The following is an 84411-nucleotide window of genomic DNA, read 5'->3' on the forward strand; positions in this document are numbered from 1 at the left end:
TCCAGTACCATTTTGGTCAGATCTTTATCTCCCGTAACATCTACTCCCATGAAACTAGTTGAACTGGTGAGCACTCCATTTATTTTTTTCTGATTTACTCCATATCCAAAAACTGTTTCCCTTGAATAAAAACCTTTTGTATAAGGGATTCCTCTTATATCTGCTTCCTTTAAAATAGCTTCAGTACTCATACTGGGAGCATATTTTCTCTTGAGTGCTTTTAAAAATTTAATTTCCTTATTGATGTCAAATTCCTCATCATTTATTACAGCAGAGCAAATATCAACAGCAGATAAAACGGCTTCTATTCCAACATTTTCAACTGTATAAGCCACAACAATATTAAATACATTTTTCTTTGAAGTGGTATATACTCTTCCGTAATCACTAGGCAGACCAACCAATCGTTGCAATTCCCGTGCAAGGTATTCCACAACATTAGGAATAGTGGTACCCGATTTTAAGGATCTTAAGAAATCGTTTTCAAACTCAAAATCTTTTTCATTGGCTTTTGAAACAAGAATTTTGGCCATTTTTCTTTCGAAATCCTTTATTTTGTTTGTGTGGCTATGAATGGTTTCTAAATCGAGTTTAGATACAATGAGATTTTCATTAGAAATTGACCAGTAATTAGGCCCCCTCATAACTTTTGTAGATATAACTTTCATTTATTTATAATTGGTTGAATAAACATTCTTGTTAAAAATCATTTCTTGTATTTGCCGTATCCCTGGGGCCCTTGCTCTCCCTTATCAATCTTATTATTAAACCCATGAGCTCCCTGGGCATCACTTTCACCATCCTCCTGTTCAAAGTATTTTGTTTTTTTTGCTTTTTTTTTACTATCGGTTCCAGCTCTATCGGGTGGAATTTTCGATTTTGCTTTTTTACCTTTATCTGGAGTCTGGAGTGCTATGTCTCTTTCCTTATCCTCATTTTCCTTTTTATTTTTCATTATTTCCCTGGTTTCCTTGTTAAATTATTCTAGAAATAGATTTTAGATTAGCTCCAACAAATCTTATAAAAGATCTTTACTTCAAAATTTTAAGCCATTCTTACTGCTGTATTGCAACAATTTCACTATTAACAATAACCAGCTGATTAAAAGGCCATTAAAATTAATGTTGTAGTTTAAAATATGCTTAAAAATCGGCACTTATAATTCAAACGGGGAATTATTTTCACGCATTTGGGGCAAAAATGTGTAGAAATTGGGGCAATGAAAATAATTCCCCCATTTGTGGAATTATTTTCCTAAAAAACAATTCCATTTTAATTAATTCATTTTTCATTTCCTTGTCAGGGCATTAATACGAAAGGAAATATTTTCAAAAAGAAAAAAACAAAAAGATGGCAGGGATTTTTATAAAAAGAGCAATAAATAAATTATTAATCTTAAAATAAAGCGCTATTATGAAAAAAATGAAAACTTTACAGGATCTGTTTGTAGAACAGTTAAGAGACATGTATTATGCTGAAAAACAATTGCTAAAGGCTATTCCAAAAATGGTTAAAAAAGCAAGTTCTGAAACTTTAAAAAGCGCTCTTGAAAACCATCTTCAGGAAACAGAAAACCAAGTAGAAAGGCTTGATCAAGTTTTCGAAAAATTAGAAATGACAGCAAGGGGAAAAACTTGTCCTGCAATGGATGGAATTATTGAAGAGGCAAAAGAATTAATGAACGAAGATGCAGAACCAACTGTTATGGATGCTGGAATAATTGCTGCTACGCAAAAAGTTGAACATTATGAAATAGCCACTTATGGCACACTAAGAACTTTTGCTGACACTTTAGGTTATACTAATATTTCAAAGCTTTTGCAAGCAACATTGGATGAAGAATTAGCAACGGACAAAAAGCTGACGAAAATTGCCCAAACAATTAATGTAGAAGCAATGGAGCCTGCATCAAGCACAGGAACAGGAACGGGAAAAAAACATTAAATAAAAATTAAAGAATCAAAAGGGCGGTAGTAGTACTTTAAGCCCTTTTGATTTGTTTTATGCAGTTTCACTTATATGTTTAATCAACATTCGTTTAGCAATAGGAAGAAACGTTTCATTTAATGGAATTTCCAAATCAGTTTCCATGGCATATGTAGCGGGATTTAGCAAATCCCTTTTCTTGCGTATTAAATCAGATTTAATAAATTCAAAAGTAGTACTGAAATTTCTTTTATAGGTTTCAATGAAGATTGTATGAAGTCCTCTGTATTTATCTTCAGATGCTTCAAAAATAGTTGTTCTGTATTCATAAACATAGGTTTTTTTATTGATCCCATTATTAAGTAACATATACCCGTAATCGGCATTTAAGGGCACAACACCAATGGAAGAAATGGTGGTATTGTTTTCAATAAGGTCAAATATTTTTTTTCCCTCATTTAAATAATATTCGAATTTTGGGATGGAGAAATTGATAATTTGTTCCAGTTCTTCGAATAAATCAGAGTCTTTAATTATTTTTTCATATTCCATATCAAAAGATTCAAGGTCTATTTTTTGAAGCTTACTTGGAAATGCGTCTGATATTAATTTTTTATTTTCTTTAACTGACATTATATTTTTGTAATGATCGATAATTTCCGAAAAACAAGGATAAAGCAGGTTTTGTTCGAAGCTGTTACTTACATCGCTCAAATAAGCCAGCAAAACATATTTTTTGTATTCAAAATCTATGTGCTTTTCTGTAAGCCAGTTTTTGCTAAGTTGTTTCATTGGAGCGGGTGTTGGTGTTTTCATAAAACGGTATTTTTCCTTAGAGGTTTCAATTTTAATACCATAATTTTAGTTTCAAGTGCCAATAAAATCAAATAATGTTATCTTTGAAGCGTTAATAAAAAATATTATAAAAACAGAACTTTCAAAATGAAAAAACATTTTCTTCCCGCCTTACTTATTGCTTCACTCCTTTTTTCTTGTGTTCCGGCCCGCAAATTTGAAGAAACAAAAAACAAATACACAAAATGTGAAGAGGAAGCCAATCAAATGAAATTATCAAATATTGAATTTGAAACTCAGCTTACAGAAAATAAAGCCTTAATGAGGGAACTAACTAAGAAAGTAGACAATTTGGAACGTGATACTGTAAATGGAGGAAATTCCTATCGCCAACTTACCAGGAATTACGATAAGTTAGGAGAAACCTATGAATTATTGCTTCAAAAAAACAAAGAACTCTTATCGGGAAGTGCCGCTGAAACAACAAAACTTACAGGCCAATTGCAACTTACACAAACCCAACTTCAGCAAAAAGAAGATGCATTGAAAATAATGGAGCGTGAGTTGGAACTAAAGAAAAGCAACCTGGAGGAATTAAACAAAGAATTAACAAAGCGCGAGGCCAAGGTTAATGAACTTGAGGCCATATTGAAGAAAAAGGATGAGGCTGTAAATGAACTTAAAAGGAAAGTTTCTGCCGCTTTGCTTGGTTTTGAAGGACAAGGCTTAACAGTTGAGCAGAAAAACGGAAAAGTATATGTATCACTTGATGAGCAATTGTTATTTACATCAGGAAGCACAAAAGTTGAGGCAAAAGGTGTAGAACCTTTAAAAAAACTTGCCAAAGTACTTGAACAAAATGAGGATATAAACGTTTTAATTGAAGGCCATACTGATGATGTTCCAATGTCTGGTTCGGGTGCAATAAAAGACAATTGGGATTTGAGTGTAATACGAGCTACTTCAATATTAAAAATCATTCTAACAAACAGCAAGGTTGACCCATCACGATTAACTGCGGCTGGAAGAGGAGAACATATGCCAATTGATTCTTCCAAAACTGCAGAAGCAAGAAAGAAAAACCGTAGGAGTGAAATAATACTTACTCCGAAACTTGATGCTCTTTTCCAATTGTTGGAAAACAATTAAGAAGTAAAATACTTATATTGGCTCTTGAAACCTTTTCTTAAATAAATTCCTTAAAATTAAAAAATCATGAAAACATTATTTGTTCGAATACCGGTATTAATTTTATTTTTATTTGTAAGTATTTCCATAGCTCAAAAAAACAAGCAAGCCCTGCCTGTTGCTCCACAAATGCCTGTGAACGAGGAAAGCAAATTAATTTCCTATTCAGCAGTTGTGGAATTGAAAGCAGCTCCTGATGAATTGTATAAAAGAGGAATTAATTTTTTCAGCTCCAATTACAAAAACACGGCAGATGTGTTAAAAAAACAGGATGAAGCAAATGGTGAGATTGAAGGGGTTGCACGTTTTAAAATTCGCAACCCTGCCGATAAAGATGGTGTTGAATCTGAAGCAGGAATGGTTTCCTATTCTATAAATTTGAAATTAAAGGATGGCAAGTATAAATACGAGTTTACTAAAATAAACTGGAAACAGACCTCTTATTATGGAATTGAAAAATGGATGGATAAAAGTTCTCCTAGTTACAAATCTAATTATGATTATTATTTAATTCAGGTTGATGAACAAATCAAAAAACTAGTTGAAGAATTAACAAAAGCAATGCAAAAGCCTTCAGTACAGTCTAAAAAAGCTGATTGGTAAAAAATCAATTGATCTGGTTAAAGGGCTAGATTAATTTTTTCACAGAAGACTTATCAGTCAAAGAAAAATTTTCCAAATCCGGGTTTTGAATTAAGTTCAATCCCGGATTTTTTCCTTTTTCAAGTGAGCCCAAAGTTTTAAAACCTAAAAAATCAGCACCGTTTAAAGTAGCCCATTTTATCATTTCATCTAAAGGTATCTCTGGGAAACTCTTTGAAATGGTTTTTATCTCATTCAATATAGACAATGAACCATTTGAGGCAAGACTATCGGTTCCAAGAGTTAATCTTAGCCCTGCTTTAATAAATTTATCTATTGGGGGCAATTTGCCTTCTATATACATATTGGCTCCAGGGCATAAGCACCACCAGACCATTTTGCTGTAATTGTTAACCCATTTCAAATCTTGCTCTGCTGTAAAAGTATTGTGCACCAATAGTATTTTATTGCAAACCGGAAGCTGAACAAGTACGGTAGGAAGAGAATTAAATCCAGAGGGTTTCCATTGGCTAAAATCCAGTGAAAACATTTCCAGCATTTCCCTTATTTTTCCCTTACCTGTTAAAAACAATAGATTTTCATCCTCAGATTCCTGGTTATGCATGGACAACAATCCGTTTTCCAAATAACAGCTATCCCCTATTTTCTTAAATAACTTCTCAGAAACTGAATAGGGTGCATGTGGTACAATAGAGGCACATGCATTAAATTTATTATTTCCCAGTTGATAATACTCCTGTTTTAACGAATGTGCCTGCTTAAAAATAAGATCTGCTTTTTCAGAATCAAATCCAAATACTTCTATAAATGTATGATAAAGGATGCTGCTGTTTGATTTTAATTTAAAGGAATGGTTGGAGTTGGAGACATCACCTACTGCCACAATTCCTTCCCTTATCATTTCTTCTTCTGCAGTTTTTATGGCAAGCTGAATAAAATCATCAGCTTGATTTCTTTTTTGTTGAAGTTCCCGAACAAAAGCAGGAAGCCCTAAAGATGGTGTAATCTTGTTTTTAAGATGAGATAATTCAAGATGGCAATGTGTATTAATAAAGCCAGGACATATTATTCCCTCATGCTTTTCAACTCCCTCAATGGAATAACCTTTAGCTTGAGGGGATATCACATCTAAAATAGTCCCGTCATCGTGAATTATTACAACTCCATTTTCAATTGGAGAGGAAGAAACAGGCAGAATATAATTGGCTGAGAACTTACGCATTCATTAATATTATCTACAATAGACAAAGATAATCACTGTTATGATGATATGTACCGTGCAAATTTATAATTTTGTATTTAATGATACCCACAAAAACAACAGATATAAGAGCTTTGACTCTGGAAATGCTTGAGGTTTTTTTTATTTCTAATGAAGAAAAAAAATTTCGTGCAAAACAGGTATATGAATGGCTTTGGAAAAAATCAGCCAGAAGTTTTGATGAAATGACTAACCTTTCAAAGGAAATCAGGGAGCTTCTTAAAGCTAATTTTGTAATTCAGGCTGTTAATGTTGATGAACAACAAAAAAGCAAGGATGGTACAATTAAGAATGCATTCAAATTATTTGATGGAAATGTGGTGGAGGGAGTATTAATTCCTACAAAAAACAGAATGACCGCTTGTATTTCATCCCAGGTAGGATGTAGTTTGACTTGTAAATTCTGTGCAACGGGCAGACTTGATAGATTAAGAAATCTTAATGCTGATGAAATATATGATCAGGTAGTTTTAATACGAAATCAAGCTGAGGAAAATTACAATTTGCCCCTTACCAATATTGTTTATATGGGAATGGGGGAACCCTTGCTAAATTACAGGAATGTACTTGAATCAGTAGAGAAAATCACTTCTCCTGAGGGTTTGAATATATCGGCACAACGCATTACTATTTCAACAGCTGGTATAGCTAAAATGATTAAAAAATTAGGTGATGATCAGGTTAAATTTAATCTTGCACTTTCCCTTCATGCTGCAAATGATGAAAAGCGTAGCAAAATTATGCCTATAAATGAGCAAAATTCTATTGATGCACTTGCTGAAGCCCTCAAATATTTTTATGAAAAAACCAATACTCGTGTTACTTATGAGTATATAATTTTTAAGGATTTTAATGATACTTTACAAGATGCCAGGGAACTTGCAGCGTTTTGTAAACACATTCCCTGTAAAGTGAATATTATTGAGTACAATAGTATTGATGATGGAGAATTTCAACAGACAACTGACTCCAGGTTGAAATCATTTGTTGAGTACCTTGAAAAACACAGGGTAATTGTAAATGTTCGCAGAAGCCGCGGAAAGGATATAGATGCGGCATGTGGCCAACTGGCCAATAAAAACACTGCCGTTAAAAAGTAATTGTTTAATATTATCTCAATAATATAATTTCGATAGCTTTATTAAAAATAAGAAGTACATAATTACGTTTAAAAATTGCATTAAAAAGCTTGCTATTAGTGCTTTTTAATGCGGACGAAATTAAAACTCTCATTTCAAATGAAAACTACCCTCCTTCCTATTGTTCTTTTTTTAATTTGTTTTGGGGCATTTTCTCAAGATGTTAAAGTAAAATGGGGACAAGATTACAAAATCCCAAAAAAATCATTTATAAAAAAAATAATTGGGGAGGATGAAAAAGGTTTTTATTTGCTTCGAAACCAAGGACAAACAAGGTCAAAAGAAGGGGAATTGTTTTTAGAAAGGTATTCCAACGATAATGTAAGCTTGCAAAGTTCGAACATGATTCTTGTTCCTAAAATTAAGGGTGAAAGTGTAAAATACGAGCAGCTTTTTTACATCAATGAAAAGCTCTTATTATTTACTTCTTTTTATGATAAGGAAGCTGGAACAAATACAGTTTATGCCCAATATTTAGATGAGATTGGTAGAGGAGTATCTGAATTAATCCGAATTAATGAAATACATACCCTTCAAAAAAAGAATACAGGAAGTTTTGAGATTGTACTTTCTGAAGATAATTCAAAGATTCTTGTTTGTAGCAATGAGCCTTTTGAGAATTATGCCAATGAAAAAATAGCGTATACTGTTTTAGATGTTGATTTAAATAAAATTTGGTCAACAGAACTGGAAATGCCCTATTCAGGAAGGGAGTTAAGTATTACAAATCATATAGTTGATAATTTTGGAAATGCTCATATGCTTGCCAAGGTTAACATGAAACCCGAGAAAGCCGAAAAAAAGCAGGCAGATTATTTTTACACTATTCTTTCCTATTTTTATTCAGATGATATTGTAAAAGAGTATGAGGTAAGTATTAAGGATAAATCCGTTTCAGATATAGCATTCAAATTGAGTGGTTCGGGAGAATTAGTGGCAGCAGGCTTTTACTCAAATACAACAAAGGGCCAATCTAATTCCAATACTAATTTCGGTTTTTCCAGTGTATCCTACCAGGAGCAAAAGAGCCTGATTGCCGGTTCCTTTTATTTAAAAATTGACCTTTCAACCCAAAAAGTAACCGCAAGGGGCATAAAAGAGTTTGACAGAAGTTTTTTGGGAGAATTTATGAATGAGCGGAGCATTGATAAGGGCAAAGAACTTTTCAGTTACCTTATTGATCATTTTGTAATAAGAGAAGATGGTGGAGCTATTTTGGCGGGAGAACAGTATTATTCTACCATGGTATGTAATTATGATCCCAGAACAGGGATTCGCAATTGCAATTACCATTATTATTTCAATGATATTGTAATTGTGAATATAAATCCTGACGGATCCATTGCCTGGACAAGGAAAATTCCCAAAAAACAACATTCCATAAATGATCATGGTTTTTACTCCTCCTATATATTTGCTTACGACAATTCAACAATTTCTATTGTTTTTAATGATCATATAAGAAACATAGTACCTGAGAAAGGGAAAAACATAAAGTACATGAATAATCCAAGAAAGGCTGTTGTAGCACTTGTTACTGTTGATGAATCTGGGAAAGTAAAAAAATCCCCGTTGTTTGCTGCAAGGGATCAAAAAGTTATTGTAAGGCCTAAAGTGTTTTCTCAAGTAAAAATTGATCAGGCAATTATTTATGGCCAAAAGAAAAACACCTATAAAATGGGTAAAATGACCTTTTTGTCATCCAAAAATGCAAATGAAGAAAAAAAGCAGAGCGGATACCTGGAAAATCGAAATTCAGAGGATGGTGATTGACATAATTAAGTTAATTTTGCAAGGAAATTAAAAAACAGAATCTGCCTACTCATTTCATGCTGAATTTAAAAGAAATAAAAGCTCCCATTGCAAGCGAAATGTCTGAATTTGAAATAAAATTCAAAGACTCAATGAAAAGCTCAGTTCCTTTGCTGGATAAAATTACCCATTACATAGTAAAGCGCAAAGGCAAACAAATGAGACCTATGTTTGTTTTTTTATCGGCAAAGCTTTGTGGGGGAATTAATGATTCATCTTTCAGGGCAGCCTCTTTGATTGAATTATTGCACACTGCTACTCTTGTTCATGATGATGTTGTGGATGATGCCAATATGCGAAGGGGTTTTTTCTCAATAAATGCCTTATGGAAAAACAAGATTGCAGTTTTAGTGGGAGATTTCCTTTTGTCTAAAGGCTTGTTGTTATCCGTTGACAACAACGACTTCAGACTTTTAGGGATTGTAGCTAATGCAGTGAGGGAAATGAGCGAAGGCGAACTTTTGCAAATAGAAAAAGCAAGGAAATTGGATATTCAAGAGCCTGTTTATTTTGAGATAATACGGCAAAAAACAGCTTCTCTTATTGCATCATGTTGCGCCTGTGGTGCTGCCTCTGCCGGTGCTGATGAAAAAACGATAAAGCTAATGAATGATTTTGGTGAAAATACCGGAATAGCTTTTCAAATAAAAGATGATCTCTTTGACTATGGAAATGGTGAGAATACCGGAAAACCATCTGGCATTGACATTAAAGAGAAAAAAATGACACTCCCCTTGATTTTTGCCTTAAGCAAGGCTTCCTCTGAAGACAAAAAAAGGATAATCAATATTATTAAAAATCACAATGAGGATCCAATTCGGGTTGCCGAAGTGATTAATTACGTTTTAAAGAGCGGAGGAATTGAATATGCACGTGAAAAAATGAACGAGTACAAAGCAAAAGCATTGCAGCTGCTAAACGAAATGAATGACTGCCAGGCAAGAACTTCCCTTGAACAACTCGTACGGTATACAACTGAACGTGACAGATAATTAAAAAGATGAAAAAACTGCTCATTTTACTTATTCCTTTTTTATTGGTCTTTTTTTCATGCAATCAATCGCAAATTGCTGAAGAAAGAAATGAAACACCACTTGAAACTTCTCCTGAATTAAAAACAGAGGTTATTAAATCAGGTGAGATGGCATTGCATAAAACATTTTATAAAAACGGACAGCTTAGAATACAGGGAAATATGCTCAATGGAAAAAGAGAAGGCAAATGGGTTTCTTTTTATGAAGATGGAATGCCCTGGAGTGAGACTTGGTTTGATAAAGGAAGAAAACATGGGAGCACCACTACATGGAATTCTGACGGAAAAAAGTATTATGAAGGCCATTTTGAAAACAATAAGGAATCAGGAAAATGGACTTATTGGGATGAAAACGGTAGTGTAATTAAAGAGGTTGAATATTAGGATCTTCCCTCTTTTTCAGGTTTTTGTGGTAATTGATTTCTTTAAAAACATTTAGAGCGTTGCGGGCTCTTTTTTTTATGATCAAAAATCCATTTCCACCATTACCGGACAATGATCAGAGTGAATAGCATCAGGTAAAATATAAGAACTTTTAAGTTTATCTTTTAAATTTTCAGTTACCAAATGGTAATCAATGCGCCATCCCAAATTTTTGACTCTGGCATTTGCTCTATAACTCCACCAGGTGTATTGATGAGCATCTGTATTAAAATGCCTAAAGGAATCCAAAAAACCAGAATTGATAAATCCATCAAACCAAGCTCTTTCTTCAGGAAGAAAGCCAGAAGTTTTTGCATTGCTTTTTGGATTATGTATATCAATATGTTTATGGCAAATATTGTAATCTCCGCAAATAATTAATTTAGGCCTGGTAATCTTTAGCTTTTCAATGTATTCAGAAAAATCTTCAAGCCATTCCATTTTAAAAGCTTGTCTTAAATCACCACTTGATCCTGAAGGCATATAAACACTCAATACAGAAACATCGCCAAAGTCAGTCCTTAAAACCCTTCCTTCGCAATCGTATTTGTCAATTCCACATCCAATTTCCACATGTGAAGGTTGTATTTTGCTCAGTATTGCAACGCCACTATACCCTTTTTTAATAGCAGGATTCCAAAAGCAATGATAGCCTAATTTTATAAAAGGTTCCAAATCAAATTGTGATGGACTTGCTTTTATTTCTTGCAGGCATACAATATCCGGGTTAACTGATTTTAACCAATCAAGCCATCCTTTGTTAATTGCGGCTCTTATTCCGTTTACATTGTAAGATATTATTTTAGGCATTTTAGCGTTGTCTTGTAAATTAATCAGAAACAGCTGCAAATATACTTAAAATGACAAATATTGAACCGGGCAGCTTTTATTCTTTATTTCAGTATAATGGGTTTATCCCTGGTTTTTTATACTTTCACTTTAAAAAAAACGATAAATTTCAATGGTTATTCATTGTGAAGGTAAATTTCATTAAATTCTTCTCTTTTTATATAGAAAAATCATTTTGGCAGTGTGTTTTTGATATTAATAAATGCAAGGTGAAACAAAAAGAATTGTAAGCTTTTAGCATCGCTTTTCTTTCAATATAGAATTTATTAAAGAATGTATTTCAATTATTGAAACCATACAGGAAAATACTCGTTTTGCTGTGCATTTTAAATGCCGGAATTGGTGGTTATGCCCAAACAGGGAATAACCTTCGGGAAAAGCATTTAATTCCTTCAATTACGGATACTATTAAACTGGATTCCCTTTCCATAATTTCCGGTTCAGAAATAATTTATCTTTCTGATGGCACTATTGCCGATTCCCTTTTTTATGGGATCGATTATTTTTCCGCTTCACTCTATTTTAAGCAAGAATATTCGGATACCATTAAACTACTCTATAGGGTTTTTCCTTATGATTTTAAAAAAACTTTTCAAAACAAAGATTTTGGAAAACTTGAACCCGATGAAACAGGAGCCATAAATCCATTTTCCTACATCTATGATGAGCATAACAATGAAAATGATATTTTTAAACTTGAAGGCTTAAACAAAAACGGAAGTATTTCAAGAGGAGTAACAATGGGAAATAATCAGGATCTTGCTGTTAATTCAAACATGAATTTGCAATTATCGGGTAAAATTAATGAAGAGGTAAGTATACTGGCTGCAATTACGGATAATAATATTCCAATTCAACCTGATGGAAACACCCAGCAATTGCAGGATTTCGACCAGGTTTACATACAGGTTTTTAATGAACGTACGAAATTAACTGCAGGAGATTTCCAACTTATCCGTCCCCCTGGTTATTTTATGAATTATTATAAAAGGGCACAGGGAGGACATTTTTCAACTTCTGTGGATACAGGAAAAGAAAAAAAAGGAATTTATAAAATTTCTGCAGCAGCAGCTGTTTCCAGGGGAAAGTTTGCACGCAATCAAATAACCGGAATAGAAGGAATTCAAGGTCCATACCGTTTAAAAGGCAATGAAAACGAAACATTCATTATCGCCCTCTCTGGAACTGAAAATGTTTTTATAGATGGCCAACTTCTCAAACGTGGACAGGAGTACGATTACATTATTGATTACAATACAGCTGAAATAACTTTTACAGCCAATAAACTGATTACAAAAGACAAAAGAATTGTAGTGGAATTCCAGTATTCTGACCGTAATTATGCCCGTTCATTGTTTTTTGTGGGAAACGAATTTGAAACTGACCGCTTAAAAGCAAGATTAAATATTTATTCTGAGCAGGATGCTAAAAACCAGCCTCTAATGCAGGAACTTGACCCTCAGAAACAACAATTAATGGCAAGCATTGGGGATAGTATTCATAAGGCCCTTTATACAAATGTAGACAGTGTAGGCTTTACACCTGATCAGATTTTATATCAATTGAAAGACAGCCTTGTGCAGGGTGCTTTTTTTGATTCGGTATTTGTATATTCCACCAATCCAGAAAATGCATTTTATCGTCTGGGATTCTCTATTGTAGGGCAAGGCATGGGGAATTATGTGCAAAAAAGCAGCACTGCAAATGGTAAAGTATTTGAATGGATAGCCCCTGTAAACGGCATAAGGCAAGGTTCCTATGAACCAATAACAATTCTTGTGACTCCAAAAAAAACCCAGATGATTACTTTTGGAGGGGAATATAAAATTACAAAAAACACATTGGGAAATTTTGAAATTGCAGTGAGCAATAATGACATAAATACTTTTTCCTCTTATGATACACAAGACAACACGGATCTAGCTTTTCGTGTTGGTATAATAAACAATAAACCATTAAATCCTTTATCGGAAAAAGGCTGGACTTTATCCACCCTTGCAAATTATGAACAGGTGAATGCTAATTTTACCCGTATAGAACGTTTTAGACCTGTTGAATTTGAAAGAGACTGGAATATATTGAATCAGTCTTTTAATGAATCACAACATATTTCAACCGCAGGAGTAGGCCTTGGCAAAAAAAATGTTGGTAGCTTTAACTACCAATTAAGTTCATTTAATACAAAAAGTGAATATACTGCCCTTAAAAATATTTTAAATGCTGATTTCACCCACAGGAATTATGCTTTTAACCTTGCGGGAAGTTACCTGATGACTGAAGGATTTAAAAGCAGTTCAGAATTTTTCAGGCATAGAGCAAGTATTGAAAAAAGGATGAAATACATTACAGTGGGTCTTTGGGAAGATTATGAAAGCAACCTGATTAAACCCATTGAGGCTGAAACATTGCTAGTTTCCAGTTACCAGTATTTTGAATGGGAGACTTTTATTTCCAATGCTGACACAGCAGTTAATAAATATACCCTTCGGTATAGGCAAAGAATAGATCAAGTGCCTTTTGAAAATACTCTTAATCGTTCAACATTTGGCGAGAGCATTACCTTTGATTTTGGGTTAAATAAAAATCCGAATTCTACTTTAAGGGGAAGTTCAACTTACAGGAAACTTTCCATTACCAATGAAAATCTTACTACTGCTAAACCTGAAGAAACAGTACTTGGAAGACTTGAATATTCATTAAGGTTATTGAAAGGAAGCATTACATCCACTACATTTTATGAGGTAGGATCAGGGCTTGAGGTGAAAAAAGAATTTTCATTTATTGAAGTACCTGCCGGACAAGGTGTTTATGCATATATAGGTGATTTAAATTACAATGGAGTTAAGGATTTAGATGAATTTGAAATGGCCCCGCTTCCGGATTTAGCCCGATATATTAAGATTTTTACACCAACCAATGAATTTGTAAGAGTTTATAGCAATCAATTCAATGAAGTACTTAATGTTAATCCTGCATCAATATGGAACAATAAAAAAGGCTTAAGAAAGCAGGCAGCAAAATTTTCCAATCAAACTGCATATCGTATCGATCGAAGAACAGGAACCGATAATGCTATTTCATCATTTAATCCTTTTTTCAATGAAGTTCAGGATACCATGCTCATTACTTTGAATTCTTCGGTAAGAAACACTGTTTTTTTCAACCGAACTGATCCAAAATTCGGTATTGAATACAATTGGCAGGATAACAGAAATAAAAATATATTGGTTAATGGTTTTGATTCCCGCACCAATATTTTTAACAGCTTGCGTTCCAGGTGGAACATAACCAGGATTTATGCCTTAAATATGGCAGCTACAAAGGGAACAAAAACAAGCAGATCGGAATTTCTCAGCAACCGTAATTTTGTAATTAATTACATAGAAATGGAACCCAGGTTTGTTTTTCAGCCAAATACAAATTTAAGGATAAGTATTATTTACAAATACATGGAAAAGAAAAACTTACCTGATTTGGGAGGAGAACGGGCAATTACGCACAACATGGGATCTGAAATCAAATACAGTGTATTGACCAAAGGAAATTTGCTTGTAAATGCGAATTATATTATAAATGAATTTAATGCCTCTGATAATACTTTGTTGTCCTTTGAAATGCTTGAAGGACTTCAAATAGGGCAAAATGTCACCTGGAGTATTTCTTACCAAAGGAATTTATCAGTCAATATGCAATTAAGCCTTACTTATACTGGAAGAACTTCCGAGGCTATCCGCACTATTCACACCGGTGGGGTTCAGGTAAGAGCATTTTTCTAGAAGGTTTAGAAATAAACTTCTGATCAGGTTTTTATTCTTTTTGATTTCATTAATCATTTTTGCTTTGGAGGTTTGGTTAAATGTTATTTATTAACCCTACAAGTATTGTATTTACTTGGTTTCAATTTAAAAACATTTAACCTTTTCATTAAAGGTACTTAACGAAAAACACTTTTGAAATCATTATTTAAATCTTTAACCGCAACAATTTTTATCAGATAAAATTTAATGCAATTAAATTTCTTTTTAAACCCCACAAGAATTCAATAAAACACACGTTGTAACCCTTGTTACACAACGAACACAACGCTACAAGCCTTGATTATTTTAAATAAACAAGGATGCTCTTTAAGCGTAAGAGTTTAATAAAAGCAGTTTCTGGTTCTCTTTAATTATAATTAAAAAATTTCAAATGAGATTAAAGATTGTTCATTTAACTTTAATGGCCTGTGTATTTGCAATTCCTGTTTATAGTCAAAAAGGAAAAGACGGAAACAAAACAATTAACACTCCCAATACAATAGTGAATGAATTTACCACGCTAAATTCAAATGCCAATGCAGGTAGTAATAACCTTGTTGTTGGCGATGTATTACTAAATTCAAATGGTTTATTTTCTGGCCCTTTGGGATATGGGGATTTGTTGATGATAATTCAAATGCAGGGGGCAACCCTTAAAGGAAATGTAAATGATAGCACCTGGGGCTCAATAATTTCTTACAATAATTCGGGCTTATTTGAATTTGTGCAAGTTAACAGCATAATCAATAACAGTACAATCAATTTATCCTGTCCCTTACAAAATAGTTATTCTTCAAATGGAAAAGTTCAGGTAATAAGGGTTCCAAGGTTTTCATCCTTAACACTAAATAATGGTGGAGAATTAACCACACCAACATGGAATGGAGCAACCGGAGGAGTAATGAGTGTGGAGGTTAACGGGCCAACGGCAATTAATTCCGGGGCAAGTATAAATGTAATGGGTCGAGGCTTCAGAGGTGGTGGTATAAACAATACTTCTTCAATACCTGGCCTAGGTGTATATTCCTCTTTTGATGCTAAGGATGGAGGAGAAAAGGGAGAAAGTATTGGAGGATATCAAACAGATTACAATTTAATTGGAGGATATTTTTCCCGTGGTGCTCCAGCTAATGCGGGAGGTGGAGGAAATGCACACAATTCAGGAGGTGGTGGAGGTTCAAATGCCGGTATTCTTGTTGATTATACAGGTAATGGCAACCCTGATATTTCTAATCCAAATTGGATAAATGCATGGAACCTGGAATATCCCGGTTTTTCCAATACAACATCTACTGGTGGTGGCAAAGGCGGGTATACCTATGCTTTAAAGGATGAAGACGCAATTTATACCGGGCCAGGTGAAGTTACCTGGGAAGGAGACAATAGAAAAAATACAGGTGGAAAAGGAGGAAGACCTTTGGATTATTCCACTGGAAGATTATTTCTAGGAGGGGGAGGAGGTTCGGGTGATGCAAACGATGGATGCTCTGGTGCTGCAGGGGCTGGAGGGGGATTAATTTACATGCTTTGCTATGGAACGGTATCTGGAACTGGACAGATAAATGCAAATGGATCCAATGGGGCGAATACATTTGGCCTCGGAAAAGATGCTGCTAGCGGAGCAGGAGGCGGTGGAACTGTAATTTTAAATGCATCAGGTGCAATCAATGGGATTTCAATTGTTGCCAATGGTGGGAATGGAGGAAATCAAGTGTATAACAATCCCAACAATCCTTTTGAGTCGGAAGGACCTGGAGGAGGTGGTGGCGGAGGATATATTGCCATTTCAAATGGGAATATTTCACGTATTGCAAAAGGAGGAAAAAATGGAACAACAAATGCTGCCGGTGTTTCTGAGTTTATACCAAACGGAGCAACAAGCGGGGGAAATGGTTTTGACAATGAAAAGATAATTAATTATAATTACACGATACTCCCTATTAACGATACTGTATGTTCAGGAAATAGTGCTCTTCTTTTTGCAAAACTACAGGGATCGTATCCTTCCGGTACAACAATTTTTTGGTTTGATGCTCCTGTTAATGGACAATTGATTGGCACAGGAAATTCTTTTTCAACCCCTGTTTTAACTCAAACCACAACCTATTATTTAAGTACCTGTCCGGGTTTAGAAAAGGCCACAGTAACCGCTGTGGTAATTCCTGCTCCTGTTGCCAATTTTAAATTACAGGATGTTTGCTTAAATGATCCTGTTTATTTTACTGATTTATCAACTTCTACAGGCGAATCCATTGTTTTTCAGGAATGGGATTTTGGAGATGGATCAAGACTTAACCACAGTAAAAATCCTGTATACACATATAAATCTGCAGGAACTTTCAACGTTACTTTAAATGTTAAAACAAGCAGGGGTTGCAGCAGTTCTTTTTCCCGATTAGTAACAGTTCATCCTTCTCCTGTTGCAGACTTTGCTGCAATACCATTAAAGGCAAGCATATTTGATCCTGTTGTTACCTTTACCAATAAATCAACTGATGCTACATCTTGGATTTGGAACTTTGGAGATGGCTCATCTTTAGAAAATGTATTGCATCCAAAACATCGATTTCCAAGTAATGGCCCAGGAAATTATCTTGTGCAATTGTTTGTTTCTACTGATTATGGTTGCACTGATACAGTTGAAAAATTAATTGAAATAATTCCTGAATTCACCTTTTATGCTCCAAATACTTTCACCCCTGATAACGATGGAATAAATGATAATTTTTTTGGCACTGGAATAGGAATAGTGGATTACGAGATGTGGATATTTGATAGATGGGGAATGCAGGTATTTTATACCAACGACAGGGAAATTACCTGGGATGGAAGGGTGCAAAATGGAAAGACAAACAATGAAATTGCCCAACAAGATGTGTATGTATGGATGGTAAAGTTAAGGGATGTATTTGGAAAAATGCATGAATACAAGGGGCACGTAACTTTGTTAAAGTAGGATAATTGAATTGTTTGGGCACAATTAATTTACGCGCTTATTAGGGAAACTTCCAATACTTAAAAACATCAATTATAAGCGAATGATCAACTAAATGAAGGTTTTTTTTATTTGCAGTGGTGGTCATATTGCACTGAAGCCTTAGAATTACCCAGTTCAACAGATTTCTTATAATCCTCACAAGCCCCTGATTTATCCTCTAGCGCAATTTTAGAAAGGGCGCGATTAAAATATGCAGGTTCATATTCCTTGTTCATTCCAATTACCCTGGTGAAAATCTGAATTGCTTCAGGAAATTGTCTTTGTTGGTATTTCACTGAACCCAAAGAAAAAACAGCGTCAATAAAATCTGGCTTACTTTCTAAAGATTTATTAAAAAAAACATTTGCAGCAGGATAATTTTTTTGGCTGTATCGCACAAGTCCCATATTATAATAGGCTTTCCAGCTACCTGGATCGTGTTGCAATGCTAGCCTAAAATCCTTAACGGCATGCTCTCCTTTACCAAGGGCTTTTTTAGCCAAACCCCTATTGATGTATGTGTTTGGATTCTTCTCATTGCATTTTGCCGCTAAATTGAAATCTTTTATAGCCCCCTTATAATCATGCAGGTTATACTTACACAAACCCCTGTTATAATAGGCGAGTTCAAACTTTTTATCCTCCTTAATGGCATTGGAGAAGCTTATTATGGAATTATGGTAATTTTTCTGATAATAAAGTTCTAAACCTTTATCAAATTGTTCTCGGGAGGAATTCTGGGCAATAAGGGCAACTGCAATAAAACAAAACAGCGCAGTAACAATGGACTTTTTCATTTTAATTTACGTGTTTTTCTATCAAAAAGTAAATATAAACTATTCAAAATAATGAATCAAGAATTCGATGAATAAAGTTAACATTATCACCTCAAATTATTGTTTGAAAGAGAAGTTTGAATTCAATTATTTAGCCAAAAAGAAGCTTAGCTGAAAAAACGAAAAAATATAAATTAATTTATTTAAGCTCGAAATTAACCGATCCTATCTTTGCTTTGTCAGCATAAATATCAGCTACATATAAGCCACTTGGAAGAATTTCCGTCTCCTTAACTGTGAAATAAGCACAACCAGTAATAACTTCATTTTGGTATTCCACATTTCTTTTTGCGCTATATAAGCCTCTAATGCCATCAAAGGAGAACATATAATTATCATCAGCACCTTCTGCCAGAACTTTTCCTTCAGGAGACAAAATTCTTACAAAAACCTCACGAGTACCTTTTTCTGCTATTTTATTTTCTCCAAGAGTAAAGCATACTTTAATTTTTTCGGCTTTTTTGGCGCGGTTAGTCTCCGATTCTTTTCCGCTTGATTTGTAGGTAACCGCAGTACCCACTGCACTAATAGCTGAAAGGATAGAGGCATTTTCCACCCGTTGCACCAAATTTGTTTTCTCTTTATTTAATTCTTCGAATTTGGTTTGCTGTAGGCTTATTTTGGCATAAGCTTGAACATTTTCAGTCTTCAAATTCTGATTTAAAGTATTCAATGAATCAATTGTAACAACGTAATTATGCATGATTTTGCGAAGAGTTTCTGTTTCCTTTTTATACTTATGCATCATGGCAGTATTGCCCTTGTTTTTTTCCACCTCTTTAAGCAATTCCTCGATTTTTTCGCGTTGCATATCCATTTCACCTTGCAAAGTCTGATTGTTTGATTGTAAATTATCGTATTCACTAAGCATATTTTCCAATTCTACAGTTAGTGCATCTTTTTCTTCAGTTACTTCGAGCTTTTCTGTTACCTCAACCTTTACTGCTTTATTTAACTCAATATATTGCCAAACCAAAACCCCACAAAACACTGTAAGCAGGGCAATAATCAGAATTAAGACCTTATTGACATTGGATTTTTTTTGTTCTTGCTGTTTGGTTTCCATAATAGAAAAATGTAATTTAATATAAAGGTAAATATTTTATTTTTTAAACGAAATGGATAAGAAATTCACTGTGTAGTCTTCTTTAATGAACTTAAGTTCTAACTTTTTATTATCTATGTTAAGAGATTTTATTTCCTTAATTTATCCTGATTGCTGCCTGAGTTGTGGCCAAACTTTATTAAAACAGGAGCACCATATATGTACTGTTTGTAGATATAAGCTTCCAAAAACCGGTTTTCATTTTGAAAAAGAAAACATTTTAAGCCAGGTTTTTTGGGGGCGAATTGATTTACATAGTGTAGCTGCTTATTATTATTTTCAAAAAGGCGGAGGAGTACAACATTTGCTTCATGCCATTAAATATTTAGGGGCTACTCAGGCAGCAAAGGAAGTAGGTAAAATGTATGGAGCAGAGTTAAAAGCTTCTCCTTATTTTAAATCTGTTAATATAGTTATCCCAATACCACTTCATCCCACAAAAAAAAAGAAAAGGGGATTCAATCAAAGCGATTTTATTGCAGAGGGAATAGCTGAGGGTTTAAACAGCAACTGGAGCCCGGATATTTTAACACGGGATATAGCAGGAGAAAGTCAAACAAAAAAATCCAGGTTTAACCGTTGGAAAAATGTAGAGGCAGCATTTAATTTAAAGGACATAAATGCAATAGCAGGCAAACATGTTTTAATTGTAGATGATGTAATAACAACAGGAGCAACTATTGAATCAAGTGCCAAATGCATGGCTTGTTTTCCGGATACAAAAATAAGTGTTGCAGCAATAGCTTATGCTCAAAACTGAGTTTTTGCTTTCAATAATGCCTCAGCAAGCAAAAGATCAAAGGATGTTGTTATTTTAATGTTTTCTATATTCCCCGGGCTAAGTGAAATGGGAGTTCCTGCTGCTTCTACAACCGATGCATCATCGGTAAAAGCTGCACGGTAAGGCAAACTATAAGCAGCCTTTAAAACAGAAGCTTTAAAGCATTGGGGTGTTTGAACAATCCTGTATTCATCCCTATTTACGGCCTCGCTTGAATCTTTTGAAACTTTTCTGAGTGAATCAATTAATTCCACAACTGGAACAGCAGCATCTTTTTTTGCTGCTGCTTCAAAACAATTTTGAATAGTAAGGTGACTTACCAAAGGCCTTACTCCATCGTGTATGGCAACAATTGAATCATTATCTTGAATTAGTTGTAATCCGTTAATAACTGAGTGAAAACGGGTATAGCCACCTGAACATACATTGTGAGGTATTTCAAAGCCATAATGCCTGGTCAAGTTTTCCCACTCACTAATTTGATCAGTTGGAAGTACAACAATAATTTGAAGATTATTGTCCCAATCGAAAAATGTTTCAATTGTGTGGAAAAGCAAGGGCTTTTCTCCAAGTAATATAAATTGCTTTGGAATAGCCGATTGCATTCTGCTACCAATTCCAGCTGCAACTATTATTACTGAATTCTTCATAATTAGCCCTTAATTTAGGCCCTTAAATAATTAACATTGCATCTCCGTAAGAGAAAAACTGATATTTTTCTTTAATTGCCTCATCATATGCTCTTTTGATAAGATCATAACCTCCAAAAGCACAAACCATCATATAAAGAGTTGATTCTGAAGTGTGAAAATTAGTGATCATACAATTGGCAATACTGAAATCATAAGGAGGAAAAACGAATTTATTTGTCCAGCCATCAAAGGGCTTTAAATGGCCATCTGAAGAAACGGATGATTCGATAGCCCTCATGGAAGTTGTTCCCACTGCACATACCCTGCGCTTGCTATCAATTCCTTTATTCACAATATTTGCAGCCAAAGCAGGCACAATTGCTTGCTCGGAATCCATTTTGTGTTTTGTAAGATCTTCAACTTCAACAGATCTGAAAGTACCAAGACCAATATGAAGGGTAAGTTCGGCAAAGTTAACTCCTTTTAACTCAAGCCTTTTCATTAATTCACGGCTGAAATGCAAGCCAGCAGTAGGAGCTGCAACAGCACCTTCCTCTTTGGCAAAAACAGTCTGATATCTTTCCTCGTCAGATGCTTCAGCTTCTCTTTTAATATATTTTGGCAAAGGAGTTTGCCCAAGAGAATAAATTGCTTCTTTAAATTCTTCGTATGGCCCGTCAAACAAAAATCGAAGAGTACGGCCTCTTGAAGTAGTATTGTCAATAACCTCTGCTACCAACAAATCATCATCACCAAAATACAATTTGTTTCCAATTCTGATTTTTCTGGCAGGATCAACAAGTACATCCCACAACCTACTTTCGCGATTCAACTCACGCAGAAGGAAAACTTCGATTTTAGCACCTGTTTTTTCCTTATTTCCATATAACCTCGCAGGAAATACCCTGGTGTTATTTAATATCATAACATCCCCATCATCAAAATATCCTAGGACGTCCTTAAATTGTTTATGTTCTATAGTCTGTTTTTTTCTATCAATTACCATTAAACGTGATTCATCCCTGTTCTTAGCAGGATATTCAGCTATTAGCTCTTTTGGCAAATTAAATTTAAACTGTGATAATTTCATTGAAAATGATTATAAGTTATTTTTTTACAAGGGGGCAAATTTAAATATAATTTCTCAGGAAATTATATTTTTGATTCCGCTATTCACAGCATTGCCTTTCTCAAGTTTTATTGCATCATCTATTAACGTTTTAAATTGGTCAATTGTTGTGCTCTGTTCAATTCTGTATTCACCAATACCTGTACGGCATAGCTGAGAAAGGTAGGCTCCGCTTCCTAAGGCCAGGCCAAAATCAAAAGCAATAGATCGGATATAAGTTCCCTTGCTGCAAACAATGCGAAATTTAATTTCCGGAAGATTAATTTCTATGATTTCAAAGGCCGAAATTGTTATTTCCCTTGTTTTTACCTGGACATGCTCTCCCTTTCGGGCTTTAATATAGGCTCTTTTTCCATCTACTTTCTTTGCAGAAAATACAGGAGGCAATTGATTTGAGGTGCAAATAAAATCTGAAGCAGTTCTTTTTATCTGCTCAAAAGTAATATGTTCGATTGGATAAAAGGTGTCAGGTTCTGTTTCCAGATCATAGGATGGAGTTGTGGCTCCAAGTGTAAAGGTTCCTGTATATTCTTTTTCCTTTGCCTGGTGTTGGTCAATCTGTTTTGTCATTTTACCCGTGCAAATTATAAGCAAACCTGTAGCCAAGGGGTCCAAAGTTCCGGCATGGCCAACTTTTAAATTATGCAAACCCAATTGTTTTTGCAGCATGTAACGGATCTTATTAACAGCATCAAAGGAAGTCCAAGTTAAAGGTTTATTAATCAAAAGAAGTTCTCCTTTTACAAAATCGAATTCTGTTCTCTTTTTCATTTATCTTTTTACTTAATAAATATTTTCAGTGGTTTTTTAAAGTTTTATTCCAGTATAAATTGCAAAAACCAGGAAAACAATACCAATTACAATCCTGTAATAGCCAAAATGCTTAAAGCCATATTTTGTAAGTAAGGCAACAAATGCTTTTACGGCAATAATAGCACACACAAAAGCAACCGCAGCTCCTACAAACATTAAATTCCATTGATGTGAAGTCATTTGAAAACCCGTTTTAAACAAATCATATCCTGTTGCTGCAAACATGGTTGGTATTGCAAGTAGAAATGAAAATTCTGCAGCCTGTTTACGATTAAAACCAGCAGAAACGCCACCAAAAATTGTTGCAGCAGACCTGGAAACACCAGGAATCATAGCAAGGCATTGAAAAAAGCCAATTTGAACTGCACCCTTATAAGAAACTGCATCAGTATCGGTATATAAGGATTCTTCCTTATCAGACCATTTGTCCAGTAAAACAAGCAAAATCCCCCCCGCAATAAGAGCAATGCTAACAACGATGGAATTAAACAAGTATGCTTTTATGAATTTATAAGCCAATAAACCAATGATTGCAGTAGGAATAAAAGCAATAAACAATTTTAAATAAATATCAATGCTAACGAAAAATCGTTTGTAATAAATTACTAATACAGACAGGATTGCGCCAATTTGTATGCCTATTTCAAATGTGTTTTCAAAGTCTTTATCCTTTATTTCCATTAATGATCCTGCCAGAATCATGTGACCTGTTGAGGATACGGGTAAGAATTCAGTTAATCCTTCTATGATGCCAAGAATAATGGCTTGAATTAAATCCATAATTTATTTATTTGAGGCAAAAATAGATTTTATTTTTTTATATCCTTTGTGAATTCAATTATCAAATGCTATCCTGCACCATTGAAATATTGGAATAAAAGGATTAAAACAAACAATTGCGGTAAAAAACCTTATAAAAAAACTGCCAAAAACTTTATTTATTACCTCTAATCGGCAGAGAACCCTTAACTAATGGCTTTTCAACTGTTAATTTAACAAAAATAAAAATTAACGCATTAGGTACATTTTTCCAAAACCCTTTTGAAAAAACTTGTCAGCCTCCGTGGAATTATGTTCAATGGCTGATCCGTCTATCCTTGTAATAACTCTGTAAAGGTAAACTCCGTTTGCAAGTAAATCTCCGAACTCATCTCTTCCATTCCAGGCAAATTCAGTAATGTTCCTGCCAATATGAATAGGACCTAATTCATCCTTATGTATTTCCCTTACAATTTTTCCGGAAACCGTCATAATTTGAATTTTAAAATGAGATGGAATTGTGGAGCCAGTAAGTGTGAAAACGAAACGTGTAGAGGTAGAAAACGGATTTGGAAAATTCAAAACCTCGGTAATGGTGGATTTATTTATGACTTCAAAACTAATAACATAGTCAAAATCCCCGGATTTATTATCTGACCTATCGCTTGCCTTTATCCTTAACTCGTATTTACCATCTTTAGTAAATTGAGGCTGAAGTTCTATTTTGCAACTATTTTTAGGGAGAATAGCTGGTACAAATCTCATTGGTTCTTGTCCTGGTGCTTCAAAATACAATCTTTTTTGTTCCGATTCAGGATCTGTAAGATAAATGGCAAAGCTTGAGGTATCATTAAGTGCAAGGAATCTGTTTTCATCCTTTAACTGAACAACAATAAAGGGTTTGGCAGAAACAATATCACCATTAAGAATATGCACTCCATCGAAAGTAACATCAAGCATAGGATTGATTTTATCCCTGCCAACAAAAAAGCCTAATTGAGCCTTGTTGTTGAAATGGTATTGCTCTAATTGCCAATTTTCATCTTTAGGATTTATTTCTACCCAAAGGTTGTTGTAACCGGGAAATCCAATAGTTGAAAGCTCTATTGAGGTTATCAATATGCTGTCTGCAGGAAGATGAGCTAATTTTTTATATTCTAAAGGAAGAATATTGCGTGATATATCTTCCACCCAGTAATTCACATTAATGCTGTCCATATCAACATTACTTATATTTTGAATTGCTATTCTGAATTTAATCTTATCTCCCTCCTCAATTGTATCGGCATGAAAATAAAAATTTCTGGAAGCATTTAAGGCCGCTTCTGGAATTTCGTCAAAAAGCAATTGCCATCGCTTAAACTGGGCAGGTGTACTGGTTACCTCATCCCTTAAATTCGCTTTTAACCTTAAATAGGGATAAGAAGCCGCATCAATATTTAAATTGTAAATGTCTGTGTTCGTATTGTCAACATTCATCAACAGAGTTTCATTCCCATAAATATCAATCCCGGAAATATCAACACTAACATCATCGTTGGATGGCATTTCAAGACTTTGCTGTCTCCAATGAAATGAATGCCATTCCTTTGCCGGTCCTGCCACTACGGAACTAAGCCCTCCGGAAGGCAAATTGCGTTCAATATCTGTAGTAAGATTAATCGAACTGAATTTATTGCTTCCAATAACCGTTTTGGCAGAAGCTATAAGGCCTTTTTGAACAAAAAAGATGAAAGGAAGACTATCTGAATTGGTTAACAAGGAAGCATCGGCACCTAAATTTTGAAATGCGGAATGAACATTTGCATTCCATTGAGTACACATGGGATTAAAAACTGAATAGGCAAGTATGTAATGCCCATTAGGAACCGAATTTTCAATCATATCCACCATTGCATCCATTTGACTGGTTACAGAAGGATAAAAGATAAAATATTTACTGTCTCTACAACCCGGACCCGGATTCACATTATATTGAGGTTTTTCGATTGTTGACCAGGATTCAAGGGTAAGTGGATCAATAACCGCAATATGAATAGCAGGTGCCCAACCGCAAGAGGCGTAATCTTGGGTTTCAGCATCAATTTTAAACATCACAGAATATGTTTCTTCTATAGTTGAAGCATTGCCCCTGTTTGAACAAATGAGCTGTTTGAAAAAACTTTGAAACTGGAACTCACGCTGAATTCTGTTATAACCAATAAAATTAAAATCATTGTTTTTAAACTGGAAAAAGTGGGCCTGCCCCCAGCCTGACTTATCTTTGATATACTGAAAGGAACTTTCTCTCCACCTTAGGTCCAAAGCAGGTTCTATTAATGGACTTGCCCTCCAGAAATAAACCATACTATCTGGCATGTTTTTCAATAAATTTGGCGACCAGTGCAACACCCCTCCACTGTGTGTTATTTCAGCTTTCTCTTTAATTGGGCTGTTGAACAAATCTGTAGTATCAACTTCTAAAATATATTTTTTTGATTGAGCAAAAGCATTTGCTGTATTTGCCTTTAAGGTTATGCCTTGATTGGGAACAATTGAGTAATGATAAGGATAAACAGGGAGAATATCAGAGGAGGAAATTTGCAGACTCAAGGTTGTTTTATTGTTTATTTCGCTGATTTCATCAATTAATAAGGTATTGTCTGCAAAAACTGAAAAAATATTTTCCCCGGGTCCCTTTTCATTCTCAACAGGAAGTCGAAAAACCAAAGTGTCCTTATAATTTATTCCATATTTTAAGGCTAATTCTTTCTTTATAGAGCCATCCGGAAATTTTCTTGCTAATTCAATTGAAAAAAAATTATTAAAAGCACGACCTGTATTTGTTAAAATTACATTTACATCAAAAGAATCTATTTCTGTTGTAACATTTGATGGTGTAAAAAAAACATTTTGCTTGCTCACCACTACATCCGGTTTTTTGTATGAATTAATTGAAAGGGCAGGGTCTCCATGCAATGTCATTTGAAGGCATAAAGTTTTATTCATATAATTGTTTGCAACCTGGATTTCTTTTACTGTTTCTTTCATAACAGTTCCAATACTTTCACCGTATTTATAATTCCCAATGTTGTGATAAAACCTGGTGCTGTATGAATGAAGTAAATTAGGAAAACCCAAGCCTACATTTGCTACAAACGCAATTACCCCTTTGTCGGCAATAAGTACAAAAGATTCACTTGTGCTAATGGATGTTGTTAAATGAATATTTCCGGCAAAACAAGAATTGGCAAGCAAAATGGGGTACTTTTTATGGTTATTATAGGTAGCCGGATCATCTATGTTAATATCAAATCCATTTGCGGAAGCATGTCCAAAAAAAGTCATTAGGGAAACCCCAGATTCCAATTTGTTTTTAATTACATTGGCAAGTGTATTGTCAATTGGTGCTGAAGAGTTTTTATCAAAGGTTGTAACAATTCCACCAAAGAGGGTATCTTCAATAATATTCTCATAGGAGTTCATATATTGGGTAAAAGCTTGGTGTTCACTTGCATTTGCGCCTCCTCTAAAATGCAAAACTGATTTCATCCATTCCTCAGGAATAGAATATCCTTCATATTCAAGCATTTTTTTATGGTAAATTTTTACTTCATTGGCATTCTTAGCTGCAAGTCTTCCTGTAGCAATTGCAGGTTCATACATTGCGCCATTTAAACCTGCTGTTAACAATGCATCTGATGATGCCATGCCGTATGTTGGAACAAGACATTTTTCATAATAGGATGGACTTTTGCGTGAGTCTCTTGGATTAATTGATTTTCCAATTAAAAAGAGATGTTTTGGCTTTACGGTCCACTTGTCCAAAGCAAAATCTGCAAAGTTTTTTATTGAAAGTGGGTGTTTGTATATTCCATGGGCGAACTGATGGTATAGTTCATCAACATCAACAACCAATGGAATATGGCCCGTTCCTGACCGGTAATTTGCGTAATCAACTGTTTCCGATTTCAATTTTTTAGAGGTAACAAGGAGGTAATCGGCATTGGAATTGAGAAAATTTACAAATTGATTTGTGGCAGGATTAACAGATTCCAGATTTGAAATAGTAGAAATATAATTCTCAGGCAACAAATAACATTTTTTATCTGATTTTCCTGCAGCTCCATTTGGAATTATCACCTTATAAAGTCCGCCACTATAATAGGTTTTTATTTTTCTGGCATTTGTAATATCATATACATAAACATCTGATAAAGGATTGTAATTCTGAAATTCAAGCAGTGTTTTTCCCTGTGAAAGGTTATCCTGAACAATCATTTCAAAAACATTAACATTTAAAAAATTCATTGAATGCGGATAAATTAGGGAGGCCCATGCAATTGTGGTTCGGTTTCCCACAAAAGCGGTATATACAAATTCAGTTGTTTCGCTATGAAGAGATCCAGGTAGGATCGTCTTGTTAATTATATTTTTCTCATACCCGTGGTATTGAACATCGGCAAGAGAAGCGTAAGTTCCAAGAGAATTTTTAAAATCAATTTTGGTATGATGATCGGGAAAGGTGTTTGCATCTCTTGAAGCTCCAATAACAATAGTTTTAAATTCAGCAGCAGGTCCAGATAAATACGCATTGGGGGTGGGAAAAAATTTAACTCCAGTTCCTCCTTCACCGATAACCGAATTAAACCAGCCCTCTGACTTGGTGTAATCTGGATCACTGTCTCCAGCAGAGACCGTTTCTCCTAAAAAATATTCAGTCGTGTAGCTTTGAATGTTTTGCTTTAACACATAAGGAAATGGTGTAAAATCACTAAAATTAGCAGCATCCTCATACTGAATTCTTTCATTGTTAATGGATTCACTCCAGGTAATGTAATAAATTGCTGTATCGTTAATCAGGCTATAATAGGGATTGGGTTGGTCGCTTTGGGTACTGTACATAAATTTATCCATGTACCCATCGTTTTTTTGAGCATAAAATTCTATATAATCATTGCCGTCAAGAACGTATTGGTCTCCTTCATCTTTAATAAATAATGGAACTTGTTCTCCTCTAGCAAAAAGCTGGATTTTTCGATGATCTATTCCTTGCAAAGCTACTCCTGCATTCGAAAGGGAGTTAGAGAGCGTTGAAGCGCTAATCCGGTAAATGTTGTTTTGAGTTATTTTGAAAAAAAAATACTTCTGATTATAGTTAATCCATTCGTTGCCGTATGGTTGTGCGAGGGCAGACGTATATGCAAACAAACAAAATATCAATAGATTTTTTTTCACCTGTTCTCTCGGTTAATGTCAAATTTTAAAGAAAATATATTGGAATAAAGGGCAACAGACTGATCACCTATATCAGTTAGTGCATAATCAATGGTAATTCCTTTTATTTTTACACCTATGCCCATGTTTGGCTGCATACTAGTTTGTTTGTTTTTATCAAGATCGGTTTGTTGTTGAATATTTCCAATACCAGCCCTTAAAAACACGAATCCTCCATAGCCAATCTCTAATCCCAAATGGGGATCAATACTAACGGCATTGCTTTTAATAAGAACATTTCTTTTTCTGTCAAATGTAAAATCAAAATTTGCCTCTGTAAGCAAAGTAAATTTTTCTTTGATTTTATAGGTTCTTGCTGCTCCTACCAGTAGTTTTGGTAAAGTAACTTCTACTGAATTTTGAGGTATTTCATTTCCTGTTCTATTAAATACATCAATTGTTTCCTGGTTCAATGTATAGCTCCAGGCATTGAATGTGGAGGTTACATCTCTTGCCATTGCTCCAAACTTCCAATTGCCTACTTGATACTGGGCACCGAAGTCTAGTCCAAACCCCCATGCCTTGGCAAAGTCACCCACAATACGATGAATAACCTTTGCATTAGCCCCAAGATGAAGGCCAGGGATTGCTGTTTTTTTGGCATAAGAGGCAATAAATGCATAATCGGCAGCAGAAAAGGAAGTTATTCTGTCGTAATTAATGTTTCCATTTGCATCAATAAGTTCTGTAGTATTTGGAATATTATCTACACCGAAACGAATAAAACTAAAACCTAATGCGCTATTCGTATCAAGGGGTGCAGCGAATGCGGCATAATCATATTTAGCAATGCCTGCAAAATATTCAGCATGCATAAGGGCAACTTGCCTGTTACTCTTAACTCCCAATAAACCTGCAGGATTCCAATATCCAGCGGTTACATCATCAACTGAGGATACATAAGAATTGGACATCCCTAGTGCTCTTGCTCCCACACCTATGGATAAAAATTCGTTACTGTATTTTCTTGCTGTTTGGGCATATACAACAGTAATGCTTACAAAAAGGATGATTGATAATGCAAGTTTTTTCAACATATAATTGAATTATGATTAATCCGGTTTTAGAAAAATTTGCTTGCTTCACCCTTACACCGGTAGTTTTTTCACAGTAACGCAGATATTTAATAAAAATTTTGTTCTCAATCCCTGGAAATGCATTTGTAAATATAATTTATTTCCTTTATTTGGCAAAATAAATGGCACAAGCCTTTTGGTGAAAAATAAAAACCTTAGTCTTCTGTTAATTTTATCCCGGCTTTATTTTGAAATTCCAAAACTTAAATTTACTTTGCTTGCAATTATGACTATTTCCTGTTTGCTAATACCCAAAATGGCGCTAATAAAAAGAATAATCCTTTTTTGTGCGATATTATTTTCAAGTAGTTCTTCAATTGCACAGCCTTTAAATAATTTTTTTCAGGTGCTCTTTAAATCAATTGATGGTTCCCCAGCAAAAGAGTGGGTTGAATTTGAAAAAACGGATAAGAAAACCTGTCAGGAAAAGGTATTTGCACCTACTCCACTTTTAATTGAATTGGAATTACAAGGGCTTGGTTTTACAAACATCCAGGAATGGGACAAGTGGCGGGACTTTTTTTGCAAAAACAAAAACAGTACTTCTTTACTTATCGCTTTATCTGAGGCTTACTTCCCACATACTGATAGCGTTTTAAAAGCTGCCGGACTTCCTTATGTTTTTAGATATCTTCCCGTAGTTTTATCTGCTATGAATCCAAATACACAATGGAAATCGGGAGCTGGTTTATGGCATTTATATATTCCCTATATGGTTAATTCAGGTTTAATAATAGCTCCTGATTATGACCAAAGACTTGATCCAAAAAAATCTGCTTTAATAGCTTCTAAACGTTTGAAGTTTTTGCATGACAAAGAAAAAAACATTAAAAAAACTTTGCTTGCCTATACATTTGGTCCTTTTTCACAAACCAGTAAATCCAATTCATACACTGAGGAAGATTTGCTCGAAGCTTTTGCGGCAATAGTTTATTTATTTGAAAACAAAACGGAATTAAATTTTCCTGTTGCAAATTTAAAACTACCTAAAACCAAACAATTCTTATTGATAGATTCTATTCAATTGAATATGGATAAATCTCCTTTTAACCTTAATTCAATTGCTTTATTAAACCCTGCAAATGTTACCGGATATTACAGAGCCGGGGGAATTATTACTGTTTTACAACAAGACGAAGAGGCCTTTGAAAAATGGCTAAACAACCCTGTTGTTGAACAAGAGCAACAAAAAGCAATTGCTGTTGAAAAAAAATTTTACAAAGTTAAATCAGGTGATACATTATCTGAAATTGCCACCAAATATAATGTGACAACACAGGATCTAATGCAATGGAACAGCCTTAACTCATCCAGAATTAATATTGGCCAGGAATTAATTATATATGTAAAGTAGGTAAATAATGAAGCCGACAAAAATAGTCTATTTTATTTGTTTTGTTTTCCTCTTGCTTTTTCTTGTAATGGCTATTATGCCATCGGGGGGATATACTATTTACGGTGATTTTAAACTTAAATTTCCTACACTTGCTGGTTTTTTTATTCCAGAGCATACTGAGAAAAAAGATATTTCCTTTATTATTGAGGACATTCCTACTGAATCTCTTTATTTGAATGTAAGCCTTGATAGTCATTCCGATTCTCTCCAAATGGCAGTGAATGATTCTCTTCGTCAAACTTTATCAAAAATTCAATATCCGGGAGGCGACAGAAGTATTTTATACAGTTTTTTTGAAAAATTAAATTTGGCGTCAACTTCAAAAAGCCGCGTAAGAATTATGCATTACGGAGATTCTCAATTAGAGGGTGACAGAATAACAGGAATAATCCGACAAAAACTACAAGGTGATTTTAGTGGAGATGGACCAGGAATGTTTCCTATTATCCCTGTTTCAACTAAAGACTGGTCGAACAACAAATATTCTGACAACTGGAAACGATACACAGGATTTGGAAACATTGATACCAGTGTAAACCATAAAAACTATGGTGCTTTGCTTACCTTTTCAAGGTTCACTGATTTTAATGCTGATTCACTACGTGCAGATACCGCCTTTCATTATGCCTGGTTTGAAATAACTCCTTCATCAAGACCTGGTTCAAAGAGTTCGATATTTAGAGAAATAACTATGTTTTATGATAATTGCACAATGCCGGTATTTATCCAGGTTTTTAAAGACAATGAACTTGTAAGGGAAGATTTATTGCCGGTTTCAAATGTGCTCTCCCAATACAAAATTGTTTTTGATTCACCTGCATCTACAATCAAATTTACATTTAAAACAAAAATAAGCCCAGACATCCTGGGATTTTCAATTTCATCTCCCACTGGAATAATTGCCGACAATATTCCTATAAGAGGTGGTTCAGGAACAGAATTTTCAAAAATAAACAGGGAACATTTATCCAGAATGCTAAACATGCTGCAACCAGATTTGTTCATCATGCAATTTGGAGGGAATGTTTTGCCCTATATTGATTCAGAAAAAGAATGTAAGGATTATGGTGAGTGGTTGGAGGCGCATTTAAGATTGATAAAAAAAATGATTCCAAAAGCAGATGTAATTTTAATCGGCCCGGCTGATATGTCAATAAAAGAAGGGGATGAATATATTACACATCCTTTTCTGGAACAAGTTCGGGATGCATTAAAAAATGCAGCATTTAATACTGGATCGGCCTATTGGGATATGTATGAGGCAATGGGTGGAAAAAACTCAATGCCTTTATGGGTGGATGCAGAACCTGCTCTTGCTGCAAAGGATTACATTCATTTTTCAACAAAGGGAGCCTCAAAAATTGCCGGAATGTTTTATGAAACCTTTTCAAATGATTATAAAAAATGGAAACAAAAACACAAGAATGAAAAAACAATCCCTTAGTATATTTATATTCTTTTTATCTGTTCTTTTTAAAAACCTGCTCTTTGCCCAGGCATCTCCTTTTACAATGGAGAACTATCCATTTGTAAACAAGCAATACAACAAAATAAATATTTATGGCTCAGACAAAAAGTACAAAAACTTATATTCGAAAATGGAAAAAATGCTGCTTACAGGGCAGGGAAATATAAAAATTGTTCATTTTGGTGGCTCGCATATACAAGCAGACATGTGGTCAGGTCAGACAAGAAACCTTCTTCAGGAACTAATGCCGGGATCATCGGGTGAAAGAGGCTTTTTGTTTCCTTTTACAATGGCCAAAACAAACAGTCCATATCACTATCAAATTGATTATACAGGAAGTTGGACAGCATGCAGAAATGCAGAAAAAAGCAAAGATTGTTTGTTGGGTTTATCAGGTATATCAGTAACAACTTATGATTCAATTTCTACAGTAAAAATATATTTTAGGGAAGGCCAGCCGGCCTCTTATTATCATCAAAGAATAAAAATATTTCATCATTTAACCGATTCCTCTTTTGCAATTTTTCCTTTAAATTCAGGCAAATTCAAGGAAATTAATGATCCTAAAAATGGATTTACGGAGTTTGTTTTTGATCAAAAAAAAGACACTTTAGAATTTGAAATAAGAAAAACAGCTCAACAACAAAACTATTTTACTCTTTTCGGAATTAGTTTAGAAAATGATGAGCCAGGGTTTACTTATACCTCCATTGGGGTAAACGGTGCAAGTGTACCCTCTTATAACCGTTGCAGCTTATTAGCAACTCATTTAAAAGTACTCAAACCTGATTTGATTTTGTTTTCAATAGGAATAAATGATGTGCATGAGGGAGACTTTACAGAAGAAAAATACATGCAAAATTACGACACCCTTATTTTAAATATCCGGGCATTAATGCCTGATGTAGCAATTTTATTCACTACCAATACAGATAGTTATTACAAGAAGAAGTTTCCAAATAAAAAATCAGTAGAAGCAAGCCAGGCAATGGTGAAATTAGCTGAAAAACACGGAGCAGGAGTCTGGGATTTACTGAATGTAATGGGTGGTGTTGGTTCAATAAAAGAATGGGAAAAACAAGGAATGGCAAAAAGGGATCTTATCCATCTTACTCCAAACGGTTACAAAATAATTGGAAATTTAATGTATAATGCACTATTAAAATCATATATACAATACAGTATTGGAAACCCTTGAACAGTTTTTAATTCTTTTTTTCAGTAAGGAAAACTTTGCTCGGATTTTTCTTTTTTCGGAAGAAACGCCCTTGCTTTTCACGCGCTTTTTTTTCTGGGCGTTTTTCGCTCTTGTAATGGTTTTTTTATCCCTATTTCACAAGAGAATATGGCTGAGAAATGCTTTCCTGTTTTTTGTGAGTCTCTTTTTTTATTATAAAACCAGCGGTCTTTTCATTTCCATCCTTCTTTTTTCCACACTATGCGATTACACACTCGGATTAAGCATCTATAAAATGCAAAAAAAATCCTGGAAAATGTTGCTCACAGCTTTAAGTATTGTCATTAATTTATTTGTGCTTGCTTATTTTAAATATGCATACTTTTTTACAGATTCTTACAACGCATTATTTTCCACCAAAATTGAAATTTTCAACCATTTTGCTCATTGGTCCAATATTGCCTCAGGAAGTCAATATCAGGTAAATTCTATTTTATTACCCGTTGGTATTTCTTTTTTTACATTTCAAACCATTAGTTATTCCATTGATGTTTACAGAGAAAGAATTAATCCTGTGCGGAACATAATGGATTTTGGTTTTTATGTGAGCTTCTTTCCCCAATTGGTGGCAGGGCCCATTGTTCGTGCAAATGAATTCATACCTCAATTATATAAACCTTATGATCTGGATAAAAAAGCATTCGGATTGGCCGTTTTTATGATTTTAAATGGAATGGTCAAGAAATTAGTTCTTGGAGATTATATAGCAGTAAATTTTATTGATCGTGTGTTTGATAATCCTTTGTTTTTTACTGGTTTTGAAAATTTACTCGCATTATTTGGGTATAGTTTACAAGTATATGCAGATTTTTCAGGATATACGGATATGGCAATAGGTATTGCTCTACTTATGGGCTTTCGATTGCCCAAGAACTTCAATTCTCCTTATAAGGCAAAAAACCTGGGTGAATTTTGGCAACGCTGGCATATATCCTTGTCAACCTGGCTAAAAGATTATTTATATATTCCTTTAGGAGGAAATCGCAAAGCCTCTGCATTTACCTGGATTTGTTGCATTTCTATTTTATCTATAGTTTTATTATTATCTGATGATATCTGGTTGAGAATATCCATTGCCAGCTTTGCTGGTGTTTTCGGATTAATGATGTTGTTGGTTTTGTCTTTCAGAAAATGGATGGTAACCAACATAAATTTAATGCTGACTATGCTCTTGGGTGGATTATGGCATGGAGCCAGTTTTCAATTCATTATTTGGGGGGCCTTAAATGGAATTGGCCTTGTTGTTTATAAAAACTGGAAAAAAATAAGCCCTTGGGAAAACAGTACAAGGTGGTTTGCAAACGCTTGGAAAATAGGTCTTACTTTTATTTTCATCACTTTTACAAGGATTTGGTTTAGGAGTGAAACAATGAATACTTCATTTGACATATTAAACCAGATTTGGAATAATTTCAGACCAGACCTTATTCTTGAAATATTAGGCTCTTACAAAACTGTTTTTGTAATTATGCTCTCTGGATTTGTTATTCATTGGTTACCTGGTAATTTTAAAGAGGGTTATAAAAACTTTTTTTCCAGTATTCCATGGTATGCGCAGGCGGGCATTTCAACTTTAATAATTTTCCTTGTTTATCAATCCCTTTCAGCAAAGCTGCAGCCCTTTATTTATTTCCAGTTTTAAAAATGAGACCTATTTCTTAACTTAAATTCCAAAAAAAATCTTTAAAGGAAGCTATAAAAACAAAGAATAAAGTTGGAATTAAACAATTAACATCAAAAAACGAAATTAAAAATATATTTTTGTAAAAGGAAAAACAGCCAATCATAATGATCAAAAAAAACATACCAAATTTCATAACCTGTCTTAATCTATTAAGTGGTTGTTTAGCTGTTGTGGCTGCTTTTCATGAGCAAATAATCTGGAGCTGTTATTTAATAGGCTTGGCAGCAGTTTTTGATTTTTTTGATGGCTTAGTTGCTCGTTTATTCAAAGCTTATTCTCCAATTGGAAAAGATTTGGATTCACTTGCAGACATTGTAAGTTTTGGCGTAGCCCCTGGGGTAATACTTTTTCAAATGATTACCATTAGTTTTGAGGCCTATTCAATTCCCTTGTTCGAACGATCATTGCAGGTGCTTGCATTTGCATCAACAGGATTCCTGGTTACAATTTTCGGGGCAATTAGGTTGGCAAAATTCAATATAGATGAAAGACAGGCAACTTCTTTTCTTGGATTACCAATACCAGCGGGAGCTATATTTATTGCTTCATTAATCCCTGTATTGGTATGGGAGCATAGTTTGAACCTTTATCATCCTCCATCTAATGAAACACTAAATCAATTAAGAGAGCATTTTTATTTCAATGATTTTGATATTGCCTCTACTGAACTACTTTTCAACCCCTGGTTTTATATCATAGTAAGTATTGTAATTTCATTGTTAATGATTTCTGAAATACCTTTGTTTGCAATGAAGTTTAAAAACATTAAATCAAAGGAAAATATTATTCGTTTTTTGTTTATTCTTCTATCTTTGTGGCTCGTTTATGAGTACAGATTAATAGGAATTCCATTTATTGTTATTCTTTATGTTTTGTTATCTCTAATTGATATTGTAATAAAGAAAATTTTAAACCATTTTAACCCTCCCACAAATGAAATTCAGAGCTGAAATTGACATTATGCCTTTAAAAGCATTACTTGATCCTCAAGGCAAGGCTGTAACATCAGGAATGAAAAACCTTGGCATGTCAGAAATCAGTAATGTAAGGGTTGGCAAACATATTACGCTTGAAATTGATGCTGAGAGCAAAGAAATTGCACAAGCTAAAACAGAAGAAGCATGTAAGAAGTTACTTGCCAATCAGATTATGGAAAGCTATGATTTTAAAATTGAAGTTGCTGAATAATTCATTTAGCAATCATTCAATGAAATAAATTTTTGAGGAAAAAACGGGCGCATTTGCTTTAATTTGCCTGTAGGTTTTTTAAATAATTACTTCCTTAATTCAAAATTCTTACCCAAATAAACTTTTCTAACCTGTTCGTCAGCGGCAAGTTCTTCGGCTGTTCCTGCTTTTAGTATTTTACCTTCAAATAAAAGATAAGCCCTATCCGTAATGGTAAGGGTTTCATGAACATTGTGATCTGTAATTAAGATTCCTATGTTTTTGGCTTTTAATTTATGAATAATTCCCTGGATGTCTTCAACAGCAATTGGGTCTACTCCTGCAAAAGGCTCATCAAGAAGGATGAAATTTGGAGAAACTGCAAGTGCACGTGCAATTTCAGTTCTTCTTCTTTCACCTCCAGACAATAAATCACCTCTGTTTTTACGAATATGTTGAAGCCCGAATTCATTAAGCAAGGATTCTAACTTTTCCCTTTGCTCCTCCTTGCTAATGTTTACCATTTCTAGCACAGATTTTATGTTATCCTCAACACTTAATTTTCTAAAAACAGAGGCTTCCTGTGCTAAATAACCTATTCCTTTTTGCGCCCGCTTATACATGGGTTCATTTGTGATATCATCATTATCCAGGTGTATTTTTCCTGAATATGGTTTTATCATTCCCACTATCATGTAAAAAGTTGTTGTTTTTCCAGCCCCATTAGGTCCAAGCAGACCAACAATTTCACCCTGTTTTACTTCAACAGAAACTCCTTTTACAACCGTTCTGCTCTTGTACTTTTTAATCAGGTTAGTGGCGGTTAAAATCATAATTATGAAAATCTTAAAAAGTAAATTGTATTGTTCCTCTTATACCCCATTTCTGAATGTCAGGATTGTCAAGGTATGAGAGCCTCCAAAGCGCATCAATCCTTAATACTTTAAAAATATTCTCAACCCCAAAACCTGTTTCAACATAGGGTTTGCTGAGCGATTGCATATTACTAGGCAAAGACATTTGTTGCCTGTTTTCGTCTCTCAATGAACCAATAACACCTTTTGCCAAAGCTACTTCTCGCCATTTTAATTTACGCATAAAAGGTATTTTATCCAGGAAAAAACCCCCAAAATGCTGTTCCAATGAAAGGCTTAAATATTCATCACTTACAAACTCAAAATAATTCATCATGTTAAATGAATACTTGTCATAAGAATATGTTTCATTACCCGGATGAAGCTCTAACAGAGCATAAGGGAGATTTCCCCAAACTTTACCTGCTTCAAACATATAATCCAAATAGCCAAAGGGCGCTGTTCGTATAAAATTATGCACATTAAAGGTTGCTCTCTGGTATTCATACTGCCCTCCGAAAAGGCCTTTAATTCCAAGGGCATAATTTAATTGAAATATTGGATAATTTGTTCCCAGGCTTATTCTTTCAAATTCACCAGAAACAAACTTTTCACGGTAAGCAAACCGAGTATAAACATTAATTTCGGAAGTAGTGATTTTAGGCACTATAACAGTAGCATCAGGGCTATTTTGTTCGAAAGAAATTGAATCAGTTGGATGTAAAGTACGGTTATTAAAGGTAAGCCGGTTAGAAAAACCGCTAAACCATTCTCTTTCATAAAACGCCTGGTATTGATCAACCAGAATAAGCTTGTAAAAAGGGTTGCGTCTGAAAGCTGAGGCTAAAATATTATCCTGTCGTAAGGCATTTGGACTTTGGCCTAATTGTTCCATGTCATATTTAATTGAACCACCAACAGCCTGTCGGGGTGTTTTACTCAGGAAATACTTGAAACCTGCTCCATATTTAAATGCTTCATCTAAAAAACCATAGGCACCATAACCCTCCAATTGAAGCCTTGTACTAAATGAGTTACTGGTTCTTCCCCCTAACCGTATGCGGTTTCCTTCAATTTGATTAAAACTGTAAGTAGTAAAATAAGGGCCTAATTCAAATTTACCTATTACATGATAACCCGAAATAATCAGAGCCAATACATCAACATAGGTTTTAAAAGCAGGTACTGATTTTATTGAATCTACAAGCTGATAAATTGCTTTTTCCTTTTCTTGTAAGGAATCATGCCTGCAATCCATCCAGTACTCATTTGCCTTATCTGATGCATCTGCATCAACAATTACATCATCAGTTCCTGAATAGTATGAATCGGGACGGGGTTTATTGATTACAAAGTTTTTATAGGACGATATTTTCCTTCCATAAATACCCATTGAATTGTCAGCCATATTAAAATCGACTGTCAGTTTATCCTTGGTCATCATCCATACTCCATCAAATAGGTTGAACTCCTGGTATGCGGAAAAACCGTTAACAAAATTGATGTTTGCATCAGAAGCTATTGAAACTTCAATCCTACTTATTGCGAAAGTAGTGTCATGAACCCAAAAATCGCCGGCAAAGGTTGGTTCCTGCCTTCTTCGTGGCATAAATGAAACATGGTAACTCCAACGGTCATCAATATGTGTGCTGTCAATTAGATAATATTTGTAGTATAAAAGGCCGAAATCAGCAATGGGACTTATAAAACTTTTCCCGAAAACAAGAATATAATTATCATAGATATTTACATTTTGGTAAATATCTCCCATAAACTGATTGATGCTTTCATTTTTAACTCCGGATATCTTTACTGCTTTTATTTGCTCCTTAAGGGCACGTGGTTTTTTTCGATAAACCATTTCAGACAAAGTTTCGGTAATAAACATAGGTAAGGCAGGTTTCTCTCCTGTGGAATCTATATTGTCGAAAATAAATTTAAAGTTTTTGAAAATCTTCTTGTCTTTATAGGAGTCAGGAATGTTGTTTAAATCAAACTGGACTTTATTATACACCTCATACTCAAAGGATTCTAAATTCTCCCTGTTGTTTTGCTGTTTGTTTTCAATTACTTTTTTCAATAATACATGAGCAGGGTTTTCACCAGGCTTAATTATCACTTCTTTTAATTGAACACTTCCGGGTTTAAGTTCAAAATTAATGGTTTGGGTTCTGTTTCGAATAAGGGGTTTGGTTAATGGATCGTATCCAACGGAAGAAACCATAATAGAATCAGTCCACTGATTGGTCTCCATTAAGAATTTACCATCAAAATCTGTAGTAGTTCCAATCCTGGTTCCTTTAAAAACCAAGTTTACAAAAGGCAGTGCCTCTTTTGTTTCAGCATCTATTACTTTTCCCATAACTTTTGTGTTTTGAGAAACAACAACAAGAGAGGAGAAACCAAAAATAAGGGAAAATATAATTTTTCTCATTTGCTTTTTAAACAGCAGTTTTTACTAAATATTTTAATTGTCCGCCTTAATATTACAAAGTTCTTCCCAAAACTCCAACGCTTTTCTTGTATGTGGAATTACAATGGTGCCTCCAACCAAATTGGCTATAGAAAAAACTTCGAAAAGTTCATCCTTACTCAATCCTGCCTCAAAGCATTTCTCAAGATGGTATTTGACACAATCGTCACAACGCAAAACCATGGATGAAATAAGGCCAAGCATTTCTTTTGTTTTCAGAGACAATGCCCCATCTTTATAAGCATTGGCATCAATATTAAAAATTCTTTTTAAGGTTAGATTATCGGCAGCAAGCAATTTATCATTCATTTTACTGCGATACGCATTAAATTCATTTACCTTCTTACTCATAAATTAATTTTTTATTTGTTTTCTAAGGGTAATAGCTGAAATAAAAATGCTTATTTCATATAAAACAAGAATTGGTATGGATACCAAAATCTGACTTGAAATGTCCGGAGGAGTTATAATGGCAGACAGAATTAATATTACTACAATGGAATGTTTTCGATAGATACGCATAAAAGCAGGAGTAACCAGACCTATTTTAGTTAGGAAATAAACTAGAACAGGCAATTCAAAAACAAGCCCTGATGCAAGAGTTATAGTGCTGATAGTTGAAATATAGGATAAAAGGCTGATTTGATTTGCAACGGCAGCACTAACCTGGTATGAGCCCAGAAAATTAACAGACAATGGGGCTACAAAATAATACCCAAAAAGAATACCCATTAAAAAAAGAATAGATACAGAAAAAATAAATACTCCACTGTACTTTTTCTCATGAGCATGTAAAGCCGGCATTACAAATCGCCAAAGCTCCCAAACTATGTATGGGAAAGATAAAACTATTCCTGCAATCACGGAAACCAGAATATGAGTAGAAAACTGGCCGGACATATCGATGTTAATGAGCGTGAAAGGAATTTCGGTAATACACAAGGCTCCTTCAAGATAAGCGGCTTTTGATACCTGACATAAAAATCCATAAGTCCAGAAATCAACATTTTTTGGAGCAAGGATTACAAAATCAAATATAAAAGACTTATTTAAAAAAGCAGCTAAAGTAACTACACCAACTGCAATTGCAATTCGCATCAAATGCCAGCGCAAAGCCTCAAGGTGTTCTAAAAAGGACATTTCTGCCTTGTAATGTTCCGGACTATTTGACATAAATTTTGTAATAGGAGGTAAATATAGGAATTTTAACGCCTTTTTTACAGCTTGATTTTAATTAAAAAACATCGCAACAATATCCGTAATATACTTCATGACGCTTCGTTTAAAGTTATATTTTGTTTTCATGAAAAAATATTATTTGGTTCCAAACTGCTTTGAATGATAATTTTAATAATTTTAAACCGCATTTTAAAGCCATGAATAACACACCTAAAGGTATTTTTAAAGATTTGAAATTTTATCTGATCTTCTCTTTAATTGCAATTTCTGCTTTAATTACTTACAGCAATCATTTTGAAAATGATTTTCATTTTGATGATGCACATACTATATCAGGAAATGCTTTTATAAGGGATATAAAAAACATTCCTCTTTTTTTTAAAGATGGCACAACATTCAGTACCCTTCCAAGCAATCAATCCTACCGGCCTGTTGTTTCAACCACACTGGCAATTGATTACTGGGTTGGCAATAACCTATCTCCTTTTTACTTTCACCTGGACAATTTCATTTTTTTCCTTTTACAGGGATTGCTCATGTTCTTCTTTTTTCTGAAAATATTTGATTTAACGTTAACAGGAAAAGCGAATTTTTTTCTTGCAATGTTTGGTGTTGCTTGGTATTTACTTCATCCTGCCAATGCTGAAACAATCAATTATATTATTTCACGGTCTGATTCCTTATCAACTTTTTTCCTTTTGCTTGGATTCATCTTGTTTTTATTCTCTCCTTTATCACGAAAATGGCATTTATACCTAATTCCTGTTGCAATAGGAGCATTGGCAAAGCCTACTGCTGTTATGTTTGCTCCTCTTTTAATGGTTTATGTTTTTCTTTTTGAAACAGAAATAAAACCAATGGAAATTTTCAAGGCAAAAAATTTCCAAGCACTAAAAAAAGTAATAATCATCAGCCTACCCTCCTTTATCGTCTCTGGACTGGTATATATTTTCATTCAAAAAATGGAACCTGAAACGTGGGTGGCAGGTGGAAATTCCGTATTTAATTATCTAATTACACAACCTTATATCATTCTGCATTATTTTTTAACCTTTTTTGCTCCTGTTAATTTGAGTGCGGATACTGATTGGAGGACGCTTAGCTCAGTGGCTGATCCACGATTTATTATTGGCATTTCCTTTTTAATGTATCTTTTATATGTCGCTTTTATTTGTTCTTCAAAAAAAGAGCTTAAACCAATTGCTTTTGGAATCCTTTGGTTTTTAATATCTCTTGTGCCATCCTCAAGTGTTATTCCATTGGCAGAGGTTATGAACGATCATCGAATTTATTTTCCATTTGTAGGTTTAATGATTAGTGTTTGCTGGACAATTTATTTAGTAATGAACAAATATATTTTGGTGAAAATTGAAACATCAAAATTTAGTGTTTCAATGCTGGCTGTTTTGCTCCTTTCGGTATATGCTTTTGGGACACATCAAAGAAATGAGGTTTGGAAAACAGGAGAATCCTTATGGTTGGATGTAACCCTTAAAAGCCCTGAAAATGGACGAGGACTAATGAACTATGGACTTACTCAAATGTCAAAAGGGAATTATACTGTTGCTGAACACTATTTTTTAAAAGCGCTTAACTACACTCCAAACTATTCTTATTTGCATATTAATTTAGGTATTTTAAAAAACGCTTTAGGGCAGAAAAAGGAAGCTGAAAATTATTTTCTCAATGGTGTTAAATATGGACCAGATAATCCAAATACGCATTTTCATTTTGCTGATTTTCTTAAAAAAAATAAGCGATTAAAAGAGGCGGAGGAATCCTTGCTTTCATGCATTGAAATTAGTTCTGGCCATTTAAATGGAAGGCATTTATTAATGCAGTTGTATTTCGATAACCGTGAATGGGAAAAATTAACAAGCCTGGCAAATCAAACCCTTCACTATTTCCCTCAGGATAAAACAACACTTCTTCATCTTGAAAATTCTAAAACAAGAAAAGGGAAAATAGAGTTACTAGTTGAACAAATGCAAACAAAACCAACTCCAGAAGGTTACCTAGAATTAAGCCTTTATTATTATGAAAAAGCAGACTATGAGAAATGCATAGAATCAGCTAAAAAAGCATTGGAACTAAAACCGGAATTTGCTGAAGCATATAATAATATTGCAGCTGCATATGGAGCAATGGCAATGTGGGAACAGGAAATAGTTGCATGTGAGCAAGCTCTAAAAATAAATCCAAATTTACTTATTGCAAAAAACAACCTTAATTTAGCAAAAAGCAAATTGACCAATAAGAATCAATAAAAGTTTGAATTAAATAAAAAAAGCAAATATGAATTAATTCTTAATAAAAAAGTTCTTTATTTATCAGAACATTTATTTTGAAGCAATACCCGATTATTCCAAAATAAATTCGTGTATTGTAGGTGAATTTTGCATTGCTAAAAAAGTGCTCAAAAGCCAGAATAAGTTAAAGGTTGGAACTTGTAAGTGAATAAAAAAACCTTACTTAAAGAATAAATAAAAAGTTTTAAAAAGTATGCTTCAACCCATTTACAAATATATTCCCTGGATAATTTCTGCATGGATAATCGTTATGCTGGCCTCATTAAAATTTGGTTGGCTTGATCCCTTTTTTTGGGCTGCACAAAATGCAAAGGTGCAAGGAATCGATTATTTTGCCTTACCCAAGTCATACCTCAATCTGTTAGAAGGCAGAAGCGCATTTAATACCTGGGCAGGGAAAAGTTATGGACCTTATGCAACCTGGTATATAGGCCACCCTGCTTTTAGCGTTTTTATAATGTCTTGGTTTTCTTTTCTTTCACCCTGGAACAGTTATGCAGCATTCGTTGTTTTTTCCCTTATGGTAATGCTTTATTGCGGATACCTCTTTTCTAAACATGCTATAAAAATTGAGCAGAAAAGCATTTACTACATGCTTTTATTGGTTTCGTTTCCTGTTTATTGGATGCTTTATGTTGGAAATATGCACGCCCCATTGGTGCTTGCTACAACACTTTTATTATTGGCTGTATATGAAATAACCTATGCTAAAAACATGATTGAGGAAAAAGCCGCGGGAATAAAATTATTGGCGGGCTTACTTATCTCTTTTTTTTCAAAACCCATTGTCATTTTGTTGATGCCAGCACTATTGGTGGTTAAAGAAACACGAAAGAATGCTTTTATCGCATTAATCCTATACATTATTGTTTCATTAGTTTTTATTCTAGTACCAATGTTAAATCCTGAAGGTGTTGGATTAAACCGTCTTTTAAATGTGGTTTTTGATTTTAATTACATTAAAGAAACCATGAATATTTACAAAAACAAATTTGTTTTAACAGAGTATATGAAAGACAATGGAATTCATTGGATGAATCTTATTGCCCAATCAGAACATAGATTAAATCATATTGAAGTTTTTTCACTTCCTGTTTTTATCGATACTTTATTAGACAAACAATTATCCTCCTCCTTTTATAAAATTCCTTTGTATACATCTTTGTTATTTTCACTGGCATTGGCTTTTATACAAGAAAGAAAAACGCGTTTAAATGTTCTATTATTGATTGTAATGGGAGTTTCCTTGAGTTTTTTTTTGAGTTACAATACAGTTTGGGAATATCAGTTTGCAACGGTGTTGCCTGTTATTGCAATGTTATATTTGCTTAAGGAGAAGCAATTGTTTTCTAAAGAATTAATAAAAATAATGCTGGCAACAGGAGTGTTTTTTTACCTGCCAAGTTTTTATTTTTTGATCGATAAATCAACTATTGATTCTTCTTCATTATCTCTAATCCGTGTAAGCCGGGTTTTACCCGCTTTAATTCTTTTTATGCTTATTTTTTATAAAACTGCCCAGCTTATTTTCACATCTGTGTATTCAAAAGTGTTAAATCAGAAAAGCCAAGCAGATTAGCCATTATTTTCCTATGGTTGATTCCAACTTCTTTTTTTCGTCTTTTGCCCAAGCCAGGTTGTTCTTGCCAAGTTGAAAATCAGGAGAGAGTTCAATAGCCTTAGTTCCCGCTTCAATACCTTTATCATATTGCTTAAGTAGTGTATAAGCTACGCAAAGATTGTTATATGCAATATGGCTCTTTGGATCCATTTCAATAACCTTCTGAAGATGCATGATACTTTTTTCAGGCATGTTATTGTTAATATAGGCCACCGACAAGTCAATAAGGTTGCCCGATGTTGGATTGGAACTGGCAATTGTTTCCATTTCTTCAAGAGTAGGAGCCTTTTTTTGTATTGTTTGCTTTTCAACAACCTCCACTGGTTTTGGAGCCTTGCCTGATTCATAAACAATATACAATAATGGAAATATTATTAGGCCTCCTATTACTAAATACATGGAAATGTTGGTTGTTTTCATCTTAATTTAATTTTAAACTTTTTTTATGCAATATTAAATATTTCCTGCACTCAATCAAAAACCATGTCTCTCATTTGATTTTACATTTCAGGTAGAATAAAACAAATTTTAATTTCAACAAATTGTAAAAAAAGAGCATTTAGAAAAAAAAATATGCTTAATCTATCTGATGGTTTTCTTTGTAATTACTTTTTAATTCTTCCTTGATCAAGGCTATTTCCTGGGCCAAAGTTTTGTTTTGTTGTTGCAACTTAGAACCAACTACAGACAAATGAAGCAGGTAAATAAGTATGGCAAAAATGGCTCCTGTAAATACCAGGTTTGGAGGAGCATATATGCCGAACATTTCCGCTACCACATCAAGGCCTGATCTCCAAAAAGAAAATACAACAAGAATGATTGTACTAATTATCCATACAATGGCATATTCCTCTCTTAGTTTACCTTTTACAATAAGTCTTCCTATATATAAAAGAAAAGCAATGCTTACAACAATAGCAATAATCTGAATTTTTTCCATAACTATAATTACCTTTTAAAACGGATATAAGTAAAAAGAATAGCCAAACTGACTTTAAACATGTAATAAATAGAAGACACTGCATTTATTGAAGAAACTCCACCCTGCCGCGCTTTCATTACTACTGCAACCTCATGAATTTTTAATTTATGAATGGAATACAAAATTATAGCTTCAGGTTCTGGATATTCATCTGGATAATATTCAACTGCAACTTGCATTGCTTTTTTATTTATCAACCTGAATCCTGAAGTGCTGTCACTTATTGATTTTCCTACAATAATTTTATTTATGTACTTAAAATAATTAATTCCTATCCTTCTGGCAAAACTCGATTGAAATCCTTTTTTATCAATAAATCTGGAACCAATTACAACATCAGCACTATCATTTTGTAAAGCAGAGATAAGTTTAGGAATTTCCTGAGCTGGGTGTTGCCCATCTCCGTCCACTTGCATTACATAATCAAAACCATTTTGCCAGGCCCATTTTATTCCTGTTTGTACAGCTCCGCCAATTCCCAGGTTAACCGGCAAATTCAACGCTATGCAATTGCAATTGTTAATTATTTCTTTTGTTTTGTCTATTGAACAATCATTCACCACCACTATTACTGCATGCAATGCAACTTGGCCTAGAGCTAAATGAATATCATTAATAACTGCTGCTATTGATTTTTCCTCATTAAAAGCAGGTATAACAATTGCTAGTTTTTCCAAAGGTGATGTTTCCACATTAATCAAATTATGCCTTCCCTTAGTAAATCATGAAAATGAATAAAACCACAATATTTACCCTTATCGGTAACTATTAATTGTGTAATATTTTGGCTTTGGAATAAAGCAAGTGCATGTACAGCCAATTCTTCTGCCTCAATTGATTTAGGCCCTACCGACATAATATCCCTGGCTTTAAGCACAGAAATATCAGTATCTTTCTGTAGCATCCTTCTTAAGTCTCCATCTGTAATTATTCCTTTCAACAATTCATTTTCAACTACCGCTGTGGCACCTAATCTTTTTGAAGATATCTCTAGTATAACATCTTTCAATGAGGAGTCCATTTTAACCAGAGGCTTCTCATTTCCTTTGCATAAATCATATACTGTCATATATAGACGCTTTCCCAAAGACCCGCCTGGATGGTATTTTGCAAAATCAGCAGAACTGAACCCTTTCAAATCCAATAAACAAACAGCAAGGGCATCGCCAAGGGCAAGTTGTGCAGTTGTACTGGATGTAGGAGCGAGGTTATTGGGGCATGCTTCTTTATCAACTGTTGCATTTAACACAAAGTCGGCCTCATTTGCCAGATAGGAAGAAATATTACCTACCAATGCTACCAATTTATTTCCGTTTTTTTTAACCAAAGGCACAAGCACCTTAATTTCTGGTGTACTCCCACTTTTAGAAAGACAAAGAACGATGTCATCAGTTTGCACAATACCAAGATCACCGTGAATTGCATCAGCAGCATGCATAAAGATAGAAGGAGTGCCGGTGGAATTTAAGGTGGCCACTATTTTACTGGCAATAATAGCGCTTTTTCCAACTCCTGTTACAATTAATCTTCCTTTTGAATTATGTATAAATTTAACGCATTCAGCGAAATCAACATTTACGAAATCTGCAATTTTTCTTACTGCCTCGGCTTCTGTTTTTAAGGTTGTTGCAGCGATTTTAATTATTTCATCGTTTGTTTTCAAATCTTCATATAATTTTTTATAAAAACTATTTAAAATAAATGATATTATATCACTAAATATTTTATATTTACGTTACAAACTTAAACTAAAAAGATTAATCAGTTAATTAATAATAAATATTAAAATGTTGTCAGTTGAAATTTCATTGCCAGGAGCTTTAAAAAAGTTTTTTGGATTTACTAAATTTAAAGGCCATCAGGAAGCAATCATTCAAAATGTGCTGAATGGAAAACATACCTTTGTAATAATGCCAACTGGAGGCGGTAAATCCTTGTGCTATCAATTACCTGCTCTTATAAGTGATGGAACGGCAATTATTATTTCTCCACTAATTGCGCTGATGAAAAACCAGGTGGATTCCATTCGGAGTTTTGGCACTGATGATGGAATTGCACATTTCATGAATTCATCTTTAAATAAAACAGAAATTACACAGGTAAAACAAGATGTGATTTCTGGTAAAACAAAATTACTTTATGTTGCCCCTGAATCTCTGACTAAACAAGAAAACATTGATTTTTTAACTGACATTAAAATTTCATTTTTTGCCATTGATGAGGCCCACTGTATTTCTGAATGGGGTCATGACTTTCGTCCTGAGTACAGAAGATTGAAGACAATTATTGAAGCCATAGGCAAGGTTCCCATTATAGCCCTTACTGCAACCGCCACACCCAAGGTTCAGCAAGACATACAAAAAAATCTGGGAATGAGCGATGCTACTGCTTTTCACTCCTCTTTTAACAGGCCAAATTTAAATTATGAAATAAGATCCAAGAATGATGTAAATCGTGATATTATAAAGTATATACGCCAGCATCAAGGAAAATCGGGTATTATTTATTGCCTTAGCAGGAAGAAAGTTGAAGAACTGGCCCAAACACTTATAGTGAATGGAATTAAGGCTTTGCCTTATCATGCAGGTCTTGAAGCGGGCGTAAGAGCAAAAACACAGGATAAGTTCCTTATGGAAGATATTGATGTGATTGTAGCTACAATTGCATTCGGAATGGGTATTGATAAACCCGATGTTAGATTTGTAATACATCATGACATGCCAAAGAGCCTTGAAGGATATTACCAGGAAACAGGCAGGGCAGGAAGAGATGGTGGCGAGGGAAACTGTATAGCTTTTTACAGTTATAAGGATATTGAGAAGCTTGAAAAGTTTTTACAGGGAAAACCCGTTGCCGAGCAAGAAATAGGAAGGCAACTTATTCAGGAAACTATTTCTTATGCCGAAACATCAATGTGCAGGAGAAAATCATTGCTTCATTACTTCGGGGAGGAGTATGATGAGAATAATTGTGATAATAAATGTGATAATTGTGCAAATCCAAAACCAAAATTTGATGCACAACAAGAAATTTCATTATTATTGCAAACAATTTTAGCAGTAAAAGAGAAGTTTAAAGGTAATCATATAATTTCTGTGTTATTAGGAATTGACAATGCAACGGTTAAATCATACAAACATGACAAGTTGGATGTTTTTGGTGAGGGTGATGAGAATGATGAAAAAATTTGGAATGCAGTAATAAGACAAGCCCTTGTTATTGATTTAATTTCAAAGGATATTGAAAATTATGGCTTATTAAAAGTTAGTAAAAAAGGACACGAATTTATAAAAAATCCATATCAGGTAATGGTAACCAAAGATCACAATTACGAAAATTCAAACGAAGAAGAAGGTCCAAGCCCTTCTAGTCAAGGAGGCGGTTCTGGAACGGCAGACGAAACATTGTTCTCGCTGTTAAAAGATTTAAGAAAAAAAATAGCCAAACAACAAAATCTTCCACCATTTGTTATTTTTCAGGACACATCTCTTGAAGATATGGCCACCCATTATCCAATAACAATGGATGAGCTTAAACAAATAACCGGGGTAGGTGCAGGAAAAGCCCTTAAATTCGGAAAGCCTATTATTGATCTCATTTCTAAACATGTTGAAGAAAATGACATTGAAAGGCCTCAGGATATGGTTGTTAAATCTGTTGTAAACAAATCAGGTTTAAAAGTATACATTATTCAAAGTATTGACAGGAAAGTTCCTCTTGATTCAATTGCTGAAGCAAAAGGACTTGAGTTTACAGATCTTTTAAATGAAATTGAAAGTATTGTTGCATCAGGCACAAAAGTTAACATCCATTATTTTATAAATGATGTGATTGATGAAGAAAAACAAGATGAAATTTTTGAATATTTCCGGTCTGCAACCTCAGATTCTATAGAGAAGGCCCTTGTTGAATTAGGAGAAAACGATTTCTCAGAAGAGGAAATACGTTTGATGAGAGTAAAGTTCATGTCTGAAATGGGGAATTAAAAAATTTGTTACTAAATAATAATAAAAGGCCGGACCAGAATTGCCGGTCTTTTTTTATTTGATTTAATTGAAAATTTTCACCCAAGGAGCAAAAAAAAATACGAAGGCTAAAGCTTAGGGTTTTGATTTTTCAAATCAAAGTGCGCAAAGAACCAAACAGCAAAGTCTATAGAAATAAGGAGGTTTTTGATTTATTAATCAAACAGGAAAATCACTATTTAAAAGCACTATTTTTAAAATGATAAGGAATAGTATGATTTTTAAATTCTATTAAAAAAGAAAGCGCTTAAAGGGCAATCAAGGATAGCTGTATGTAGACTGTAATCCTAATGGAATACCAAGTTTCCAAAAGATAAGTAAAAAAGCGGTCCAGGAAAGCAGAAAAACAATTGAATAAGGAATCATCATTGCCACCAGGGTTCCAATGCCTGTTTTTTTAACATAGCGCTGGCAAAAGATAACAACAAGGGGGAAGTAAGGCATAAGAGGTGTAACAATGTTGGAGGCCGAATCACCAACTCTGTAGGCCGCTTGAGTAAGGTCTGGGGAAATATTAAGCTGCATGAGCATAGGAACCATTACAGGGCTTATAAGAGCCCATTTTGCAGAAGCAGAACCAACCAGAAGATTAACTGCCGCTGTTAAAAACACTATTCCTACAATAGTTACTTCAGCAGGAAAAGCCATAGATTGTAGAAATGAGGCTCCCTTGAGTGCAAGTAAAGCTCCAATATTAGATTTACTAAAGGCGTCAATAAATAAGGCACAGAAAAAAGCCATAACTATGTAATAACTCATTCCACTCATTGCTTTACTCATACTCTGAATAACATCTCCTGATTTTTTATAGATACCAGCCAGAAAACCATAAATAACACCTGGAAGCAAAAAAACAATAAAAATAATTGGCACAATGGATCTCATCAAAGGAGCAGCAAAGGATGCAACCTGCCCATCAGGAGAGCGCATAGCAGAATCATTTGGCCACACCCAAAAGAAAAGAATCAGTAATCCTATAAGCATTGTCCAAGTAGCAACCCAAAAGGCTTTTTTTTCTTTTGAAGATAATTCATTCATTTGTGGTTCATCATCAATGGAATCGTCAACGGGAGAATTTTTTAATAATCTTGGTTCTACAACCTTATCGGTTAAATACCATCCTAATCCAACTATGAGAATACAGGATAAGCCAGTGAAAAACCAGTTGTTAAGTGGGTTTAATTCTATAACAGGATCAATAATTCTTGCGGCTGATTGAGTAAAACCTTGAAGTAAAGGATCAATACCAGAGGGGATAAAATTTGCACTAAAACCACCGGAAACACCAGCAAAAGCAGCTGCTATTCCAGCAAGAGGATGACGACCTGCAGCATAAAAAATAACACCTCCAAGGGGTATAACCAATACATAGCCTGCATCAGTTGCAGTGTGGCTGATTATAGCAACCAAAATAAGCATAGGGGTTAATAATTTTTTTGGTGTAACTCCTAACATTGATTTTAAACCAGCGTTAATAAAACCCGAATGTTCAGCAACTCCCACTCCAAGCATTGCAACAAGAACAATACCCAGAGGTGCAAAACCTGTAAAAGTACCAACCATATTAGCAAGGAAATTTGCAAGTGAGGGACCAGTAAGAAGATTGATTATGCGTACTGACACTCCCGTTCTTGGATCTATCTCACTAAAGGCAATTGGAGCCATAATAGCCGAAAGAAACCAAACCAAAAGCATTAGGATTAAAAACAGAATTGCCGGGTCTGGAAGCTTGTTTCCCGCTTTTTCAATAATATCTAGAAAACGGGCTATTGCCCCTTTTGATTTGGTAGCTGTATTCATCTTTTATTGAAATTATAAAAACGAATTTATAAAAAGATTATGAATTTGATTTAAAAAAACCCGGAAAATGCAGCAACTAAAACTTATTGCATTTTGAAACGCAAATTTTAAACCGCCAAAACTAAAATTGAAACATTCAATGGTTTTCGTGCTCTATTAAAAACAACCTTAAAACCAGTATTGTTTTATTTTCACCAGAAGGATCTGTATATTTTATCTCTTCAAAATAAACAACTAAACCATTTTAAAGCATTCAAATGCTTTTTATTATTTCTGCTTTTGTAAACTCTTAAGTTCATTAACCGCTAAAAAAGCAAGTAAGCCCATTCCTGTTTCCAAGGCTTTTTCATCTATATCAAAGGTTGATGTATGTACTCCTGAGGTAATCCCTTTTTTGCTGTTTGCAGTGCCCAAACGGTAGAAACAGCCGGGTATATGCTGAGTATAAAATGAAAAATCTTCAGCTGTCATTCTTAAGGAGAGTTCTACAATATTTTCTTTTCCAAGATATTCTTCAGCTGCATTTCGGGCTTTCTCAGTGGTTTGAGGACTATTTTCTAAATAAGGATATCCAATTCGTATTTCAAATTCACATGTCCCACCCTTTTCAATAGCAATTTTTTCGGCCAGTTCTTTCATCTTTTTATGTGCTTGCGTTCTCCACTGCTCATCCATTGTACGGAAAGTACCTTCAACTTTAACCTCATCAGGAATCACATTTGTGGCACCATTTGCCATGAATTTTCCAAAAGCCAATACAGTGGGTATATCCGGAATATTTTTATTATCAGGATGCATAAATTCCTGTTGAAGAGCAAGTAAAATTTCAGCTGCAATATAGATTGGATTATTGTAATGCTCGGGCATGGCAGCATGACCTCCTTTTCCTTTTATTGTCAAATAAATTTCATCTGTGGAAGCCATATACATCCCGCTTTTAAAACCAACTTTTCCAGTTTCAAGTGAAGGAAAAACATGCTGTGCAAAAATAGATTGCGGCTTTGGATTCTCCAATACTCCCTGCTTTATCATTAAGGATGCCCCGCCTGGCAACTTCTCTTCTCCTGGCTGGAAAATCAATTTAATTGTCCCTTCAAAATCATCTTTCAACGCAGTCAATATTTTTGCTGCTCCAATTAAAGATGCTGAATGAACATCATGACCACAGGCATGCATTATACCACTATTTTTAGACTTATAATCCACATCATTTGATTCATTAATGGGCAATGCATCCATATCGGCTCTTAATGCTATTATAGCTGAGGCAGGGTTTCTTCCCTCAATGATTGCTACTATTCCAGTTTCAACAATTCCTTTTTGATGAGGGATATTTAATGCTTTTAGTTGGTCTGAAATATAATCGGCAGTTTTAAATTCTTTAAATGATAATTCCGGGTACATATGTAAATGCCTGCGTACTGCTGTAATTTCCCCAAGAAAGGAAGAGGCAAGTTGTTTGATTTTTTGAATTGATTTTTCCAAAGAGAAATTTACTTACTAAAAAAAAACATTTTAATGGCAATTACAAAAAGGATAATACCAAAAACTTTTTGTAAAGTAACTTTATCAATGTTTATGGAAATTCGGGAACCTATATAACCACCAATAAGAAAAGCTGCTGAAAGTATAAGTGCAAAGACAATGTATTTAAAATCTTGCTGCATGTGTGAGCTTTTGTAATAGTTAATTGCAGCAAGCACACCAATAGGAGGCAACATCATTAATAAACTGGTACCTTGGCTTTGATGTTGGGTAAGTCCTAAAAAATAAACAAGAGCAGGTACAATTACAATGCCTCCTCCAATACCAATCATACCACTCAACACCCCTGCAACTAAGCCAATAAAAAGTAAGCCAATAATTAAAGAAAAATTCATTTTAAAAATCTAAACTTAAGGAAAGGTAAAATATTCTTGGCTTCACCACTCCGTCTTCAACTCCCCAAGCCCAATCAGCTCTTATAAAATAACCCCATAAACGGCTTCTTAAACCAAAACCATATCCTGCAATTATTGGTTCTTTTTGGTTTTTCAAAGTAATAACAAAAGGATTAGCATATATAATTTCTGTATTTAAAGTATTATCTTCAGAATAAGGAGACAATCCATTCCATGCTGTTCCAATATCTGTAAATCCAATTATTTGGAAATTATTAATGAAATCAGATTTAATGGGTTGATTAACCAAATATCTGAAAATGGGCATCCTTAATTCACTATTAATAACTGCAAATGAATTTCCATTTCTTGCATTCTGGTGGAAACCCCTCATGTTTGTTGCCAAGGTCTGAAACACATAATTTTGTGAATAATCAATTCGGGTTTCCTGGTCGAATCTTGGTAATAACCAATTGTCTACTCCACCCATGAAATAAATAAGTTTATGGGAACCCAGAGAAGTACTTGCAGCAAACCTGTTGGCCCAAATAAAATCACGGTGGATCTTAATATAGTGCCTGAAGTCCAATCCTAAAACATAAATATTTACACCTTCAATCTGAAGATGTCTGTAATACTCTGCAAATATTTTAGATCTTGTTCCCCTGTTCAAATTCACCCCAAGTGGGAGAACATTATCGAAAACATATTCCAATTTAGCTCCTGCCCAATAATCAAATAATGTTGGATAATTCCTTAATCGGTCATAATCTGTGGCAAGGGTAACCTTTCTATCCTGTCTTAAACTTGCAGTACCTCTAACACTTGCGACCTCACTAAAGGGCCAACTTAAAACATGCCTTATCTCATGGGTATGTATCTTTTTTAAGGTTATGCCATCTGAAAGCATCATTCCTCTGCGATTGAAAATGTATTGCCTGTTAAGCCTTCTGGTATAATCTTCATAACTCAACAAATATTCGTTGGTTTGAAGATTTGGAGAAAGCCTTACACCACCCATAATCCTGCGATTATCAAATAAATCGCTAATCCCGATTTTAAATAACCCATTCATTCCCGGGTTAAAAAATCCTCCCCCACCCATAAAAGGCTGATAGGATAAGTTTGTTAAATTGTTATCTATTTGAGATACAACATAATTAGTATAATAAGTAATGTTATAATTTCGAAGATTGGGTAAAATGAATTCCTCAGGTTCATCAGTATTATCCTCCTTTTTTATAATCGATTGAAAAGCTGTATCTTTTTGAGTGGACACCGGATTTTGTCTTTTCTCAGCTTCTGCTTTTTTATCAAATTTATAATTATTTATATCCACCATTGTAGAATCTGTGGATGTTTCATCAAATACTTTTACACTTTGAAATCTTGATTTACTTACCGTAGTATCTTTTGCTTGTTGTTGTGGTTCTGCTTGTTTTGATGCAGAATTGTTTTTGTTTTTGGTAGTAGCGCTTGAGGTTTTACTTTTTTCAGGAATTTTACTTTTGTTTAAAGGGAACGGAGTCTGCTCGAAATTTTGAAAATTTTGTTCAGGATTTTCACCCAGTTCCTGCAAAAAAAGTTTGTACTTTCCATTATGAAATACTATTTCAGATAATTTTCCTGCTTTAGTTTCAGTTTCATGTTCAAGAATATGACGAGGATAATTAGTAATGGGTGCGGCAGTTATGGTTTGCCGGTAATGTGCCGCAGTATCAATATGACTTATTACACTATCAAATTCAGCAACAAAACGATTGTAAACTCTGTTTTGATTGCTTAAATAAGTTACATCATTGTCATTCCATTGCTGAGGCTGCAATTCATCAACATGATGAGTATTGGTTACTCTTTTTAAAACATTTGATTTACTGGCAAGATCATAAATAAATACATCCCTGTTACTGTTGTAGGATTTAATATCTACCCCTTTTGTTCTAATGGTATCATCAGTGCGATTAGAACTAAAGATTACCTGCTTTCCTTTATTTATAAAACGAGGATTTAAATCATCAAAAATATCTTTCGTTATTTGATTTTGTGTGTTTGCACCAATATTATAAATATAAATATCAGATTGCCCATTTAATACCGCAGAAAAAACCATTTCCCTGCCATCAGGAGAATATGAAAAGTCAAGTATTTTATCTAAAATAAAAATAGGCCTGCTTTCTGTTTTTTTATCCTCTAAAGAATATAGTAAAAGATGTGGCTTTGCTTGATCCTCCACCATAATAGCCAACATTTGGCCAGCAGGATGCCAGGAAAGAATAGGATAAGAAAAATCATTAATGCGCAAGAGCCGATGTCCTTCTTTTAATATGCGCTTCATTCTTTTTTTCTCCTTGTCGTAAATGAAAACTTTATACTGGCCAAGTTCATTAGAAACAAAAGCAACATACCTTCCATCCGGACTGGATTTTAATTGACTGTATACCCGGTTTTTCCTGTTCTTTACTGGTATAAGATTAGTTTCTGCAAGAATTCTGGTATCATCTAAAGTTTCATACTTTGTTTTATAGTAATTCATCCATTCCATGGTAAGTGTTTTCAGAGATGCTCCCAAAACAAAAAGGAATCCGCTTTCAATGTTACGACTCACATGAGTCATGTAAAGAATATTCGAAACTGTATTTGGCCCATACGTTTCAGCTATAAAATGCCACATTGAATGACCGGCATTTACTGCATTATCACCAGCTAATCGATTAAACTTATCATACTTTCCGGAAAGAACACCATCCTTTACTTTGTTTTCAACATAAACATTCCAGGGATCAGCAGCATATGAAATTAACCCTTGCAAATACCAATCAGGGAGAACCAACAGAGCTGAATTTTTCATTATTTCCCTCCAATCTCCCCCGTAAAGCATTTCGTTAACCAGTACCTCTGCCACTCCTGCTCTTATTTGTGCATCTAGTTTTGCATGATCACCCTCGAAATAAATGAAAACTTTAGAACCAACAATATTTGTTACTCCACCAATATTGTATGTATTGTCAGTACTTGCCCCTAAATTACTTTGCCTGAAATGACTTTGCTTGTTATAAATTATGAATTGAATATTGTTTTCAATTTCATAATCAAAAATGGCCTCAAGATCGGAAATATGATCAGTTGCGGTTTTGGCAGTATAAATAGCCAATTCTTTCCCACCCGGATAAAAGTAGGTCTCGATTTTTTCAAAGCGATAATAACTCCACAGAAATTCATCGTATTGAACCCTGTTCTTGCCAAATTCCATTTGGGAACCATTGTAAAACTGGGCACGAATTAAGGAAGAATGAAGAATTCCGGCAAAAGCAATAACAACAGCCAAAATAGCTGTGTTTACTTTACATATTTTTATTAGCTTGCTCAATTGAATATAACAAAAAGATACATTTATGTAAAGTTAAAACTTTAATTTTAATTATCGCTAAATTTGCAAACGCACAATTTATCTTTTTATTAAATGATTCAAATAGATTTTTTCACTTTCAATCCTTTTCAGGAGAACACTTACATACTTTATGATGAAACAAAAGAGTGTATTATAGTAGATCCTGGCTGTTATAGTCCTTCGGAAAAAAGGGAATTAGCGGATTTTATTAAATTAAAAGAACTAAAACCAGTAATGCTAGTACTTACCCACGCACATATTGACCATGTTCTTGGGAACGATTTTATCCATAAAACATATGGTTTAACCCCAATAATGAATGCAATTGAAATTCCAGGTCTTCGCGGGGTTTCTCAATATGGGCATCTTTATGGAATTCACGCAGATCCATCGCCAGAACCAGAATCTTTTATTGATGAGGGAGACAACATTAAATTTGGTAACAGTAGTTTAAAAGTATTATTTACCCCAGGACATTCTGCTGGAAGTGTTTCTCTTTATAATGACGAACAAAAATTCATAATTGCAGGTGATGTGCTTTTTCAAGGAAGTATCGGAAGAACCGATCTTCCAGGAGGTGATTTTGATACTTTAATTGCAAGCATAAAAAATAAATTATTCCCACTTGGAGATGACTTTAAAGTATATTCCGGTCATGGCCCAGCAACAAACATTGGAATTGAAAAGAAAAACAATCCCTTTCTAAAATAATAATTTAATCCCTTTGCATTTTAGCCAGAAAATACTACTCCCTTTCACGAGTCTGAATTACCGGAACAAATTAAAAATATTTTAAAATTTCCATCTCTACTTCTTCACTATCCCAAATTTGTTCAATGTTTTTTATTGACAATATTTTTTTCATAATGTTATCCTGGAAACTTCCTTCCTTTAATGCAGCGGAATAAGGCATGTCACTAAAAGTAACCATTGAATACAATGGTACCCATTTATCAGGGTATTTTTGATGGAAACGAGACTCGATTTTTTTTCTCAAAACAAACATTGGATCGGCAACCAAATCCCTCATTTCAATGTAGTTATTTAGAGCCAATTGGCAAATAGCATCAGTGTCAGGTTTTCGAATTGCAGAAAACGAATTGAAAACCTTCTCCCAATCTTCTCCATGCTTTTCGAAAAGCTCTGCCAAAACTGTACAGTCTTCGAATCCACTGTTCATACCTTGACCGAAAAAAGGAACTATCCCATGAGAAGCGTCTCCAATTAAAAGAAGTTTGTCTTTGTAATTCCAGGGATTACATTTTATCATTACAAGAGACGATGTTGGGTTGTTTTCAAAATCCTCAACATAGGTTGGCATTAAGGATACCGCATCTGGAAACACCTTTTCAAAAAAAGCAGATACATCCTTTGCCGTTTTTAAAGTTCCGAAGGAATTTTCTCCTTCAAAAGGAAAAAACAAGGTACAAGTAAAACTACCATCCAAATTGGGTAATGCAATAAGCATATATTCCCCTCTTGGCCAAATATGAAGTGCATTTTTTTCAATTTTCCACGTTCCATCAGTGTTGGCAGGAATTGTCAACTCTTTATATCCATGTTCAAGATATTCCTGAGAATAATTAAATCTATCAGTCATTTGAAGCGCCAATCTTGCTGTAGAAAAAGCTCCGTCTGCACCGATAATCTTGTTCCCATAAACAGAAACCTTGTTTTTACTTGCCTGGTTTTCAAAAATTATTTCTGAACTATCTAAATTAACATCTATGCATTTTTCATTAAAATAGAGACTTAAATTAGGGTGACTTTCTGCTAAATTCATTAACGTGGAATTCAGTCCGCCCCGGGAGACTGAGTAAATCGATTGACTATCTTTTCCATAAGGATAAAAGCTGAGCTCGCCTTTAACATCATGTACCATTCTTCCATGCATAGGGATGGCTACTTTTTTTACTTCCTCAGCAACTCCAATTAACTCCAGGGCTTTCCATCCTCTATCAGAAAGCGCAAGATTAATGGATTTGCCAGCTGAAATTTTTTCTTTGCGCATATCAGTCCTTCTTTCAAAAAGATCTACATGATAACCTTTACGGGCAAGGTAAATTGAAAATAAAGATCCTACTAACCCTGCTCCTATTATTGTTACTTTTTCAGCCATTTTTTTACTTTTTAAAACACGTGCAATTTAAAAACAGAGAATTATTATTAATTGTATCAAAAATGCTTGTTCAACAATTTTATTTTAAAAGAACTTTTTTGGGTTAAAGGCATGATGAAATTATCTGACCAAACTTCCATAAATCCTCAAATGAATTATATAAAGGAACAGGAGCAATTCGGATTACGTTAGGTTCCCTCCAATCAGCAATTATTCCATTTTCAGAAATAACATTAAATAATTCCTTCCCCCTATTATGTGCTACAATTGAAATTTGACATCCCCTTGCCTTTTCATCTTTGGGTGTTATTATTTCCAATTTACCTCCATTAGTGATCTTTCGGTTAATATCCTCAATGATAAATTCAAGATATGCCGTCATTTTTTTGCTCTTTTGTATCAAATTATCCATCCCCGCTTCTTCAAAAATAGAAATTGAAGCTTTATGAGCAGCCATGGAAAGCACTGGAGCATTGCTTAGTTGCCATCCTTCAGCAGATTCAATGGGTACAAAATTTTTCCCCATTAAAAATCTTGTTTTTTTGTCATGACCCCACCATCCGGCAAACCTTGTTAAATTTTTGTTTCTGGCATGCTTCTCATAAATATATACTCCGGAAACACCTCCTGGACCTGAATTTAAATATTTATAACTGCACCAACAGGCAAAATCGACTTTCCAGGCATGCAGGTTTAATTTGATGTTGCCTGTAGCATGAGCCAGGTCGAACCCAGCATAAGCTCCAACTTTATGAGCAGATTCAGTAATTTGTTCCATGTCAAAAACCTGGCCGGTATAATAATTTACACCACCAATCATAACCAAAGCAAGGGAATCGCCTGCTTTTTCAATACTTGAAATAATATCTTCGTTTCTTATCAGGTACTCGCCATCTCTTGGTTTTACCTCTATTATGGCATCTTCGGGATTAAAACCATGAAACCTTACCTGTGATTCCAATGCATATTGATCGGAGGGAAAGGCTTTGGCTTCACAAATAATTTTATATCTTTCTTTTGATGGCCGATAAAAAGATGCCATCAATAAATGAAGATTTACAGTAAGTTGATTCATTACTACTATTTCATTTGGCAAGGCTCCTACAATTCTTGCAACAGGTTCAGAAAACTGTTCATGGTATGAAAGCCAGGGGCTTCTTGCTTTCATATGGCCCTCAACTCCTAATTTAGCCCAGTCATCCAGTTCCTGCAATACTGCATCTTTCACGGTTACAGGTTGCAATCCTAATGAATTACCACATAAATAAACTGCTTTTTTACCGCCAATTTCTGGAAAAAGAAACTTACTCTGAAATTTTCTTAGTTTATCCTGATCATCTTCCTGTAGAGCAAACTCAATTGAATTAACAAAATTCATATTTTCTTCATTTTTTTTAAAGGCCCAAAGATACAAATTCAACTATATTTGCGCAGAAAATTAAAACTTATGGAATTTGTAGAATCAACACGATTATTTGAAAAGGCAAAAACTCTGTTTCCAGGAGGTGTAAATTCACCAGTAAGAGCCTTTCGTTCAGTGGGTGGAAATCCTGTTTTTATTGAAAGGGGTGATGGGTGCAATGTCTGGGATGCAGACGGCAATAAATACATTGACTTTTGTTGTTCCTGGGGCCCATTAATCCTTGGACATAACAATGAAAAAGTAAGAACAAAAGTAGTTCAAACCATTGCAAATGGTACATCTTTTGGCGCACCCACCCGTCTTGAAAATGAACTGGCTGAGTTGATTCTTTCAAACCATAGATTTATAGAAAAATTACGTTTTGTAAGTTCCGGAACTGAAGCTGTTATGTCTGCAATTCGTTTGGCAAGGGGCTTTACAGGAAGGAAAAAAATATTGAAATTTGAAGGTTGTTACCATGGACATGCGGATTCGTTGCTGGTAAAAGCAGGTTCAGGGCTTGTAACATTTGGAACATCATCCTCAGCAGGAGTTCCGGAGGCATTTACAAACGAGACTCTTGTTGTGCCCTTAAATAACAGACAGGCTGTTGAAAAAGCTTTTGCTGAGTTTAAAGATCAAATTGCTTGTATTATCATTGAACCTGTACCTGCTAATAATGGTTTACTTATCCAGGAAAAAGAATTCCTTACATTTTTAAGGGAAATATGCTCGGCCAATGGTACATTATTGTTTTTTGATGAAGTGATATCAGGTTTCCGTTTGGGATTTGAAGGTGCAGCAGGATTTTATAATATCAAACCCGATATTATTACATTTGGGAAAATAATCGGAGGTGGATTGCCTGTTGGTGCATATGGCGCAAGCGCATTGATAATGTCTCACATCTCTCCTGAAGGAAATGTATACCAGGCTGGTACTCTTTCAGGAAATCCTGTTGCCATGTCTGCAGGAATAGCCCAACTCACAGAATGCCTTAAAAAAGAATTTTATTCAACGCTTGAAGCAAAAACAAATTTATTTATCGGTATTATTAATAATCATAGTGTTAATAAAGGTTATGAATTCAAAATTTTCAGCATTGGATCCGTTTTCTGGTTTGCATTTACATTAAAAAAAGCAATTCGTTCTGCCGAAGAAATCGACTCTCGTAGTATGGATAAATTCAAAATATTTTATTGGGAACTTTTAAACAGGGGTGTATATATAGGTCCATCCGGTTATGAAGTTGGTTTTATTTCAGAGGCTCATAATGAAAAGGACCTTAATGAAGCAGCTTTCAGGGTTTGTGAAGCGCTTGACTTAACTTTTTCCACATAAAAATCAATAGAAATAATTCTTTTTTATTCTGAAAATAAAATACTAAAGCTTTAAAACAAAGTGAAAAATAAGTTTTAATGCACTTTAGAGGTTTTATGGCAACTATCATTTATTCTGATTTTATTTCTTAAATTTATACGAAAGCGATCTTTCTATTTAAAGATTTGAATTATCAGATAAATTATGGAGACACGATATATTATCCCCTCCCAAACCAGAATAGGTCATATTCATTTAAAAGTTTCTGACTTGGAACGGGCATTGAATTTTTATTGTGAACTTCTTGGCTTTTCTCTTATAACTAAAATGGGAAATGATGCTGCATTTATTTCAGCAGGTGGATACCATCACCACATTGGATTAAATACCTGGTATAGCAAAAACAGTTCTCCTTCTGCATTAAGAAGTACCGGATTATTTCATTTTGCAATTTTATATCCTACTAGAAAAGACCTTGCCACTGCTTATAAAAGACTTTTAGATTTTCATTATCCTATTACTGGTTCAGCTGATCATGGTGTGTCAGAAGCAATTTATTTTAATGATCCTGACAGGAATGGTGTGGAATTATATTGGGATAGGCCCATGGAACAATGGCCAAAAAAAGCAGACGGAACAATTAATATTTATACCGCTGAACTTGATTTAAGTAGTTTGTTAAATGAACTTGTCTAGCTACAATTTTGATTGAAAAAACAAAAATTGTATTTCAATATTATTTAAGTAATTATTCTAAATAATGATAAAACAAATAGTGTCATTAATTTTCACCACTGCTTTTAGTATTAAAGCAATCCATTTGTGGATATTGTTCTTCAGGATAAGTATTTCTACATTTATGTTAACCCATGGTTTGCCTAAATTATCGAAATTAATGTCTGGAGACTACGAATTTGCAGATCCTCTTGGTATTGGCATGATAACTTCACTAGTATTAGCAAGCTTTTCTGAAGCAATATGTTCTATCTTTATTTTATTTGGTGCTTTTACTAAAATTGCAACTATACCCCCAATTATTACTATGGCGGTTGCAGCATTTATCGTTCATCAGTTTGATCCTTTTAGTAAAAAGGATTATCCTTACTTTATCTTTTGACTTTCCTAACTATTTTCATAGTAGGTAGTGGAAAATACAGCTTTGACGAATTGATTCAAAAAAAAATAACAAAAAAACAGAAGGAATTTAATTAATTGGGGCTTGTTTTCTTACCTGAATTAAACCACTTGCCAAAATTTAATCCTTAAAAAATTTGAGCCCCTTTTTTCAACCTCTATAATTTAATGTAAGAGAATTAATCATTCCAAACACCCTTATTTACCTGAAAATAAACACAAAGATCATTATAAGCAGAAAAATTCATTGAAAACAGGGGGAAATAGTTTTTTTTTATACATCGCATTGAAAATCAGGCAAAAAAAAATATTGAATCAGTTGAAAACATGATAATTCTTATGCTACATTTGCGGCAAACAATCTCACAAAATGAAAACAATTATTAACACCGCTTTAGGTGCAGTTTTATTAGGCTTAGTTGCCTGTGGCCCAAGTGCCGAACAAGTTGAACAACAAACTCAGGATTCTATTAGAATTGCTGATTCAATTCAAGCTTCAATTATTGCTGCTGAAGTTGAAGCAATGAGAATCCAGGATTCTATTGCTATTGCTGAAGCTGCACCAGTTGATACAACAGTTGTTGTTCAATAACTTTTAATTCTGAAACTAAGAAAGTAAAACTTCTTACAGAAACAAAAAAGGCTGTCCATATGGATAGCCTTTTTTGTTTAATTTAAATTCTTATTTTAAAAATTGGAATCAAAAACAAGCAAAAGCAAAAATTGAATTAACATAGTTGATTCAATCCAAAAAGAATAATAATATTCATTGTTTTCTTTTTTTACAAAAGAAATTACAAAACCTGTAATAATAGCAGATAAAATAAGTGCAGTAATTATTCCTGGATCAGTAGCAAACCAAGTTTTTTCTAAAAGTGTATTGAATGAGAAAACAATTAATAAAAAAAAGGATAAATATTTGGTTTTTTCTACACCCAAAATCATAGGAATTGTTTTAACATTTAGAATTTCATCCTGTTTCATATCCCTTATGTCGAAGGGAAGGGTAATGGCAAAAAGAAAGAGCATTCGTTCTAAAGAAATAACAAAAATGTAAGTATTAGAAAAATCACTTCCATATTCAATTATTGGAAGCCATACTGTAACTGCAGTCCAAGTTAGAGCTATAAGCACTATTTTAAAATAAGGAACACCCCTTAATTTTTTAAATCTTCCTTTTAAAAAAGGTAAAATCTGGTGCATATCCATAGCATACCATACCGACAGAAAGCCAAAAGGCAGGAGCAGTACTATGCTTTCTATTTTATTTTTAAACCAGAAAACAAAAACAAGGGATGCTGCAATGAAAGCTATTATGGTTATATAAGCAAGCATTTTTCTATGGTTGGCAATCCATTTGTGACGGACAGACAAAAGAGCATGCTCACTTATTTGAGAAGGAATAATTCGCTGGAAGTTATAGACAGCAAGGGATGAAAAAAAAACAAAAACTTCCAGGTAAAATCCTTCATTTACTTGAAAGATTATTTTTGTGCAAAAAGCAAGGCAAGCGGCACAAAGGGAAACAAAAACATTGCTGAAAATCAATAAATCTACTGCTCTTTTTAAGGTATGCAATTCTATTAATCTCCTATCAGATTATTATTATTAAGGATATGGAAAGTTGCAACTCCCGCTAAAACACCAATTAAACTTCCTTTTATTGCATTTTGTATTCGTTTATTCTTTGCCACTCGTTTATACCCTTGTATGTATGTTATTTCTTTTAGGTATTCAACATTTGAAACTCTCTTTTTTCTAATTTTAATCCCCGGAATTGTATGAACACCTGAAGATACAAATGGCACAAGAAGTAAAAGAAAATCTCCGGCTAGAAAAAATCCTCCGGTGGCAGCTAATGTAAAACCTATTAAAGTAGCACCTGGAGCTCGATGGTAATTATACGCATCCTGTTCTCCCATTACAAAATAATGCATTTCAGATGCTGAAAAATAATCACCTCTTATGGTATCCTGGGTATAAAGAATCTGAGTATGTCCATCACCATAGGAAATGGAAAAAATTCTGTATGTCTCTAATTCCTTTATAATTGTTTTATTTTTTTTCTTGCTTTCATAAATTACTTGAGATTCGTTAATAGTTACAACCTTACCATCCATTGTCCGTCCATTCATTAGCCATATTACATCCTGACCTTTTGAAAAAGGCATTAATAGGAGTACAAATGAAATAAACAACAGAATTTTTCTTTTTAACATTAAAAGGGCAAATTAAAAACAACTATCAAAGGTATGGAATAAAAATGCCGTTGCAAATGTTAAAAAATAAACCCCCTGCAACCTTCATTCAAGCAAACTTTATATTAATTTTGCCCCTTTCCATATTAACTGAATCAATCCTAAAATTTATGACCACTGATAATTTTGTTTCCAGACATAATGGTCCACGTGAAAAAGAAATTTCTTTCATGCTTGATCGTATTGGCGTTTCAAGTCTTGATGAATTAATTGAACAGACCATTCCTGGTTCTATTAGGCTAAAAAAGCCATTAAACCTTCCTAATGCATTATCTGAATTTCAATACAGCAAACATATTAAACAAATTGCTGCAAAAAATAAACTCTACAAAACTTTTATAGGTTTAGGTTATAATGGTTGCATTACTCCACCGGTAATTCAAAGAAACATTTTGGAAAATCCAGGCTGGTATACTGCATACACGCCCTATCAGGCTGAAATCTCTCAAGGAAGATTAGAAGCTCTTCTTAATTTCCAAACCATGGTTACAGACCTTACTGGTATGGAAATGGCTAACGCTTCTTTATTGGATGAAGCTACAGCTGCGGCAGAGGCAATGACAATGTTCTACAATACCCGTTCCCGAGAGGCTTTAAAAAACGATGCACACGTTTTTTTTGTTTCCGATTCCTGTTTTCCACAAACCATTGATGTTCTAAAAACAAGAGCCCTGCCACTTGGTATAGAGTTAATCATTGGCAACCATACTGATTTAGATTTTGAGAACCTGCCACTGGAAAGAAAGAACAAAATATTTGGAGCACTTCTTCAGTATCCTGATGCTGAGGGAAAGATAAACGATTATAAAAAATTTACAGATTCTGCTCATCAAAATGGTGCATTGGTTGCTGTTGCCACAGATTTATTAAGCCTTGCTTTATTGACCCCTCCTGGTGAATGGGGAGCTGATGCAGTGACTGGTAATTCACAGCGTTTTGGAGTTCCACTTGGTTATGGTGGTCCACATGCTGCTTTCTTTGCTACAAGAGAGGATTTTAAAAGACATCTTCCCGGAAGAATTATAGGTGTTTCTGTTGATATGCAGGGGAATACCGCCCTTAGAATGGCCTTACAGACAAGGGAACAACATATAAAAAGAGATAAGGCTACCTCAAATATTTGTACGGCACAAGCCCTTTTAGCCATTATGGCCTCTATGTTTGCTGTTTATCATGGACCTGAAGGAATAAAAAAAATTGCGGAAAAAGCACACGCAGCTGCAGTCTTGCTTTCCACCAAATTAGAAGAGCTTGGATTTATTGTTGAAAACAAACAGTTCTTTGACACCATTAAAGTTGGTCTTCCTGATACTGTAAATGCTAACACGATTGAAGAAATAGCATTGAAAAACGAAATCAATTTTAACTATATTGATACCTCAAACATTGGAATAAGCCTTGATCAAACAACAGATATTGAGGAAATTAATCTAATTTTAGAAGTATTTTCATCCGCATTAAATACAGAATTCATTCCAGTAACAACTGAGGATTTGGTTTTGGTAAAAACAACACTGGATAAATCTTTTTGCAGAACTTCAAAATACCTTTCACATCCAGTATTCAGCAGTTTTCATTCTGAAACAGAAATGATGCGGTATATTAAAAGGCTTGAAAACAAAGATCTTTCTCTTACCCATTCAATGATTCCCTTAGGTTCATGTACAATGAAACTAAATGCAGCGGCTGAACTTTACCCCATTACAATCCCTGAATTTGCAGGTTTGCACCCTTTTGTACCTGTTGATCAGGCACGCGGCTATGCACAGGTGTTAGAAGATCTTGAAATAGCACTTTGTGAGATTACAGGTTTTGCTGCTATGTCCTTTCAACCTAATTCCGGAGCACAGGGTGAATATGCAGGGCTTATGGTTATAAGGGAATATCACAAAAGCCGTGGTGATACTCATCGCGATGTCTCACTTATTCCATCTTCTGCCCATGGCACTAATCCTGCAAGTGCTATAATGGCCGGAATGAAGGTAGTGGTTGTAAAATGTGATGAATATGGAAATATTGACATTAACGATCTTCGACAAAAAGCAGAACAATATAAAGATACTTTATCTTGCCTGATGGTTACCTATCCTTCAACACATGGTGTATACGAGGAGGGGATTATTGCAATTACAAACATTATACATGAAAACGGTGGACAGGTTTATATGGATGGTGCAAATATGAATGCTCAAGTGGGTCTTACAAGCCCGGGGAACATTGGTGCAGATGTTTGCCATTTGAACTTGCATAAAACCTTTGCAATACCCCATGGAGGCGGAGGCCCAGGAATGGGACCTATAGGTGTTGCCACTCACCTTGTACCCTTTTTACCTGCACACAAAATTATTAAGACTGGAGGAAAAAGTGGCATTACGGCTGTTTCCGCTGCCCCTTTTGGCAGCAGCCTTATTCTTTTGATTTCATATGGATATATTAAAATGCTGGGCGGACAAGGTGCAACAGAGGCAACCAAAGTGGCCATTTTAAACGCAAATTATATAAAAGAGCGATTAAAGGATGATTACAGTATTTTGTATGTTGGAAAATCAGGAAGAGTTGCGCATGAAATGATACTTGATTGCAAGGAGTATAAAAAAAATGCCGGGGTTGAGGTTTCAGATATTGCCAAAAGATTAATGGACTATGGCTTTCATGCCCCAACTGTTGCTTTTCCAGTAGTGGATACACTTATGGTAGAGCCAACAGAAAGCGAATCTCTTTCAGAACTTGATCGTTTTTGCGACACAATGATTTCTATAAAAGGAGAAATTCAAGAAATAGCAAGTGGAAAAGCTGATATGAAAGACAATGTGCTTAAAAATGCACCCCATACATCTACAGTTGTAATAAATGACAACTGGAATCATTCCTATTCAAGAGAAAAGGCTGTTTATCCACTTCACTGGTTAAGAAACAGTAAGTTTTGGCCCTCCGTAAGCAGGATTGACAATGCATTTGGCGATAGAAATCTTATTTGCAGTTGTCCTGCAATTGAAACTTATGCCGAACCTGTGATTTAAACATTTATTGATTTTTGTGGTTTTGAAGTTTAGGGAATAATTCTATTTCTTCTTCATTTCCTTTATGAAAAAAATTATGAGCAAGAATTTTATTGAAGAGTTGCAATGGAGAGGAATGATTCATGATGTAACCCCCGGAACTAGTGAATTATTAAAAAAGGAGTTAAGTTCTGCCTATGTAGGAATTGATCCCACAGCAGATTCCTTACACATTGGCCATCTTGTTTCTATCATGATGCTCAAACATTTTCAGATAGCAGGACACAAGCCAATTGTTTTGCTTGGAGGTGCAACTGGAATGATCGGTGACCCTTCGGGAAAGTCTGAAGAAAGAAACCTGCTTTCGGAGGATATTCTCAGATTTAATGAAAAATGCCTTACTCAACAATTAGGGAAATTTTTAAATTATAACTCCGGGAAAAATTCAGCGGAAATAGTCAATAATTATGACTGGTTTAAAGAAATGAATTTTCTTGCTTTTTTACGTGAAGTAGGTAAACATATTTCTGTAAACTATATGATGGCAAAGGATTCTGTACAGAAAAGACTTGAAACAGGTATTTCTTATACCGAATTCACCTACCAGCTTGTTCAAGGATATGATTTTTATTATTTATTTAAGGAAAAAGGCTGTAAATTACAGATGGGTGGCTCAGATCAATGGGGTAATATTTTAACAGGAACAGAACTTATTCGAAGAAAGTGCGCTGGAGAAGCCTTTGCAATTACTTGTCCATTAATAACTAAAGCAGACGGTGGAAAATTTGGAAAAACAGAAAGCGGAAACATATGGCTTGATCCTAAAAAAACTTCCCCTTACAGGTTTTACCAATTTTGGCTTAATACTTCAGATTTAGATGCTAGTAAATATATACGAATTTTCACCCTGCTAAACAAGGAAGAAATTGAAGCTTTAGAATTAGAACATGCCACTGCCCCACATCTTAGGGTTTTACAAAAAGCTTTGGCAAATGAAATAACCATTCTTGTTCATTCCCAAAAGGATTTACAAAGAGCCATTGAAGCATCAGAAATACTGTTTGGTAAAGGAACGGCAGAATCACTTAAAGAATTACCAGAAACTGATTTGTTAGATGTTTTTATAGGAGTTCCTCAAATGGAAACCAATAGAAATGAATTACAAAAAGGTATTAACATTGTTGAATTTTTATCTGACAAAACCTCCATTTTTTCTTCAAAGGGAGAAGCCAGGAAAATGATACTAGGGGGCGGAATTGCTATAAATAAAATCAAAATTGAAAATCCTGATGATTTAGTTACTTCAGCAAACCTTTTAAATGATAAATATATTCTGGTGCAAAAAGGAAAGAAAAATTATTTCTTGGTTCGTGCCGTTTAATATTTAATACTGATCACTACTCACCGCAATTTATACTTCTGAATAAGCTTTAATAAAGCATAGATTCTTTAGTTTCTAATCTATCCAATAATATGTTATTGCGAATGAAGAAAGAATCCACAAAAAGAGGTTAAACAAAGCTCCTGAGCGAAAAAAATCAGTGTACTTATATTTACCGGGTCCATAAATCATTGTATTTGTCTGGTAGCCTATAGGGGTTAGAAAACTCGTTGATGCAGCAAACAAAATGGTAAAAAGCATAGCTTTGGGATTAATATCCATGAATTTAGCCATGCTCAACGCAATGGGGCCAAGAAGCACAGCAGCGGCATTGTTGGATAAAATTTCCGTTACTAAAGTAGTAGTTAAATAAAGCAGAGCCACCATAAAGAAAGGTCCTGAACTACCAGTAATACCTAATATTCCTTGGGCCAAATAAGTTGCAGCGCCTGATTTTTCAAGGGCAAGACCAAGAGGGATAATTCCTGCCAGAAGGAAAAATATCTGCCAATCCATTTCTTTATAGGCTTTTCTAATACTAATGCATTTTGTTAAAAACATAACTACAACTCCGGCAAGAGCCCCTATCATTATATTTAAAACATCAAAGGTTGCAAGAGCAACTACAGCTACAATAATGCCAACGCTAATAATCATTTTATTCTTTGGAAATTTTTTCTCCTCAAGCTCACTGATAATAATAAAATCTCTTGTGGATTGCAAAGCATCTAACCTGTCTTTTGAACATTCAATAAGGAGAGAATCACCAAAACGCAGGGTAATATCCCGCAACTTTTTTTGTAGGGTTTCGCCATCACGTCTTACAGCTAAAGTATTTGCATTATACCTGCTTCTGAAACGCGCGTTCCTAATTGTTTTGCCATTTAAAAATGAATCAGGTGAAATAATGGCTTCGATTAATACCAAATCTTCATTTTTGAGCCAATCGTCATATATATTCTGGCTGGCTTTTATTGAAATGCCAACAGCACCACTAACCTCAAGGAGTTTATATACATCTCCCTTTACCAGCAAAATATCACCTTCATTTAGGGTTTTTCTTTTTAATGGCAAATACCAAGGTACGCCTTCCCTTAAAACTTCCAGTACCTCAATATTGTATTTTTCGTCTAGCTGTATTTGTGATAAAGTTTGACCAATAAAAGGAGAATCTGGTAAAATAATCATCTCGGTTAAGTATTCCTTTAATTCATAATCCTTACTAACAGGTTCTGGTTTTCTTCTTGCTGGAATTAAAAATCTTCCTATAAATGCCATGTATAAAATCCCTGAAAATAAAAAAACAATACCCAATTGAGAAAATTCGAACATAGAGAATGATCCATAACCAGAATTTTTGGAAATTTCACTTATCAAAAGATTGGTTGAAGTTCCAATTAATGTGCAGGTTCCCCCGAGCATTGCTGCAAATGATAGGGGTATAAGTAATTTAGAAACACTTATATTCCTTGCATGAGCAACTTTTAAGGCTATTGGGATAAACACAGCAATTGCAGCTGTATTGTTGATAAATGCAGAAATTATTCCCGTGCTTATCATCATTACAACAATGATTTGAACTTCACTCTTGCCAACAATTTTTAAAAGGTTATTACCCAGTAGGCTTACAACACCAGTATTCTGTAATCCTGCACTTAAAATTAACAGTGCTAAAACAGTTATAGTGGCGGAATTGCTGAACCCTGAAACGCCTTCCTCAGGCGTTAGTACACCTGATACCATGAGCAGAACCATAATAATCATAGAGGTTACATCTACACGAACAAGCTCGGTAACAAATAAAACCAAACCTATAACTATTATAGCCAGAACAGCTATAATTTCATAACTCATAGAAGGAAGTTTTGCAATAAAAATTAATCAATATTCTAAAATTAACTATTTTTTCCATACAAGAATACTGTTTAAAACAAACTACTATATCAAAAGATTGCATCCTCTAATATCGCTATGATCAAACCTTCCTAATACTTCAAATGTTCCGTCATCAAATGTTTTTCCTAAATCCTGGGTTGAGATAAACGAACAGGAATTAATATTTGCAAAGTCAATTACATTTATGCCCCCGGTTTTATAATTACTCAAAAATTCGAAAGGATCTTGAGTGTTTCGAATTAATATTTTCATCCAGGGAGGGCATCTAAAAACGCCATTACTCAAAGAATAAGCTTGTGAAAGAAGCTCTGTCATTCCATATTCAGAATGAATACCATGCACATTAAAAGCTTCGGATAAAATGCTATGAACCTCCTCACGAATCATTTCCTTTTTTCTTCCTTTCATTCCTCCAGTTTCTATAATAATGGTGGTTTTTAAACCATATTTAAACTCCTGGGCAAAATCAATCAACGCGAATGTAACTCCAAAAAGCAGCGTTTTTTGTCCCTTTGATTCTTGAATTTTTAGTTTTTCAATTAAATCACCTGTGTTATTGAGATAAAAACCACTATCAGGATTATTTGATCTTTCAATTAAATCCTTCACCATATATATTAGTGAAGAACCATCTCGTTCCAAATAGGAGGGAAGAAGAGCAAGAATGCAATAATCCGAAGGATCTCCATAGAATAATTTAAAGCAGTGAATGTAACTTTGTTTGTAAACAGAGAGATCTGAGATGTAATGAGAACTTTGAATTGTGCTTGTTGTAGCGCTGCTTTTAAAAATAATTTCTTCATTCCTGGTTCCACTTACAATCTTTAATCTTTTAAAAAAATCTATTGGTAAAAAAGGAATTGCTAAAACATCTTTTACATTTTGGGGCGATTTACCCAATAAGGCACAAAATTTGTTGTATTCCAAATTGTTTAGATATTGATACTGAAATATTTTCAGGGCTGTTTCGTTAAAAGAATCAATATCATGTGGAAAAAAAATTTCCCTCGTATTTATTGTATTATCAGGCAAAGTATTTAAGTTTTGATAAATCCTTTAAAAATTTTAATTTTACTTCAATAAAAAACAATTGAATGAATTTTTTCTCAAAAATACACTTTCTTCCCTTATTACTGCTAGTTATATCCTTAACTGGCTGTATGAAAAAAGTTGATTATCCCAATGAACCAATTGTCAAATTCAAGGAATTTGTTAGGTTTAATAACGATTCTGCATGGTTTGTATTTTCTTTCACTGATGGAGATGGAGACATTGGATTGAAAAGTAGTGACATTGATAAACCTTTTCATATAGAAGGTGAGCATTATTATAACTTTTATATGGATTATTATGAAAAACAAAACGGGGAATTTGTAAAAATCACTTTAGCCATTCCATTTTCATACCGCATTCCCTATATCACTCCTGAAGGGAAAAACAAATCATTGCAAGGAGAGATTTTAGTACGAATTCCTTTTGAATATATGGACTCCTCATCCCCTTATGATACAATTAAATACGCTGCATTTATTTATGATAGAACCTTAAATAAAAGCAACACAATTGAAACTCCCGAGATTGTTGTTCAAAAATAATTACCAGCCCTTTATTAAACAGAAAAATTACCGGATTTTTTTGAAAACTTAGCCATTTCCCTGCAATTATTGGCATTTTGAAATCAGTCTCATTTTAGTTATATTTAAGTATAATTTAATCAAATTATTAATCTTAAATATATTAAAATGGAAAACACGGCATACATTGGTTTAGAAGTAGAATCCCTTAAGGGTCTGTCCTACAAATTGAACGACTTACTTTGCAATTATCAATTGTTCTACATGAACCTTAGAGGTTTTCATTGGAATATAAAAGGGGACAAATTCTTTGAACTTCATGCTAAATTTGAAGAACTGTACAACGATTCATTAGAGAAAATCGATGTGATTGCTGAAAGAATCAAAACCCTTGGTTTTACCCCAACCCATGCATTTTCTGATTATATAGAAATTTCTAAAGTAAAAGAAGTGAAAAACCTTGGTGATGGAAAAGCTGCTGTTGAATCGATTTTAGATTCTCTTAAAATTATAATTTCTATTGAAAGAGAAGTGCTTGAATTTTCAGTTGAGGCAAATGACGAAGGCACTAATGCCTTAATGAGTGATTATTTAAGGGGTCTGGAAAAACATGTATGGATGTTTAATGCTTATTTGGGAGAAAAATAATTTTTAACGAATTTGTATTTCATTTGATTACCCCCTGAATTAGCATTGGTATACTGTTAAGTATTGATGTAAATTATCACGAAAAGACTTTTTTTGAGTATCCCATTTTATTGTTTCATATTAATTTGACAAAAAAAATGGAACACTCCCACTTTTCTGGATGTTTAACCTCAATACTTAACTGATTATACAGGCTTTTCAACCCAATCTCCATGAATCTTTATTAAATCAACCAGGGCATCCACAGCCTCTACCGAAGCAATATTCTTTTTAACAACTTCCCTTCCTTTGTAAAGGGTTATTTTACCAACACCCGTTCCTACATAACCATAATCTGCATCAGCCATTTCTCCTGGCCCATTTACTATGCATCCCATGATTCCTATTTTTATCCCTTTAAGATGGTCTGTTACCTGCCGAATACGTGCAGTGGTTTCTTGTAAATCAAACAAAGTTCTTCCACAAGAAGGACAGGAAATATACTCGGTTTTAGAAATCCTTGTTCTCGTTGCTTGAAGAATATTAAATGCTGTATTATTTACATTTTTAAGGCTGCCGCAATCAATTGTCTGAATCCATATTCCATCTCCGAATCCATCAATAAACAAAGAGCCTATATCAGTTCCTGAATAAAGTTGTAGATTTTCCTCGGTTAGCTGCTTATAATTTCTCCTTATTATTACGGGTTGTGAATTTTCCAATTCATTCAAAAGGAAAAAGAATGCTCTTTGCTCAGCCATACCATGTTTGGAAAAAGTATCGGCAATCAGAACTGCGGTGTTATCATTCTTAATTTGATTTAAAAACTCACTGCTAATGGTATGAACATCTATAAGAATAAAATTTAATACAGTTGAATGACGCTCAGAAGAAAAATAGTCATTCCAGGAAAAAACAGGATACGCTCCTGGTTTATTAGCAAAAGATTTTTTCCAGGTTCCGGCATTATATATTATTCCAAGAGTTCCTGGAGTTTCAAAATCTATTTTATTCTCACCGGCATAAATAAAATCGCAGGCAGAATCTGCAATATTCCATTTATCAAGAGCAACAGAATAATTATAACCTACAGCAAATAAAGATGCCGCAGTAATTTTCTCTTTATGGCTAAAATCCGCAATTACTCTTGGAACATTTGATCCGCCAATATTTAATATTTCCCTTGTTTTTCTTTTGCGATATTCAAAAGGATTGTGAATTTCTAATGCCTTTTTATGTACTACTAATTCCTTAATTGAGCCACTTCTAGGTTTAATATATCTTTCTATGAGAGCCTTGGCAATAGGAATTTCAAATTCTGGTTCTTCAGTTAAAGAAACCCTAACTGTGTCCCCTATTCCATCCTCAAGAAGGGCTCCAATTCCAACTGCAGATTTAATCCTTCCGTCTTCTCCCTCCCCTGCTTCAGTTACTCCTAAATGCAAAGGATAGTTCATCCCAAACTCCATCATTTTATTAACCAAAAGCCGGTAAGCTTGAACCATAACCTGGGTATTGCTGGCTTTCATGGACAATACAATGTCATAATAATTATGATCTTCACAAATCCTCAAAAATTCCAATGCTGATTCCACCATTCCAAGGGGAGTATCTCCATAACGGTTTAAAATCCTATCCGAAAGTGAACCATGATTGGTTCCTATTCGCATGGCAGTACCATATTCCTTACAGATTTTAACAAGGGGAACAAACCGTTGGCGAATCCTCTCTAATTCTGCATTGTAAGCACTATTGGTGTATTCTATTACCTGAAATTTTTTCTTGTCAACATAATTACCTGGATTTACTCTTACTTTTTCTACAATACGTGCTGCAAGTTCAGCAGCATTAGGGGTAAAATGAATATCAGCAACAAGGGGGGTATTATATCCTCTTTTGATTAATTCCTTTTTTATGTTTTCCAGATTCCTGGCCTCGTTCATGCTCGGTGCTGTAATCCTTACCAGTTCACAGCCGGCCTCTATCATTCGAATTGATTGTTCAACAGTTGCAAAAGTATCCATGGTATCAGTGGTAGTCATGGATTGAATACGAATTGGATTATCTCCACCTATAGCCAAATTTCCTACCTTGACTACACGTGTCTTAAAACGTGAATATGCATTTAAATCATTACAGTACTGGTTGGAGGGAATGGTTTTCATTTTCTTGCTTTAACATACAAAGGTATTAAAAGAAGCTTTTATAGAAAACGATATTTTGAGCAATTGTTGTCAATTAAAATTTGACAACTAAATAAATGGATTAAAATGGGTTAACAAATTTCAGGCTTTTTGATTTTAATTTCAATCCAATTTTTATGATTGTAAATTGGTTTAACTTCTTCTTATTTCTTCCATTCTTTCCTGTCTTATTAGTTTTCCCGATGAATCATAATACAAAGCAAAACGATCAAGCCTTCTTTTTACCACTAAAATATAAGCAGAATCCCCCTTATCACCCACTTCGCAATTAACTCTGTAAACTTCTTCAATTTCCCATTTTCTAAACTCTCCATTTGACACTACTCTTTGAACGCCTTCAGGCAATTCATCCGCATTTATCCTTATAACGGCCTTTCTATCATCAAAAGTTTTTTCTTTTTGCTCAAAATCAATACTTTCATTGCTGTTTTGTGCCTTTAAAAAAGGAAATGAAAAGACAAACACAAGTAAAAACAACATCTGTTTCATGCTCTATTTTTTTAGTTAATTGCTATTTGAAAATAAAAACAACAGGTACGGAATAATCCGCACCTGTTGAATATTGAATTACTTATTACCAGGTTTCATTCCACCCTCAACATCTTCTTGTCTTACAAGTTTTCCGTCTTCTGAAAAATGTAAAATTTTAGTCTCTTCCCCTCTTTTTACTCTTACGGCATAATCACCTACCCCTTCTTCTATTTCATAAGCCTGTTCAATTTCCCATTCCCTGAATTCCTCTGTTTGCAAAGTAGTTTGCACCTCATTAGGAAGATCTTCCCTATCAATGGTTGTCATTTCCTGCTGCTGTTGCTGCATGTTCTGATCTTGTTGGGCATAACTAAAGCCTATTGTGGCTACTGCCATACTTATTATCATTACTATCTTTTTCATTTTTCTTTTTTTTAAATGGATAAATAATTATTATGCTAAATACCATTTGAAAAATTATGCCATTTAAACAAACTTGGCCACAGTGGACTTTAGGCCTTAAACAACATTCCATTTGAGTCCAAAAAGAGAACATAATTCCAAAAAAGGGAAAGCACGGTTTGTATTCAATATGATTTGAAAAAAAACAAGATCCACTATATTAAGCCTTCATTAGGATTTGTAAATCCAAACTGATTAAAAACTTTTGTTTGGTGTGAAAAACAGCATGGCAAGCGTTTAAGAAGCTGACAAAGAAAAACTCAGAATAAATTCAAAATCCAAACAGGTTTTTACTTTCTTTACGTTTACATTAAACATTAAATTCAATTTTATGCTACGTATTTTATTCTTTTTATTGATTCTGATTTCATTTATTTCCTGCGGTGACAAAACCTATTTACCACAATCAACAGGCAAAACAGGTGAATTGTTGGTAGTAATAAATGACAAGAATCTTGAAACAGAGGCTGGAAAGAGTATAAAAAACATTTTTGGTCAATACCAAAATGGACTTCCTCAGGAAGAAACTGTATTTACTGTAATCCCATTTCCGGAAAATGCTTTTAGTAAAATTTTACAAAGGCATCAGAATATTTTTATTGCCGATATTTCCAGCAAAAACACCCTATCCAGCTTTTCTGTAAAAAAAAATGTATGGGCCGAAAATCAATTGTATTTAAAAGTTTCCGCTCCTGATGATTCAGCTTTTGCTGACATCCTTTTTAAAAACAGGGAGCTTCTTTTGGGTTATTTTCTGGAAATTGAATTAGAGCGTCTTGGGAACACAATTAAAAAAGCACAAAACAAGCCTGTTCAGAAACAGCTTATGGACAATCATCAAATAGACTTGCTAATACCAAAAGGATACAATATTGTAATGGATACCTTAAATTTTGTTTGGCTAAAATATGATACCGAAAAATCATCCGGTGGGAATATGCATCAGGTTAATAGAAACTTACTTTTATACTACCAGGACTATACCAGCGAAAGCATGTTTAACCTTGATTTCCTTTTGAATTTCCAGGATTCAATTACAAAAAAATATGTACAGGGCCCCACAATAGGTTCTTATATGAAAACAGTTGAGCAATATCCTGTCCACAAAAAACCTTTTAATCTAAATGGAAATTATGCTGTTGAACTAAGAGGGCTTTGGCACCTACAAGGCGATTTTATGGGAGGGCCATTTTTGAACTACTCAACTGTGGATACAACAAATAATAAACTTATATCCATGGTTTCATTTATTTATGCCCCAAATTTCGATAAAAGGGAATATTTAAGGGAGTTGGAAGCTATAATGCGAACAGTTCATATTAAATAAAACAGATTGAATTACTGCGATTTTAACTTTTAATTATTGATAAAACAGGAAATTGCTAAAATGTCACTGCCAATTAAATGCAAACATGGAAAGTAAACTCTATTTCAGTATTAGAAGAATATGGGTGTTGAATAAGTAGTAAAAACATTTATTTATCTCTATTGATTAGTTACAGAAATTAATAGGCTTTTCTTTTAATTGTTCTTGATCCAATTAAAATCCAAAAAAAAAGCGCCTCGAAATTTTGAGGCCACTGAAAAAGTCTTTTTAAGAATTAAATGTTAATAAAAGGGAGTAGAAACGCAAGTTTATCTACTCCCTTTTTTGTATTTTGTATCAGATTCAAAAGCCTAATATACATGCTGGTACAACAAAAAGAATTTCAATTTAGTGAGTATAGTTCTCTTTATGATTTGATTGTACCAAAGCAGAATTTTCTCAGAAAGATTAATGACCTGATTGATTTTTCCTTTGTTTACGATGAATTGGTAAATAAATATTGTCACAATAATGGCCGTACAGCTGAAAGTCCAATTCGTATGTTTAAGTATTTATTGCTTAAGACAATTTATAATATATCTGATGTTGATGTTGTTGAGCGTTCACGATTTGATATGTCGTTCAAGTATTTTTTAGATATGTCACCTGAAGATGATGTAATCAATCCAAGTTCGCTCACAAAATTTAGAAAACTACGGTTGAAAGATACCGACTTGTTGAACCTCCTGATAAGTAAAACAGTCACCATTGCTATTGAAAAAGGAGTAATCCGTTCTAAATCAATCATTGTTGATGCTACCCATACGTTATCCAGATCAAATCCATTCTCAGCAATCGAAGTGTTAAGAGAACGCTCAAAACAACTTCGGAAAACTATTTATATGTATGATGAAGACTGGAAGGAACGTATGCCAAGAAAGAATGTTGACAATGATTTAGAAAAAGAGTTAGCTTATTGTAAAGAGCTAGAACGAATTGTTGAAAAAGAGCAATCCATCAGTTCAATTCCTGCGGTACAAGAAAAATTAAATATCTTAAAAGAAACTGTTGAAGACATTCAAGAAAACATCACATTATCAAAAGATGAGGATGCCAAAATAGGTCATAAATCCGCAGAGAGTTCATTCTTTGGGTATAAGACGCACTTAGCAATGACCGAAGAGCGCATAATAACGGCAGCCGTGGTAACATCAGGTGAAAAAGGAGATGGGCCAGAACTACCAAATCTTTTAGAAATTAGTCAGGAAAATGGCATTGAAGTTGACACAATTATAGGCGATGCAGCCTACTCAGGAAAAGAAAACATTAAATTAACTAGTGAGCAAAATATTAAAATAGTAGCTAAACTCAATCCATCAATTACGCAAGGTTTTAGAAAAAACGAAGACAAATTTGATTACAATAAGGATGCAGACATGTTTGTATGTCCTGCAGGCCACATCGCTATACGAAAGGCCAGACAAGGGAAAAAGAACAGAGGAAAAAACCAAGCAGATACATACTATTTTGATGTTGAAAAGTGTAAAACATGCCCGTTAAGAAAGGGTTGTTATAAAGAAGGAGCAAAGACAAAAACTTACGCTGTAACCATAAAATCAGATATTCACAAAGAACAAATTGCTTTTCAAGAAACAGAATACTTCAAAGAAAAAGCGAAACATCGCTACAAAATAGAAGCAAAAAATGGGGAGTTGAAAAATGTACATGGTTATGGAAGGGCAATATCATATGGAATAAATAACATGCAAATGCAAAGTGCCATGGCAATTTTTACGGTAAATCTCAAAAGAATTATAAAGCTAACTTCGTAAAACATAAAACGAGGTTAAATCACCTAAAAAAGTGCGTTTGAAACCATTTAAACGACTTCCATAAAAAAAACAAGCAACTAAAAGTCAGTCATAAAAAAAGCGATTAAGCTAAAGATTTCTTTAAACTTAATCGCTTTTTAAAAAATTACTGAAAAAACGAGATGCTTTTTCAGTGGCCTCTAAAAACTAACCTGACGTTTTGATGGCTCTTGCGGACAGTCAGGAAGATTTTTCTAAAGTGAACGACTGTTTTTATTGGCCCAATGACATAACTAAAACTTAATTAATCTATCTTTGCACTGTGAAAAGCAGCATCAGAATTTTAAGCGTATTTTTTTTAACAGCAATTTATTTCTTCGCAATTAGCGTTGTTACTAAGTCGCTTGGTCATTCTGATTTCCATAACGAGCAACAATCATCGCAAGAAAAATATTTTTCAGATTTCTCAACGAAACTTTTCTGCCATAATTCACAGTCTGAAAGTTTAGTTAACAGTTTCAATAATCTACCTCTCCCAAGTTTTAAAAATCCATTTAACGGACTTTGGGCAATAACCAAAGCAACTGAACAATTATTTGGAACAGCATTTTCTCAATACACCAATATTTCGAGAAATTTTCTGATACAACATCGGAAAGCAGAAATCATTTTTCCCTTCCATTACTTTTGGTAATCCGTTTTTTTTAGTTGTCAGCAATGCAAAAAATTGGCATCTGACTTAATTTTTGAAGGTTTTGCAATAATGCAAGGCTCAATTTACAATTTATGAATTTAAAAAAACTAAAAAATGGATTTAGGAAGCGCCATCATTGGAGCTATTTTGATAGCTATCTGCATTGTGCCATTTATATTAATGAGCCGAGGCAGAAAAAAAAGAGAAAAACAAATATTACAATCTCTAACAGACATTGCAGTGCAACATAACTGCCAAATAAGTCAACACGAATTTTGTGGTGACTTTGTAATTGGAATTGACGAAGCCAAAAACTTTGTGTTCTTTCATAAGCAAAGGAAAGACAGGGTAATTGAACAATTCATTGACCTAGCCAAAATTCAAAACTGCAAGGTTATTAACTCAAACCAGACAATTACCAACAAAGATGGAAACTACAAAGTAATTGACAAACTTGAATTGAGTTTTATTCCAATTGCCAAGGAAAAGACAGAGATAACATTGGAGTTTTTCAATAGTGATGTTTCCTTATAGCTTTATGGAGAGTTCCAATCAATTGAAAAATGGTCGAAACTTATTGACGACCGACTTAAAAACAAAAAGTAATTAAGATTAAGCCCTGTGGGCAGACCATAGGGCTTTTTTTACTAAAGGACGGACTGCCGATAGACAAGCCAGGCTCAACAAAAAGCTCATTGCCATGCTTGCGTATCACAAGACACATCTCACAAAGACCGCCACACTTTAAAAAACAAAAGAGGTATTTCTCCATCCAAATTTCTGCAATATTTTTATAAATAGCCTGTTTTTTAGTGAAGTCGGCAGCTTAAACAATAAATTTTAATAAAATAGAGAAAAAGCCGTAAATTTGAGAAGGTTTAATTTTATAAGATATGAAATAGCCATGCACGAACCGTTCACAAACGCTAATGAATATAAAATGGCTATACCATATTACGATTAAAAAAACAAATTATATACATATGAAATAGCCATGCACGAACCGTTCACAAACGCTAATGAATATAAGATGGCTATATGTAAGTTTAAATTTTGGTAAATGAAAAGCCGAATTAGAAATAGTATTTTAATTAAAGTCATTTGGGGACTTTTGGGACTTCATTTCCTAAACATCAGTGTGGACAGTGCTGACCCTTACCCTGATTGTATTCCCGAAAACTTAACAATAAATGACCAAGAAAGTATCATTGAAATTGTTATTGAGAAAATTTTAGGTTTTGAAAACGCCATTAAAGAATATGACGACAACGACCGCGAAGACCATACTAATAAGGGTAATGTTAAAATAGAATTGCTTTTTCTTTCCACAGATGAGCCAATTAATTCTCAACCTAATCATGACAAAAGAACTCAGCGACACCTTGACTTTGAAGCCTATTTGACCAAAGGTTTTTATCAACTTGACACCCCACCACCCAAGATTTGATTTGTTTTTAACAATCCCAATACTGACTTCTATAATTAGTTGTCAGGAAATTTATTTATGCGGAAAAAACAAATCAAAATGAACATTAAAAACATATTGGTGTTAATAATTTTAATAGCACCATCAACATACTCAATGGCTCAAATTACTGATGCGGAAAAAGATAGTATTTATATTAAACATGTTGAAGACCATAGTGAGCCTGGTAAGGTCTTACACGCTGAACCGCTTTACATTGACCTGATACGAGACCTTGGGGCAAGAAAAGGAGAAAAGGAATGGAACATTGGCTTGGGTCTGACAGACAACTTAAATTTTGACTCTTATGAAGCCCTTATTGAGTATGAATGGGCACCGATTGACCGTTTAGGTTTAGAAGTGGAACTTCCATTTACCTTTTATTCACCTTTAAACGGTACAGAAAAAGATGCTACCCCTTTCAATCAATTGAATAGCATAAAAGTAGCTGCCCAATGGTCGTTTTTCGTGAATGAACCTATGGCCACATCAATGGCCCTTGGCTATATTAATGAGTTTGAACTTTCGGATTTTCGTCATTTTGGCAAACCTTTTATTAAGGGAAATGTTTACAACCCATTCTTAGTTGTTGCTAAACGTTGGGGAAACAATTTTCACTCATTGATTTATACAGGATCAATGATAGAGCAGAACTTTCTATCCAAGAAATTTCATACAACCTACAACATCAACACAAGTTTTCATTATATGATTACAGGAACAAGAAATTTCATTGGAGTTGAATTCAATAAAACATTGGACAATAGTGATTTTGATATGACTATACGGCCCCAAATGAGACTTGGGATAGCAGATAATTTATTGATTGGAATTGTAGCAGGAATACCAGTTAGCCGAGAAAATGAAAGATTTAGCTCTTTTGTAAGGTTAATATGGGAACCAGGACATTGAAATTTAATACAACGTTCTTGAACAGAAATAAAAACGAAAGAAAACAACTCTAATGTAGAGGATTTCATTAATAGTGTAACAAATGAACAAATGCGTAATGACAGTTTGATCATTCTCAAATTGATGCAAATGGTGACCAACCAAGAGCCGAAAACGTGGGGCAGTTCGATGATTAGATTTGGATATGTCGAAAGCGGGCAGTTACGTTTGTGTACGTTAAGAGTGTAAAGGAAACCTGATTACTGTTTACACGGCATCCGGGATTAAGTTGGCAGGAAGGAAATACAGGGTTTTGTATGGAACAAGAGGTTTATGTTTCACAATTGACAACAGCAGCAATGCGATGATTGATTATTATGAAATAAAATCACAGCCAATTACCAGAGTAATGGAATTATTTTCATACTGGAAATTGGTACATCCATAATGTAATTGTATTATTACATTTGTGATTAAACAAGAAGAGCCGTGTGAAGGGAGACTTCCAAGCACGGCTCTGTGAGAACGCAAGGGTGAATTGAAAATCACGAATACCAATGAGAAAAAATATAAAATGAGTAGATTCCCTTGCGTGACTCGATTAGCTGCAAGCACTGCGATAGATTTGGAACTTAATTTGTAGAAAAAATGAAGCAAGAAAATTTGTTAAAAATAGCAATGGCGCAAATTGCACCTGTATGGTTATGCAAAAACAAAACGATTGACAAAATAAAATCTTTAATA

The 84411-nt window shown here is 34.2% G+C and carries 67 protein-coding genes and 1 pseudogene (1 of these 68 running past the window's edge); 34 read left to right on the plus strand and 34 right to left on the minus strand.

Going from position 1 to position 84411, the window contains the following annotated elements; all coding sequences use genetic code 11:
• A protein-coding gene (gene cphA / locus H0V01_01705) for a cyanophycin synthetase (protein MBA2582084.1) crosses the window boundary here: on the minus strand, window positions 1-668 show its start. Its footprint begins 1954 nt before the window's first position; 668 of the gene's 2622 nt are visible here — the first part of the coding sequence; its start codon is at window positions 666-668; its stop codon lies beyond the left edge, outside the window.
• 38 nt (window positions 669-706) lie between these two features.
• Complete coding sequence (locus H0V01_01710; protein ID MBA2582085.1) at window positions 707-955, minus strand: hypothetical protein; 249 nt, start codon at window positions 953-955, stop codon at window positions 707-709.
• Window positions 956-1413: 458 nt separating this feature from the next.
• On the opposite strand from H0V01_01710, the gene H0V01_01715 reads away from it, so the two are divergent.
• Window positions 1414-1944, plus strand: a complete 531-nt coding sequence (locus H0V01_01715; protein MBA2582086.1) for a ferritin-like domain-containing protein — start codon at window positions 1414-1416, stop codon at window positions 1942-1944.
• A gap of 57 nt (window positions 1945-2001) precedes the next feature.
• Here the strand turns inward: H0V01_01715 and H0V01_01720 are convergent, their stop codons facing one another.
• The gene (locus tag H0V01_01720) at window positions 2002-2742 is read right to left on the minus strand and encodes a hypothetical protein (protein ID MBA2582087.1); all 741 of its coding nucleotides are present in this window, start codon (window positions 2740-2742) and stop codon (window positions 2002-2004) included.
• Between the two features lie 300 nt (window positions 2743-3042).
• On the opposite strand from H0V01_01720, the gene H0V01_01725 reads away from it, so the two are divergent.
• Window positions 3043-3870, plus strand: a complete 828-nt coding sequence (locus H0V01_01725) for an OmpA family protein (GenBank protein MBA2582088.1) — start codon at window positions 3043-3045, stop codon at window positions 3868-3870.
• Between the two features lie 66 nt (window positions 3871-3936).
• Window positions 3937-4512, plus strand: coding sequence for a DUF4468 domain-containing protein (locus H0V01_01730; GenBank protein MBA2582089.1), 576 nt, complete (start codon window positions 3937-3939; stop codon window positions 4510-4512).
• Window positions 4513-4537: 25 nt separating this feature from the next.
• Here the strand turns inward: H0V01_01730 and H0V01_01735 are convergent, their stop codons facing one another.
• Window positions 4538-5734 carry an amidohydrolase family protein gene (locus H0V01_01735; GenBank protein MBA2582090.1) on the minus strand — a complete coding sequence of 399 codons (1197 nt, stop codon included), beginning with the start codon at window positions 5732-5734 and terminating at the stop codon, window positions 4538-4540.
• An 80-nt stretch (window positions 5735-5814) separates the two neighbouring features.
• On the opposite strand from H0V01_01735, the gene rlmN reads away from it, so the two are divergent.
• The 4 genes from rlmN to H0V01_01755 all read left to right on the plus strand — a co-directional run bounded on the left by rlmN (window position 5815) and on the right by H0V01_01755 (window position 10141).
• Window positions 5815-6873, plus strand: a complete 1059-nt coding sequence (rlmN, locus tag H0V01_01740) for a 23S rRNA (adenine(2503)-C(2))-methyltransferase RlmN (protein ID MBA2582091.1) — start codon at window positions 5815-5817, stop codon at window positions 6871-6873.
• A gap of 138 nt (window positions 6874-7011) precedes the next feature.
• On the plus strand, window positions 7012-8685 hold the full coding sequence (locus H0V01_01745) for a hypothetical protein (protein MBA2582092.1): 1674 nt from the start codon (window positions 7012-7014) through the stop codon (window positions 8683-8685).
• A gap of 56 nt (window positions 8686-8741) precedes the next feature.
• A complete protein-coding gene (locus H0V01_01750) occupies window positions 8742-9716 on the plus strand; it encodes a polyprenyl synthetase family protein (GenBank protein ID MBA2582093.1) in 975 nt (324 codons plus the stop codon).
• A gap of 8 nt (window positions 9717-9724) precedes the next feature.
• Entirely contained in the window at window positions 9725-10141 is a 417-nt protein-coding gene (locus H0V01_01755; protein ID MBA2582094.1) for a hypothetical protein, read from the plus strand.
• An 81-nt stretch (window positions 10142-10222) separates the two neighbouring features.
• Here H0V01_01755 and xth read toward each other — a convergent pair whose 3' ends face one another.
• A complete protein-coding gene (xth, locus tag H0V01_01760; GenBank protein MBA2582095.1) occupies window positions 10223-10990 on the minus strand; it encodes an exodeoxyribonuclease III in 768 nt (255 codons plus the stop codon).
• A 326-nt stretch (window positions 10991-11316) separates the two neighbouring features.
• Between xth and H0V01_01765 the strand changes: the two genes are divergently transcribed.
• On the plus strand, window positions 11317-14805 hold the full coding sequence (locus H0V01_01765) for a hypothetical protein (protein ID MBA2582096.1): 3489 nt from the start codon (window positions 11317-11319) through the stop codon (window positions 14803-14805).
• A 412-nt stretch (window positions 14806-15217) separates the two neighbouring features.
• The gene (locus tag H0V01_01770) at window positions 15218-17782 is read left to right on the plus strand and encodes a gliding motility-associated C-terminal domain-containing protein (GenBank protein MBA2582097.1); all 2565 of its coding nucleotides are present in this window, start codon (window positions 15218-15220) and stop codon (window positions 17780-17782) included.
• Between the two features lie 107 nt (window positions 17783-17889).
• On the opposite strand, the gene H0V01_01775 is transcribed toward H0V01_01770, so the two are convergent.
• Window positions 17890-18600, minus strand: coding sequence for a tetratricopeptide repeat protein (locus H0V01_01775; GenBank protein MBA2582098.1), 711 nt, complete (start codon window positions 18598-18600; stop codon window positions 17890-17892).
• Between the two features lie 178 nt (window positions 18601-18778).
• Window positions 18779-19705 carry a hypothetical protein gene (locus tag H0V01_01780; protein MBA2582099.1) on the minus strand — a complete coding sequence of 309 codons (927 nt, stop codon included), beginning with the start codon at window positions 19703-19705 and terminating at the stop codon, window positions 18779-18781.
• A gap of 115 nt (window positions 19706-19820) precedes the next feature.
• Between H0V01_01780 and H0V01_01785 the strand changes: the two genes are divergently transcribed.
• Window positions 19821-20504, plus strand: a complete 684-nt coding sequence (locus H0V01_01785) for a ComF family protein (GenBank protein ID MBA2582100.1) — start codon at window positions 19821-19823, stop codon at window positions 20502-20504.
• Here H0V01_01785 and H0V01_01790 read toward each other — a convergent pair.
• The 6 genes from H0V01_01790 to H0V01_01815 all read right to left on the minus strand — a co-directional run bounded on the left by H0V01_01790 (window position 20495) and on the right by H0V01_01815 (window position 30151).
• Complete coding sequence (locus H0V01_01790; protein MBA2582101.1) at window positions 20495-21175, minus strand: 2-C-methyl-D-erythritol 4-phosphate cytidylyltransferase; 681 nt, start codon at window positions 21173-21175, stop codon at window positions 20495-20497. The genes H0V01_01785 and H0V01_01790 overlap by 10 nt on opposite strands.
• Window positions 21176-21197: 22 nt before the next feature.
• Complete coding sequence (gene queA / locus H0V01_01795; GenBank protein ID MBA2582102.1) at window positions 21198-22247, minus strand: tRNA preQ1(34) S-adenosylmethionine ribosyltransferase-isomerase QueA; 1050 nt, start codon at window positions 22245-22247, stop codon at window positions 21198-21200.
• 54 nt (window positions 22248-22301) lie between these two features.
• Entirely contained in the window at window positions 22302-23057 is a 756-nt protein-coding gene (gene truB / locus H0V01_01800) for a tRNA pseudouridine(55) synthase TruB (protein ID MBA2582103.1), read from the minus strand.
• 36 nt (window positions 23058-23093) lie between these two features.
• Entirely contained in the window at window positions 23094-23879 is a 786-nt protein-coding gene (locus H0V01_01805) for an undecaprenyl-diphosphate phosphatase (protein MBA2582104.1), read from the minus strand.
• A gap of 228 nt (window positions 23880-24107) precedes the next feature.
• Window positions 24108-29075, minus strand: a complete 4968-nt coding sequence (locus H0V01_01810) for a hypothetical protein (protein ID MBA2582105.1) — start codon at window positions 29073-29075, stop codon at window positions 24108-24110.
• Window positions 29072-30151 (minus strand): PorV/PorQ family protein, encoded by a 1080-nt coding sequence (locus tag H0V01_01815; GenBank protein MBA2582106.1) that lies wholly within the window; start codon window positions 30149-30151, stop codon window positions 29072-29074. Before H0V01_01815 ends, H0V01_01810 begins: the two co-directional genes overlap by 4 nt.
• A gap of 295 nt (window positions 30152-30446) precedes the next feature.
• Between H0V01_01815 and H0V01_01820 the strand changes: the two genes are divergently transcribed.
• The 6 genes from H0V01_01820 to purS all read left to right on the plus strand — a co-directional run bounded on the left by H0V01_01820 (window position 30447) and on the right by purS (window position 37163).
• A complete protein-coding gene (locus H0V01_01820) occupies window positions 30447-31544 on the plus strand; it encodes a lytic transglycosylase (GenBank protein ID MBA2582107.1) in 1098 nt (365 codons plus the stop codon).
• 7 nt (window positions 31545-31551) lie between these two features.
• Entirely contained in the window at window positions 31552-33030 is a 1479-nt protein-coding gene (locus tag H0V01_01825) for a hypothetical protein (protein MBA2582108.1), read from the plus strand.
• Complete coding sequence (locus H0V01_01830; GenBank protein MBA2582109.1) at window positions 33011-34252, plus strand: hypothetical protein; 1242 nt, start codon at window positions 33011-33013, stop codon at window positions 34250-34252. The genes H0V01_01825 and H0V01_01830 overlap by 20 nt, the downstream gene beginning before the upstream one ends.
• A gap of 115 nt (window positions 34253-34367) precedes the next feature.
• A complete protein-coding gene (locus tag H0V01_01835; GenBank protein MBA2582110.1) occupies window positions 34368-35933 on the plus strand; it encodes an MBOAT family protein in 1566 nt (521 codons plus the stop codon).
• A gap of 149 nt (window positions 35934-36082) precedes the next feature.
• Entirely contained in the window at window positions 36083-36925 is an 843-nt protein-coding gene (pssA, locus tag H0V01_01840; GenBank protein MBA2582111.1) for a CDP-diacylglycerol--serine O-phosphatidyltransferase, read from the plus strand.
• The gene (gene purS / locus H0V01_01845) at window positions 36909-37163 is read left to right on the plus strand and encodes a phosphoribosylformylglycinamidine synthase subunit PurS (GenBank protein ID MBA2582112.1); all 255 of its coding nucleotides are present in this window, start codon (window positions 36909-36911) and stop codon (window positions 37161-37163) included. The genes pssA and purS overlap by 17 nt, the downstream gene beginning before the upstream one ends.
• A gap of 86 nt (window positions 37164-37249) precedes the next feature.
• Here the strand turns inward: purS and lptB are convergent, their stop codons facing one another.
• The 4 genes from lptB to tatC are packed head-to-tail and all read right to left on the minus strand — an operon-like array spanning window position 37250 to window position 41642.
• Window positions 37250-37975, minus strand: a complete 726-nt coding sequence (gene lptB / locus H0V01_01850) for an LPS export ABC transporter ATP-binding protein (protein ID MBA2582113.1) — start codon at window positions 37973-37975, stop codon at window positions 37250-37252.
• A 13-nt stretch (window positions 37976-37988) separates the two neighbouring features.
• The gene (locus H0V01_01855) at window positions 37989-40430 is read right to left on the minus strand and encodes a carboxypeptidase-like regulatory domain-containing protein (GenBank protein MBA2582114.1); all 2442 of its coding nucleotides are present in this window, start codon (window positions 40428-40430) and stop codon (window positions 37989-37991) included.
• 33 nt (window positions 40431-40463) lie between these two features.
• Window positions 40464-40820: a carboxymuconolactone decarboxylase family protein gene (locus H0V01_01860; protein MBA2582115.1), complete on the minus strand. Its 357-nt coding sequence runs from the start codon at window positions 40818-40820 to the stop codon at window positions 40464-40466.
• Window positions 40821-40823: 3 nt separating this feature from the next.
• Window positions 40824-41642 carry a twin-arginine translocase subunit TatC gene (gene tatC / locus H0V01_01865; protein ID MBA2582116.1) on the minus strand — a complete coding sequence of 273 codons (819 nt, stop codon included), beginning with the start codon at window positions 41640-41642 and terminating at the stop codon, window positions 40824-40826.
• A 203-nt stretch (window positions 41643-41845) separates the two neighbouring features.
• Here tatC and H0V01_01870 point away from each other — a divergent pair, with 203 nt between their 5' ends.
• Window positions 41846-43915, plus strand: coding sequence for a hypothetical protein (locus tag H0V01_01870; protein MBA2582117.1), 2070 nt, complete (start codon window positions 41846-41848; stop codon window positions 43913-43915).
• 235 nt (window positions 43916-44150) lie between these two features.
• Window positions 44151-45536 carry a hypothetical protein gene (locus H0V01_01875; protein MBA2582118.1) on the plus strand — a complete coding sequence of 462 codons (1386 nt, stop codon included), beginning with the start codon at window positions 44151-44153 and terminating at the stop codon, window positions 45534-45536.
• Window positions 45537-45539: 3 nt separating this feature from the next.
• On the opposite strand, the gene H0V01_01880 is transcribed toward H0V01_01875, so the two are convergent.
• The 4 genes from H0V01_01880 to H0V01_01895 all read right to left on the minus strand — a co-directional run bounded on the left by H0V01_01880 (window position 45540) and on the right by H0V01_01895 (window position 48223).
• Window positions 45540-45998 (minus strand): hypothetical protein, encoded by a 459-nt coding sequence (locus H0V01_01880; GenBank protein ID MBA2582119.1) that lies wholly within the window; start codon window positions 45996-45998, stop codon window positions 45540-45542.
• A 157-nt stretch (window positions 45999-46155) separates the two neighbouring features.
• Window positions 46156-46518, minus strand: a complete 363-nt coding sequence (locus H0V01_01885; protein MBA2582120.1) for a DUF2304 domain-containing protein — start codon at window positions 46516-46518, stop codon at window positions 46156-46158.
• Window positions 46519-46526: 8 nt separating this feature from the next.
• Window positions 46527-47237: a glycosyltransferase family 2 protein gene (locus tag H0V01_01890; GenBank protein MBA2582121.1), complete on the minus strand. Its 711-nt coding sequence runs from the start codon at window positions 47235-47237 to the stop codon at window positions 46527-46529.
• 20 nt (window positions 47238-47257) lie between these two features.
• A complete protein-coding gene (locus H0V01_01895) occupies window positions 47258-48223 on the minus strand; it encodes a KpsF/GutQ family sugar-phosphate isomerase (GenBank protein ID MBA2582122.1) in 966 nt (321 codons plus the stop codon).
• 127 nt (window positions 48224-48350) lie between these two features.
• Here H0V01_01895 and recQ point away from each other — a divergent pair, with 127 nt between their 5' ends.
• Window positions 48351-50546: a DNA helicase RecQ gene (gene recQ / locus H0V01_01900; GenBank protein ID MBA2582123.1), complete on the plus strand. Its 2196-nt coding sequence runs from the start codon at window positions 48351-48353 to the stop codon at window positions 50544-50546.
• Window positions 50547-50843: 297 nt separating this feature from the next.
• Here the strand turns inward: recQ and H0V01_01905 are convergent, their stop codons facing one another.
• The 4 genes from H0V01_01905 to H0V01_01920 form a co-directional block, all read right to left on the minus strand.
• Window positions 50844-52385, minus strand: coding sequence for an AbgT family transporter (locus H0V01_01905; protein MBA2582124.1), 1542 nt, complete (start codon window positions 52383-52385; stop codon window positions 50844-50846).
• A gap of 267 nt (window positions 52386-52652) precedes the next feature.
• Window positions 52653-53789 (minus strand): amidohydrolase, encoded by a 1137-nt coding sequence (locus tag H0V01_01910; GenBank protein MBA2582125.1) that lies wholly within the window; start codon window positions 53787-53789, stop codon window positions 52653-52655.
• 89 nt (window positions 53790-53878) lie between these two features.
• Complete coding sequence (locus H0V01_01915; protein MBA2582126.1) at window positions 53879-54265, minus strand: sulfite exporter TauE/SafE family protein; 387 nt, start codon at window positions 54263-54265, stop codon at window positions 53879-53881.
• A gap of 1 nt (window position 54266) precedes the next feature.
• Window positions 54267-57632: a PD40 domain-containing protein gene (locus tag H0V01_01920; GenBank protein ID MBA2582127.1), complete on the minus strand. Its 3366-nt coding sequence runs from the start codon at window positions 57630-57632 to the stop codon at window positions 54267-54269.
• 93 nt (window positions 57633-57725) lie between these two features.
• On the opposite strand from H0V01_01920, the gene H0V01_01925 reads away from it, so the two are divergent.
• The gene (locus H0V01_01925) at window positions 57726-58364 is read left to right on the plus strand and encodes an MBL fold metallo-hydrolase (protein MBA2582128.1); all 639 of its coding nucleotides are present in this window, start codon (window positions 57726-57728) and stop codon (window positions 58362-58364) included.
• A 70-nt stretch (window positions 58365-58434) separates the two neighbouring features.
• On the opposite strand, the gene H0V01_01930 is transcribed toward H0V01_01925, so the two are convergent.
• Both H0V01_01930 and kynU read right to left on the minus strand, forming a co-directional pair.
• Entirely contained in the window at window positions 58435-59772 is a 1338-nt protein-coding gene (locus tag H0V01_01930) for an FAD-dependent monooxygenase (GenBank protein ID MBA2582129.1), read from the minus strand.
• Between the two features lie 103 nt (window positions 59773-59875).
• A complete protein-coding gene (gene kynU / locus H0V01_01935; GenBank protein MBA2582130.1) occupies window positions 59876-61150 on the minus strand; it encodes a kynureninase in 1275 nt (424 codons plus the stop codon).
• A 69-nt stretch (window positions 61151-61219) separates the two neighbouring features.
• Between kynU and hemL the strand changes: the two genes are divergently transcribed.
• From hemL to H0V01_01955, 4 genes and pseudogenes are all read left to right on the plus strand, one after another.
• Complete coding sequence (hemL, locus tag H0V01_01940) at window positions 61220-62515, plus strand: glutamate-1-semialdehyde 2,1-aminomutase (protein MBA2582131.1); 1296 nt, start codon at window positions 61220-61222, stop codon at window positions 62513-62515.
• Between the two features lie 183 nt (window positions 62516-62698).
• Window positions 62699-63190 (plus strand): VOC family protein, encoded by a 492-nt coding sequence (locus tag H0V01_01945; protein MBA2582132.1) that lies wholly within the window; start codon window positions 62699-62701, stop codon window positions 63188-63190.
• A 64-nt stretch (window positions 63191-63254) separates the two neighbouring features.
• Window positions 63255-63706: pseudogene (locus tag H0V01_01950) on the plus strand (DoxX family protein).
• Between the two features lie 292 nt (window positions 63707-63998).
• Entirely contained in the window at window positions 63999-64220 is a 222-nt protein-coding gene (locus H0V01_01955; protein MBA2582133.1) for a hypothetical protein, read from the plus strand.
• 95 nt (window positions 64221-64315) lie between these two features.
• Here the strand turns inward: H0V01_01955 and H0V01_01960 are convergent, their stop codons facing one another.
• Both H0V01_01960 and H0V01_01965 read right to left on the minus strand, forming a co-directional pair.
• The gene (locus tag H0V01_01960; protein MBA2582134.1) at window positions 64316-65206 is read right to left on the minus strand and encodes a hypothetical protein; all 891 of its coding nucleotides are present in this window, start codon (window positions 65204-65206) and stop codon (window positions 64316-64318) included.
• Window positions 65207-65211: 5 nt separating this feature from the next.
• Window positions 65212-65847: a hypothetical protein gene (locus H0V01_01965; GenBank protein ID MBA2582135.1), complete on the minus strand. Its 636-nt coding sequence runs from the start codon at window positions 65845-65847 to the stop codon at window positions 65212-65214.
• Between the two features lie 149 nt (window positions 65848-65996).
• Here H0V01_01965 and gcvP point away from each other — a divergent pair, with 149 nt between their 5' ends.
• Both gcvP and H0V01_01975 read left to right on the plus strand, forming a co-directional pair.
• Window positions 65997-68906, plus strand: coding sequence for an aminomethyl-transferring glycine dehydrogenase (gcvP, locus tag H0V01_01970; protein ID MBA2582136.1), 2910 nt, complete (start codon window positions 65997-65999; stop codon window positions 68904-68906).
• Between the two features lie 76 nt (window positions 68907-68982).
• Window positions 68983-70266 carry a tyrosine--tRNA ligase gene (locus tag H0V01_01975; GenBank protein MBA2582137.1) on the plus strand — a complete coding sequence of 428 codons (1284 nt, stop codon included), beginning with the start codon at window positions 68983-68985 and terminating at the stop codon, window positions 70264-70266.
• A gap of 75 nt (window positions 70267-70341) precedes the next feature.
• Here the strand turns inward: H0V01_01975 and H0V01_01980 are convergent, their stop codons facing one another.
• Complete coding sequence (locus H0V01_01980; protein MBA2582138.1) at window positions 70342-72120, minus strand: SLC13 family permease; 1779 nt, start codon at window positions 72118-72120, stop codon at window positions 70342-70344.
• A gap of 84 nt (window positions 72121-72204) precedes the next feature.
• Window positions 72205-73179 (minus strand): acyl transferase, encoded by a 975-nt coding sequence (locus H0V01_01985; protein ID MBA2582139.1) that lies wholly within the window; start codon window positions 73177-73179, stop codon window positions 72205-72207.
• Between the two features lie 77 nt (window positions 73180-73256).
• On the opposite strand from H0V01_01985, the gene H0V01_01990 reads away from it, so the two are divergent.
• Window positions 73257-73757: a hypothetical protein gene (locus tag H0V01_01990; protein MBA2582140.1), complete on the plus strand. Its 501-nt coding sequence runs from the start codon at window positions 73257-73259 to the stop codon at window positions 73755-73757.
• Window positions 73758-73904: 147 nt separating this feature from the next.
• Window positions 73905-74384, plus strand: coding sequence for a DNA starvation/stationary phase protection protein (locus tag H0V01_01995; GenBank protein MBA2582141.1), 480 nt, complete (start codon window positions 73905-73907; stop codon window positions 74382-74384).
• A gap of 185 nt (window positions 74385-74569) precedes the next feature.
• On the opposite strand, the gene ispG is transcribed toward H0V01_01995, so the two are convergent.
• The 3 genes from ispG to H0V01_02010 form a co-directional block, all read right to left on the minus strand.
• Complete coding sequence (gene ispG, locus H0V01_02000; protein ID MBA2582142.1) at window positions 74570-76528, minus strand: (E)-4-hydroxy-3-methylbut-2-enyl-diphosphate synthase; 1959 nt, start codon at window positions 76526-76528, stop codon at window positions 74570-74572.
• Window positions 76529-76699: 171 nt separating this feature from the next.
• Window positions 76700-77056 carry a hypothetical protein gene (locus H0V01_02005; protein MBA2582143.1) on the minus strand — a complete coding sequence of 119 codons (357 nt, stop codon included), beginning with the start codon at window positions 77054-77056 and terminating at the stop codon, window positions 76700-76702.
• 78 nt (window positions 77057-77134) lie between these two features.
• A complete protein-coding gene (locus H0V01_02010; protein MBA2582144.1) occupies window positions 77135-77461 on the minus strand; it encodes a hypothetical protein in 327 nt (108 codons plus the stop codon).
• Between the two features lie 370 nt (window positions 77462-77831).
• Between H0V01_02010 and H0V01_02015 the strand changes: the two genes are divergently transcribed.
• From H0V01_02015 to H0V01_02040, 6 genes are all read left to right on the plus strand, one after another.
• Window positions 77832-78827 (plus strand): DUF4837 family protein, encoded by a 996-nt coding sequence (locus tag H0V01_02015; protein ID MBA2582145.1) that lies wholly within the window; start codon window positions 77832-77834, stop codon window positions 78825-78827.
• A 359-nt stretch (window positions 78828-79186) separates the two neighbouring features.
• On the plus strand, window positions 79187-80638 hold the full coding sequence (locus tag H0V01_02020; protein MBA2582146.1) for an IS1182 family transposase: 1452 nt from the start codon (window positions 79187-79189) through the stop codon (window positions 80636-80638).
• A 787-nt stretch (window positions 80639-81425) separates the two neighbouring features.
• Window positions 81426-81845 (plus strand): hypothetical protein, encoded by a 420-nt coding sequence (locus H0V01_02025; protein MBA2582147.1) that lies wholly within the window; start codon window positions 81426-81428, stop codon window positions 81843-81845.
• Between the two features lie 526 nt (window positions 81846-82371).
• Entirely contained in the window at window positions 82372-82758 is a 387-nt protein-coding gene (locus H0V01_02030) for a hypothetical protein (protein ID MBA2582148.1), read from the plus strand.
• 78 nt (window positions 82759-82836) lie between these two features.
• Complete coding sequence (locus H0V01_02035) at window positions 82837-83688, plus strand: phosphoribosylformylglycinamidine synthase (GenBank protein MBA2582149.1); 852 nt, start codon at window positions 82837-82839, stop codon at window positions 83686-83688.
• Between the two features lie 268 nt (window positions 83689-83956).
• The gene (locus H0V01_02040) at window positions 83957-84115 is read left to right on the plus strand and encodes a hypothetical protein (GenBank protein ID MBA2582150.1); all 159 of its coding nucleotides are present in this window, start codon (window positions 83957-83959) and stop codon (window positions 84113-84115) included.
• The last annotated feature ends 296 nt before the right edge of the window (window positions 84116-84411 follow it).

This window comes from Bacteroidota bacterium (assembly GCA_013696965.1).
In the GTDB taxonomy this organism is placed as follows: Bacteria; Bacteroidota; Bacteroidia; order JACCXN01; family JACCXN01; genus JACCXN01.

Coding starts and splice junctions, on each gene's coding strand:
- H0V01_01710 (MBA2582085.1), bottom strand. CDS start 955: ATGAAAAATAAAAAGGAAAATGAGGATAAGGAAAGAGACATAGCACTC.
- H0V01_01715 (MBA2582086.1), top strand. CDS start 1,414: ATGAAAAAAATGAAAACTTTACAGGATCTGTTTGTAGAACAGTTAAGA.
- H0V01_01720 (MBA2582087.1), bottom strand. CDS start 2,742: ATGAAAACACCAACACCCGCTCCAATGAAACAACTTAGCAAAAACTGG.
- H0V01_01725 (MBA2582088.1), top strand. CDS start 3,043: ATGAGGGAACTAACTAAGAAAGTAGACAATTTGGAACGTGATACTGTA.
- H0V01_01730 (MBA2582089.1), top strand. CDS start 3,937: ATGAAAACATTATTTGTTCGAATACCGGTATTAATTTTATTTTTATTT.
- H0V01_01735 (MBA2582090.1), bottom strand. CDS start 5,734: ATGCGTAAGTTCTCAGCCAATTATATTCTGCCTGTTTCTTCCTCTCCA.
- rlmN (MBA2582091.1), top strand. CDS start 5,815: ATGATACCCACAAAAACAACAGATATAAGAGCTTTGACTCTGGAAATG.
- H0V01_01745 (MBA2582092.1), top strand. CDS start 7,012: ATGAAAACTACCCTCCTTCCTATTGTTCTTTTTTTAATTTGTTTTGGG.
- H0V01_01750 (MBA2582093.1), top strand. CDS start 8,742: ATGCTGAATTTAAAAGAAATAAAAGCTCCCATTGCAAGCGAAATGTCT.
- H0V01_01755 (MBA2582094.1), top strand. CDS start 9,725: ATGAAAAAACTGCTCATTTTACTTATTCCTTTTTTATTGGTCTTTTTT.
- xth (MBA2582095.1), bottom strand. CDS start 10,990: ATGCCTAAAATAATATCTTACAATGTAAACGGAATAAGAGCCGCAATT.
- H0V01_01770 (MBA2582097.1), top strand. CDS start 15,218: ATGAGATTAAAGATTGTTCATTTAACTTTAATGGCCTGTGTATTTGCA.
- H0V01_01775 (MBA2582098.1), bottom strand. CDS start 18,600: ATGAAAAAGTCCATTGTTACTGCGCTGTTTTGTTTTATTGCAGTTGCC.
- H0V01_01780 (MBA2582099.1), bottom strand. CDS start 19,705: ATGGAAACCAAACAGCAAGAACAAAAAAAATCCAATGTCAATAAGGTC.
- H0V01_01785 (MBA2582100.1), top strand. CDS start 19,821: ATGTTAAGAGATTTTATTTCCTTAATTTATCCTGATTGCTGCCTGAGT.
- H0V01_01790 (MBA2582101.1), bottom strand. CDS start 21,175: ATGAAGAATTCAGTAATAATAGTTGCAGCTGGAATTGGTAGCAGAATG.
- queA (MBA2582102.1), bottom strand. CDS start 22,247: ATGAAATTATCACAGTTTAAATTTAATTTGCCAAAAGAGCTAATAGCT.
- truB (MBA2582103.1), bottom strand. CDS start 23,057: ATGAAAAAGAGAACAGAATTCGATTTTGTAAAAGGAGAACTTCTTTTG.
- H0V01_01805 (MBA2582104.1), bottom strand. CDS start 23,879: ATGGATTTAATTCAAGCCATTATTCTTGGCATCATAGAAGGATTAACT.
- H0V01_01815 (MBA2582106.1), bottom strand. CDS start 30,151: ATGTTGAAAAAACTTGCATTATCAATCATCCTTTTTGTAAGCATTACT.
- H0V01_01820 (MBA2582107.1), top strand. CDS start 30,447: ATGGCGCTAATAAAAAGAATAATCCTTTTTTGTGCGATATTATTTTCA.
- H0V01_01825 (MBA2582108.1), top strand. CDS start 31,552: ATGAAGCCGACAAAAATAGTCTATTTTATTTGTTTTGTTTTCCTCTTG.
- H0V01_01830 (MBA2582109.1), top strand. CDS start 33,011: ATGAAAAAACAATCCCTTAGTATATTTATATTCTTTTTATCTGTTCTT.
- H0V01_01835 (MBA2582110.1), top strand. CDS start 34,368: ATGGTTTTTTTATCCCTATTTCACAAGAGAATATGGCTGAGAAATGCT.
- purS (MBA2582112.1), top strand. CDS start 36,909: ATGAAATTCAGAGCTGAAATTGACATTATGCCTTTAAAAGCATTACTT.
- lptB (MBA2582113.1), bottom strand. CDS start 37,975: ATGATTTTAACCGCCACTAACCTGATTAAAAAGTACAAGAGCAGAACG.
- H0V01_01855 (MBA2582114.1), bottom strand. CDS start 40,430: ATGAGAAAAATTATATTTTCCCTTATTTTTGGTTTCTCCTCTCTTGTT.
- H0V01_01860 (MBA2582115.1), bottom strand. CDS start 40,820: ATGAGTAAGAAGGTAAATGAATTTAATGCGTATCGCAGTAAAATGAAT.
- tatC (MBA2582116.1), bottom strand. CDS start 41,642: ATGTCAAATAGTCCGGAACATTACAAGGCAGAAATGTCCTTTTTAGAA.
- H0V01_01870 (MBA2582117.1), top strand. CDS start 41,846: ATGAATAACACACCTAAAGGTATTTTTAAAGATTTGAAATTTTATCTG.
- H0V01_01875 (MBA2582118.1), top strand. CDS start 44,151: ATGCTTCAACCCATTTACAAATATATTCCCTGGATAATTTCTGCATGG.
- H0V01_01880 (MBA2582119.1), bottom strand. CDS start 45,998: ATGAAAACAACCAACATTTCCATGTATTTAGTAATAGGAGGCCTAATA.
- H0V01_01885 (MBA2582120.1), bottom strand. CDS start 46,518: ATGGAAAAAATTCAGATTATTGCTATTGTTGTAAGCATTGCTTTTCTT.
- H0V01_01905 (MBA2582124.1), bottom strand. CDS start 52,385: ATGAATACAGCTACCAAATCAAAAGGGGCAATAGCCCGTTTTCTAGAT.
- H0V01_01910 (MBA2582125.1), bottom strand. CDS start 53,789: ATGTACCCGGAATTATCATTTAAAGAATTTAAAACTGCCGATTATATT.
- H0V01_01915 (MBA2582126.1), bottom strand. CDS start 54,265: ATGAATTTTTCTTTAATTATTGGCTTACTTTTTATTGGCTTAGTTGCA.
- H0V01_01925 (MBA2582128.1), top strand. CDS start 57,726: ATGATTCAAATAGATTTTTTCACTTTCAATCCTTTTCAGGAGAACACT.
- H0V01_01930 (MBA2582129.1), bottom strand. CDS start 59,772: ATGGCTGAAAAAGTAACAATAATAGGAGCAGGGTTAGTAGGATCTTTA.
- kynU (MBA2582130.1), bottom strand. CDS start 61,150: ATGAATTTTGTTAATTCAATTGAGTTTGCTCTACAGGAAGATGATCAG.
- hemL (MBA2582131.1), top strand. CDS start 61,220: ATGGAATTTGTAGAATCAACACGATTATTTGAAAAGGCAAAAACTCTG.
- H0V01_01945 (MBA2582132.1), top strand. CDS start 62,699: ATGGAGACACGATATATTATCCCCTCCCAAACCAGAATAGGTCATATT.
- H0V01_01955 (MBA2582133.1), top strand. CDS start 63,999: ATGAAAACAATTATTAACACCGCTTTAGGTGCAGTTTTATTAGGCTTA.
- H0V01_01965 (MBA2582135.1), bottom strand. CDS start 65,847: ATGTTAAAAAGAAAAATTCTGTTGTTTATTTCATTTGTACTCCTATTA.
- gcvP (MBA2582136.1), top strand. CDS start 65,997: ATGACCACTGATAATTTTGTTTCCAGACATAATGGTCCACGTGAAAAA.
- H0V01_01975 (MBA2582137.1), top strand. CDS start 68,983: ATGAGCAAGAATTTTATTGAAGAGTTGCAATGGAGAGGAATGATTCAT.
- H0V01_01980 (MBA2582138.1), bottom strand. CDS start 72,120: ATGAGTTATGAAATTATAGCTGTTCTGGCTATAATAGTTATAGGTTTG.
- H0V01_01990 (MBA2582140.1), top strand. CDS start 73,257: ATGAATTTTTTCTCAAAAATACACTTTCTTCCCTTATTACTGCTAGTT.
- H0V01_01995 (MBA2582141.1), top strand. CDS start 73,905: ATGGAAAACACGGCATACATTGGTTTAGAAGTAGAATCCCTTAAGGGT.
- ispG (MBA2582142.1), bottom strand. CDS start 76,528: ATGAAAACCATTCCCTCCAACCAGTACTGTAATGATTTAAATGCATAT.
- H0V01_02005 (MBA2582143.1), bottom strand. CDS start 77,056: ATGAAACAGATGTTGTTTTTACTTGTGTTTGTCTTTTCATTTCCTTTT.
- H0V01_02010 (MBA2582144.1), bottom strand. CDS start 77,461: ATGAAAAAGATAGTAATGATAATAAGTATGGCAGTAGCCACAATAGGC.
- H0V01_02015 (MBA2582145.1), top strand. CDS start 77,832: ATGCTACGTATTTTATTCTTTTTATTGATTCTGATTTCATTTATTTCC.
- H0V01_02020 (MBA2582146.1), top strand. CDS start 79,187: ATGCTGGTACAACAAAAAGAATTTCAATTTAGTGAGTATAGTTCTCTT.
- H0V01_02025 (MBA2582147.1), top strand. CDS start 81,426: ATGGATTTAGGAAGCGCCATCATTGGAGCTATTTTGATAGCTATCTGC.
- H0V01_02030 (MBA2582148.1), top strand. CDS start 82,372: ATGAAAAGCCGAATTAGAAATAGTATTTTAATTAAAGTCATTTGGGGA.
- H0V01_02035 (MBA2582149.1), top strand. CDS start 82,837: ATGAACATTAAAAACATATTGGTGTTAATAATTTTAATAGCACCATCA.